General features: G+C 32.1%; 102 protein-coding genes and 5 tRNA genes (2 of these 107 only partly in view). 79 read left to right on the top strand and 28 right to left on the bottom strand.

What is annotated here, in order from left to right:
- A protein-coding gene (gene typA / locus J4T76_RS07805; RefSeq protein WP_324123778.1) for a translational GTPase TypA crosses the window boundary here: on the top strand, positions 1-558 show its final stretch. It extends 1269 nt beyond the left edge of the window; 558 of the gene's 1827 nt are visible here — the last part of the coding sequence; its start codon lies beyond the left edge, outside the window; it ends in the stop codon at positions 556-558.
- Positions 559-610: 52 nt separating this feature from the next.
- On the opposite strand, the gene J4T76_RS07810 is transcribed toward typA, so the two are convergent.
- Both J4T76_RS07810 and J4T76_RS07815 read right to left on the bottom strand, forming a co-directional pair.
- Positions 611-1030, bottom strand: a complete 420-nt coding sequence (locus J4T76_RS07810; protein ID WP_267355590.1) for an RnfABCDGE type electron transport complex subunit B — start codon at positions 1028-1030, stop codon at positions 611-613.
- Positions 1030-2730, bottom strand: a complete 1701-nt coding sequence (locus J4T76_RS07815; protein WP_267339787.1) for a formate--tetrahydrofolate ligase — start codon at positions 2728-2730, stop codon at positions 1030-1032. Before J4T76_RS07815 ends, J4T76_RS07810 begins: the two co-directional genes overlap by 1 nt.
- Positions 2731-2883: 153 nt before the next feature.
- Here J4T76_RS07815 and sohB point away from each other — a divergent pair, with 153 nt between their 5' ends.
- The 4 genes from sohB to J4T76_RS07835 all read left to right on the top strand — a co-directional run bounded on the left by sohB (position 2884) and on the right by J4T76_RS07835 (position 9023).
- Positions 2884-3993 carry a protease SohB gene (gene sohB / locus J4T76_RS07820; RefSeq protein ID WP_267339785.1) on the top strand — a complete coding sequence of 370 codons (1110 nt, stop codon included), beginning with the start codon at positions 2884-2886 and terminating at the stop codon, positions 3991-3993.
- Between the two features lie 230 nt (positions 3994-4223).
- Positions 4224-5243: a hypothetical protein gene (locus J4T76_RS07825; RefSeq protein WP_267339784.1), complete on the top strand. Its 1020-nt coding sequence runs from the start codon at positions 4224-4226 to the stop codon at positions 5241-5243.
- A gap of 446 nt (positions 5244-5689) precedes the next feature.
- Entirely contained in the window at positions 5690-7390 is a 1701-nt protein-coding gene (gene aspT, locus J4T76_RS07830; RefSeq protein ID WP_267355592.1) for an aspartate-alanine antiporter, read from the top strand.
- A gap of 28 nt (positions 7391-7418) precedes the next feature.
- Positions 7419-9023, top strand: a complete 1605-nt coding sequence (locus J4T76_RS07835) for a bifunctional aspartate transaminase/aspartate 4-decarboxylase (RefSeq protein WP_267355594.1) — start codon at positions 7419-7421, stop codon at positions 9021-9023.
- Between the two features lie 1665 nt (positions 9024-10688).
- Here the strand turns inward: J4T76_RS07835 and J4T76_RS07840 are convergent.
- The gene (locus tag J4T76_RS07840) at positions 10689-11384 is read right to left on the bottom strand and encodes an XRE family transcriptional regulator (RefSeq protein ID WP_267339781.1); all 696 of its coding nucleotides are present in this window, start codon (positions 11382-11384) and stop codon (positions 10689-10691) included.
- A gap of 336 nt (positions 11385-11720) precedes the next feature.
- Here J4T76_RS07840 and J4T76_RS07845 point away from each other — a divergent pair, with 336 nt between their 5' ends.
- The 9 genes from J4T76_RS07845 (at position 11721) to J4T76_RS07880 (ending at position 20681) form a co-directional block, all read left to right on the top strand.
- Positions 11721-12065 (top strand): antiterminator Q family protein, encoded by a 345-nt coding sequence (locus tag J4T76_RS07845; RefSeq protein WP_267339780.1) that lies wholly within the window; start codon positions 11721-11723, stop codon positions 12063-12065.
- A gap of 2302 nt (positions 12066-14367) precedes the next feature.
- On the top strand, positions 14368-14673 hold the full coding sequence (locus J4T76_RS07850; RefSeq protein ID WP_267339778.1) for a phage holin family protein: 306 nt from the start codon (positions 14368-14370) through the stop codon (positions 14671-14673).
- Between the two features lie 237 nt (positions 14674-14910).
- Entirely contained in the window at positions 14911-15351 is a 441-nt protein-coding gene (locus J4T76_RS07855; protein WP_267339777.1) for a lysozyme, read from the top strand.
- A gap of 16 nt (positions 15352-15367) precedes the next feature.
- Entirely contained in the window at positions 15368-15715 is a 348-nt protein-coding gene (locus tag J4T76_RS07860; RefSeq protein ID WP_267339776.1) for a hypothetical protein, read from the top strand.
- On the top strand, positions 15639-15851 hold the full coding sequence (gene lysC, locus J4T76_RS11890; protein ID WP_443135219.1) for an Rz1-like lysis system protein LysC: 213 nt from the start codon (positions 15639-15641) through the stop codon (positions 15849-15851). Before J4T76_RS07860 ends, lysC begins: the two co-directional genes overlap by 77 nt.
- Positions 15852-16286: 435 nt before the next feature.
- Positions 16287-17126 carry a hypothetical protein gene (locus tag J4T76_RS07865; protein ID WP_267355596.1) on the top strand — a complete coding sequence of 280 codons (840 nt, stop codon included), beginning with the start codon at positions 16287-16289 and terminating at the stop codon, positions 17124-17126.
- 683 nt (positions 17127-17809) lie between these two features.
- Complete coding sequence (locus J4T76_RS07870) at positions 17810-18148, top strand: hypothetical protein (RefSeq protein ID WP_267355598.1); 339 nt, start codon at positions 17810-17812, stop codon at positions 18146-18148.
- A 215-nt stretch (positions 18149-18363) separates the two neighbouring features.
- Complete coding sequence (locus J4T76_RS07875) at positions 18364-19743, top strand: sialate O-acetylesterase (RefSeq protein WP_267355600.1); 1380 nt, start codon at positions 18364-18366, stop codon at positions 19741-19743.
- 92 nt (positions 19744-19835) lie between these two features.
- Complete coding sequence (locus J4T76_RS07880) at positions 19836-20681, top strand: hypothetical protein (RefSeq protein ID WP_267345299.1); 846 nt, start codon at positions 19836-19838, stop codon at positions 20679-20681.
- A gap of 931 nt (positions 20682-21612) precedes the next feature.
- Here J4T76_RS07880 and J4T76_RS07885 read toward each other — a convergent pair.
- A complete protein-coding gene (locus J4T76_RS07885; protein WP_267339767.1) occupies positions 21613-22680 on the bottom strand; it encodes a flavin-containing monooxygenase in 1068 nt (355 codons plus the stop codon).
- A 307-nt stretch (positions 22681-22987) separates the two neighbouring features.
- On the opposite strand from J4T76_RS07885, the gene J4T76_RS07890 reads away from it, so the two are divergent.
- The 12 genes from J4T76_RS07890 (at position 22988) to J4T76_RS07945 (ending at position 34044) form a co-directional block, all read left to right on the top strand.
- On the top strand, positions 22988-24166 hold the full coding sequence (locus J4T76_RS07890) for a LuxE/PaaK family acyltransferase (protein ID WP_267339765.1): 1179 nt from the start codon (positions 22988-22990) through the stop codon (positions 24164-24166).
- Positions 24167-24198: 32 nt separating this feature from the next.
- The gene (locus J4T76_RS07895; RefSeq protein WP_267339764.1) at positions 24199-24558 is read left to right on the top strand and encodes an iron-sulfur cluster assembly scaffold protein; all 360 of its coding nucleotides are present in this window, start codon (positions 24199-24201) and stop codon (positions 24556-24558) included.
- A complete protein-coding gene (locus J4T76_RS07900; RefSeq protein WP_267339763.1) occupies positions 24558-25733 on the top strand; it encodes a cysteine desulfurase family protein in 1176 nt (391 codons plus the stop codon). The genes J4T76_RS07895 and J4T76_RS07900 overlap by 1 nt, the downstream gene beginning before the upstream one ends.
- A 32-nt stretch (positions 25734-25765) precedes the next feature.
- Positions 25766-25999, top strand: coding sequence for an acyl carrier protein (locus J4T76_RS07905; RefSeq protein ID WP_267339761.1), 234 nt, complete (start codon positions 25766-25768; stop codon positions 25997-25999).
- Between the two features lie 15 nt (positions 26000-26014).
- On the top strand, positions 26015-27280 hold the full coding sequence (locus J4T76_RS07910; RefSeq protein WP_267339759.1) for a beta-ketoacyl-[acyl-carrier-protein] synthase family protein: 1266 nt from the start codon (positions 26015-26017) through the stop codon (positions 27278-27280).
- Positions 27270-28070, top strand: a complete 801-nt coding sequence (locus J4T76_RS07915; RefSeq protein WP_267345298.1) for a MaoC/PaaZ C-terminal domain-containing protein — start codon at positions 27270-27272, stop codon at positions 28068-28070. The genes J4T76_RS07910 and J4T76_RS07915 overlap by 11 nt, the downstream gene beginning before the upstream one ends.
- Positions 28071-28091: 21 nt before the next feature.
- Complete coding sequence (locus J4T76_RS07920; RefSeq protein WP_267339756.1) at positions 28092-28835, top strand: 3-oxoacyl-ACP reductase family protein; 744 nt, start codon at positions 28092-28094, stop codon at positions 28833-28835.
- A gap of 227 nt (positions 28836-29062) precedes the next feature.
- A complete protein-coding gene (locus J4T76_RS07925; protein WP_443135220.1) occupies positions 29063-30076 on the top strand; it encodes an HlyD family secretion protein in 1014 nt (337 codons plus the stop codon).
- An 8-nt stretch (positions 30077-30084) separates the two neighbouring features.
- Positions 30085-31617, top strand: a complete 1533-nt coding sequence (locus J4T76_RS07930) for a DHA2 family efflux MFS transporter permease subunit (RefSeq protein WP_267339754.1) — start codon at positions 30085-30087, stop codon at positions 31615-31617.
- Positions 31618-32431: 814 nt separating this feature from the next.
- The gene (locus J4T76_RS07935) at positions 32432-33250 is read left to right on the top strand and encodes a helix-turn-helix domain-containing protein (protein ID WP_267339752.1); all 819 of its coding nucleotides are present in this window, start codon (positions 32432-32434) and stop codon (positions 33248-33250) included.
- 242 nt (positions 33251-33492) lie between these two features.
- Entirely contained in the window at positions 33493-33696 is a 204-nt protein-coding gene (locus tag J4T76_RS07940) for a hypothetical protein (protein ID WP_267355602.1), read from the top strand.
- 9 nt (positions 33697-33705) lie between these two features.
- The gene (locus J4T76_RS07945) at positions 33706-34044 is read left to right on the top strand and encodes a hypothetical protein (protein ID WP_267355604.1); all 339 of its coding nucleotides are present in this window, start codon (positions 33706-33708) and stop codon (positions 34042-34044) included.
- A gap of 70 nt (positions 34045-34114) precedes the next feature.
- Here the strand turns inward: J4T76_RS07945 and J4T76_RS07950 are convergent, their stop codons facing one another.
- Complete coding sequence (locus J4T76_RS07950) at positions 34115-34522, bottom strand: hypothetical protein (RefSeq protein ID WP_267346378.1); 408 nt, start codon at positions 34520-34522, stop codon at positions 34115-34117.
- Positions 34523-35726: 1204 nt separating this feature from the next.
- Here J4T76_RS07950 and J4T76_RS07955 point away from each other — a divergent pair.
- From J4T76_RS07955 to J4T76_RS07965, 3 genes are all read left to right on the top strand, one after another.
- On the top strand, positions 35727-36542 hold the full coding sequence (locus tag J4T76_RS07955; RefSeq protein ID WP_267355606.1) for a baseplate hub domain-containing protein: 816 nt from the start codon (positions 35727-35729) through the stop codon (positions 36540-36542).
- Positions 36543-36544: 2 nt separating this feature from the next.
- Entirely contained in the window at positions 36545-36763 is a 219-nt protein-coding gene (locus J4T76_RS07960; RefSeq protein WP_267355608.1) for a hypothetical protein, read from the top strand.
- A gap of 79 nt (positions 36764-36842) precedes the next feature.
- On the top strand, positions 36843-37346 hold the full coding sequence (locus J4T76_RS07965; protein ID WP_267340672.1) for a hypothetical protein: 504 nt from the start codon (positions 36843-36845) through the stop codon (positions 37344-37346).
- Between the two features lie 315 nt (positions 37347-37661).
- On the opposite strand, the gene J4T76_RS07970 is transcribed toward J4T76_RS07965, so the two are convergent.
- Positions 37662-37749, bottom strand: a tRNA-Ser gene (locus J4T76_RS07970).
- Positions 37750-37941: 192 nt separating this feature from the next.
- Here J4T76_RS07970 and J4T76_RS07975 point away from each other — a divergent pair.
- The 6 genes from J4T76_RS07975 to J4T76_RS08000 are packed head-to-tail and all read left to right on the top strand — an operon-like array spanning position 37942 to position 41460.
- Positions 37942-38259 carry a TusE/DsrC/DsvC family sulfur relay protein gene (locus tag J4T76_RS07975; protein WP_267340671.1) on the top strand — a complete coding sequence of 106 codons (318 nt, stop codon included), beginning with the start codon at positions 37942-37944 and terminating at the stop codon, positions 38257-38259.
- Positions 38260-38280: 21 nt separating this feature from the next.
- The gene (gene ftsB / locus J4T76_RS07980; RefSeq protein WP_267340670.1) at positions 38281-38577 is read left to right on the top strand and encodes a cell division protein FtsB; all 297 of its coding nucleotides are present in this window, start codon (positions 38281-38283) and stop codon (positions 38575-38577) included.
- Positions 38574-39275, top strand: coding sequence for a 2-C-methyl-D-erythritol 4-phosphate cytidylyltransferase (gene ispD, locus J4T76_RS07985; protein WP_416380280.1), 702 nt, complete (start codon positions 38574-38576; stop codon positions 39273-39275). The genes ftsB and ispD overlap by 4 nt, the downstream gene beginning before the upstream one ends.
- Positions 39276-39294: 19 nt before the next feature.
- On the top strand, positions 39295-39780 hold the full coding sequence (ispF, locus tag J4T76_RS07990; RefSeq protein WP_267340667.1) for a 2-C-methyl-D-erythritol 2,4-cyclodiphosphate synthase: 486 nt from the start codon (positions 39295-39297) through the stop codon (positions 39778-39780).
- Positions 39781-39801: 21 nt separating this feature from the next.
- Entirely contained in the window at positions 39802-40824 is a 1023-nt protein-coding gene (truD, locus tag J4T76_RS07995; RefSeq protein WP_267340665.1) for a tRNA pseudouridine(13) synthase TruD, read from the top strand.
- A 6-nt stretch (positions 40825-40830) separates the two neighbouring features.
- Positions 40831-41460 (top strand): protein-L-isoaspartate(D-aspartate) O-methyltransferase, encoded by a 630-nt coding sequence (locus J4T76_RS08000; protein ID WP_267345531.1) that lies wholly within the window; start codon positions 40831-40833, stop codon positions 41458-41460.
- Between the two features lie 374 nt (positions 41461-41834).
- Here the strand turns inward: J4T76_RS08000 and pnuC are convergent, their stop codons facing one another.
- Together pnuC and nadR are read right to left on the bottom strand one after the other, a co-directional pair.
- The gene (pnuC, locus tag J4T76_RS08005; protein WP_267345532.1) at positions 41835-42524 is read right to left on the bottom strand and encodes a nicotinamide riboside transporter PnuC; all 690 of its coding nucleotides are present in this window, start codon (positions 42522-42524) and stop codon (positions 41835-41837) included.
- Positions 42525-42526: 2 nt separating this feature from the next.
- Complete coding sequence (gene nadR, locus J4T76_RS08010; protein WP_267340662.1) at positions 42527-43762, bottom strand: multifunctional transcriptional regulator/nicotinamide-nucleotide adenylyltransferase/ribosylnicotinamide kinase NadR; 1236 nt, start codon at positions 43760-43762, stop codon at positions 42527-42529.
- 501 nt (positions 43763-44263) lie between these two features.
- Between nadR and recD the strand changes: the two genes are divergently transcribed.
- Positions 44264-46111, top strand: a complete 1848-nt coding sequence (recD, locus tag J4T76_RS08015; protein WP_267345533.1) for an exodeoxyribonuclease V subunit alpha — start codon at positions 44264-44266, stop codon at positions 46109-46111.
- A gap of 104 nt (positions 46112-46215) precedes the next feature.
- On the opposite strand, the gene J4T76_RS08020 is transcribed toward recD, so the two are convergent.
- The 14 genes from J4T76_RS08020 to J4T76_RS08085 all read right to left on the bottom strand — a co-directional run bounded on the left by J4T76_RS08020 (position 46216) and on the right by J4T76_RS08085 (position 60146).
- Positions 46216-46941 carry an amino acid ABC transporter ATP-binding protein gene (locus J4T76_RS08020; protein ID WP_267355610.1) on the bottom strand — a complete coding sequence of 242 codons (726 nt, stop codon included), beginning with the start codon at positions 46939-46941 and terminating at the stop codon, positions 46216-46218.
- Positions 46938-47639: an ABC transporter permease subunit gene (locus tag J4T76_RS08025; protein WP_267340659.1), complete on the bottom strand. Its 702-nt coding sequence runs from the start codon at positions 47637-47639 to the stop codon at positions 46938-46940. Before J4T76_RS08025 ends, J4T76_RS08020 begins: the two co-directional genes overlap by 4 nt.
- Position 47640: 1 nt before the next feature.
- Positions 47641-48375, bottom strand: coding sequence for an amino acid ABC transporter permease (locus tag J4T76_RS08030; RefSeq protein ID WP_267340658.1), 735 nt, complete (start codon positions 48373-48375; stop codon positions 47641-47643).
- Between the two features lie 80 nt (positions 48376-48455).
- The gene (locus J4T76_RS08035) at positions 48456-49364 is read right to left on the bottom strand and encodes a glutamate/aspartate ABC transporter substrate-binding protein (protein WP_267340657.1); all 909 of its coding nucleotides are present in this window, start codon (positions 49362-49364) and stop codon (positions 48456-48458) included.
- A 227-nt stretch (positions 49365-49591) separates the two neighbouring features.
- Positions 49592-51130, bottom strand: a complete 1539-nt coding sequence (gene lnt / locus J4T76_RS08040; RefSeq protein ID WP_267340656.1) for an apolipoprotein N-acyltransferase — start codon at positions 51128-51130, stop codon at positions 49592-49594.
- Position 51131: 1 nt separating this feature from the next.
- Positions 51132-51995, bottom strand: a complete 864-nt coding sequence (gene corC, locus J4T76_RS08045) for a CNNM family magnesium/cobalt transport protein CorC (RefSeq protein WP_267340655.1) — start codon at positions 51993-51995, stop codon at positions 51132-51134.
- Between the two features lie 86 nt (positions 51996-52081).
- Complete coding sequence (ybeY, locus tag J4T76_RS08050) at positions 52082-52549, bottom strand: rRNA maturation RNase YbeY (RefSeq protein ID WP_267340654.1); 468 nt, start codon at positions 52547-52549, stop codon at positions 52082-52084.
- Between the two features lie 21 nt (positions 52550-52570).
- Positions 52571-53041 carry a 23S rRNA (pseudouridine(1915)-N(3))-methyltransferase RlmH gene (gene rlmH, locus J4T76_RS08055; RefSeq protein ID WP_267340653.1) on the bottom strand — a complete coding sequence of 157 codons (471 nt, stop codon included), beginning with the start codon at positions 53039-53041 and terminating at the stop codon, positions 52571-52573.
- Positions 53042-53045: 4 nt separating this feature from the next.
- Positions 53046-53363, bottom strand: a complete 318-nt coding sequence (gene rsfS / locus J4T76_RS08060) for a ribosome silencing factor (protein WP_267340673.1) — start codon at positions 53361-53363, stop codon at positions 53046-53048.
- 138 nt (positions 53364-53501) lie between these two features.
- Entirely contained in the window at positions 53502-55145 is a 1644-nt protein-coding gene (gene cydC, locus J4T76_RS08065; RefSeq protein ID WP_267355612.1) for a heme ABC transporter ATP-binding protein/permease CydC, read from the bottom strand.
- A complete protein-coding gene (gene cydD, locus J4T76_RS08070) occupies positions 55139-56854 on the bottom strand; it encodes a heme ABC transporter permease/ATP-binding protein CydD (protein ID WP_267355614.1) in 1716 nt (571 codons plus the stop codon). The genes cydC and cydD overlap by 7 nt, the downstream gene beginning before the upstream one ends.
- 15 nt (positions 56855-56869) lie before the next feature.
- Entirely contained in the window at positions 56870-57823 is a 954-nt protein-coding gene (gene trxB / locus J4T76_RS08075; protein WP_267340648.1) for a thioredoxin-disulfide reductase, read from the bottom strand.
- Positions 57824-58218: 395 nt separating this feature from the next.
- A complete protein-coding gene (locus J4T76_RS08080; RefSeq protein ID WP_267340646.1) occupies positions 58219-58875 on the bottom strand; it encodes an NAD(P)H-dependent oxidoreductase in 657 nt (218 codons plus the stop codon).
- Positions 58876-58883: 8 nt separating this feature from the next.
- A complete protein-coding gene (locus J4T76_RS08085) occupies positions 58884-60146 on the bottom strand; it encodes an AmpG family muropeptide MFS transporter (RefSeq protein ID WP_267340644.1) in 1263 nt (420 codons plus the stop codon).
- A 261-nt stretch (positions 60147-60407) separates the two neighbouring features.
- Between J4T76_RS08085 and J4T76_RS08090 the strand changes: the two genes are divergently transcribed.
- The 6 genes from J4T76_RS08090 to J4T76_RS08115 all read left to right on the top strand — a co-directional run bounded on the left by J4T76_RS08090 (position 60408) and on the right by J4T76_RS08115 (position 68185).
- The gene (locus J4T76_RS08090; RefSeq protein WP_267345537.1) at positions 60408-61415 is read left to right on the top strand and encodes a 2-hydroxyacid dehydrogenase; all 1008 of its coding nucleotides are present in this window, start codon (positions 60408-60410) and stop codon (positions 61413-61415) included.
- Positions 61416-61465: 50 nt separating this feature from the next.
- Positions 61466-62539 (top strand): lytic murein transglycosylase B, encoded by a 1074-nt coding sequence (gene mltB, locus J4T76_RS08095; RefSeq protein ID WP_267345538.1) that lies wholly within the window; start codon positions 61466-61468, stop codon positions 62537-62539.
- A 683-nt stretch (positions 62540-63222) separates the two neighbouring features.
- Complete coding sequence (locus J4T76_RS08100; RefSeq protein ID WP_267340640.1) at positions 63223-63642, top strand: OsmC family protein; 420 nt, start codon at positions 63223-63225, stop codon at positions 63640-63642.
- A 111-nt stretch (positions 63643-63753) separates the two neighbouring features.
- Positions 63754-65103, top strand: a complete 1350-nt coding sequence (locus J4T76_RS08105; protein WP_267345540.1) for an APC family permease — start codon at positions 63754-63756, stop codon at positions 65101-65103.
- A 90-nt stretch (positions 65104-65193) separates the two neighbouring features.
- Positions 65194-65817, top strand: a complete 624-nt coding sequence (locus J4T76_RS08110) for a LysE/ArgO family amino acid transporter (protein ID WP_416380548.1) — start codon at positions 65194-65196, stop codon at positions 65815-65817.
- A gap of 406 nt (positions 65818-66223) precedes the next feature.
- Positions 66224-68185, top strand: coding sequence for a glycoside hydrolase family 3 protein (locus J4T76_RS08115; protein ID WP_267355616.1), 1962 nt, complete (start codon positions 66224-66226; stop codon positions 68183-68185).
- 106 nt (positions 68186-68291) lie between these two features.
- On the opposite strand, the gene J4T76_RS08120 is transcribed toward J4T76_RS08115, so the two are convergent.
- The 4 genes from J4T76_RS08120 to J4T76_RS08135 all read right to left on the bottom strand — a co-directional run bounded on the left by J4T76_RS08120 (position 68292) and on the right by J4T76_RS08135 (position 69777).
- Positions 68292-68996, bottom strand: a complete 705-nt coding sequence (locus J4T76_RS08120; protein ID WP_267345545.1) for a tetratricopeptide repeat protein — start codon at positions 68994-68996, stop codon at positions 68292-68294.
- A 498-nt stretch (positions 68997-69494) separates the two neighbouring features.
- A tRNA-Lys gene (locus tag J4T76_RS08125) sits at positions 69495-69570 on the bottom strand.
- A 20-nt stretch (positions 69571-69590) separates the two neighbouring features.
- Positions 69591-69666 (bottom strand) — tRNA-Val (locus tag J4T76_RS08130).
- Between the two features lie 35 nt (positions 69667-69701).
- A tRNA-Val gene (locus J4T76_RS08135) sits at positions 69702-69777 on the bottom strand.
- 166 nt (positions 69778-69943) lie between these two features.
- Between J4T76_RS08135 and J4T76_RS08140 the strand changes: the two genes are divergently transcribed.
- The 6 genes from J4T76_RS08140 to tusA all read left to right on the top strand — a co-directional run bounded on the left by J4T76_RS08140 (position 69944) and on the right by tusA (position 74287).
- Positions 69944-70930 carry a PilN domain-containing protein gene (locus tag J4T76_RS08140; RefSeq protein WP_267340632.1) on the top strand — a complete coding sequence of 329 codons (987 nt, stop codon included), beginning with the start codon at positions 69944-69946 and terminating at the stop codon, positions 70928-70930.
- Positions 70923-71393 (top strand): hypothetical protein, encoded by a 471-nt coding sequence (locus J4T76_RS08145; protein WP_267340631.1) that lies wholly within the window; start codon positions 70923-70925, stop codon positions 71391-71393. The genes J4T76_RS08140 and J4T76_RS08145 overlap by 8 nt, the downstream gene beginning before the upstream one ends.
- Entirely contained in the window at positions 71390-71764 is a 375-nt protein-coding gene (locus J4T76_RS08150) for a hypothetical protein (protein ID WP_267340630.1), read from the top strand. The genes J4T76_RS08145 and J4T76_RS08150 overlap by 4 nt, the downstream gene beginning before the upstream one ends.
- Complete coding sequence (locus tag J4T76_RS08155) at positions 71754-73097, top strand: secretin N-terminal domain-containing protein (protein WP_267355618.1); 1344 nt, start codon at positions 71754-71756, stop codon at positions 73095-73097. The genes J4T76_RS08150 and J4T76_RS08155 overlap by 11 nt, the downstream gene beginning before the upstream one ends.
- A 127-nt stretch (positions 73098-73224) precedes the next feature.
- Positions 73225-74031: a Cof-type HAD-IIB family hydrolase gene (locus J4T76_RS08160; RefSeq protein ID WP_267340626.1), complete on the top strand. Its 807-nt coding sequence runs from the start codon at positions 73225-73227 to the stop codon at positions 74029-74031.
- Positions 74032-74050: 19 nt separating this feature from the next.
- On the top strand, positions 74051-74287 hold the full coding sequence (gene tusA / locus J4T76_RS08165; RefSeq protein ID WP_267340624.1) for a sulfurtransferase TusA: 237 nt from the start codon (positions 74051-74053) through the stop codon (positions 74285-74287).
- 38 nt (positions 74288-74325) lie between these two features.
- On the opposite strand, the gene J4T76_RS11895 is transcribed toward tusA, so the two are convergent.
- Entirely contained in the window at positions 74326-74856 is a 531-nt protein-coding gene (locus J4T76_RS11895; protein ID WP_416380255.1) for a protein YgfX, read from the bottom strand.
- Positions 74857-75001: 145 nt separating this feature from the next.
- Here J4T76_RS11895 and J4T76_RS08170 point away from each other — a divergent pair, with 145 nt between their 5' ends.
- The 21 genes from J4T76_RS08170 (at position 75002) to J4T76_RS08270 (ending at position 103088) form a co-directional block, all read left to right on the top strand.
- Positions 75002-77533 carry a penicillin-binding protein 1A gene (locus J4T76_RS08170; protein ID WP_416380256.1) on the top strand — a complete coding sequence of 844 codons (2532 nt, stop codon included), beginning with the start codon at positions 75002-75004 and terminating at the stop codon, positions 77531-77533.
- 13 nt (positions 77534-77546) lie between these two features.
- Positions 77547-78110 (top strand): 16S rRNA (guanine(966)-N(2))-methyltransferase RsmD, encoded by a 564-nt coding sequence (rsmD, locus tag J4T76_RS08175; RefSeq protein WP_267340620.1) that lies wholly within the window; start codon positions 77547-77549, stop codon positions 78108-78110.
- Positions 78110-78367, top strand: a complete 258-nt coding sequence (locus J4T76_RS08180; protein ID WP_267340618.1) for a DUF1145 domain-containing protein — start codon at positions 78110-78112, stop codon at positions 78365-78367. The genes rsmD and J4T76_RS08180 overlap by 1 nt, the downstream gene beginning before the upstream one ends.
- Positions 78368-78437: 70 nt before the next feature.
- A tRNA-Gly gene (locus tag J4T76_RS08185) sits at positions 78438-78513 on the top strand.
- Positions 78514-80438: 1925 nt separating this feature from the next.
- Positions 80439-80660, top strand: coding sequence for a Flp family type IVb pilin (locus J4T76_RS08190; RefSeq protein ID WP_267340616.1), 222 nt, complete (start codon positions 80439-80441; stop codon positions 80658-80660).
- A 494-nt stretch (positions 80661-81154) separates the two neighbouring features.
- Complete coding sequence (locus tag J4T76_RS08195; RefSeq protein WP_267340614.1) at positions 81155-81373, top strand: Flp family type IVb pilin; 219 nt, start codon at positions 81155-81157, stop codon at positions 81371-81373.
- Positions 81374-81866: 493 nt separating this feature from the next.
- On the top strand, positions 81867-82085 hold the full coding sequence (locus J4T76_RS08200; protein ID WP_274460439.1) for a Flp family type IVb pilin: 219 nt from the start codon (positions 81867-81869) through the stop codon (positions 82083-82085).
- 503 nt (positions 82086-82588) lie between these two features.
- Positions 82589-82807 (top strand): Flp family type IVb pilin, encoded by a 219-nt coding sequence (locus J4T76_RS08205; RefSeq protein WP_267342174.1) that lies wholly within the window; start codon positions 82589-82591, stop codon positions 82805-82807.
- A gap of 919 nt (positions 82808-83726) precedes the next feature.
- Positions 83727-85031, top strand: coding sequence for a CpaF family protein (locus J4T76_RS08210; RefSeq protein WP_267340613.1), 1305 nt, complete (start codon positions 83727-83729; stop codon positions 85029-85031).
- Complete coding sequence (locus J4T76_RS08215; RefSeq protein ID WP_267345557.1) at positions 85031-85957, top strand: type II secretion system F family protein; 927 nt, start codon at positions 85031-85033, stop codon at positions 85955-85957. The genes J4T76_RS08210 and J4T76_RS08215 overlap by 1 nt, the downstream gene beginning before the upstream one ends.
- 3 nt (positions 85958-85960) lie before the next feature.
- Entirely contained in the window at positions 85961-86833 is an 873-nt protein-coding gene (locus J4T76_RS08220) for a type II secretion system F family protein (protein ID WP_267355620.1), read from the top strand.
- Between the two features lie 5 nt (positions 86834-86838).
- A complete protein-coding gene (locus J4T76_RS08225; RefSeq protein ID WP_267355622.1) occupies positions 86839-88260 on the top strand; it encodes a tetratricopeptide repeat protein in 1422 nt (473 codons plus the stop codon).
- A gap of 47 nt (positions 88261-88307) precedes the next feature.
- The gene (locus J4T76_RS08230; protein ID WP_267345558.1) at positions 88308-89162 is read left to right on the top strand and encodes a hypothetical protein; all 855 of its coding nucleotides are present in this window, start codon (positions 88308-88310) and stop codon (positions 89160-89162) included.
- Positions 89163-89164: 2 nt separating this feature from the next.
- Positions 89165-90598: a type II and III secretion system protein family protein gene (locus tag J4T76_RS08235; protein ID WP_267355624.1), complete on the top strand. Its 1434-nt coding sequence runs from the start codon at positions 89165-89167 to the stop codon at positions 90596-90598.
- 18 nt (positions 90599-90616) lie between these two features.
- Positions 90617-91789, top strand: coding sequence for a hypothetical protein (locus J4T76_RS08240; RefSeq protein WP_267340605.1), 1173 nt, complete (start codon positions 90617-90619; stop codon positions 91787-91789).
- Positions 91790-91808: 19 nt separating this feature from the next.
- Positions 91809-92300 (top strand): TadE/TadG family type IV pilus assembly protein, encoded by a 492-nt coding sequence (locus J4T76_RS08245; RefSeq protein WP_267340604.1) that lies wholly within the window; start codon positions 91809-91811, stop codon positions 92298-92300.
- Between the two features lie 2 nt (positions 92301-92302).
- Complete coding sequence (gene tadF / locus J4T76_RS08250; protein WP_267340603.1) at positions 92303-93058, top strand: tight adherence pilus pseudopilin TadF; 756 nt, start codon at positions 92303-92305, stop codon at positions 93056-93058.
- 21 nt (positions 93059-93079) lie between these two features.
- A complete protein-coding gene (locus J4T76_RS08255) occupies positions 93080-95071 on the top strand; it encodes a TadE/TadG family type IV pilus assembly protein (RefSeq protein WP_267345560.1) in 1992 nt (663 codons plus the stop codon).
- Positions 95072-95098: 27 nt separating this feature from the next.
- Positions 95099-96529, top strand: coding sequence for an RCC1 domain-containing protein (locus J4T76_RS08260; RefSeq protein ID WP_267340600.1), 1431 nt, complete (start codon positions 95099-95101; stop codon positions 96527-96529).
- On the top strand, positions 96529-96984 hold the full coding sequence (locus J4T76_RS08265; protein ID WP_267340598.1) for a prepilin peptidase: 456 nt from the start codon (positions 96529-96531) through the stop codon (positions 96982-96984). The genes J4T76_RS08260 and J4T76_RS08265 overlap by 1 nt, the downstream gene beginning before the upstream one ends.
- 1049 nt (positions 96985-98033) lie before the next feature.
- Positions 98034-103088 carry an autotransporter outer membrane beta-barrel domain-containing protein gene (locus J4T76_RS08270; RefSeq protein ID WP_267355626.1) on the top strand — a complete coding sequence of 1685 codons (5055 nt, stop codon included), beginning with the start codon at positions 98034-98036 and terminating at the stop codon, positions 103086-103088.
- Positions 103089-103396: 308 nt separating this feature from the next.
- Here J4T76_RS08270 and J4T76_RS08275 read toward each other — a convergent pair whose 3' ends face one another.
- A complete protein-coding gene (locus J4T76_RS08275; protein WP_267340596.1) occupies positions 103397-104245 on the bottom strand; it encodes an aldo/keto reductase in 849 nt (282 codons plus the stop codon).
- Between the two features lie 482 nt (positions 104246-104727).
- Here J4T76_RS08275 and sstT point away from each other — a divergent pair, with 482 nt between their 5' ends.
- The 10 genes from sstT to celB form a co-directional block, all read left to right on the top strand.
- Positions 104728-105960 (top strand): serine/threonine transporter SstT, encoded by a 1233-nt coding sequence (gene sstT, locus J4T76_RS08280; RefSeq protein ID WP_267340595.1) that lies wholly within the window; start codon positions 104728-104730, stop codon positions 105958-105960.
- A gap of 187 nt (positions 105961-106147) precedes the next feature.
- The gene (gene acuR / locus J4T76_RS08285) at positions 106148-106786 is read left to right on the top strand and encodes an acrylate utilization transcriptional regulator AcuR (protein WP_267340594.1); all 639 of its coding nucleotides are present in this window, start codon (positions 106148-106150) and stop codon (positions 106784-106786) included.
- 202 nt (positions 106787-106988) lie between these two features.
- Positions 106989-107984 carry an acrylyl-CoA reductase (NADPH) gene (gene acuI / locus J4T76_RS08290; RefSeq protein ID WP_267355628.1) on the top strand — a complete coding sequence of 332 codons (996 nt, stop codon included), beginning with the start codon at positions 106989-106991 and terminating at the stop codon, positions 107982-107984.
- Positions 107985-108225: 241 nt separating this feature from the next.
- Positions 108226-108453 (top strand): ChaB family protein, encoded by a 228-nt coding sequence (locus J4T76_RS08295; protein WP_086308919.1) that lies wholly within the window; start codon positions 108226-108228, stop codon positions 108451-108453.
- 740 nt (positions 108454-109193) lie between these two features.
- The gene (locus J4T76_RS08300; protein WP_267355630.1) at positions 109194-110630 is read left to right on the top strand and encodes a 6-phospho-beta-glucosidase; all 1437 of its coding nucleotides are present in this window, start codon (positions 109194-109196) and stop codon (positions 110628-110630) included.
- Positions 110631-110655: 25 nt separating this feature from the next.
- Entirely contained in the window at positions 110656-110973 is a 318-nt protein-coding gene (locus tag J4T76_RS08305; protein WP_267340590.1) for a PTS cellobiose transporter subunit IIB, read from the top strand.
- Positions 110974-111123: 150 nt separating this feature from the next.
- Entirely contained in the window at positions 111124-113133 is a 2010-nt protein-coding gene (locus tag J4T76_RS08310; RefSeq protein WP_267355632.1) for a BglG family transcription antiterminator, read from the top strand.
- A gap of 2 nt (positions 113134-113135) precedes the next feature.
- The gene (locus J4T76_RS08315) at positions 113136-113477 is read left to right on the top strand and encodes a PTS cellobiose transporter subunit IIA (protein ID WP_267355634.1); all 342 of its coding nucleotides are present in this window, start codon (positions 113136-113138) and stop codon (positions 113475-113477) included.
- Positions 113478-113488: 11 nt separating this feature from the next.
- A complete protein-coding gene (locus J4T76_RS08320; protein ID WP_267354698.1) occupies positions 113489-113986 on the top strand; it encodes a hypothetical protein in 498 nt (165 codons plus the stop codon).
- A 14-nt stretch (positions 113987-114000) separates the two neighbouring features.
- On the top strand, positions 114001-115343 hold the 5' portion of the coding sequence (gene celB, locus J4T76_RS08325; protein WP_267340583.1) for a PTS cellobiose transporter subunit IIC. Its footprint extends 1 nt past the window's final position; only the first 1343 of its 1344 coding nucleotides appear in the window; the start codon lies at positions 114001-114003; its stop codon straddles the right edge of the window (only 2 of its three bases are visible, at positions 115342-115343).

Raw genomic sequence — 115343 nt, forward strand, 5'->3', positions numbered from 1 at the left:
AAAGGTGATCTGACTAATATGTTACCAGATGGTAAAGGTCGAGTGCGTTTGGATTATGTCATTCCAAGTCGTGGTCTTATCGGTTTTAGAACGGAGTTTATGACCATGACATCGGGTACTGGTTTGCTATATTCTACATTTAGTCATTATGACGATGTACGACCGGGTGAAATTGGTCAACGCATTAATGGGGTTATGATTTCAAATGGTACGGGTAAAGCATTAGCTTATGCACTTTATAGCTTACAAGATCGTGGTAAATTATTCCTAGGTCATGGTGCTGAAGTTTATGAAGGTCAAATTATTGGTATTCATACTCGTTCAAATGATTTAACCGTTAACTGTTTAACGGGTAAAAAATTGACTAATATGCGTGCATCAGGTACTGATGAAGCAACCACACTTTCACCGCCAGTTAAAATGTCGTTAGAACAAGCATTAGAATTTATTGATGATGACGAATTAGTGGAAGTAACACCATTATCTATCCGTTTACGTAAACGTCATCTAACTGAGAATGATCGTAAACGTGCGTTTAGAAGCAGTAATAAAGACTAATCTTTGTTATTAATCTGAAAGATAGGATATAATAACTGAATAAAAAACCTCGCTATTTAGCGAGGTTTTTTTTGGCTTTGACTCTAGCAATCGCATCAGCAATCGATTGTTTGCGATCGCTTGGGCTAGTTTGACTGCTGTGATTTATAGGCATTGTGTGTGGAAATAGTATCGTAGGTGGTACAAGTTGATTGTAATTTAAGCGTTGTTGCTTTTTCTCAGTCAGTCGTAACTCTTCATTTTCACTTAATGCTATACCTAATGTACTTAATGTAATACAGTCTGTTGGGCACGTATTGATGCAATTACTGCACGAAGTACATAACTGCGGTAATACGGTGTGTAATACTTGTTTGCTGCCGACAATGGCATCGGTTGGGCAAACGCGAATACATTTACCACAGCCAATACAATTTTCTTCGTCAATAAAAGCTTTATATTGTTGTTTGGTTTGCATAATTACTTTTTGCATTAACTTAAACCTATAATATTACCATCCTTGTCAATATCAATTTGTCGATAAGCCGGATTGGTACCCAGTCCAGGCATAGTCATTACATTACCAGCATAGACTCGAATAAATCCAGCACCAGCAGAAATCGCTAAATGACTGATATCAACATCAAAATCCGTTGGTACATTCTTTAAGTTGGGATCGGCACTGATTGACATTGGCGTTTTGGCAATACAAAGCGGCAGGTGATCGAGTTTTAATGCTTCGATCTCTTTGATATTGTCAAGCGCTTTTTTGGAAAGATTTGCTTTATTGGCACCATATTTTTTTACCATGGTTTGAATTTTTTCAATTAAAGGCATATTATCCGGATAAGGTAACTTAATTTCACTTGGCGTATCACAAGCTTTAATAATATGTTGTGCCAGTTTTTCAGCGCCCTGACCACCATGGGTAAATACTTCACTCACTTCACAAGCAAACGCACCATGGTCAATAGCATATTTTTGTAAGAAAGTGAGTTCTTCCTCACTATCATGGGGAAAGCGATTAATAGCAACAATTACCTTTAAACCATAACTTTTAGCATTGTTAATGTGCCATGCTAAGTTAGCTGCACCAATTTCGAGTAGTTCTACATTCGATTCTGAGATCTCTTTAGGGATGGCTTGTCCTGGTTTAATGTTATATCTACCACTGTTTGATTTCAGGCTGCGAACAGTAGCGACTAACACCACACAAGACGCTTTTATACCTGCTTGACGATATTTGATATTGAAGAACTTTTCCATTCCCATATCAGAACCAAATCCAGCTTCAGTAATAACATAATCAGCCAGTTGCAAGGCAATGCGGTCAGCGATCACCGAGGAGTTACCATGAGCTATATTAGCAAAAGGTCCAGCATGAATTAGTACAGGAGTATGCTCAACAGTTTGCATTAAATTTGGATTAATGGCATTTTTTAATAGTACAGTCATTGCACCCGCAACTTCAAGTTGTTCCGCTGTGATGGGGTCGCCTTGAGTATTATACGCTAAAATAATTCGACCAATACGTGCGCGCATATCATGTAAATCAGAAGCCAATGCTAAAATTGCCATCAGTTCTGATGCAGCAGTAATTTCAAAACCATCACGGCGTTCAATACCGTTTACGCCACCACCGACGCCAACATTGATATGCCGTAATGCGCGGTCGTTATGATCTATGACACGTTTCCAGACGATACGATTGACATCAATATTTAAACGTTGTAAACCAGTCTGTGTGGTAAATTCGTCACCTAAACGTTCTTCATGATAAAGACGTGCATCTAATGCAGCTGATGCCAAATCGTGAGCTGCGGTGATAGCATGAATATCGCCAGTTAAATGCAAATTTAGGGTTTCCATCGGTAAAACTTCGGCTTGACCGCCACCGGCAGCACCACCTTTCACGCCAAATACCGGACCTAAACTTGGTTGACGAATACACGCTATCGCTGTTTTACCAATATAATTTAATCCTTCACTAAGTCCAATCGTATTAACAGTTTTACCTTCGCCGAGAGGAGTTGGGGTAATAGCAGTAACCAGTATCAATTTACCCTTTGGTTTGTTTTGATTTGTTTTAAGAATGGATAAATCGATTTTTGCGACATGTTTACCATAAGGTAAAACATATTGTTTAGGAATATTATATTGCTGTGCTATTTCAGTAATTGGACGTAAAGACATAAAGATTCTCATTGAATGATAATGTTGAGGTATCAGTATAATTAATTTGAATTGCCGAATAAAGCGACAATTTTATCTTTGTTGATTTTCGGCACAATTCTTAATTATCTTGTTATAATAATGCAATACATTCAATCTAAGGAAAAATGTTAAATGAATTGGTTTTCACAGTATGCTCTTTTCTTGGCAGAAACCGCAACAGTGGTCATTGCTATTTTGTCTATCCTTGTTTTTATAGTAAGTCAACGTCGCAAATTATCAATCGTTGCTGGGCGCTTATCTGTTAAGGATATCAGTCAGGAATATGAACAAGTTAAAGATGATATATTGATGTCTAGCATGGATGAACTTGAAGCTAAGCAGTATACAAAAGATCTTAAAAAACAGAAAAAAAATGAGAAAAAGCAGGCAAAATTAGCCGTCAAACAAAAAAAGAAACAGGATAAAAATTGTAACCAAACTGATTGTAATAACATTATTGATGATTCTAATCCACAAACAAAGGTTACAATCACTCATGGTACTAAACCTAAGCTATTTGTATTATCATTTAATGGTAGTATGGATGCTCATGAGGTTGAAGAGTTGCGTCAAGAGATCACTGCTGTACTTGCTATTATCAAACCAGAAGATCAGGTCGTGATTAAATTAGAAAGCCCTGGTGGAGTTGTACATGGTTATGGATTAGCGGCTTCACAATTATTACGTTTTAGAGCACGCAATATCCCTTTTACTGTTGTCGTTGATAAAGTAGCCGCAAGTGGAGGTTATATGATGGCGTGTACCGCCAGTAAAATTGTTGCTGCACCGTTTGCTATTGTAGGCTCAATTGGTGTCGTTGCTCAAATTCCAAATTTTAATCGCTTGCTTAAAAAGCATGATGTGGATATAGAACTACAAACAGCCGGTGAGTACAAACGTACATTGACCATGTTTGGAGAAAACACTGATGAAGGGCGCCAGAAATTTAAGCAAGAATTAGAGGAGACTCATCTATTATTCAAAGATTTTGTTAAAGAGTATCGTCCTAATGTGGATATTGAGCAGGTGGCAACAGGAGAACACTGGTTTGCTGCTCAAGCAAAAGATAAAGGATTAGTTGACGAAATCAGTACTAGTGATGATTTTATTTTATCGCATCTTGATACACATAAAATTATTTCAGTGAGTTTTCAACGTAAACAAAAGCTGTCTGAAAAAATCTCAAAAAATGTGGTCAAAAGTGTTGAAAGGTTATTGTTTAGACAAGGGAATGGGCTATAGTAGCCCATTTTCTTAATAATACAAAATTCAGATAGTTATTCATTAAGCATAAGTAAATACGCAAACTCTCATATCAGCTCGCTTAAATTTCACAAATAGACATGTTATCAAGCACAATTTTTTTATCCCCTATTACCTTAAAATTCTTGATGGAAATGGGATTTTTTATTGCCAAAAAAGCTTAAATAACATACTATTACAAAAAAATAAAAAGGATTAAGGATAATGGTATGAAAAAGGTTTGTTGTTATTTGTTTCTTATATTGACGGTTGTTTCGTTTTCTTCATCTGCATTAATTAAAAAAGAAAAATATAATCCAGCAGATAAAGATATTTTTGTTTTTGATCAATATTCTGCTGAGGCAATAAACCTGAAAAAATATAGTGGTTTATATTCTGAACCCAATGCACGTTCACTTTTTTATCCTTCTTATAAAAAATATAACGGAATGGAAGGTTATTTGGACAAAGAAGTCAAAGTTGGAAATAAAATTTACTATAAGATAGTTTTGAAAAATGGAGAAGTGCTTTATCTCAATGATCTCAATTCTTATAATCAGATAGTTAGTGCAAAAAATTACCAAAAGCGATTAGATGAGATAGAGAAATTAAAAGAAATTAAATTTCCCAATATAGACGATTTATATGTAACAAAAGTAGAGACAGATTCAAAATCGAAAGATATTTATATTATTACCTTTTCAAATGGTCTAAGATTGCGTAATGCTAACCTTTATGGGCTATTATCCCTATCAAAAAAAATAACTAATCCAAATGATTTACATCGATTCATTGATATTATTAACACGGATGATATCAATTTCACCTATAATTCTCAAAATAATATTATTAAGATCGAATTAAAAAGCGAACCTTTGAGTATAGAAACCTTTATTTTTAAAGAAAAATTATATACTACAACGGTTACTGCTATATTTAGTAGTAAAGAACGACTGTTTATTGATCATTTTAAGATCTTTCAAAATGATGATATATATGAATCATCTAGTGACTTAACTTTTAAGAGTAAAAGTGGTAGCACTGTATATGAATGGACTAAATTTATTCTAAATAATCAATTTGTATCTTATATCAATTCACTAAATGATAAAGATCAGGTAATAGTGAGATTTTATGGCTCACGAAAAAATGTCGAAAGAAAGATAGATCCAAAGACCATAGCGAAAATTAAGAAAATATCAATATTAAATAATCTATTAACTAAGTACTTTAAATCAGGTATTGAATAACCCTTTATAGGATTATTGTTTCTTAAATTGCTTTAAATATAATCCGCTTCGGCGGATTTTTTTGTTTATCATTTCCAAATTTAAATCTGATTAGCTTTCGTAAAGATGAAAAAAATAAAAAAACAACTTTATTAAATATATTTGTTGTTCTAATTTACCGCCATATCAATTAGCATTCTGTTCCTTGAAAATTTTGGTATTGAAATAGTCATATCAATGAATAATAATTATTTTTATGTTCATTATTTTTTTCGTATTTGTTAATTGCGTTTTTTTAAAGTTTTTTATTATTCCTAACAATAATATTAATCGTTAAAATAGACTTTCTATTCTTTGCATTGAAGTTTAATATATAGCCATATTCATAAATTCAATGAATATAGTTCCATTCCTTAATAAATATCTTTTCTATAAATCATTAATCACAGCGCTTGAGGACAATTATTATGTTTCATTGGCTTTTTAACTGGATTTTAGATGGACTCAAACACTCACCAGAAATACTTTTATTTTTATCATTAAGTTTAGGGTATTTAATAGGTGGTATTCGGATTGGTAAATTTCAACTTGGTGGTGTAGCAGGATCATTATTAGTGGCTGTTGCTTTAAGTATTTTTGGTGTTACTGTTGATGCTGGCGTTAAAGCCGTTCTTTTTGCTCTCTTTATTTATGCTGTTGGATTCGAAAGTGGTCCGCAGTTTTTCCGTTCATTAGGTGTTAAAACACTTCGTGAAATCTTTTTAGCACTCTTTATTGCAGTTGTTGGATTAATTACCGTTGTTGTTCTGGCAAAAATATTCAATTTAGATAAAGGACTTGCAGCAGGTTTAGCAGCAGGTGGTTTAACGCAATCTGCCATTATGGGCACAGCTTCCGATGCATTAAGTCAATTAGGTGTAAGTCCTGAAGAGCTAAGTCATTTACAAAGCAATGTGACCATAGGTTATGCGGTGACTTATATTTTTGGTTCACTCGGTGCGATTATCATTTGCGTGAATATTTTACCAAAAATCATGGGGCGAGATATTGGTGATGATGCGATTAAGGCTCAAGGAGAGCAGCTTCATGGCTCCCTGTTATTAGGTGCGAACCAAAACTTAGCATTATCCGATATTAGTGGTCGATTATATCGAGTCACTAATAAAATCAATCAAAGTGTTTCTGATATTGAAAAAACCGTTAGTGGTATTAGTATCGAACGAATTAAACGTGGCAATAAAATTTTAGAAGCATCACCTGATACAGTAATAAAAGCCAAAGATATTATTTTGGTAGTTGGTCACCGTGATGCCATGATACAAGCTAATGATCTTCTTGGGTCAGAAGTAAATTCTGCTTCAGGTATGGATGTTGTAATGAATACGCAAGATGTCGAAATGCGTAACTCGCGTTATGTTGGTCAGAATTTATCCCAGGTATTATCTTCTGAGGAAGTAATGCAATTAAAACATGGCATTTATCTTATAGCTATTCATCGTGATGGACAATCACTGCCTCTTAACAGTGACTTCCAATTCAAATTGGGTGATGTAATTACCATTTATGGTACCGATAGTGATCTTCGTCGAGTAATTGATAAAATTGGTGCACCAATCACTAAAAGCGAAAAAACGGATTGGATATTTCACGGGTTAGGTTTGGTGGTTGGTCTGATTATTGGCTTAATTGTTATCCGTGTTAGTGAGATTCCAATTACCTTAGGCGCTGGTGGTGGTGCATTGCTTTCAGGTTTGATATTCGGTTGGTACCGTTCACTGCATCAAACTATAGGTAATATTCCAACTGGTGCGGTGCAACTATTAAAAGATTTCGGGTTAGCTGGTTTTGTTGCAGTAGTAGGGTTAAGTTCTGGACTTCAGGCCATCAATACTATTCGGGAACAAGGCTTATCATTGTTTTTAATTGGTGTTGTCGTTACAGTCTTACCAATGTTGCTTGCTATTTATTTTGGTAAATATGTTCTTGGTTACAAAAATGCTGCCGTTTTTGCAGGTGCTTTAGCTGGTGCTCGTAGTGCTAACCCTGCATTTGGTGAAGTTCTTAACAAAGCGGGTAATTCTACACCAACAAACTCTTTCGCTATTACTTATGCTTTAGCTAATGTATTTCTGACTTTATTAGGACCATTGGTTGTGGCCTTTGTTTAATTAAAATATTAATTTAAGGATACAGATTATGAAGAACCAAACACAATATGCTAAGTATGCTAATTTAAGTCCTTTTGAGTTAAAAGATAACTTAATTAAATTAGCACAAAGTCATGCCGATCGAGCTATGCTAAATGCAGGTCGAGGGAATCCTAATTTTTTAGCTATTTGGCCAAGACAAGCTTTTTTCCAATTAGGTGTCTTTGCAACGCAAGAATCGGAAATGTCCTACTCTTACTTAAATGAGGGCGTTGGTGGTTTTCCAATCAAAGATGGTTTAACAGGGCGCTTTGAACATTTTATTCGTCAAAATTATAATACAGAGGGCGTTTCGTTTTTAGGTAAAGCTTTTTCTTACATTCGTGATCAACTTGGTTTGGATGAAAATGCTTTTTTACAAGAGATGGTTGAAGGCATTTTAGGTTGTAACTATCCTGTTCCTGATAGGATGCTTCGTTTAAGTGAAGAAGTTGTAAAATCTTATGTGCTACAGCAAATGGGCGCTCAATATCTTGATCTTGATGATATTGATTTATTTGCTGTTGAAGGCGGAACAGCCGCTATGGCATATATTTTTAATTCAATGAAAGAAAATAATTTGATTCAAAAAGGTGATAAAATTGCCATTGGTGCTCCAATATTTACGCCATATCTTGAAATACCAGAACTCAATGATTATCAGTTGGTTGAGGTATTAGTTAACTCTGATCCTGATGCTAATTGGCAGTATCCAGAGTCTGAGTTGCGTAAGTTAGAAGATCCTTCTATAAAAGCGTTCTTTTTAGTCAACCCTTCCAATCCACCCTCAGTAAAAATTGACGATAAAGGATTAAAAATCATCGCAGATATTGTTAAAAAACGTCCAGATCTCATCCTATTAACCGATGATGTTTATGGTACATTTGCTGACGATTTCCAATCATTATTTGCTATTTGCCCTAATAATACTATTTTGGTGTATTCTTTTTCTAAATATTTTGGAGCAACAGGTTGGCGTTTAGGTGTTATTGCCACAACAAAAGATAATGTTTTAGATAAAAAAATTAATGCATTGCCTAGCAAAACGAAACAAGTCTTAAATAAGCGTTATAGTTCAATTGTAACAGAACCAGAAAATCTAAAATTTATTGATCGTTTAGTTGCCGATAGCCGAGCGGTTGCGTTAAATCACACTGCTGGTCTTTCAACACCACAACAAGTACAAATGGTTTTATTTGCATTGTGCGAAATGATTGACACCGATCAAAGTTATAAGGCAGCATTAAAATCATTGATCCGACGTCGTGCTGCGTCTCTTTATCAACATTTAGGTCTTAAACACCCTGTCGATAAAAATAGTGTTGATTATTATACTCTAATTGATCTTGAACATATTTGTCGTGAATTATATGACGATAAATTTGCTCAATGGATCTTAACAAATAAAAATCCATCTGAAATGCTATTTAGAATAGCTGATGAAGCTGGGGTTGTTTTATTACCTGGTAAAGGTTTTGCTGTACAACATCCTTCTGCTCGTGCATCTTTAGCGAACTTAAATGAATATCAATACGCTGCGATTGGCTTATCAATGCGTAAACTTGCACAAGAGTATTATGATGAGTACAAAAGTAAAGCGAAGAAAAATAGTTAATCCTTTAGTTAACTTACTTATCAAACCCTAGTTCATCTAGGGTTTTTTATTTCAATCAATTAGTTAATATGAATATTATTTTTTTCATTAAGAAAGATAAAATTTAGTCAGTCGAAAAGTTATGGTTACTTTTCGTAAGTTGTTTTAACACCGATTATGTTGGTATCGATTTTGTGACTATCGCTTAAACTTCACTTTTAAGAAAAGATAAAATGAATTAACCCCATTAAATTTGATTCCGTGAATGATGTTATTAATGGTTTAAAAATTTAATGGACATTAATTGTTGATGAATATTTATAAAGACGATTATCTCATCATCATAATTGACTAATCATTATATTTATTTTTTCGATAATGATTACAACTTTAGAGTTATCCATACCTAAATAGGTGTGCACCATTTTTATCAGTGCAACATTATCTTATGTTAAGTATCCAAGACAAGTTATTCAATGAAGGTAATAGTTTTAGTGGTGGCGTGATAATTTTATTTTTTGAAGGGTACCGTTGATGCAAAATTTAGCCAATTTTCAAAATCAATAACCCTAAATATTGAAAAAATATAATGATCATTTAAAAGATAAAAGCAATGGGTTAATTATCTAGTTACTTATGTCCTTGAGTTTCCTTCCAACTAATGATCCATTATCGCTAATATTTGTTGATGATAGTTGGTCATTGCTAAATATTGCTATTTTTATAAAAGTATTTGGTATTAATGTTGGCTCAATGGCAATAATATTAGTTTCAAAAATCCTAAATTGCTTAACAAATAAATAGGACCGAATCTATTCATTACTTTGTTATGCTTTTTGCTTATTGTTATTTATATCAATTTCGTTAGCATAGATTGATGTTTTTAATGTTCATCTATTTCGTGTGTTTCCTTTATTTCTTTAGTTTTTTTAATGTTGATAGCGATTATTGCCATTATAATGGGTAATTCTGGTTACTCTATGGTTTGTTCCATTACTTGTAACGCATAATTAGCACCAAGTTACTTATAGTAATTTATGGCAATCTTATTCAATTTTTATCTTCCATAAAACTTTGGTTATTTCCCTGTCATAGAGAGCTCAATAGACTTGAATTTTTTAATGAGTTTTATGCAAGTGGATTGATAAAAAATTAAAATAATAATCATTTTTTAGTTATTATTATCAGAAAAGCCCCTGCTAGCGGGGCAACTGATGTACTGATTGCTATTTTTATAGCAATTGATATCCTTATACATAAATTTTATTTCATGCTTAGGTGTTAAATTGGCTGATTTAAGTGTTAACGAATCAAAACAGCCAATTAGACAGCTTAGCGTCATGCCCAAGACATCCATCAAGACCGCAGTATGTTCATAAGCCCCTGCTAGCTACTTGAATCTTATTAACCCACTAAATAACTCGTAGTATTGTTTAATGACTCTGTTAACTCGATTGGTATTGATGTGGTAATGATAATATAAGTTATCAGATTTGTCAATAACGAAAGTTATTGTTTATAACCAAGTTAAGGGAAAATGTATCATAAAAAAGCCCATTTAAGGGCTTAAATAAGCGCCATGATGCATTGATACTATGCATTTTAAAGGTAGAATCATAACAAGCTCAATTGAATGTAAATTATCATATTGATCTGCATGATAAATTGACCGATTAAATTAACCGATTAATTAAGTATTGATGATTGCCACCATACACGCCCTAAGATAGTAATTTCATCTTGTGAAACAATTTCATCTTCATAATCAGCATTGTAACTTCTGATTTTGATTTGGTTATTAGGTAATTTTTCAAGTATTTTAATTCTTAGTAAGCCAGCATGATTAATTGCATAAATTTTACCATCACGAATAATGGTGTCGGCTTGATCAATGGCAACTGTTGCTCCATCTTGAAAAACTGGCTCCATACTATCGCCATAAACGGTTAAACAAACCGTGCAGTCTTTATCAATACCATATCTACGCATGGTTGAACGCGATAGGCGTAGTTGATAACCATTGTAATCTTCAATGTCATCAGCAAAACCACTTCCAGCAGATAATCTGACATCTTTATAAAATGGTACTTCAATCTCGTCATCATTAAGTGGTGTCTTACTATCCCATTCATCAATTGTTCCCACTATTTTTGCATTGGACAAGTTTTCCCCTATATCGGGGTTTCCAACTCCTTTTGTTAACCAAAGGAGATCAACGTTCAAAGCAGAAGCAATCTCAATGATTTTACGGGATGTGTTGGATTTACCAGAAACGAGTTTTTGAATGGCCGGTTGGCTAATTTTTACTATCTCAGCGAGTTGATGCTGAGACATGCCTGATGCTTCTAGAGCCCAATTAATTCTATCAGTAAAGGTATTCATATCGTTATCTCATGGTTATCGATGTTGTAAGTATATAATTTAAGTTATCGGTCATCAAATAATAATAGTTATTGATCTAATCGATAATATTGGTTATCATGTGATAATATAAATTATCGTAAATGAGTTACCGATTAGAAGATAGCATCTTATTAAACGATAACCAAAAAAATAGCCGTGAAATTTGGTGAGAAATTAAAGTGAATTTCTATACGGTATTTTTTGGATATAAAGCAAATTAAATCTTATAAGAAAAATAAATATAAAACCTATAAATAATTAAATAAAAGTATTCTATAAATAATTAAATTAAAGCATTAATGGTGAGAGGTAACAATGAAAGAGACCAAAGAAATTTTAACCGCATGGAAAAATACTCGCGTACTTAAACGTATCGGAACTGAATATCCATCAAAATCAGCAGTTATTACTGGCGCTGCAAGAGATTTTGATTATCGTCAATACTTGACAGAGGAAGAAGCGGAAATCGTTGATAGCGCTATTTTAAATCTAAAAGAATATAATCTAGCGCATTGGACAGTTTTAATGACTTACTATACAAAAAATGTTTCATGTAATGCACAAGCTAAAGTTATTGGTAAACGTCCTCACGATATTATTAATATACTCAATCAAGCAGAAAGTTTTATTGGGGGGTACATTTATCCTTTTTTCAGATGAGTTAGATCAGATGCAGACTATTGCGCTATTTTATAAAATTTAAACGAAACCCAGCTAAAACTAGCTGGGTTTTTTTGTATTCGGATAAATTAAAATTATCGTCAAGTTTAAACGAAGTAAACGCATTAATAGACAATATTAATTTTGAATGTAAAGGTTCATATCTTCGGATAATGGTGTTTTAAAGACTTATTATTTGAAACTGCTTCATAGAATAAGTAAAAATTTTCTCATGGTTTTATTAAAACACTTTATCAAGCAGTGGGTTTAATTGATGATCACGGTTGATTTTCAAAAGATAAATCATATTAGACGCTTGACATTGCGCAAATGAGCAAATATAATTGCCCCATAATGCAATTTATTATGCATATGAACGAAACCCAGCTAAAACTAGCTGGGTTTTTTTGTATTCGGATAAATTGAAATTATCGTCAAGTTTAAACGAAGTAAACGCATTAATAGACAATATTAATTTTGAATGTAAAGGTTCATATCTTCGGATAATGGTGTTTTAAAGACTTATTATTTGAAACTGCTTCATAGAATAAGTAAAATTTTCTCATGGTTTTATTAAAACACTTTATCAGGCAGTGGGTTAATTGATGATCACGGTTGATTTTCAACAGATAAATCATATTAGACGCTTGACATTGCGCAAATGAGCAAATATAATTGCCCCATAATGCAATTTATTATGCATATGAACGAAACCCAGCTAAAATTAGCTGGGTTTTTTTATATTCGGATAAATTGAAATTATCGTCAAGTTTAAACGAAGTAAACGCATTAATAGACAATATTAATTTTGAATGTAAAGGTTCATATCTTCGGATAATGGTGTTTTAAAGACTTATTATTTGAAACTGCTTCATAGAATAAGTAAAAATTTTCTCATGGTTTTATTAAAACACTTTATCAGGCAGTGGGTTAATTGATGATCACGGTTGATTTTCAACAGATAAATCATATTAGACGCTTGACATTGCGCAAATGAGCAAATATAATTGCCTCATAATGCAATTTATTATGCATATGAATGAAACCCAGCTAAAACTAGCTGGGTTTTTTTATATTCGGATAAATTGAAATTATCGTCAAGTTTAAACGAAGTAAACGCATTAATAGACAATGTTAATTTTGAATGTAAAGGTTCATATCTTCGGATAATGGTGTTTTAAAGACTTATTATTTGAAACTGCTTCATAGAATAAGTAAAAATTTTCTCATGGTTTTATTAAAACACTTTATCAGGCAGTGGGTTAATTGATGATCACGGTTGATTTTCAACAGATAAATCATATTAGACGCTTGACATTGCGCAAATGAGCAAATATAATTGCTCCATAATGCAATTTATTATGCATATGAATGAAACCCAGCTAAAACTAGCTGGGTTTTTTTATATTCGGATAAATTGAAATTATCGTTAATCTTTAACAAAGAAATAGGGAGGGTAACAATAGATAATGTTATTTTGAATGTAAAAGTTCATAACTTTGAGCAATGACGATTTAATGGTTTGTTATATTAAAAATATTGCATGTGAAGTGTAGTCCAAACTATCGGTAAAGACTCTCATGAGGTTATTAATATACTTAATTAAGCTTAATAGTATGTTGCAGCATTTATCTTTTTATAGATAAATCATATTAATCTCTTGACATTGCGCAAATTAGCATATATTATTACTCTATAATGTGATTTATTACGTATACATAAAGCTCAGCTAATCAGCTGGGCTTTTTTGTTTTTAAAACTTATAGTTTTAGGTTGCTATAGAGTTGGCGTTGGTTAATATATTAAAAATAGCACTCTGTATTTATTTACTATTTTTATTGCAATTAATATTATATCAATTTTATTGATATTTTTTACAACAATACCTTCTAAATATTGATACTCATCGACATAACATCTATTTTTAGAATTTTGAATCTTTCAAATCGCTAAAGCCAAGAACAGTGATTCTAAATTTATATTTATTAATCTAGCATTCTATCAAAAATAAAATGACGAATCAATATTCAAATAACTTACTAATGAAAAATAACTGAGTCGCCAAATCATTTAACTAAGAAATCATTAACGTTAATGAAAATATAGAATGGTAATGATTGATAAAACCTTTATCAAATTATAAATACTAAATTCTATTAGTCAAGAAATATTACTCATATATTGCATCATGAAACGTTAAGCAACAACATATGAATTTAAGAATTTAGTTTTTATATTAATGTAATCTTAATTTATATTCTTTTAACAATCTAACTTTAAATACGTAAAAGGGTCACATAATATGCCAATAAAAGATCCAGACAACATAAATTGGACCGTTGTCGTATATTTATATTTTATCACTTTTTTAGGTTCATTAGCCAGTTATTGTTACCACTTACTCAATGGTAGTAAATTCTTTTTATGGACACTTATTGCACAAATTTTTATATCAATTTTTTCTGGTGCTTTGGTCATCTTTATTGCAAGTTATTGTAATTGGGCTTTTGAAATAGCTGGAGGTGTTGCCGGTTTAGCTGGTTGGTCAGGTGCAAATTTAATTAAAGTTCTTGAAGAAAGATTGATAAAACAAATTGATAATAAATAATACATTGCTAATTAAAATATTACACTAATACAAATAAAGACTGAAATAGATCTGAATAAAGTTTATATCTAGGATTATTAAAAAATGGTTTTTTATCATTACTTAAACAGTCAATTTAAATCATTAGTATTTTTTAATATGAGCTAATCTAAAAGTTATTAATTTCCATTCATTATCAAAATAAACATCTTATTTAACAAATAATTCAATAAATTATAGAAGCATAAGGGAAAACACATGAATATTAGTCAAAAAGGAATCGATCTGATAAAAAGCTTTGAAGGTCTAAAATTAAATGCATATAAATGTCCAGCAGGAGTATGGACTATTGGTTATGGTCATACAAAAAATGTAAAAGAAAAAGACATAATCAGTAATTCGCAGGCTGATTGTTTTTTAGTACAAGATCTTTATTTTATAGAGCAATCGATTAATCAATTGATAAAAGTCGAACTAAGTCAAAATCAATATGATGCGTTGTGTTCTTTTGTCTTTAATGTAGGAGTTTTAGCATTTACTCAATCGACATTGTTGGCAAAATTGAATGTAGGTAATTATATCGGCGCTTCAAATGAGTTCGAACGTTGGAATAAAATTACAGTTGATGGCATTAAACAGTCTTCAACTGGCTTGACAAATCGCAGGAAAGCAGAAAAGAACCTATTTAATAAAGAATGATTGATGGTGGGAAAAAATGAATAAATTTGTTGGTATGTTTATCTTTCTTTGGTTAATGCTACTTTATTTGTATATTGGTGAAGTTCGTACATCAAAGGAACGACAAGCTCAAGTACAAGAATTAACCAATAAACTTTTTCAACTTGAGCAAAAAAATATAATTGATAACCAAATTATTGCAAATAATGAAATGACAAAACGGAAACTTGAAAATCAATCATTACAAATGCAGGAAAAACTCGATGATTTACTTAAAAATAACAATTGCGCTAATGAGTATATTCCTAATGATATTGCTAACAGGTTGTACCAAAGAGCGAAAGGTATACGTCAATCAACCGATATCAGAAAGTCTATTAACTGATTGTCTGCCAGTATTACCGCCTAAATTATTAACGTTTGCTGATAGCATTAAATATAACGAACATTTATTAAATGTTATTGAAAAATGCAATCAAGATAAGCAAGCCATCAGAGCTCTAAACAAGTCTGTTTACTGAAATAAATACTTATTCTATCGCTATTGCATTGATTATTCATGAAATTAGTATTTTTCTGTGATGGCATAATTATGTCTAATACAAATAAATATTATTACTATTTCAACATTCTTTACTAAGCAAATTGACCTGATTAATCAATGTAAATCCTTATCACTTCAAAACCAAAATAAAAGCTGAAAACTCACATTTTGGGTAAAAATCTATATAAATTCTTTTTTATTAATAAAAAAGAGACGAGTAACGAAATGTTCAATACAACATCGTTATCTACCCTATCGATAGAGCTGACTGACTTTAAACCAGTAGTGAGCTATTTCGATTATTACCTTGAGTAATAACATTAGTAAAAACCTTGCGGATTAAACTTTTATTTAAAGTTAAACGCAAATTTCTTTTTAATTTAATTTAAATAATAAAAAATGGAGAATTTTTATGTCAAATTTACAAGACTTACTTCAAAACAGTAATTTAATTTCAATCGCTGACATTGAAAAAATGATTAGCTTAGAAGCACTTAACATTTATAAGAAATACATTGAAAAAACTGGCGATTTTAGTAATCAGCGAGAAGCTCGTCCACACAATGTAGCTCTAGCATTGTTTATTAATAAATTAGTCCAAGAAGAGTTACATCACAAATGTACTGGCTTATTTTATTTAGCATCACCTCACAATAACTTTGAGCATGTTAAGTATAGTGTAATTGGCAATAATGTTATAGATCGATATTCAGATTTTCCAACAGTTCGTTATGATGGAACAAAAATCGAAAGCCGTGCAGATCTTTATGATCATCAAGTCATTGATGGTTCAAAAGGCAATGATTTATGCTTGGTGTTTATGATGTCTCAACCTTCTACTTATGGATTTGATTGGGGTGGAGAAGACGAAGTAAACCACGTACATGCATTTTCTTCTGCCGGTAATGCAGATTACTTCGAAAATTCTATCTTTAAATGGAATAATGGTTCTAAACACGCTGCTGTATCAAAATCTGAAGATCCACAAGATCCTGTAGGTGTTTATGTAATTCATGTTGATGGAAATTCATTAGATTACCGTCATCGTTCTGTTAATTTAACAAAATATGTTCCGCGTTCATGTGCTAAATTCTGCCCATCTTTATTAAATTATAATACTATCAAAAATCCAGGTAATGGTACAATGAAGATGTATGCTACATTTAGTAGTGGTATGGAAGGAGAAGGTTTAACTCCATCTGAAGTTACTAAAATTCAACAAATTTTTACTGAATTCGAAGCATTTCTATAATCGTTTAGTGCATTTTAAAATTAAAAACCCACAATTATTGTGGGTTTTTCTTGCGGATGAATGATTAAAAAATAAATTCAGCTCTTAAATTCATTGAAAATTGGGAAATAACTTTTCATATACTGTTTAATGCTAAATAAATAGTAGAGTGAAAAAATTTATTTTTTATTATGCGGGACAAACTCTTGAGTACGTTCCCAAATAGGGTACAACCGCTTATCTATCATATTTTTAAATGATGAATAGTAGAAATGATTGTTAAATATTTTAAGCAGTTATTACGAATTTTTTAAAAGTACAATTCAACCCTCAAGTGAGCAAAATTTGAATAAATGCGCTCGCATCAATATTTAATAGCTAAACATTAAATGAATTATAGTATTACTTGTTTCAAACTCGGTGTGCTTTATAGATAAGTTATATTTAATAAAAATGGAAGTTTAAAATAATTTTTCGCGTTTTAGCAAATCAAATTTGGCCAATCAAAAAATCCTAGCTTTTTTCAATTTTAAATTAGAAGTATTTATATTGTCTTAAAAAAATAATTTATCTACATCAGATCACTATAGACTTCATATTTTCAAAGAAATAGAACAATAAAATTTTGTATGGTGGAAGATAGTATCTTCTTTTTTGTGAAAAGTAATATCAAATCTAATTTAATTATTTAGCTGTATTTTTATATGAATAACAAAGGTGAAAATAATATGACAAATTCAAATGAAACATTGAACGATATATCGGATCAAACAAACACGCTTCCACAAAATTTTAATGATGTAAACCAGGATGATGGAAGCTATATTGGTAATAATGGTAGGATTTTAAAAATTGACAATAACAGTAAATTCTTTTCTATCAATAAAGATCCCTCGGCATTTACGAGTACCAAAAAAAATGGTTTTTCAATTATTGATAGTTTAGGTAATGTTGTTTTTAAAATCGATGAAAACGGATTTTCAGAATTTAAAATCAATCGCCAATTTGCTCTCAAATTGAAAGTGATTTTAAATCAATTATAACAACATAGATCATCAACATCGATGTCTAAAAAATAACTTAAAAATGTTAAAAGCAAATCATATGGTTGTATCTGCTATTCATTTTAGGTTTTTTAAACTGAAATTAAATAAAAGTAAAACAGGTTTATTTAGTTACTTGTTTGTTATAACAAACCTTGTTTAATTTGATAACTGTATTTTGCTTTTTATATAATAATTAAGGACAAATAGCAATTATGGTAAATTTAAACGATTCATTGGATGATTTATTGGATCCTGAAAAGTCAATTCCAGAAAATTTTTCATTCAATAATACTCAAAAAAATGGTTTTACTATTGCTGATGAGCAAGGCAATGTCTCTTTCAAAATTGATGAAGAGGGTAATTCAGAATTTAATATTGATAAACAATTTGCTGCCAAATTAAAAACATTAATCTATCCACCTGATTCAGGGCTTGCTGATATTAATCATATCGTTACTTATGGTCAATCATTAGGTGAAGGATCGACTGCACATCCTATCCTTTCTGGAACGCCATTTTCTCAATACGCCAAAATGTTTAATCATGGTATTCGAACTCGTTATGCTAGAGATCATAAATATCAAACATTGGTAAATCACATTGAATGGCAAAACGATGATAATTATGAGTCACCATCTGCTGGTACTGCCGAGATGTTTATTCGAGAAATTAAACTTCATAATTTTAAAAATAAAGTGATTCTATCTTCCAATTGTTCTGAGGGAGGTCAGCCAATATCTAATTTGTCCAAAGGTAGTTCTAACTATCAAAACATTCTCAATGATGTTCAAAATGGTAAACGAATTGCAGCTCAACAAGGTAAATCGTACCGATTACTTGCAATAACCTACACTCAAGGTGAAGCAAATTATAACTTTGGCATCGATTATTATAGAACTGCTCTTAGAAAATTACGGTCTGATTTAATTGAGGACATTGAAAAGATCACGGGCGATGACTATTCTGATTTGCCATTTATTACTTACCAAGTATCTTCTTCTTATCAATCTCAAACAGGTATTCCATATTGTCCTGATGTTGCTCTAGCACAATTAGAATTAGCGCTTGAAAAAGGTAGTGGATTTTATCTAGCTACACCAATATATCAGTTACAATATCTAGACAGGTGGCACATAGATGGATACAGTTCTAAATTATTAGGTGCCTATTACGGTTATGTTTTGAATAAAGTCATGTCAGGTGAAGATTGGCAGCCATTGCATCCAATTTCCCACACCATAAATGGTAATGTATTGAATCTGACATTTAACAAAATGGGTTTGATATTTGATAGCCCAGAAAAATTACCAAATCATAACAAAATTCAAAACAAAGGTTTTTCTATAAAAAACTCTGCAGGTATAGAGATTATTCAAAATGTGCAAATGCTTAACAATAGTAATAGTTGTAATACGCTTAAGATCACATGTAAAGAAAGCCCTGCTAATCTTATAATCAATTATGGTTTTTCAGATACTGACGGAAGAAATGCGGGTCAATTACGCGATAATAATAACGTATCTATTTATATAGGAGGCAATAATTACTATTTACATAATTGGTGTACCATTTTTCAATATCATTTAGGTTAATAACAAAATAAATTTATTACGATTCAATAATTAAAATTAAAGATGATGAGTTAAACAAGTCTTTTAATAAACAAAAATTAACGGAGATTTTTATGTCAGGTGTAGCAATTAAAGTTCCAAATGTCAATTGGAGTAGAAATAATTTAGGCACTGTTGATTATGGCAGTGATAAGAACGATCAACCATTGGACACAGTAAGTGATAAAGCCTATGCAATTTATGACAATTACATCACTAAATCACAGAGACGAGATAATCAGTGCTTATTATTACTCATTGATGATTTAGTGAAAGCAAAATTAGATCAAAAGTGTAAAGGATTATTCTATTTTGCATCAAAACATCAAAATATGGAAAATATTAAGTATAGCGTGATAGGGAATAATTATTTAAATTGTCAAAGTGGGGAACCAAATATATTAAATGATGGGATTGAATCTGAATCTTCTGCAATTTATAATTTATACGATAACAATTTCTATTATCCAAATGGTGCTGATTCAAATTTATGTCTGGTTTTCATGATGTCTAAAGGCTCGACATCCGGTTTTGAATGGGGGGCAGAACAAAATTCTGGCCATCCACATGTACTCTCTACTGCAGGAAATGAACAACATCTTAACGGTATCATATTTCAATGGTGCTTTAAAGAAAATGCAATTAAAAAAGAAGAAGATAATCAATCTACTGATGGTGTATATGTTATTCATATAAATAGAAATTCATTAGTATATAAACATAAAGCACGTACTATCAGTAAAAGATTCAATAGACAATCAACGGATACTTTTCGTCCTCGTTTGATGGCTTATCAAACACTTAATAATCATTCCACAGGCGCTATGAAAATGTATGCGGCATTCAGTCGTGGGGATTTAACTGCTGATGATGTAAACAAAATTCATGAAATTTTTACAAAATATGAACGTTTACTGTAAAAGGTAAATTAATATTTTTTAATAAAAGTCCATACTTGATATGGACTTTTTTTATTACTTAGTTCTCTTTTATGGATAGGCCTATTAAAAAGCCTTGCCATTTTTCCACTTCCCACTTCCCACTTCCCACTTCCCACTCCCACTTCTGACTTCCTTTCAAATATAACGGACTTTAATTTTAAAAAAGATAACAATGTAAATAGGAAAAATACAGTTTTATGGCTATAAATTTGTCTTTATCTTTTCAAAGTTTATAAGACAATCTTCATTAGAAAGTTATTCATTCTTCTATTCAAATTTATTTTATAAACCATTTTCTACATAAAGAATGATTCCTATTTCCATTTCTTTTAATACTAGTATACTCAACCGTATAATTATTCATTAAGTTCTATTATTAAAAATTTTTTCATATCGCTATCGTCCTTTGTATTTAAAATATCAAAACCAAAATCAGTTTGGTGATATCCAAATTAATTAATCTTTATAATAATTATTTAAATATAAATATCAAAAGTTATTAATGTCATTTTTAACGACTCCAAAATACTGGCATTATGTCAGGCTAAGATCGATTTATTTTAATTAAAAAAATATTGAATTTATTTCGATGAAAAAGGTTTTTGCAATATATATAGATTTGTCTATTTTAATTGCACTAAATTTAGTGTTCATCACAATTTTAATACGTGATATCATATCTGTTATTTTTAATTCAATTAATGTGAGTCGCTAATCAAATAAAAGAGACTTTATATTAAAATAATTTTGATGAAAAAGCCCTTAGAAGTTAAGAATGAACGCAATCAAATAAAATTTTACTCTATCTTCGTCAGGGCTAGTTTGTGGAAGGATAACACGCAAAAATGAAAAATCAAAAAAATTAAATCGTTATAAGCCTAATTACATGGATAGAAGTTTTACACATGAATCATTTATTATGTAGAGCTATTTCAATAAAATTAGCTACGCGTTTAGCATCATTAACACACCCACAAATTAGTTCAGATGCACGACAACTGAGCCATTTTTTCCCAACTACAAATAAATCAGGATAAGATGTTTTACCTCCTAAATCATGACCGATTAGGCAGATGAAACCTGCGGAATCAACAGTATTAGGAATAGTTAACCAGTTTGTCTCTTCTGCATATCCAAGGCTCCAGATAATAACATCTGGTTGGCATTTTTCTCCACTATCAGATATCAATGTTTTATTATCTACACTGATAAGCTTAGAATAGAATTGTACTCCCATTTTGCGTAAAACTTTATTTACAATATCATTACAAGGAATAAATCCTCTTCTCATCAGCCAACGCCCCATAATGCTTCTTGTATCAGCATCTAAAATAGACAATTTTTTTAATATAGTTAATGTATTTACACCAAACAGTTCCTTTGGAAAAAATGGACGAGGCGCACCGCAAAATAAAGTGACATTATGTGTTTTTGCTAATTCTTTAGCAATTTGACGACCACCGGAACCATCACCAATGATCGCAATTTTTTTTTCTTTCAATTGATCTGGATTTTGATATTGATCTATGGTGATTTGCTTAATCTCAGGCGAAATACATTTAGCTATTTCAGGAACGTCAACCTTTTGATTTGCACCCGTTGCATTGACCAAACATTTTGCATGAAATATTTCGCCATCTTGCGTTTTTATGGAATAAATATTTTCATTATACTCTACTGAACACACATTTTTATTCAATAAAACATTTAATTTATTATGTTGAGCATAAAGTTCTAAGTAGTCAGCTATCTCATTCTTATCAGGATATCCTTTAGGGTCTCCCTTTAGCACTAAACCCGGTAACTGGCTTATTATTCTTGGCGTAAATAATTTCATACTATCGGGTCGTCTTCGCCAAACATCCCCTATCCGTTTATCTCTTTCTAGTATAATAACAGAGATTTTTTTTTGACTCAGGAATGATGCTAGGCTTAATCCAGCTTGACCTGCACCAACTATCAAACAATCGTAAATCATCAGTTTTCTCTTCCTATTCCTAGTTAATATATCGTGTAAATAGTATATTAATTCGAAAGTTACTGACTTGAATAAACTGACTGTTTTGTTTATTTGAAGCTATTTTCAATACAACCAAAAGTAACAAAACATGCAGAATTAGCCTGTTATTAGATTTAATAAAACATTCAGCGATTTTTTTGCAACTTACAAATTTAGCTAATTTATTCAAGACAATATTATTTAATAATTTATAAAATCTTAACTCTTATTTAACGAAATATTAACAAAAAAGGTAAATTCATTTAATAAAGGGAGAAGTTAAATTATGCAAAATATAGCGAGTTTATATTCGGAAATAAAGATGAGTGGATTTGATCCATTAAGGCTTTTAATTGCTGATGTCGATAAATTATATAAATTATCGGAATCAGAACAAAAAGAACTTAAATTATGCTTGATTAAAGATACCGTCACGCATCATTTTGAGAACAACCCCTATTATAAAAAAATTTGTGAAGAACAGAACTTTACTCCATCTAATATAAAAGTATTTGAAGACTTAACAAAAATTCCATTGATCCCAGTATCGGTGTTTAAGTCGGGCGATAATTATAAATTATTAAGTAAGCCACTTCAAGAAATTGAACATGAAATGCGCTCAACTGGTACTAGTGGTATCCCAAGTGTTTATAGACGTTGCCATGATACCATGACTAACACTGCTTTTGCTGTGGTATCTAATTACCGTTCTATGTTTCAAATATCGACAGGAGCTGGATTATTTTTATGTCCATCACCAGAAGATGTACCCGAAATGGCGATGGTGAAAATTTTTAATTTTCTAACAGGTTTATTGGATACTAGATATTATGCACTAGGTGATAACTATGAGTTTGATGCTAAAAAATCAATAGAAGCGTTAATGAATTGGGAAAATAAATTTTCTCGACATATCATTGGTCCTCCATTTTTAATCAATCGTTTTATTACTTATCTAAAAACTAACAATATTAAGTTGAAATTAGATTCACAGAGTTTAGTCATAATGATGGGAGGTTGGAAAAGATTCACTGGGGAAATGATTTCCAGAAAAGAACTCAATCAAGATATTGAAACTTGGTTAGGAATCCCTAGTTCAAATGTTCGAGATATGTATGGTATGGTAGAAGCCAATTTTATGGCCATTGAAGATGAATTCAACCATAAGCATGTCCCCCCATATATTCATTTTTCCGTTAGAGATCCTAATGATTTATCGAAAGAAGTACCAGATGGAGAAGTTGGACAACTTGCTATTTTTGATCCCCTTTCTCTTTCCGTACCGGCAATGATTCAAACTGAAGATTTAGTATTTATTCGTAACGATGAAACAAAATCTTGGCGCAATTCTCAACGTATTGAATTTGTAAGTCGTACTCCAACAGCAAAAGAGTTTGGTTGCTGTGCTGTTACTTTGGAAAAAAACATGAATAAAAATGATGTTTGTGAGAATGCAAAAAATTAAATTCATGCTGTACAAATCAATCAGGAGACAACATGTTCAATAAAATCATTACAGATAATTTTTGTGATCCAAAATATCAAGGAAAGATGACGGAGTCCGGAATTAAATTAGCGCTTTCAAATCCGGTTTGCGGGGATAAGGTTGATATTTTTATTAACTACAATAAAGAAGAAGATAAGATTGAAAAAGCTCGTTTTCAAGCATGGGGATGTACAACATCCCTAGCTATGTCTAATATCTTTTGCAAATATGTTGAAAATAATCCTTTGTCTCAAGTCAGAAAAATTTCAGACAGTGAAATAGGAGAATTATTAGGAGTTCTTGAACCATCCCAACAACATTGTGTAGAAATGCTAATAAGCTTATTTAAGCAAATTAAGGAAAAGGTGTAATGAACTTATATTTTGATCACAATGCAACTACTCCTTTGAGTAATGCAGTAAAAAAAAAGATGCAAGATGCGATGGAGTATTATGCAAATCCATCTAGTCATTATTTACTTAATAAAATACCCCAAGAAATTTTGCAAAATACTCATCAGGAATGTGCAAAGTTGCTAGATACTCAATCAGATAGGATTGTTATAACATCAGGAGGAACAGAAAGTAATAATTTTGCATTAAAAAGCATCTTATCACAATATTCAGAATCGGATTTAACTTCAATTCATGTGATTAGTACTAGCATAGAGCATCCCTCTATTCTTGAAGTTTTATACTTTTTTGAAAAAAAGGGAATGCAGCTAACCTTAGTACAGCCTTCCAAAGAAGGAATAATCAGTTTTATTGATATTGAGAAAACAATCCAACCGAATACAAAGTTAATTTCAATGATGGCTATTAATAATGAAACAGGTGCTATTCAAGATTACGAAAAAGTTTCTCATTTAGCGTATGAGAAAGGGATTTTGTTTCATGTTGATGCTGTCCAAGCAGTGGGAAAAATTAAAATACCATTAAGTAAATTACCTGGAATTTCTACATTATCTTTTTCAGGGCATAAATTTAATGGTCCTAAAGGAATCGGTGGATTGTTTATTTCGAAAAATCTTTCCTTAACGCCTTTACTACATGGTGGAGGGCAAGAAAAAGGATTACGTAGTGGAACTGAAAATACGATTGGCTTAGCTGGTTTGGGTATGGCTGCCAAAGAGGCAGAAAGTCAGTTAGATTTGAGAAATGAACATTATCGTAAATTGCGAAAGGCTCTTTTAGAAAAATTAAATTTATTGTCTGTTCAATATGTGATTAATGGAAATAACAATTTGAAATCTCAGGCAGCTTGGACATTGAATATTAGTTTTGATGGTATTCGAGCCGAATCTTTGGCCAGCAGGCTAAGTTTATTGCACGGTATATCTTTATCTTTAGGATCTGCTTGTAGCAATAATAAAAAAAACCATCGTTCTTATGTTCTTTCAGCAATGGGACTCTCTAATGAACAAATTGATAGTGCGGTTCGCATCAGTTTTGGTCATGACACAACTTTGCAGGAAATCGATATATTAGCAAACGCAATTCATATAGAAGTTTGTTACTTACTTTCTTTATCTGGAAAAAATAATTGAAGTTTATCAAGTTAATAAAAAAGGAAAATAGTATGGAATTATTTAATTTTATTGTTACGCAAATTACTGAATTAACGGATTTTGATCCAGAAATGATTACTAGAGATACACTTTTAACAGAGTTAGACCTTGTGAGTTTAGATTATGTATCAATTGAAGTTGCACTAAAGAAAAAATATGGTGTGTCCGTTAATATGGCCGAATTAGGACAAAAACAAATCAGTACAGTTGGTGAATTTATTGACTACTTGTCACAATCTTTATAATTTTAAGGAACTAACATGGAGAATAAAAATTCTAAACAACGTGTAGTTGTTACCGGTTATGGGGCTGTTACTTCCTTAGGCCAAAATGTAGCTCAAATTTGGGATGCTATCATAGATTATAAAATTGGATACTCTAAATATGAATATGAAGATAAATCTATTACAGCCAAGTTTTTCGGTAAAATTCCATTTGAATTAGATTTATCTCCATTTTCCAAAAAAGTTTTAAAAAATGCACCGCGTTTTTGTCGTTTAGGTCTGATTGCTGCTGATGAAGCGTTGAAAATGGCTTTTGGGAACGATTTAAGTGAACTGGACAAGCATTATTCACCTTTTAAACGCGGTGTCATTTTTGGAACGGGTTGGGGCGGTTCTGATGAACTGGCTTCGAATTGCCTTTCTTATAATTCAGAAGGTTTTGCTTCACCGCTAACTAATATCCAATCGATGCATAATGTTGGTTCTGCAATGATATCAATGAACTGGAATTTACGTGGTTATCAAAATACTCCAGTTTCAGCCTGTGCCACAGGAGGTATTGCAATTGGTGATGCAGTAGAAATAATTAGAAGTGGGCGAGCAGATATGATAATAGCTGGAGGTGGGGAAAGTTTAAATAATGCTCTAAATGTCTGGAGCATTGATATTCTCAATGCCTTAAGTAAAGAACAGGAAAATCGTGAAAATGCCTGTTGCCCATTTGATAAAAAGCGAAACGGTTTTGTATTATCCGAAGGAGCAGCCATACTTTGCCTGGAAAAATATGAAACAGCGTTAGCAAGAGGGGCAGTCATTTTAGCTGAAGTCACCGGCTATGGTAATTGCTCAGATGCTTATGATGTAACAACTCCAGCTCCTGATTGTGGTGGTCGATATCATGCTGTAAAAAATGCGCTAAAACAAGCTGATATAGAGTTAGTTGATTATATAAATGCACATGGTACTTCAACGCAATTAAATGATCTCAATGAAACAAATATGTTAAAGAGTGTCTTTGGTGAAAAAGCGTATTCAGTGCCAATATCAAGTACTAAATCTTATACTGGTCACCTTATCGCTGCGGCAGGTGCGTTAGAGTCAATCCTAAGTATAAAATCAATTGAAACTAATATGATTCCAGCGACTATTAATCTAAATAATCCGGACCCAGATTGTGATTTGGATTATGTACCGAACAAACATCGTCAGGTAAAAAGTATTCAATCTGTTTTAAATGTCAATTATGGATTCGGAGGTTCAAACAGTGCTTTGATTTTTGAAAGGTATAACAATGAAATTTAAATTTAACAAAAATTCCCTAAAGGAATGGGCTAATTTTTCAAGTGATTATAACCCAATTCATTTTGAAGAACTAAAAGCAAGACAAATAGGATTAGACAATCTAGCTGTTCATGGCATGCTTGCTATGCTTCCTCTGAAACAGCACACAACATCTTTATTTATGAAGCAGCAACAAGAAGGGTACGTTTGGTATTCTTCTTTGCGAGCTCCTTTGGATGTTGATAAAGAGTATCAACTTTCATTAAAAAATACGGACAGTAAGCTCTCATTTGCATTACAAGATATAAATTTAACAAAAAAATATTTTATTGGTCGTGTTCAAAAAAATAGGTTTGAAAAAACGATGCAAAATTATGATTTTTCAGAGACTCAAAAATTTAATATTTCGTTTGCATTAATGAAGCAAAAGCTACAAGAATTTCAAACAATTTTTCCTCGTATTTCTTTATTATGGATATACTTTGATGCACTTATTTTTTCTCTTTTTATATCCAAACATGCAACTCCTTTATGTACCGGAAAATTTAAAAGCTTTATGGAAGGGCAAGAACAGTTTATTGGTGATAAAGTTATGTTTTTACACACAAATCATCAGGTTTTTGTAAGTCCGCATATAAGCCATCAAAATTTAGAAAAGTTGCCCGAAACTGTGGAGTATGACGTGATAATCAATGAAACAACATTTCATGAAGAATCATTATTAATTAGCTTTGTTATCCCTGTTTGGATTATGAATGAAATATCGTTAATTATAACAATGAATATTATGGGCATAAAAACGAATAGTTAAATTAAAATAGAGAGATTAAATATGGAAAATTCTAATAAATGGGTTTTTATTTCGGGTGGTTCTAGAGGCATTGGTGCTGAAATTGTATCTGAACTGGCTGAATCTGGATATAACGTTGTATTCACTTATAAAAATAGTAGGGAAAATGCAATTGCATTATGTGATTCTTTAATTTCACAAGGAAAGCAATGCACGGCTTTTCAATGCGATGTTTCGATACAGGAAGAAGTGAATGAATTAGCAGATAAATGTATTTCATTATTTGGTGCTCCTTATGCAATAATTAACAATGCAGGTATAGTGAAAGATAGTTTGTTTATAAATATGGATCAAAAAGCATGGTTAGAAGTAATGAATAATAATGTTTTATCTAGTTATTTGATAAATAATGCTTTTTTACCTCATATGATTAGTCAAGGAAATGGTTGTATTCTCTTTATTAGTTCAGTAACGGCTTTTAAAGGAAATATTGGCCAAGTAAATTATGCAGCTTCAAAAGCTGCAATGATTGGTATGACTCATTCTTTAGCTGTTGAATTAGGACGTTTCAATATTAGGGTTAATGCAATAGCGCCAGGTTTAATTGAAACGGATATGAGTAAAGCATTGCCAAATAGTGCATACAATAAAATGCTCAAACAAATTCCGTTAGCTCGGGTAGGTTCCACTAAAGAAGTAGCAATGTCAGCAAGTTTTTTACTGGGCCCAGGTGGCAGTTATATTACAGGTCAAACTTTAATTATTGATGGTGGAATGTCCGCATAATTATAAGGACATTTTATCAAATTATCAAAAAGAATGACTTTGATTAAGAATGTAGAAGGGAGGATCTAATGATAAAAAAAATTGATGACCAATCGTCTAATAAGACGTCCAGACGAAAGAAAAAGTTGATAATTTTATCAATAATTTTCTTAAGTATTGGGCTAGGATATTATATCTTTTGGAGTCTATTTTATCAATTTGTTCAATCTACAGACAATGCGTATGTCATGGGAAATCAAATTCCCATTCACGCACAAATAAGTGGAGGTATATCTTCCATTTATGTTGACGATAATGATTTGGTAATGGAAAAAGATGTTATTGCTCAATTAGAATCAATTGATGCTGAAAATAATTTTGGTTATGCAAAAAATGAATTGGCAAAAGTAATAAGAGAAACTCAACAAATAAAATTAACTACGGAAAAACTATTATCCAGTATTCAGTTAAAACAAGTGACATTAGATAGATTAGAAAAAGATTTAGTACGAAGAGAAAATCTTTGGTCACGTCATGTTATTTCACAAGAAGAAATAGATCATGCTAGGCAAGATGTCTCACTAGCTTTAAATGACTTGAATATTTCCAAGCAAGAATTAAAAATTAATAATGCTTTATTAATGCAAAATTCATTATTAGAACATCCAAATATTCAAAAAGCTATTTTTAAACTTAAGGAAGCATGGCTTAACTTAAAACGAATAAAAATTGTTTCTCCTGTAACAGGGTATGTATCAAAACGTCAGGTCCAAATTGGAGCACAGGTAAATAAAGGGGAGCGATTATTTGTTATTGTTCCTCTTGATCAAGTCTGGGTAGAAGCTAACTTTAAGGAAGTTCAATTAAAACGTATTCGAATAGGTCAAAAAGTCACATTAACAAGTGATTATTATGGAAGTGATATTAAATTTGATGGAATCATTTCTGGTATTGCTATGGGAACAGGCAGTGTCTTTTCATTATTACCTGCACAAAATGCAACAGGAAATTGGATTAAGGTAATTCAACGTTTACCGGTTCGCATCGAATTAAATAAAGAACAGATTAAAAAGCACCCATTACGGTTAGGATTATCTATGGAAGTGAAAGTTGATACCAGTGATATCAGTGGAAAATTACTTACAGATGTTTCACCTAAAGAAGTTAAGTATCAAACAGATGTACTTTCTTATGATTCTGAAGAATTTGAACAGTTGATACGAGAAATCATGCAAACTAACTTAATATTATCTAACCAGTGAGATATGATATGTCACAATTACCTCTATCAGGAATGAAATTAATAGGGTTTATTGTTGTTCTGGCAACAGTGGCTTTTTTACAAATTTTAGACTTGACTATAGCCAATGTAGCCCTTTCCACTGTCGCAGGAAACTTAGGTGCATCAACTAGTCAAGCAACATGGGTAATTACATCATTTGCTGTTGCTAATGCTATTTCAATTCCTTTATCTGGTTGGCTAGCTAAGCGTTTTGGAGAAGTAAAATTATTTTCGTTTTCAATTTTATTCTTTATTATAGCTTCTTGGCTATGTGGCATTTCGAATAGTCTTGAAACGTTAATCATTTCACGAATATTTCAAGGTGCCGTTTCTGGACCTATTGTCCCTCTTTCACAAAGTATTTTATTAGCTAATTCTCCAAATTCAAAAAAAAATATGTCATTAGCAATATGGTCAATGACAATTATTATTGCTCCTGTGTGTGGACCTATTTTAGGTGGATGGATAAGTGATAATTTTTATTGGGGCTGGATTTTTTTACTAAATGTCCCTATTGGTTTGATAGCCTGGATAAGCATTAAAATAATATTAAAAGGAAGAGAAACAGAGTATAAAAAATCCCAAATTGATACTATCGGGCTTGTTTTATTAGTAGTAGGTATTGGGAGCTTACAGCTTGTTCTTGATAGAGGTAAAGAACTTGATTGGTTTGATTCATCTGAAATTGTTCTCTTTTCTGTAATAGCTTTCACCACAATTTCTTTTTTTATTCTATGGGAAATAACATCAGATAACCCTATTGTTGATTTAACTCTATTTAAGTCAAGAAATTTTACAGTAGGAACAATTTGCATCAGTCTAGCATTTTTATTGCACATTGGAACATTGGTGATACAGCCTCAACTTCTACAAAGAGTTTTCAGTTATACTGCGACGTGGGCGGGACTGGCCCTAGCTCCTATCGGCTTAATTCCTATACTTCTCTCTCCAATAATAGGTCATTTTGTTCCTTCTATCGATATGAGAAAATTTGTAACCGTGAGCTTTGTTGTTTTTGCTTGTTGCTTTTTTTGGCGAGCTTATTCGTTTGAGCCGAACATGAGTTTTTCAAGTTTTGCATGGCCTCAATTTGTTCAAGGATTCGCAATAGCATGTTTTGTTATGCCTCTAAATATAATTATTCTAACAGATATACCGCCTCATAAATTGGCAGCAGCAGGAAGTTTATTCAATTTTTTTAGAACGCTTGCTACTTCTGTAGGTACTTCTTTAACAAACTCAATATGGGAGCAGCGCGAAGCAATTCATCATAGCCAATTGACTGATCTAATCTATCAAAATACGTATGCTCTAGATTACACATATCAACAATTGCAACAACAAGGTTTGTCTGAAAATCAGGTCTCAGCAAAGTTAGCGCAAAGCATCACTAATCAGGGGCTATTAATTGCATCAAACGAAATTTTTTGGTTATATGGAATTATTTTTTTACTATTAATCATAGTTATTTGGTTTGCAAAATCAACCATTACCTCTAAGAACAGTAGTGGAGTAGATTAATGATCATTTAAACAAATATATATGGTATGACAAGAGGTATAAGATTTTGAGCTATAGAAATCAATATACAAAACGTTATTAATCAGTGTATCAACTTATAGTGTGCTTATTCTTTTTTCTGTGTTTGCATCAACACAGAAAATATTTTCATATGAAATAGGCATTTTAATATAACTAAGGCATCATAAAATTGCTTTAACACAAAACGCCAAAGTGACGTAGTAAATTATATCTATCGTCATGTTTTTATGTGGAATAAATTTTTAAGATTGTTCGGTTTACATTCTTTTCTTTTGGTAGACATTACTTTATCTATATCAACTTCATTGCTTGGCTATTATTTATATATTTTATAATAGTCTCCGATACAATATGATTGGTATAAAATATTGAGTTAGTAATATTTTTAGGTCATGCATTGGTCCCATTATCATTTATTATCTTCATAATATTTTCCATTAAGCAAACACTTCTCTTAAGTTTTGGCAGGATATATTCGACTAACCTTAAATTCAATATTTACTTAGTAAAGAAATCGTTAAGGTTTTTTTGGTGGTACAGGTAAATGAACAAGGCATTTATACTGACTTTTCAATTGAAAAATGACAAAAAGATTGAGAAATTTTATGTGATTTTTTAATGAAATTTATAGTTGTAGGATGAAAGCAGCTAAAAAGATATTTCTGTAGTTCTTTCTTAACTTTATGAATTATTTATGTTACCCTGATTGTGAAAATTTGAGGTGTTTACTATAACCTAAATTTAAAAATATTTAGTAATAATCATTTAATGAAATAACCAAAGGTAATATATCATGTCAAACAATGATTCATTAGTTAAAGTATATAATCAAAATTTTTCAACATTACATTTTCTTTACAATATAACAACAGATTGGCATCGTCATCCTTGTATTCAATTGACTATATCATTGCATAATGTCTTTTTAGAGTTAGAAACATCGGATACAAAACAAAATGTATTTGGATTTATTATTCAAGCGAATATTCGTCATAAATTAAATGCATCAAATATATGCTGTATTAATTTATTAATAGAACCGGAAGAGCCTCTTTATCATTTATTATACCATTTTACCGAAGCTAATCCTGTTTATTTTCTAAGTAGTAGCGAAGCTTTAAAATTAGCTTATTACTTAATTAAATCAATCACACTTAATCAAAATTTTGATATAGGACATATTTGTAAGTTATTGTGTGAAGATTCACCAAATTGTGAGTGTGATACAGATAACAGAATTAATAAAGCGGTTTCAATCATTTCATCATTGCCCGTAAAACAAATATCTTCACGGGAAGTAGCTGATCAAATATTTCTTTCCGAAAGCCGTTTCCTTCATCTATTTCGTGCTAAATTAGGTGTTAATTTTAGAGGTTATCTTTTATGGAAAAAATTACAGGGTGTAATGAATACTATTGATTCTCCAACCACTTTGACAACATTAGCGAGTAATATGGGGTTTTCTGATTCTGCTCATCTCAGTAGAACATGCTTATCCAGTTTTGGTTTAAGACCTTCCGATCTTAAAAGAGCCTTAATCATTGATAACAAATATGAAATGTGTGGAAAACATTACTGTTTGTACAGTGTATTCCAAGCATTACATACTTAAAAATTATTTGTTTAAGGAGATCTTTCCCAATTGCATATCCATAGCCAATCTGTTGCCAGTGTTTGAAAACTGTTTCATATCATTAAATAAGTGACAAGATAAAAACTCCTCTCTTACTTCACGTCCACAACTCTCCTTAAATATCTCTTAAGTTTTTCATCACGACTTGGCAACTGAGTACAACTTTTTTAGTCCTAGACTTAATAACTAAAGCTGATTCTTTTTTTGGTGGTCTTGCAGAAATGCAATATCCTAATAATAAAAAAATGACAATGTTCAGCAAAGCGGCAGCGATATCCCAAGCGATTATTAACACCTATCAATCTCCAACAGCAGCTTATGCATCGATGGCTGGTATTGCTTATGTTGGTCCTGCATTTGGCGCGGCGGCAGCGGCTGCGATTGCCGCAGGTATAGCAAATGTTCAACAAATTAGATCGCAATAAGTAGGATTTATGAATGGGGGATATACAGGCAATATAGGGATAAGCGAGATTGCAGGAGTAGTACATGGCAGGGAATTTGTTATGGATGCTGCCTCAACATCAAGAATTGGTGTAGGTTCTCTACAACTATTGCAGCGCGGCGATGCAACCATTCAGCAACCAAGTTATTCCCCAGCCTCACAACAAACTGAAGTTATTAACTCTCAGCCTGTGATCAATATTGCTCTAGTTGATAGTGATGAAAAAGCACGTGAATGGTTATCAGGTCGTGGCGGTGAACAGATAGTGCTTAATCAATTGAGGAATAACAGAGAGGAAGTAAGTAGTATAGTTCGAGGAGCTGCCTAATAAAGTTAATTGGTAACTGCTGTTTTTTATCCGTAGATCCGTAAAACCCCTCCCTTAGGGAGGGGGGATGTCAATCTAGTTCAGGTTCTAGTTTGTCAATAATAATATCATTTTTAAAAGTTACTGCTATATTCCTACTTTGTGGAAATTCGCCTCTAAATTTGCCTATATAGAACATTTTATATCCTGTATATGCTCCGTAACCATTTTTAGCATTTACACCAACTGGGACTATATAAAAATAGTCGTTGCTTAATTTGTTAAATGCTCTGACTGGTTTGTACATTTTATAATGAGCTGAATATGGGTCTTTTAACTGTGATGATATAAACTCAATTGCAACATCACGATAATTGCTTGGTAAAGCGTCATAATTATATGAATCAGCTACAGATAAATCTAAATCATATTTTTTTTGAGGGATTGAGCACCCAGTTAAAACAAACGCAAAAGCCAAAATGGCAATTATTCCTTTCATCTTCCTATCACCCCTTATATTGTAAATTATGAAAAAAATATTAATAGAGCAGCCATTATCTGATTATAGCGAAACTTACGCATGGTTAACCGATGTTATTGAATCGCTAAATGGAAAAGAAAACAGGCTACAAATCAGGATTTTACCAAGAGTTACAGCTGATATAAAGTTATATATCAACCAGAATAGGCACCTTGAGTATTTTAACAACTTAAAACATGGTGTTGATGATGTATGACAGATCCCTAATTTTGTTGGTGCTGTCTACCTTGGTGCGATTAATGAAGGTGACAGAATTGAAAAAATATATTTATATCAATCAGCATGCGAACAATTACTTATTTATCAAAACGGTAGATTAAATGAATTGGTGACATGGCATACGGATGTTGATAATAGCATTATTTTAAATTCAATAATAAATTATCGCCAAACAATTTTACTTTTGTTTTTAATGATGACAATGATGGCAATGATGATGGAATTGCATCGAAAACAAGTGAAGTAAAGTACAGATATAGCGAAGCTTACGCGGTAAAATTAAATGATGTTTATATTTCAAATGTTAAACTACACACTGCGGGTTATGGCTGTAATCTCTCTTACCAAGCCGAGTATATCGATGAAATAGATTATCAGCCCGATGACGTAAAAACATATATTGGATATGAAGTTATTCATAATAATTACACAACAAGAGAAATAAGCTCCAACCAAGATATCGACCTAATCGATTATGAAACTGGTGTAATCACATGGCTTAAAAAATGGGACAAGACTACGTCAGCGCGTAGCCTTGTTTTCTATCTTGAAAATCTTTCACAGATCACCGCGTTTAAAAAATTAATTTACTGTCTGTGCGGAAGATTTAAACCTTTTTGGTTATGCGATGAAACCAGTGCTTTAATCGTATCTTTCAACCGAGAAAATGTTATTTATTGTAAATATAATAACCATATCCAAATAAGCCATTCAGCCATCGAACACCTTGCAATATTTTTAGACGATAAGGTTATTTATACAAAAATAGTCGGTCATAAAATTAATGACAGGAATATTGAATTAACCTTAAAAGAGCCAATTATTGGTCGGGTCAAGAAGATTGCTTACTTAATTAAATATCGTCTAGATGCTGATTCAATCACTATTGAATATAGCACAAATCAAAAAGCAACATCTGAAATACCGATTGTAGAGGTTTTTAATGATTAATTTATTTAAACAGACAGAACTTTATGTTTTTAGTAATGGATCAAATATTATTCGTTATACTAGCGGAATGAAACCCGTAGAAATTAACGGGTTAATATTTACGAGAGAAAGCATAAAAAGAACAGCAATAAAAAGAGATTCAACGTTATCTAAAAATAACGTTGAAATCAGTGTACCAATTAGTAACAAACTGGCACAAGATTGGATCAATCCTGACATAACAAAGTATCTTCTTATTGATATATTTGTAAATAACGATAATTCTTTACAACTGTCGTGGTCAGGACGGTTAACTAAAACTAAAATATCAAAAAAAGAAATGACGTTTACTTTTGAATTATTTATTACCCGAAGCGGTAACACTGCTGTCAATGAACGTGTACAACATACATGCCGATATCAATTGTATGGGAAAAAATGCGGATTAAATAAAAAATATTTTGCAATTTCTGGAGAAATAACTGGGATGGAAAAAAATACACTCATTGTGAATTTTGAATCTTCTATTCCTGATAATTATTTAGCAAGCGGTATTGTTGATTTTGAAGGTATTGAACAAACTTATATTATTGCTAATACTGATAAATCTATCACAATGATAAGAGAAAATAAACACATAAAAAACGCATTAAAAGACGGATCAGTAAAGGCTACTTTTTATAAGGGTTGTGATAGAACAACTAATGCATGTAAATCGTTCAAAATATACAATGAAAAAGGATCGCTTATTCTTAATGGTAATCTAATCAACTATGGTGGTTTTCCTTACCTCCCCCTTGAATCGCCAACTAAAACATCAATAGGTTAATTATGTTTGCAATTATTGGTATAGCTGTTTCGATTATAGCCGCGATAGCAGGTGTTTTATTGGCTGCAAGAGTAAAAGCAAGTAACAAAATGACTGCGGATGATATTAATACGGGGACATCCAAAGAGGGCACTGAAATTCCTGTTGTTTTTGGTACTGTTAAAGTGAATAAACTCATTTATGTCTGGTATGGAAATCAAAGCACGGTGAGAATTGAATAATAATGGCTGTTATGATCAGGGTCAAAATTCATATTTAATAATGATATTAGAGAGGTCTATTCTCGCCTTTTGTATATTCATGTCAGACGATGAAATATCCAATATACATAGTAATGGCAGTAAACGTGTTAAGCAAATAATTGCGAGAACAGGTAAATTTAGCGATATAAATAGCATTGATATTTATTGCGTATCACTTAGCAACAAAATTGGAAATTTGTCTCCTTTCGACAATACGCCTGAAGATACTATACCCATATCAATTGGATTAAATGACATGCAAAAAATATTCATATTGGTTTACGGTAAAATAGAACATGATAGGAATCTAGCTTACACACTTCGAAAGTTTGTGTTAAATAAAAATTGCAGGTATGAAATCAGGTATGTCAGAAATGTAATTAATGAACAAAATTTTAAACAGGTGGTAGATAGACTATATTCTGAATTGTTCGAACTTAGTTATTATTGGACTTCTCAAAGCAAGATTTATGAGTTGAGATCAAATATTGAAGAGTTCGCTGATTGTGTTTTACATCAGAATGCAGTAACAAATAAGTTTGAAATTAAACTTTCTCAATAAAATTATAAATCCATTAGCCTTAATGGAGTTTGATAAAATCACCATTCACGATTTATAGCCAGTGAAAAAATAAGATATGGACATTTTTACAAACGTAAATTGAGCCATTATTAGGGATTATTATTAGGTAACTTGTTGTTAATGTCGTTTATTGTGATTAGTTGAAATTACATATTGTTTTTGAAGGAAATAATTAAGTTATGATTAGAATAAATAATGCTGTATATTTGAAATTAATACTAAGTGATATTATTTTATAACAAGATGATATTTTAATTTTTGAATTGTAACTAATCGCTTCCTATTTAGGAAAGATGGCGGAAGCGCAGAGATTCGAACTCTGGGAGGGTCGCCCCTCGCCGGTTTTCAAGACCGGTGCTTTCAACCGCTCAGCCACACTTCCGCAATGGCTGTGCATATTAAAGTAGACTTACTCATTTGTAAATAGGTATTTTGATTTTTTTAATCGTTTGCTTTAAATTTCATCAAATTTAGTGGTAATTAGTGTAAATATGGTGCTTTTACTATCAAAATAGTGTTGGAATTTATTTTAACAGGTATAATATGGCGCAAATAAAAATGCGTGTTTACAAAAATGTTAGAGCAAATACAAACTGATGATAATGGTTATTTAAAAAATTGGCAGGATTGGACTGCTGATTTGGTTCCTTTGTTGGCAGAAAAGGAGTCTATCGAATTAACAGATGCACATTGGGAAGTGATTTTATTTGTCCGTGATTTTTATTTAGAGTATAAAACATCGCCAGCGATTAGAGCATTAGTAAGAGCGATGGAAAAAAAATTTGGTATTGAAAAGGGTAATAGTCGTTATTTATATAAGTTATTCCCAGAGGGTCCTGCTAAACAAGCTACTAAACTTGCAGGCTTACCAAAACCCGTTAAATGTATCTAAATAAGCGAATAGATTAATTTCATGATTAGATGGAAATTGCCTTTAATACTACTTATTGTACTTGGTTATTTGCAATACTCGCTATGGTATGGCAAAAACAACGTTTATGATTACCAAGATAATCTACAAGTGTTGGCTGATCTTCATGACCAAAACGCACAATTAAAAGATCGTAATGAACAAATGTTTGCCGAAATTAATAATTTGCAACGCAGTTCTGAAGCGATAGAAGAGCGTGCGCGTAGCCATTTAGGTATGGTAAAGCCAAATGAATATTTCTATCGGATTATTATTGATCCCAACCCGCAATCTCGATAAGGCGTAACGTGAATAATACCAGTAATATTGTCGCAATTGTTCCAGCAGCTGGCATTGGTTGTCGTATGAACAACCAAATACCAAAACAATATTTGAAAATTGACTCAATGACAGTCATTGAGCATACTTTGAATAAACTGTTATCACATCCTAAAATAAGACAGGTTATTGTCGTTATTAACCGCGAAGATGTAATATTTAAAACACTTGCAGTTGCAATGCATGATAAAATAAAAGTTACTATAGGCGGTAAAACTCGTGCTGAGTCAGTATTGGCAGGTTTGCATTTAATAAATGATAATCAATGGGCGCTCGTTCATGATGCAGCAAGACCTTGTGTTTGTCATGATGATATAACACAATTAATGGATATAGTACTTAATACACAAAAAGGCGGTATTTTAGCTACTCGAGTCAGTGATACCATAAAACGTTCTTATCAAAATAATGACAATATTATTGAATGTTCAGAAGATAGGAATTATTTATGGGCGGCAGCAACTCCACAATTATTTAAAGCAGATGAGCTAAAATCATGTTTGCAGCGGGCTTTAGATAATCATATGACTATTACTGATGAAGCTTCTGCTATTGAATATTGTGGCGGGCATCCATTATTAGTTGAATGTCGTCGCGATAACATTAAAATTACTCGACCTGAGGACTTGGCGTTGGCCACTTTTTATTTAACTACATAAATCACAAATAGGTAGAACTATGCGAATAGGTCATGGATTTGATGTTCATAAATTTGGCGGAGAAGGTCCCATTACGCTTGGAGGTGTGAAAATTCCTTATCAATATGGTCTGGTTGCTCACTCTGATGGTGATGTGGTACTGCATGCAATAACGGATGCGTTAATTGGTGCATTAGCAATGGGTGATATTGGTAAACTTTTTCCTGATAACGATCCTCAGTACAAGGGAATTGATAGCCGAATATTATTAAGAAAAGTTTATCACATTATCCAAAACAAAGGTTTTGAACTTGTCAATTTAGATACGACGATCATTGCCCAGGAACCTAAAATGCGTGGTCATGTCGATCAGATGCGAATTAACATTGCTGAAGATCTTAATGTTCATTTTGATCAAATTAGTGTCAAAGCAACCACTACAGAACAATTAGGTTTTACCGGACGTAAAGAAGGTATAGCCTGTGAAGCAGTCGTATTATTAACGAAAATAGCTGAAGTCAATTAAATTAAAAGATAGGTAACATTCGTGTTAACAGAACTGAATTATTTTTATGGAAAACCTACAATAACAGGACAATATAAACAAAATTATGATGATTTTATTGTCACTGAAGATCTTGGATTTGAGTTAACTGGTGATGGTGAACACGTCTTGGTTTATCTTCAAAAACGTGATTGTAATACTTTATTTGTTGCTGAACAGTTAGCTAAATATGTTGGTATTCCTGCTAAATTAGTCAGTTATGCAGGATTAAAAGATCGTCAAGCGGTAACTCGTCAGTGGTTTAGTTTACACATGCCAGGTCAAGTAACGCCTGATTTTTCGGCTTTTAATTTAGACGGATGTGAGATTTTAAAGATTACACGGCATAATAAAAAATTAAAAATAGGTTCTTTAAAAGGTAACTATTTTGATATCACGTTAAAAATGCTAAGTGATAAATCTGAGCTTGAAACCAAATTACCGTTAATCAAACAAAATGGTGTGCCAAATTATTTTGGCGAACAGCGTTTTGGTCGCGAACAAAATAATATTACTCAAGCCATCAAATGGGCGAATGGCGAAATTTCCGTTAAAGACCGTAAAAAACGCAGTTTTTACCTTTCAGCAGCACGAAGTGTGATTTTTAATGAAATGGTCAGTCAGCGAATTGAAAAAAAATTGCATAAAACTGTGCTTGATGGGGATATATTACAACTTGCAGGGCGCGGTAGTTGGTTTGTTGCAAAAACAGATGAACTAGATTTATTACAACATCGTTTGGAAAATCGTGAAATCACTATTACTGCACCAATGTTGGGCGATTCGCCACTAGGAACAATGTCTCAAGCACTTGAATTTGAGCAAATTTGTTTACAAAAGTGGTCAAGTTTTCATGATTTATTTAAAAAAGAGCGTCTTGAAACGGCAAGGCGCTCAATAGTTGTATATCCTTTAGAACTTAGCTGGCAATGGCTGGATGATAATAGCCTTAGTATGAGTTTTTATTTACCGTCAGGATGTTACGCCACAAGTGTTATACGCGAATTGATAATAGGAAATAAGTAAATAAATATGCAAAGTTTAAAAATGCAGTCTTTAATTAAATTATTGCGTCAGCAGGGAATCAAAGATGAACGTGTTTTAACCGCTTTTGCCTCTATACCTCGAGAACACTTTATAGACGAGGCATTATCCCATCAGGCTTATGATAATTGTTCTCTACCAATAGGTAGTGGACAAACCATTTCACAACCTTATATAGTTGCAAAGATGACTGAGTTATTACATTTAGAACCTAATTCTAAAGTGCTTGAAATTGGTACTGGATCTGGCTATCAAACGGCAATTTTGGCCAAATTAGTCAACCACGTTTGTTCGGTTGAAAGAATTAAAAGTTTACAGTGGAATACTAAACGTCGTTTAAAGCAGTTGGACATTCATAATATTTCTACTCGACATGGAAATGGTTGGTTAGGTTGGTCTGAACGTGGTCCTTTTGATGGTATTATTGTCACTGCTGCTGCAACACAAGTACCACAAAGTCTTTTAGAGCAGTTAGCGAATAATGGGCGCTTAGTCATTCCTGTTGGTGATGAAGACAATCAGGTGCTTCAATTAATAAAACGTAGTGGTGAAAATTTTATTGTGAAAAATGTAGAGGAGGTTAAATTTGTTCCGCTCGTTAAAGGTGATATTGAATAATAAAGCTCTTTATAAACGGATAACTTTGTTTAGTCATTAATACTCAAGATTGAATATTCATATTTTCCTGCTTGATCCTTTATTGTAGGCCATTTTTCGCTCCTTTAATAATGCGAACGACTTTTTGTCAATTAGATTTTGCTAATTTTTCTTTAAGTATTATCGTGTTATATCCATTCATGCTTAACCTTTATCGTAATTATTATAAAAGTAATAAATAATTGATTAAAAATTTTTATTTAAAATGGATAATTCATTAAAATTATTAGTTTTTTTAAATATCAGCAAATAGATATGAAATCATCCATGCTGCTTACATGGATGACTGTTTTATTGAAATTTATGCATTACCTAAAGTTTTATTACAAACAGTTTTATTGTTTTTGTTCAGAACTTCTCCACTCACAAATGCCATAAATTGCATTAAATAGATAAATTAAATATTGTGCAGCAATAACAATGTTATTCGTATAAAGGTTGAGACCAATAACCAATATATTTAATATCACCCAGAAATACCAATTAAACGAATAGCGCATCATCAATAATAACTGAGCAACAATCCCTAGTCCAAAGATAAAACAGTTAGTAATAAGCTGATAACTACTATTATTGACTTCAAGGGATTCGGTGATATAAACATTTAAAAATACTGCGACAATGAGTACGATGAAGGTCCATAAAAAATTACTTTCGTTTAAGATTCGGGATTTCACATTTTTATTATTATCTTGATTTTTTTGCCAATTAAGTAAGCCATAAATGTGTGAACCAAAATAGCAAATACTTGGTAAACCAGCACCAATATTACCGTTAAGAAAGTTGGCAAAGCATTCGGCAATATTGGCTAACATACCCATCACATTCCCGATATTTTTGCGTTTAGCCAATAATATTACGCAGATCAATCCACAAAAAGCTCCAATATAGGAAATGGTGTAACGAAGATTAAATTGACTAAATGGATCGGTGTATAAAAAGGCTAGCGTTACACAAAATATGCAAAAAAGCGGATAAAATTTATTTCGTCCAATAACTATTATAAATTGTTTTAATTTATTCATAATTAATACTCTTCATTGTTGATAAGCTGATTAACTAAATCAATACAGCATAGATAACGTTCTTCATAATTAGGTGAATCTATTTGTATAAATTTTATGTTATTTTTTTCTAAAATAGAGATAAGTAACTGTTGAAAATCTTTACGTTGTTTAGGGCTGCCTAAATGACGTAAGCCGTCTGCAACCCATGGCGTATTGTTGCCAAGTAGAATAACCAGATCAAAACGGTAATTGTTAATCATTGCCTGTAAGAATGGGTGTTCTTTACCTTCATATTTTTTACAAAAAGCTTGAGTTGTAACAAAATCAGTATCAATAAATGAAACTTTATTGGCATGTTTGATTGCAAAATCGATATATTGTGCATGTCCTAGCGCAATTTTATCATAATCTGCATATTGTAATGCGCGTTCATCCCCACCTAACTGGGAAAAAACGTAATCTCGACCATATTCCCAAGCACTGGTAGTATTAAATACATTGGCTAATTTATTGACTAATGTTGATTTACCACTTGATTCTCCACCTAAAATTGCCACAGTCCTAACAAAAAATGGTCTAACTTCTGTTGGAATGTACTGCCAATTTTTGAGAGGTGCTTTACGAATTTGAGTACCACTAACTTGTATAAATTCTCTCTTAGGATCAATAAGAACCGTATTTAAATTAAATAACTTTTTATACATGGAAACGTCTTGAGGTTCACTTGAATAAACGCAATCAGGATTAATTCCTTTTGCTTTAAACAGCTTTTTGACGCGCTCACTCCATTGTAACCAACCATTTGGATAGGGAGGGATGCCATCTTCTTCCAATAATTCAATGTGAATGTTTTTTTGATATTTAAAGGTTTGTAAAAGCCAACGGATTCGATCATTAATTGTTGGTTGCCGAGACATGGCACTTTCTTGAAATAGGGCCATATCACGCTTTACATCAGAACAAAGAATGACATATAACTCATCGACTTGGCTAATTGCGAGTTGAATCAGGTGAATATGTCCAGTATGTAATGGATAAAATTTACCAAAAATCACACCCACTTTTTTATCTCTGGTTGGTTGTTCAATTTGCAAATATTGGTGAAGTGATTGTAATTTTTGCGCACTCGGATTTTTGATTTTATCGTTAATGAGTTGGCTTAAATAACCTTTAGTCATTTGACAAGCATCGGCTACAGTTTGCAATGATAAACTCTTTCGTTTGATTGCTTTTTTTAAATAACTGAAGTTACTCATGGCTTCTCCTTATACTTTGTTTTTTATTTTTAACAAAATATACATTTTTTTATATTAATGTTCAATATATAAAACGAAATTAATTATTTGTAGAAATCTGGATCAAATTTTATGGGAATTTAAACAGAAATAGTTAATAATCTTCTAGCGCAGTCCTTATAGATAGAAATATGCTATATCCCTATTTCTATCCATAAATGCATGGGAATAATAAAAATATAAAACTGTTCAAAAAGAACAATGTGAAAATTTAAAAAAGAAGTGAAATTGGAAATCAATGCCTTTAGGTTAATTGTATATGACCGGATCCTAATCATTATCTATAAAACAGTAACTCTTAATGAAATTAAGTAATTTCTACAAATTATAGGTTTAATCACCTAAAATTTTGGTTTAAATCTAAATGAAATCAAAAAAAGCACTTTAATATTTAAACTTACTTATCTAAAAGATAAAGTTAACGATATAATGGGATACTAAGTTAGTAACAGAAAAGATCACATGTTAATAGAATGGTTAGCCCAATTTGAACAAAATAACCAAATCAGTTTACTCGATATTCATTTAGCTTTGTTTTTAACCAATAAAGCTGAGCTAAATGATGATATGACAGCTAAACGTTTTGGTTTTTTAGTGCTATCACTTAGTAAAGAAGTGAGGGCTGGTCATGTCTGCCTTGATCTGACATATTTAAATCAACAATCCATTGAACCACAATTATGGCAAGAGTTAGGATCACCCAGTGAACATGTTTGGAAAGCTGTACTTGAACTAGCTAAAAGTAAACACGTTGTAAGCGATGGTACGGACTTATCACCACTTATTTATACCCAAAATAAACTTTATTTTCAGCGTATGTGGTTTGATGAAGCCAATGTGGCGCAATATTTTAATCATACAACACTTGTCGAAGATCCCAATTATCTAGTTGGTTTAAATGTGATTCTTAATCAACTTTTTAGCGATAATAAAGAGCATATCGATTGGCAAAAAGTTGCTGTAGCAGTTGCATTGACCCGTAAAGTAGCCATTATTTCTGGCGGACCAGGTACGGGGAAAACTACAACGGTAGCCAAAATTCTTGCTGCAATTAAGCAAACTGATCCTAAAGCTCGATTAGTTACATCTGCACCCACAGGTAAAGCAGCTTCAAGATTAACCGAATCGTTAAGCCAAGCAATTGAACAACTTTCCTTATCATCTTTAAATATTAATACCGAATCGCTAACCTTGCACCGCTTGCTGGGTGCCAAAGAAGATAATCGCTCATTTACGTATGATAAAAATAACCCACTTAATTTGGATGTATTAGTGATAGACGAAGCATCAATGGTGGACTTAAATATGATGGCGAGAGTGATAGATGCGTTGCCACCCTCAGCTCGCTTAATTTTACTTGGCGATAAAGATCAACTTTCATCCGTTGAAGCCGGCGCTGTATTTGGTGATCTTTGTGCATTTATTACTAATGGATACAGCATTATACGATCTAAAGAGTTGAGTTTATTGACGGGTTTTAATATACCGAGTTCAGAGCAAACAGTAAACATTACTGACAGTATTTGTTTATTACAAAAAAGTTATCGATTTGATGAATCATCGGGTATTGGTTTGCTTGCTAATGCTGTGAAAGATGGTGAATCCAGCGTTGTTCGAGAATTGCTAAATGATAGTTTATTGAGTGATATTAAGTACCAGGAACTTTCATCTCAGCAAGCTTATCAAGCTCTTTTACAGGATAGTGTGAATCAATATCAACATTATTTAAATATGATAAATGAAAATAGCGTTGATGATATTGCGACGATTTTACATAAATTTTCTCAATATCGGCTACTATGCGCAATACGAGAAGGCAAGTTTGGTGTCAGAGGTTTAAATAAGCAAATTGAGTCTTTATTGTCCCAAAAAAAATTCATTCATCTAAAGAATAATGAAGCCTGGTACGTAGGTCGTCCGATTATGATTTTACGCAATAGTATTTCGTTAGGACTTTATAATGGTGATATTGGAATTACATTAAGAGCAGAACATGACCGTTCAAAATTGCGGGTCTATTTTCCCTTTTCTGATGGCTCAATTAAAGGATTTTCTCCTTTTAGATTACCAGAGCATGAAACCGCATATGCAATGACGATCCATAAATCACAAGGATCGGAATTTGATCATGTTAATATTATTTTGCCAATGGATCACTCACCATTACTTAACCGTTCATTACTTTATACTGCCATTACTCGTGCTAAAAAAACAGTTTCTATTTATGCAACAGAAGACATTATTCAACAAGCAATAAAATCTCAAACACAAAGACATAGTGGTTTAGTTAATTTATTATTGAATAATTGATGATTTGTACTGAAAATAGTTGTTAGCCGATTTTTTTATTGAATATTAACAATAAAATGAAAGAACAAGAAGAAAAAACAGGGCATACAGCCCTGTAATTAAAATTAATGAATAATTTTAGCTAAAAAGTCTTTAGCACGATCGGATTGTGGATTAGTGAAGAACTGTTCTTTCGAGGTATCTTCAATAATTTCACCCGCATCCATAAAGATAACACGGTGTGCAACTTTTCGAGCAAAGCCCATTTCGTGAGTAACGACCATCATCGTCATTCCTTCATAAGCAAGTTCAACCATTACATCAAGTACTTCATTTACCATTTCTGGATCCAGCGCTGAGGTAGGTTCGTCAAATAGCATAACAATTGGATCCATACAAAGTGCACGAGCAATCGCAACACGTTGCTGTTGACCACCAGAAAGTTGTGCTGGATATTTATCAGCATGTGCTAGTAAACCCACACGTTCTAATAAGTTTAGTGCTTTTTCTCGAGCCTCTTCATCTGCTCGTCCTAATACTTTAATTTGGGCAAGCGTTAAATTTTTTAAAATAGTCAAATGAGGAAAGAGTTCGAAATGTTGGAACACCATACCCACTTTTGAACGTAATTTAGCTAAATTAGTTGACGGATCGGTTATTTCGGTACCTTCAATAATAATTCTACCTTTTTGTACAGGTTCTAAACCGTTAACGGTTTTAATTAGTGTCGATTTACCGGAACCAGAAGGTCCACAAACAACGACAACCTCACCTTTACCTACTTTTGTTGTACAGTTTTTTAAAACTTGAAATTGTCCATACCATTTTGATACATTTTCTAAGGAGATCATCGATTTATCCCTTTCTTAAAATAATTAACTAACTGTGAAGCAGTAAAACAAATCACAAAATAACTTGCCGCTGCAAAAATAATCATTGAATATTTAACAGTACCGCCTTGAACATTGCCTATTTGAGTTACACTTGCGCCGAAAAGATCAATTAAACTCATCACATACACTAACGAGGTATCTTGGAATAAGATAATACCTTGAGTTAGTAATAGTGGCACCATAGAGCGAAATGCTTGCGGTAAGATAATCAAGCGCATGGCTTGACCTTTAGTCATACCTAAAGCATAAGCAGCATGATACTGACCTTTAGTCACTGCATTGATCCCAGCACGAATAATTTCTGAATAATAAGCCGCTTCAAAAAGTGCAAAAGCAATCATTGCCGAAACAATACGTACATCCGCATAAGGAGGCAAATTAAATACATATTTAATGACTTGTGGCAATGCCAAATAGAACCATAACAGCACTAATAATAGTGGAATGGAACGAAATAAATTTACGTAGCATTTAGCAAAAATATTAAGCAATTTATTATTTGATAAACGCATCAACGCAAGCATAGTACCCCAAATAATACCAAAAATAACTGCACTGAGGGTAATTTTTGTTGTTAACCATAAACCGCTAAGTAGTAAATGATAATTATCAAATACCAATGAAGGTATATTTGCTATCCAATCAAAAAGCTGCATACTATCCTCCATGATTCATATTAGGTAAACGAGTATGTTTTTCAACAATACGCATAATGGTGAGTACAGCATAATTTATTAGCATAAAGGCAATGGTTACACCACATAAGATTTCAACAATACTATTTGTTGATTCATTAATACGATCAATCTGTCCGATTAAATCGATTAATCCAATTGTTGAAGCAACAGATGAGTTTTTAATAATGTTAGTCATCTCAGATGTTAATGGTGGAATAATGCGACGATAAGCATTAGGTAATAAAATGTATGTATATGCTTGACGATTGGTTAAGCCAAGGGCGATTGCTGCATATTTTTGACCTTTAGGTAAAGTTTGAATACCGGTTCTTACTTGCTCGGCAATACGTGCTGAAGTGAACAATCCTAGAGCAGTTGCGGCTATGATAAATGAACTCACATTCGGTGATAAACCAGAGACAAACCACGTTTTTAAACTTCCAGTCAGAATTTCAGGAAATAGCATATACCATAAAAACATTTGTACAAGTAAGGGGATATTTCGAAATAGCTGAATATAGGCCGCAGCAAAGTTATTTAGAAACTTGTTGTCAAGTGTTCTACAAATACCGACCAATGAACCCAGCACAAAGGCAATGATCCATGCTGTAATAGCTAATGAAATGGTCACAAAAATGCCATCTAACAGCCAATTTAAGTAAATCCCATCACCATAAGGGGTGGGTTCAAAAAATAGTGTCCAATTAAAACTCATAATATATTTAATTCACTAATTTAGATTATGTACTAAATGTAATGACATTTAGTACATGGATTAGAAAGATAAGAAAAGTATTAATCTAATGCTTTATCGTTAGGGTTTGCAAAAAGCTCAACCATTTTCGGTGAAATTTCAAGTGCCATATTTGCACCTTTTGGTGGCACTGGTTGGGTGAACCATTTGTTATAAGATTCTAATGCTTTTCCTGATTTTTGGGCTTCAGCAATGGTGTTATCCATTAGTTGTTTAAATTGAGTATCACCCTTTCTTAACATACAACCATAAGATTCATATGATAAAGGTTCACCAACAATTTTCCACTCAGCAGGATTAATTGCACGTGAACGTTCACCAGCCAATAAAGCATCATCCATTAAAAATGCAGCTGCACGACCAGTTTCAAGAGCATTAAATGCATCACCATGATCTTTTGGGGTAATGATCCGGATACCTAAATTTTCTTTATTGTTGATTTGATTTAAACGGATTTCAGAAGTAGTTCCGGCAGTTGTTACTACATTTTTGCCTTTTAAATCTTCGATACTATTGATATTGCTATCCGCTTTAACTAAAAAGCGAGTACCTACAATAAAGATACTGTTTGAAAAACCAATTGTTTTTTGGCGTTCAAGATTGTTAGTAGTTGAACCACATTCAAAATCGTAAGTATAGTTTTTAAGAAGTTGAATACGCGTCTTAGAAGTAACAGGTAAATATTTTACTTTAAGATTAGGTAAGTTTAACTCTTTCTTCACGGCTTCTACGATTAGATTAGAATAATCTTGTGAATAGCCAATCACTTCTTGCTTATCACCATAGTAGGAAAATGGAATAGAAGATTCACGATGACCAACAACAATAACACCACTTTCTTTAATTTTAGCTAATGTGCCAGTAAGTTCTTCAGCTACTGCCGAACCTGTCATTAGGCCTAACATTGCAAATGATAAAACTAATTTGGTTAATTTTGTCTTTTTGTTCATACTCATCTCCTACTGTTTAATTTGTATCATATTAAATTTATTTAATATTTTTACAAAGGGCGTATATTATAACTTATTTTTTAGCATAAAAGTACTTTTTACTGTTTATTTATATATCATTGGCGCCAAATGCATAGCTATAATCATGCTTTATAAGCAATTATTTCTGTACATGATTTTACCTGAAACTGAATATATCTAAGCAATATTTATGCCACTATTGTAAATTAGTCTTTTTTTATAAATATTGGAATACACATCAATATTATTAATAATAAATAGGGTTTATTTCCCCATCTTGCATAAGGAGTCAGGCCAATGGTCGGTGATAGACTGTCATTTAAAACACCAGTTTTAAATGCTGGAATCTGTTTGATGATTTTGCCTTGCTGATTAATTATTGCTGTGATGCCATTATTAGTACTGCGAATTAATGGGCGTCCAAACTCTAATGCTCTGGCTTGTGCCATTTGCAAATGTTGTTTTGGACCAATGCTATCACCAAACCAAGCATCATTTGAAACAGTCAGCAAAAAATCAGTATCAGGTTTAAAGTTTTGCCATATAAGATCCGATAAAATTACTTCATAGCATATAGCAGTGGTGAATTTAAACCCTTTTATGGTTAATTGAGGCTGTTTTTCATTGCCAGCTTTCATTGAAGACATGGGAATATTGAGCAGTTCGGTAATTGGTTCGAGTAAGGATGCAAATGGCGTAAATTCACCAAATGGTACTAGATGATGTTTCTGATAACGATCAGTAGTTGGGTATTGATAAGGTTCTTTTTTGCCCAATACAATTAAAGAATTATAGATACTACCTTTATTTCGATTGTCAGGTTCATTAAAACGATAATCAATAATACCCACAGCAATTTCTGAGCCATTTGCTCTGGCATGGTTATCTAAATAGTATAAGAAGGGTTGTTGATTAATTTCAAAATCTGTAATGCTCGCTTCTGACCATATTATCATTTTGTCTTTGCCAAAATTTTGTTGGGTAAGCTGATAGTAAGTTTCTAAGGTGTTATTTAATTGTTCACTGCTCCATTTTAAAGATTGAGGAATATTACCTTGAATTAATGAAAAATTGGCTAGGCGGTGATGATCAACGTGAGTCCAAGTTTTATTTTTGAATGAAATTGGTGCAATAAAGATCGTTAACAGTGCAATTATTGCACCAAGTACGTGCTTTTTTGGTTGATTATGTTTGATTCCAAATATGCTGTAAATGGCTAATCCAGATAAAAAACAAGTCAGTAAATTAACACCATCTATTCCGATTATAGGAAAATATGCTCGCAATGGGCTATCAAGTTGGCTATAACCTAATTGTAACCAGGCAAATCCCGTTAAAATATAACCACGTAGAAATTCGGTAAATTGCCATAAAATAGGTGCAGCTAACCCTAATTGCTTGAATGAAAATTGAGGTGCTATACGATCTGCTATTCTAAGTAAAAAAGCAAATAACATCGGGTAGAGTGATAAATATAGGATTAGGAATCCTAAAATCACTATTGCAATAGGGGTAGGTAGTTCTCCATATTGTTTGATACTGATATAAACCCAATGGACTCCTGAGAAAAAATAACCTATACCCCAAGTCAATCCTATTAACATTGCTTGTTTTTTAGTTTTATTCGCAATAAGCCATAATAAACCAATAAAAGAGACAAATGCTAAAGGCCATATATGAAAAGGTGCATAACTAAAAACGGCAATACAACCGTAAATAAAGCTCAATAGTAGATATTTAAGCATGTTATGGTAACTCTAAATTAGGCACTGTTGCACCTTCAGGAATGGTTACATGCAGTTGGATTATGCGTCTTTTATCAGCAATGGTGACCTTAAATTGATAACCGTCAATGATAATACTTTCACCTCTTAGGGGTAAGCGACCAAAATGCTGCATTACCAACCCACCAATGGTATCCATTTCGTCATCACTAAAATTAGTAGCAAAAATTTCGTTAAAATCTTCAACTGGTGTCAGTGCTCGTACGGTGTAAACCGAAGGTGATAAGCGACGAACATCACGATCTTCTACTTCATCATATTCATCCTCGATATCACCAACAATGAGTTCTAAAATATCTTCGATAGTGACAAGACCCGATACGCCTCCAAATTCATCAATCGCTATTGCCATATGGTAACGTTGCATACGAAACTCTTTTAACATATGATCAACACGTTTACTTTCAGGCACAATAACTGTTGGTCTTAATATTTTTTTTAAATCAAAATCGTCAATACCCTGACGGATAAATATAAGTAAATCTTTAGCTAGTAACACACCTTCAATGTGGTCTCTATCTTCACTGATCACAGGATAACGGGAGTGACCATGTTCAGAAATAATATCTAAACATTGATCTAATGAGTAATTGTCTTTGATAGTAACAATTTGTGAGCGGGGAATCATAATATCGCGAATACGTTGTTCTGCTATATCCATGACACCTTCAATCATGTCAAGTGTGTCTGGATCAATAAGTTCGTTTTCTTCAGCTTCGCGTATAACTTCAATCAGTTCTTCCTTATCTTTAGGTTCTGAATGAAATAACTGACTTAACCATAAGGCAAATCCTTTTTTGGATCTCCGGTGATTATCATCGCTCATTTGATTTTTCCTTTACTATTCTATTGTATTTAAGTAATTTTACTTCCGGTTTAGTTATGAACAATGGTGATATTAACTAAACAAGATTATTCGTCAATCAGTTGATACGGATTATTGAATCCTAACTGTTGCATGATATCAATTTCGATATTTTCCATTTCTTCAGCTTCTTCGTCAAGAATATGATCATATCCTAGTAGATGCAAACAACCATGAACAATCATATGTGCCCAATGTGAAGTTAACGATTTATGTTGTTCTTTTGCTTCAGCTTCCACCACTTGTTTGCAAATGATTAAATCTCCTAACAGTGGCACATCAATTTCAATCGGAGATTCAAATGGAAATGAGAGTACATTTGTGGGTTTATCTTTATGGCGGTAAGTATGATTTAACTGTTGGCTCTCTTGTTCATCCACAATTCGGATAGTGATTTCAGCATTATCCATAAATTGCGGTAAAATAACATTTAACCATTGCATAATTTGTTCTTCAGTTGGCAAATTTTGGTTTTCGTCTGTAGCAATTTGCATATCTAAAATAATTGAGCTCATTTAGGTATTTCCCTAATTTGTTTATTCGCGATGATAAGGATGGTTAGTGGTTAAGCTCCATGCTCGGTAAAGGCTTTCAGCTACAATGACACGTACTAAAGGATGAGGTAGTGTAAGAGGCGACAGCGACCAGCTCTGCTGTGCCGCCGCTTTACAAGCAGGGGATAAGCCTTCCGGTCCCCCAATGAGCAAACTTACATCACGACCATCATTTTTCCAACGTTGTAATTGTTGAGCTAAATCATGTGTGGTGTAAGGTTTACCTGGAATATCTAACGTGATAATGCAGTTGCTTTTACCACAACTTGCTAACATTTGTTCGCCCTCTTTGTCTAAGATTCGGGCAATATCAGCATTTTTGGTTCGTTTTCCGGCAGGAATTTCGATAAGTTCAAGCGGCATATCTTTAGGGAAGCGCGAACGATAATCGTCAAAAGCGGTCGTAACCCAACTTGGCATTTTGTTGCCAACAGCAATGAGCTGTATTTTCACACTACTAGCTCCAAAGTTTCTCAAGTTCGTAAAGTTGACGGCTTTCTTCTTGCATAATATGTACAATTACCGAATCCATATCAACCACTACCCAATCAGCATCACTTTTCCCCTCGCTACCTAAAACAAGGTGACCATGTTTTTTTGCTTCATCGAGTAAATGTCCGGCAATGGACGAGACATGACGGTTTGAAGTGCCCGTACAGATAATCATATAATCGGTAATACTTGATTTACCTCGTACATCTAAGGTAACAATATCTTTACCTTTCAGATCATCAATTTTATCGATAATAAAATCTTGTAACGACTGTTGCAAAATAATCTCTCTATCATAAAAAATTAAAGCAACAGTATACCATATTTCTAAAAAAATTACGGTGAAGATAACATTGAGCTTGTATATTTGGTCAAGAAGTTTTAGGTTCACCATATGTTTCAGTAAAATTATATCGCTAATTCAATTATTAAGAGAAATCACTCTATCAAATAATGGATTATCCGTTAAGCGATGGGTAACCATAAGGAGTGTTTTCTTTTTACAAGTGTGTTTAATCAACTGAATAATTTGTTGTTCGGTCTGTAGATCAAGGCTTTCTGTTGGTTCATCCATCAAAATAAGTGGTGAATTATGCAGTAAAGCTCTGGCAATACCGATACGACGAATTTCTCCACCTGATAAAGCGCGACCACCTTGACCAATCTGTAAATCTAAACCTTGCTCTGTATTTAGCAATCTTTCAAGTCCAACTTGCTCTAATACTTCTGTAAGTTGCTGCTCAGTAGCTTGTTCATTTCCTATTAACAAATTTTTCCTTAAGGTATCACTAAAAATTGCAATAACTTGTGGTACCATCGCAATCGCCTGTCTTAAGGTTTTTTCATCCAATTGATTAAGAGGTGTGCCATTAAAATAGATATTGCCTGATGTGGGTTCCCAAGTGCGATTAATGAGATTTAATAATGTTGATTTACCGCATCCTGTTTTGCCAATTATTCCAATATGCTCACCTTGATTCAACATTAACGAAAAATCTTTTAATACAGAAAAAGGTTGATTGGGATAACTAAAATTAATGTTTTCAAAATGTAATGTTGCTGAACTTAAATCGACTTTTTTACTTTCGTTTTCATTTACAAATTTAATATCAGGTTTTTGATTAAAAATTGCGGTTGTGCGTGAAGCGGAGGCCAACACTTGCCCTAAAAAGATAAATGCGCCAGGAATTGGTGCTAAAATTTCAGAACTGGCAAGACAAACAAATACAAATAAAGCTACTAAAGGAGAAAGCGTATATTGAGTAATTAACCAAATTACCATCAAAGTTAAAAAACCAGTAATCAATAAAACTAATGCACTGGAAAGTGCCATTAAATTGGATTGCCGCTGTTGATTATGTAGCCAATTTGTTTCAAGTTCATCGAGTTGTTTCCGATAGCGCGATTGGGCATTGAAAAGAATAAGTTCAGCTTGTCCTTGTAAATAATTGATGAGTAATAAGCGATATTCACTTTGCTGCTTCGCTAAGTTTTTACCCAATTCTTTTCCTGCTAAATAAAAAATAACTGGCACTACTAATAAAGTGGCAGTAAGAATAATCGTGATAACCATTGCTATGGGTAAATTAATATTACTTAATATAATAAATATAACGCCTATAGTAATCAAAGCGGTTACAATAGGGGAAAATAGCTTAAGATAAAGATGATCCAGTGCATCGATATCAACAATAAAACGGTTAAGTAAATCGGCTCTTTGATATTGAGTTAACTGATTAGCACTCAGTGGCAAAATCTTACAAAAAGCTAATGTTCTTAAATGGGCTAAAATTTTAAACGTTGTATTATGATCTACTAAGCGTTCCATATAGCGTGCTGCCGTGCGTGTAATTGCCGCCGCTCGCACTCCCGCTGCGGGTAACATATAGTTAAAAGTATACAGGCCTGCAATCCCAACAAAAGCCGTTGATGCTAAAAACCAACCGGATAAAGACAGTAAAAATACGCTAGTAAAAAGGGTCAAAAACGCTAAAGACAAACCACACAATATCTGCCAAAAATAGTGTTTATATAGTGCTATATAAGGACGTAATATGGCTAACACAAATACTCCTTGCTATCACAATCTAACTTACCGTCTGCTAACAACCAAACTTCGTCATACGCGTGGATATCATCAGTTTGGTGGGTAATAGTAATCGTATTTAATGCGATATGTTGGTGATCAATATTTTTCATAGTTTGTTTATCTAAGCTTGCTGTAGGTTCATCGAGAATTAACAATTGGCAGGGCTTTAACATTGCACGAGCTATTGCAACACGTTGCGCTTGACCGACCGACAAACGCACTGCGTCTTCGCCTACTTGGGTATCAAGTTTTTGAGGTAATTTATTAATAACACCAGTCAATTGGGCTTTAGCAATTATAGCCTCTATCTCATCATCAGAGGCGTTCGGTTTGCTTAATAAAATATTTTCGCGCAGTGAACCATTAATAAGATAGGGATTCTGTCCGATCCAACTGATTTGCTGTTGCCAATTGGTGATATCTAATTGATTAAATTCAATACCATTAATCTTCAACGAACCCTGATAAGGTAAAAAGCCTAGCAAAACTTGCATTAATGAAGTCTTACCTTCACCGCTTTTACCTACCAAGGCCACTTTAAATGGTGCCTGTAAGGTAAATGATAAAGGTCCAACGATGTGTTGTTTTTCGCTAGATAGCACAATCAAATCACTTGCTTCAATAGTATGTAATGGTTGATTGATTTGAATTAGAGCGGAATTATGGTGAGTTTGATTTAATAAGATATCTTTACTCAAAAAGGCTTCGATATTGTCTGCAGCAGCAATGGCTTCGGCTTTAGCATGATAGTATGTTCCTAAGTCACGCAATGGTTGAAAATATTCAGGAGCTAAAATTAACGCAAAAAAACCCGAAAATAAGGTGACAGTACCATTATATGAACCGAAATTAAATTCACCTAAATACGAAAAGCCAAAATAGACTGCTACAATCGCGATCGAAATTGATGTAAAAAATTCCAACACAGCAGATGATAAAAAAGCCATTTTTAACACTTGCATGGTTTTAATGCGAAAGTCTTCTGATGCTTGGGCAATTTCCTTAATTTGCTTCTCTCCTTGATTAAATAGACGAATAGTATTAAGTCCTTTTAAACGATCCAAAAAATGACCGCTCAAATATGCCAATGCTTTAAAATGGCGTCGGTTGATATCTGCAGCACCCATACCTACTAAAATCATAAAGATAGGAATCAGTGGGGCTGTACATAATAAAATAGCGGCTGCTGCCCAGTTAAATGGAAAAATAGCGATACAAATTGAAATTGGTACAATACCGACTAAACGCATTTGTGGCAGATAACGAGCAAAAAAATCGTGCAGATTTTCTATTTGCTCAATGAGCAGCGTACTCCAAGCGCCAGTAGTATTCTGATTTAAATAGGCAGGACCATAAGCTTCAAGTCGATTAATTACTTTATTGCGAATATGCTTTCGTACTTTTTTTCCTAGTGCGAAGTTAATCTTTTCGCGTACATAAATTAATAATGCTCGACCTAATAAAATAACTATAAGCGAACCAAAGTAAGGTAGGATTTTGGCAAAATGTTGTCGCTCAATAATCAGTTTTTGTAAAATGATTGCTATGAGAGCAGCTTGCAAAATGACTAATAAAGTCAATGCAAAACCAGTTAAAGCAGAAGCATGCAAATCTGCTTTATGCATTTTTGCATGCTGTTTCAACCAGCCAAGTAGATAAGTTTGACGTTTTTTATCTAATGACATGATGATATATTTAGTTTATTTTAAATTATCCAAATAATGTTCGGCATCTAATGCAGCCATACATCCAGTTCCAGCTGAAGTGATCGCTTGGCGATAAATATGATCCATAACATCTCCTGCGGCAAAAATCCCTTCGATACTGGTTTGGGTTGCATTCCCATGCGTACCAGATTGAACTTTAATGTAACCACCCTCTAGCTCAAGTTGACCTTCGAAAATAGTGGTATTGGGTTTATGACCAATAGCAATAAATACGCCCATAACAGAAAGATCATCAGTTAAATTAGGATGTTGAGTGCTACGAAGCCTGACTCCTGTAACGCCCATATTATCTCCTAATATTTCATCAACAGTTTGATGAGTATGCAAAATCACTTTACCTTCTTGTATTTTTTCAGCCAAACGAGTCATTAAGATTTTTTCTGCTCTAAAGCTATCGCGGCGGTGTATTAAATGTACTTCACTGGCAATATTGGCTAAATAAAGCGTCTCTTCTACAGCAGTATTACCGCCTCCAACTACGGCAACTTTTTGATTGCGATAAAAAAAACCATCACAAGTTGCACACGCCGATACACCTTTACTTTTAAAGGCCTCTTCTGAAGGTAAGCCAAGATATTGAGCGGAGGCACCAGTAGCAATAATTAATGCATCGCAACTGTACTCTGTTTCGCTGCCATAGAGTTTATAAGGTTTGCTACTAAAATCGACTCGATCGATATGATCTAAAATAATTTCAGTATTGAATCTTTCTGCATGCTCTCTCATTTTGACCATTAAATCAGGCCCAGTTAATTCCGGCGCACCAGCAGGCCAATTTTCAATTTCAGTTGTAGTTGTCAGTTGACCACCTTGTTGTATTCCCGTTATTAATACTGGTGAAAGATTAGCTCGAGCGGCATAAACAGCTGCAGTGTAACCAGCAGGACCAGAACCAAGTATTAGTAAACGTGCATGTTTAGTTTTCATCTTTTAATCCTTATTTATGTTCTGGCTGTGAAAAGCAGAACTTGCTTAATTTATAATTGAAAAGTCTAACATTATCAATCTTTATCGTGCAAAAAAATTGATTATTACAGTGATAGGTAAAGACGATAAGATTGATTTAAATATTTTGCAAAGATTATCTTTTTTATTATTCGTTCATTTTTAGTCGATATTTAATAAATAAATTACATCAAGAAATATAAAACGATCAATAATAAAAGCTCAATGGTTTGTAAATGAGAAACTTTATCTTGGGCATGTAGTTCAGAGGAGACTATGTTGCAAACGATGTTAGTGTGCTAGCAATTAATTAAGAAATATCTAATTATTATCGTTGCTTTATATTTTTGAGACATAAAGCAACAGACGTTTTAAAATTATTCTGATAGATAAGTCGTAATATCTTTAAGTGGCCAGCGTATTTTAGGTGTTGGTTCATTGATTCGATAACCAAATGCTAAACATAGCCCTACACCAAAATTTTCACCATTAAATGAAGGTATACGATTTTCTAAAATTTTAATAATTCCATCATGTTGAAATCCACCAATTGCACAAGAATCAATATTATGATAGGCGGCTGCTGTAAGCATATTGGCACAAGCAAGGTAAGCTTGCATTTCTAACGAATGATTCAGCGTTAAGCCACTAGCTAGACCTTTTTCATAAAAGTTGATGATCGATTGGCACGTTATATCTATACTATTTTGATCATTAGGGTTAGGTAAGGTTCGGGCAACAGCGTTACGAAAATACTCACTTTGTACCGAAAAACAGTTAGACTTACGATAAAGTACAATCACATAATGTGAGCAACTGGTGACTTGCTCTTGATTGTAACAAACCTCATATAATTCACTTTTGATTTTAGGGCTGTCAATCACTACAAAATGCCAAGGTTCAATGCCAAACGCAGAAGGTGATAAGCGACCTGCATCTAAAATATATTCAATTTCAGCTGAATCAATCTTTTTTGTTTCATCAAATTTTTTACATGCATGTCGAAAATATAAGGCTTGTGTTAATTTATCCATGTTCTCTCCTATTTTTTTGTATTCCATGGGGCAACTTTTAATAATAGTAACATACCTGGTATAGCAAGAATCGTACATAAGCTAAAGTAGGTTGTCCATCCTAAATAATTAACCATAATACCTGTGGTGGCATTAAGTAATGTTCTAGGAATAGAAGCAATGCTTGTAAATAAAGCAAATTGTGTTGCTGTATAAAGAGGATTTGTCGTTTGGGCTATGAAGGCTACAAAGGCCGCTGATCCTAACCCAACGCCTAACGCTTCAAAGCTAATCACCAAAGCTAATAAAAATTTAGCTTTGTAGGTGATTTCAGTAAATGGACCTTCAATAGATAACCATGCAAATCCTAAAATAGATATAACTTGCACAATACCAAATAACCAAAGAGCGCGATTAGTACCTATTTTTATCATCAATATTCCGCCCATTAATGCACCAAATACACTTGGCCATAAAGATGCATTTTTAGCAATCCAACCAATATCTAAACGGCTAAAACCCATTTGTAAATAAAAAGGAGTTGCAAGTGAGGTTGCCATACTATCGCCCAATTTATAAAGGAAAATAAAAGCTAAAATCGTGAGTGCACTTTTTATACCTTGACGATTGATGAATTCACTAAATGGCTTAATTATGATATCTTCGATGCTATGTATTGTGGGGACTTGATTAATGGGTTCTTTTACTTTCAATGTCATAACAATTGCTGGCAACATAAAAAGCCCAGTGATAATAAAAACACTGTTCCAAGGAAGATAGTTGGACAGAATCAAGGATAGTGAACCAGGCACTAGACCCGAAACACGATAAGCATTAGTATGAATACTGTTGCCAAGTCCCTGTTCATTATCTGATAATAATTCTCGCTTAAAGGCGTCAAGGGCAATATCTTGGGTTGCTGAAAAAAGAGCAATAATGAAGCAGATAGAAGCAATTACCCAAATGTGTAGTGTAGGTGAAAAAAAACCTAAAATTATGATAAATAAAACTAACAATATTTGTGAGGCAAGCATCCATCCTCGTCTTCTCCCCATATTGAAAAGCGAGATATTGTCCATAAATGGCGCCCACACAAATTTCAAAATATAAGGAAATTGTGTTAACGAAAACGCACCAATCGTTTTGATATTGATACCTTCGCTTTGTAGCCAAGCAGGTAATAATTGCAACAATAAATAAAAAGGTAAACCCGATGCAAATCCAGTAAAAATACATATCAGCATCTTTTCGGTAAAAATTGTTTTTACAAGTGAATTTTGCTCATTAGACATTATTTAACTTTATTGGTTAGTTTTTTTACAAAATGTTATCATAGCATACAACTATAAAAAATAATTCTGTAAACCAAGATAAAACAAATTATTTCAAACTGGATTCTAAATTGAAAAACTGTGACAATGGATGTCTTGAAATAAAAACTTCACTTATTTGAAGTATTCAAGAAAATGCTTCAAAACGCTGTTATTAATCAAGTATAAACCAAACTACCGATTAACAGATTAACTAATCACCTTTCAGAGGAATGTAATAATATGAAAAATCCAAAAAAAATTGCTGTTTTCAGTAGTAAACATTATGACAAAGAACATCTTGAAATCACTAATAAAAAATTTGGTTTCGATATCGAATATTATGAACACAAACTGAGCCAAAAGACAGTCGTTACTGCGCAAGGCTATGATGCAGTTTGTGTATTTGTAAATGACGAAGTTGATAAAAAAGTTTTACACAAATTGGCTGAATATGGCATAAAAATATTAGCATTACGCTGCGCGGGATTTGATAATGTTGATCTTGCTGAAGCTAAAAAATTAGGTATTACCGTTGTACGGGTCCCTGCTTATTCTCCTGAAGCCGTCGCTGAACATGCAGTTGCGTTGATGATGACTCTTAATCGTCGTACTCATAAGGCTTATCAACGCACACGCGATGCTAATTTTTCTTTAGATGGATTAACAGGTTTTAATATGCACAATCGCATTGCAGGCGTTATTGGAACGGGTAAAATTGGTCAAGCAGTGATTCGTATCTTAAAAGGTTTTGGAATGCATATATTAGCTTATGACCCATATCCCAACGAAATGGTTGTCGAACTCGGTGCACAATATGTCGAATTAGATGAGCTTTATGCTAAATCTGATGTCATCACTTTACATTGCCCAATGACACCTGAAAACTATCATTTATTAAATAAAGAATCTTTCCAAAAAATGAAAGATGGCGTCATGATTATCAATACCAGTCGAGGGGCATTATTAGATGCTACAGCTGCAATTGATGCATTAAAACAAACCAAAATTGGTGCTTTAGGTATGGATGTCTATGAAAACGAACGAGACCTATTTTTTGAAGATAAATCAAATGATGTCATTTTAGATGACGTATTTCGACGATTATCCTCATGTCATAACGTTATTTTTACTGGACATCAGGCTTTTTTAACTCAAGAAGCGTTGTTGAATATTTCGGAGACAACTTTAAATAATATCAAACAAATTTCTGAAGGGAAATATTGCCCAAATATTGTTGAAAAACAATAAGTAATTTAAGATGTCGTCGATTTTTTAATTACATAAAATATAGGTTTTATATGCAGCGAATCATTATTCTAGTTAATATAGTATTGTTGCTTGCAGCTTGTAGTAGTGAGAAATCTTCAATATCGCCAATGCAAGAACATCGCGGACATCCTAGCGTCGAAGGTGGTGTCTATTTAGAAAAAGAACATAATGCGCCAAAAACCAACAATGAACTATTGGCAATTGATCAAGAAAATTTTATTACGAGAATGGTCAACAAATATGGTTTTAATCGTAAGCAATTACGCGAAGTGCTTTCACAAACTAACAAACTTGACTGGGTAATTAATTTAATGGATAAGCAGGCACCAAAATTGAGCCCTTCTACAGGGCCTAATGGTGCATGGATCCGTTACAAAAACAAATTCATCACGCCGAGTAATTTACCTCGTGGCGTAGAATTTTGGAATATTTACGAAAAAGAGTTACAACAAGCATATAACAAATATGGTGTACCACCTGAAATAATTGTGGGCATCATTGGCGTTGAAACTGGTTGGGGACGAGTGATGGGTAAAACCAAAATCATTGATGCACTTTCAACGCTGGCTTTTTATTATCCAAGACGATCACAATATTTTTTAGGTGAATTAGAACATTTCTTAGTTATGTGCCGTGATGAGAGTGTTGACCCATTTGACCTAACTGGATCGTTTGCTGGAGCAATGGGATATGGTCAATTTATGCCATCAGCGTTCAGAAATCACGCTATCGATTTTAACAATGATGGCCACATTGATCTGTGGGATCCTGTTGATGCAATTGGTAGTGTGGCTAACTATTTTAAAGCACATGGTTGGCAACGTGGTAGAAAAGTAGCAGTTATTGCCGAAGGGCAAGCGCCATCACTTGATACTGGATTTAGTACAAAATATTCTGTTGCAGCATTAGCTAAATTAGGACTGAAGCCGAAAAGTTCATTAGATGGTCATAATAAGGTCAGTTTATTACGGTTGGATATGGGCGATAGTTATCAATATTGGTATGGTTTGTCAAACTTCTATGTCATCACACGTTATAACCACAGTACGCATTATGCTATGGCAGTATGGCAATTAGGTTTAGCAGTGAAAGAGGCACGATAAGACCATAACGTGTTTCATCATTTAATTAAAAGGTCGCAATTGCGATCTATTTTTTAGTTTTGAATTGAAACGGTATAGACTCCTAAATAATTTTAACAAATCTATTTATTGTTTTTATATACTGGTTGAGACTCACTAAACTTCCCTGTAATCAAATATTATAACTACTGCATATATTATATCGGTATGGTAATTAGGCTTAGGATTACAGAAATATAATAAAGCTATAGCGATATGCTACTTATAATGGTTACCAAAATTGAAATGCTCGAGATTAAAATGAATGCAAGTATAATCAATGATTCCTCCTACCAATGCTAAATACTCTTGCAAGCCAATCATTCCTAGCTCTGATAATAAGAAAGATAACAAACTTAACAATTGCATATTTATCTTTAAGGTGAAATAAAGCCATCAAACTGTCTATTTAATATTTAGATGATAATCATTGCTAGCTCAATGATAGTCATCATTTTCATTCTTGTTGCAAATAATTTGGTTATTCTATCCGAGTTGTTTAAAATATGTATCAATAATTCTATTAGTAATATAGTTAAACCTGTTTTTTTCAATAGGTTAATAAAATAATAAGCAAAAGATGACAGAATGTTTCAAAAAAGCTTATGTTATCTAACTTAAATTTAAAAAGTTTTAAAATAAATTTAAATTGAAAGGAGTGAATAATGAAAGATCGTTTAAAGTGGATTGATGATTTTGGTTTTTTAGGCGAGACCGCAAGTGGTCATTCGTTAGTGATGGATGGTGGGATTGAGCATGGCGGACGTAATCGTGGTCCCCGCCCTATGGAACTTTTATTGCATGGTGCTGCTGGATGTATGGCTTATGATATTATTGCTATATTAAAAAATAAAAAAAAGGATGTGCGGGATCTTTGGATTGAAATTGATAAAGCTCAAGCAGAATCTTCACCAAAAGTGTATACCAAAATTAATTTTCATATTGTAATTACTGGTGTTAAGGTAGATAACGAAACCATTGAATATGCGATAAAACTTGCTTCCGAAAAATATTGCAGTGCCTCTATTATGTTAGGTAAAACAGCAAAAATGTCATATACTTATGAAATAAGAGCACATGAATAACCCTTTTCTTATAACAAAAAATTATAATTTAATAACTAGCTGATCTTAGTGAGTTTTACAGTAATCATTTAACATTTTATCCTATTGATAGATTGTTACAAAGGAATGATTATGCAACAGCTAAGTAAAAATATGCAATTTCGAGATATGGTTATTTTGGGATTGCTTTTTATTGGTCCAGCGGCACCAGTAGGATTATTTGGTGTTTTAGATGCGGTGAGTGATGGTGCCATTGCTTCAGTTTATATTGTTGCCACTTTAGTGATGGCATTTACCGCTTATTCATATGCTAGAATGGCGAATGCTTTACCTCACGCGGGAGCCGTTTATGCTTATTGTTCTCTAGGCATTCATCAAAATGTAGGTTTTTTAGTTGGTTGGTTGTTACTTCTTGATTATATGTTTATCCCAGCCGTTGCTTACTTATTTAGTGGTATATCGCTTAATGCTTTGATACCAGAAGTGCCCGTATGGATATGGACTTGTTTAGCGCTAGTATTAACTACCACATTAAATTTAATTGGGGTTAAAAAATCAGCCAAAATTACCTTACTGATTTTATTGCTTGAAATCGTAGTACTGCTTGCGGTGTTATTTGTTGGTATTTGGATCATAGTAACAAGTGATCTTAGCCGAGAATGGTTAAAACCTTTCATTGGTGGGTCTGCATTTACTTGGAGTCATCTGTTTAGTGCCGTATCTATTGCTGTTTTATCTTATTTGGGATTTGACGCTATTGCCACTTTCTCAGAAGAGAATAGTGGTCAACGCAATTTAGTTAGTAAGGCTATTATTAGTTGTTTAATTTTAGCTGGTTGTCTATTTGTAATACAGATTTACGTTGTATCCTTACTTTCTCCTTATGATGCTGAATATTTACGTAGTCATCCCAAATTACAAGGCAAAGCTTATTATAATATTGTCAATCAAGAAATTAATTTATGGTTAGGATGGTCATTAAGTTTAATGAAAGCTGTAGGAGCTTCATTTGCTGCAATGGTTGGACAGGCTGCTGCAAGCCGTCTTTTATTCAGCATGGGACGCGATAAGCGTTTACCCTTATTTTTTGCAAAAATAAGTCAGAAAAGTGGTGTTCCGATAATGGCAATCTTATTTGCAGCTCTATTTAATTTATGCTTAGTAATTATAGCCGCTAATAGTGCTAAAGGATTGCAGATTCTAGTCTCATTTGTTGATATTGGAGCCTTAACAGCATTTATTATGTTACACACTTCAGTCATTGGTTATTTTAGATTCAAAAAAGCTTCCAAAGGAGGGCTTTCATGGATTTTGGATGTTTTGATACCTATTGTCGGTATCCTTGTACTTTTGCCAGTACTATTACACATTGATAATTACGCAAAAATTGTAGGTATTGTTTGGTTAGCAGTTGGTTTGATAATTCTTTATTTTAATAAAAATAAAGCCCAATTAATTTGGTTTAAAAAAGAGAAATATTAATTATCTCATTGAAATATTTTGAACTATTGATCAATCATATTTATTATACGATAATGCTTGTCCATTTTAACTCAATATTTTAACAAAATGATATCAGAAATATTAAGAGGGGCATTAATTTCAGCCAGTTTAATTATTGCCATCGGTGCACAAAACTTATTTGTTCTCAAACAAGGTTTATTACGAAATCATATATTTTATGTATCGGGGATCTGTTTTATTTGTGATTTTGTATTGATGTCAATTGGAATCCTAGGAGTAGGCACATTTATTAGTAGTAATCCCTTAATCACGAATGTATTAGCAATATTAGGTGCACTTTTTTTAATTTGGTATGGTTTTGGGGCGTTTAAAAGTGCAATTAAGGGAACAAGTAGTATACAACTCCAATCACAAGACTCTAATAAAAGCAGTTTTATCAAAGTAATATTGGCAACGTTAGCCGTTACTTTACTTAATCCACATGTATATTTAGATACTGTAGTGATTGTTGGCGGTATTGCTGGAACGTTAAGCAGTGAACAAAAAATTGCTTTTCTAATTGGTGCTGCGTGTGTTTCATTTATCTGGTTTTTTAGTATTGGTTATGGTGCTAGATTACTTACTTCATTATTTAAACAAAAAAGAATGTGGGTGATTTTGGATTGTTTAGTTGGTGTAATCATGTTTTATATTGCGTATCGTTTAATTTTCCATGTGTATTGTAATAGTTAGGTCAGTTTTCATTCTAGGTGCAATTTCAGTTAGATAGAATATAAGCTAAATCATATTGCGCCTTATTTTATTTTTGTTCCGATGAGTTTAAATTCTCTTCACCTTCCTTTTTGATAAGTAAACTTTTTTAGGAATATTAAATAGATATGTAAAATCACTATTTTGTTGAAGTAATAACAAAAAACTGTGATTATTATCACAATTGTTTCAATTAACCTCAATCGTTGATTTCTTCTTTCTATTATTAATGCTAGTTTATTGAGCATATTTCGGATCGTTACTGTGCAGCTTAACAAGAGAGTATATAAACAAACCTAAGCATTTGGGGGAGCAAAGCGTTTAGGTTTTGTTGTTTTAAGCGCACAAAAATCAGCTTAAATATCATAAGTTATCCAAGGAGTGTAATATGAAATGTAAAACATTGAAGCTAGCATTGTTAATTAGCTCTGTACTAGTATTCAATCCATTATGGGCAATTCAGCAGGTTAAAATTGAAAGTCAAGAATTAAAAACTATCACTGTTGAAAATTTTCAATTTAAAGATATGGATAAAGATGGCAAGCTCACTCCTTATGAAGATTGGCGTTTGACACCAGAACAGCGCGCAAAGGATTTACTAGCTAGAATGACGCTTGAAGAAAAGGCTGGTATGATGATGCATGGTAATGCTCGAAGTTTAGAAGATGAACTTGGTCATGGTGATAAATATAATTTAGAAGAACTCAAGAACCTGATACTGAATGATAAAGTAAATAGTTTAATCACTCGATTAGAAGTTAGTCCAGAAGATTTTGCTCTGCAAAATAATCAGTTGCAAAAAATTGCAGAATCATCACGTTTATCTATACCTTTGACTATCAGTGTTGATCCACGAAATACTTTTTATTATGGTAATGAAAAAACTACTAAAAATGGTTTTAGCCAATGGCCAGGAACATTAGGAATGGCTGCAATTGGTAGTGAAAAAGACATTAATAAATATGGGGATATTATTCGTCAAGAATATCGATCTTTAGGGATAACTCAAGCATTATCCCCAATGGCCGATTTAGGTACTGAACCACGTTGGGCACGTTTTGAAGGCACTTTTGGTGAAAATCCTGAATTGAGTAAAAAAATGGTACGTGGTTATATCTCCGGTATGCAAAATGGAAAAGAGGGATTAAATTCACAAAGCGTTTCTGCCGTTGTTAAACATTGGGTTGGTTATGGTGCGGCTGAAGAAGGGTTTGATAGTCATAGCTTTTATGGAAAATATGCACTATTTACGGAAAAGGATAGTTTAAAAAAACATATTATCCCATTCACTGGAGCATTCGAGGTGAATGTCGCAGCCATAATGCCAACATACTCCATATTGAAAAATGCGCAAATAAATAATCATAGAATCGATCCTGTTGGTGCAGGTTTTAATAAATATTTATTAAAAGATTTACTGCGTGATACCTATAAATTTAAAGGTGTCATCATGAGTGATTGGAATATTACTAAAGACTGTAATGACGTTTGTATTAATGGTACGCCTCAAGGAGTTGCACCTAAAGCTGAAGGGATGCCCTGGGGAGTTGAGAATTTAACAGTGGAAGAGCGTTTTATTAAAGCGATCCTAGCTGGTGTTCAACAATTTGGAGGGGTAAGCAATAGTTCAACTATTGTCTCTGCAGTTAAAAATAATAAATTGGATGAGAAGCTGATAGACAGTGCAGTATTGGCAATTTTAACGCAAAAATTTGCTTTAGGCCAATTTGAAACACCTTTTATTGATCCTAATGAAGCAAGCAAATTTGTTGGTAATCAAAATTTTCAACAAATTGCGAATAAAGCACAATTCAACTCAATGGTGTTACTTGAAAATAAACAACAAACCTTACCACTAGATACTAATAAGAAAGTTTACTTGCATGGTTTTGTAACAGAAACAAAAAATCAATTAAAAAATCAAGTAACTATTGTTGATGATATTGATGATGCGAATGTAGTGGTTGCACGTATTGATGCTCCCTTTGAACAGAATCATAAAAATTACTTTTTTGGTTTAAGACATCATGAAGGTTCACTTGCATTTTCTGCAAATGATAAAAATATTGAATTTATCGCCAAGGCAAGTAAAAAACATCCGGTTATTGTAACAATTTATTTAGATCGACCTGCTGTTCTCACCCCTATAAAACAATACGCTAGTGCAGTTGTGGCTAATTTTGGTGTAAATGATGAAGTATTGTTTGAACGTTTATTGGCGGATAAACCATATATCGCTAAAATGCCATTTGCTTTACCAGATTCAATGGAAAGTGTAATTAAACAATCTTCTGATTTACCAAATGACATGAAATTTTTGTATCCATTAGGATATGGATTGACCCGTTAATTCATCTTGCTTAATATTATTGCTATCTTGGTGATGGCAATAATATTGTTATCATTACCTTCAGCTTATTAATTGATTAAGAAAGCTAATGAACTGCATTCAATTATCAATGAATATTTTTGGAAAGTTCACACGCTTTTTGTAACCCGTTTTTGCAAGCTAAACTATAATATTTTTTTGCTTTATTTTTATCTTTTGATACTGCTGTTCCATTATCATACAACACACCCATTAATAATTGTGCTTGAGGGTTATTGGCTTTTAGTCCTTTTTTAAGTAATTCCAATCCTTTAGGATAGTTTTTATCATTTAATAAATATATGCTCGCTAATGCAGCTTGAGATTTTAGATGTCCTTGATTGGCTGCTTTTTCAAACCACAGTTTCGCTTTATCTAAATCTTGTGGAACAGCTTTACCTTCATAATATATTAAGCCTAAATTATTTTGCGCTCTTATAAAGTTAGCCTGTGCGGCTTGTTCATAGTACATTATTGCTTTTTTATAATCACGTTTTACTCCTTCTCCCTTATTATACATAAGACCTAAATTATATTGAGATGATGTATATCCCTGTTTGGCTGATGCTTCAAACCATTTTTTAGCTTGGTCATAATCTTTCGTATAACCATTTTGTCCAAAATAGTAATTCGCACCTAATGCAAATTGTGCTGCAGCATCCTGTAATATAACTGCTTTTTTGTATAACACTTCTTTATTGTTATAAGTTTCAACTTCATTATAATTAGAATTAGAACTACAAGCAGTCAACAAATTGATCATAATCAATCCCAATAACACTAACTTTTTCATATTATTTCCTTAATCATATCCTTTTGATATTGATACATTTTACATGATATCTCTTTAGATCGTTAGTTGATTTATTGTTGATTGAAAAAGTCAAGATTATAAGTGAACAATAAAATATTTAATATTGTAGATACGCTGATTAAATAGAATTGATTTTAAACAATACTTTTGTAGAAAAGATGTAAGTTTGACTGTTTGATATAACGTGTACTTAACCTTTTGGGCAATATTCGCGTTGATTAAAAATAGTTGAATATTAATTCATCAAATCCAAACATATTAGCGATTAATTAATCATTGTTAATATTTATTTTAAAATAGAAAAATGATAGATGGGTTCGGATCCTTATAATTAAAAACATCGTATTTTTTATGATTTCAGTGCAGACACTTAATGTTAATCAGATTTATTCCAAGCAAATTAGTTAAATGCTTGTACTTTTATAGATCAATATACTGACTTATTGAATAAAATCTGAAAAAAGAAAGATAAAAAAGTGGTGGGTCGTGAGCGATTCGAACGCTCGACAAACGGATTAAAAGTCCGCTGCTCTACCGACTGAGCTAACAACCCATGTAGAAAACTGACAAAAGTGGTGGGTGATACCGGGTTCGAACCAGTGACCCCCTCCTTGTAAGGGAGGTGCTCTCCCAACTGAGCTAATCACCCCAAGTGTTTTATTTCTAAAACGTCACGGTAAAGATTGGTGGGTGATACCGGGTTCGAACCAGTGACCCCCTCCTTGTAAGGGAGGTGCTCTCCCAACTGAGCTAATCACCCTTACCGTGTGGATGTGCATTATAAGGCACGCCTTATTTCAGTCAACCTTTTTTTTTAATTTTCTGCAAAATTAGCTTTGTTCGATTTAATTTTAAACGTTTTTTGGGTAATGTATCACAAAAACTCCTTTTATTCGTATTCATATTGCTTAATGTGACTATGATTTATGGATGAAATTATTTTTATGGTCAGTCAATCAATGAAAATATTAGATAAATGTCAGGTCGTAATTCATGTCGAATCCAATATTATAAGATATAAGATAAATCAATCTAATGGGCGATTAGCGTTTTCCCGTTACGGCAATTTAATTGAATATCATTATCAAAATTTCAATGATATTGATATTTTAGTTAGTCAACTACAAGCAAAATTACCTAAATATACAAAATATGAAATAAACCTTTCTGATACCTATATTCAATTAACCAAGTTAACAAGACCTGATGTTAAATTGCAAATTAACGAAATTGCTTTGTATATTGAGGCTTCGATCTATAAATTATTTGGAGTGTCAGCTAAACATGTCTTTTATGATTTTATTTTTTTGGCTGATAAACAGAACCAGAACCAAATTATGGTTGCAATTTGTGAGCGAGATTATGTTAATAGCTGGATTAGATTATTTAAGGAAAATGAATGTGTAATAAATTTTATTGGTTACACAATTGATAATAAAAAATTCAATTTTTTACCATGGAGACAAAGCCAATATAAAAAGCAAAAATTGTATTTATCAATTGTAATTGTATGTTTGATTGGCGTCATGAGTTGTTTATTTTGTTATATGTGGCGGCAAGCCCATACAAAATTAACCCGCTATAAAACCAATGTTACACATTTACAACTTATTGAGCAAAAGTTAAATGAGCAATTATTGAATTATTTGCCTAATCCCTCAATAAGTCAAAGACAAATCCATCAATCATTAATCTTAATTTCATTACAATTACCTTCAAATATTTGGTTAACTTCGTTCAATTATGAACTCGATAACATAACAATAAGAGGGCATAGTTTTAACTATATTGAACTCACTAATTTTAACTTAAATCTTTTACAACATAAAAACGTCAGTAAAAGCCAAATTAAAATGATTGCTAATAATAAAAGCAGTTTGTCTTTTGAAATGGATATTGACCTAAATGAATAGTGATTTTTACAATCGCCCACTTTGGCAACAATATTTAATCTGTATTTTGTTACTTTTGGTTACTTTTATTACCGGTTATCTGTTATTTATTCACGATATAAGTAACCAATCAGAAGAGCAACAAAAATTATATCAACAAAAACAATTACAAATAGTATCGTTACAATCAAGGCTTATGCTTTATCGATTTGGGCAAAACAGTTCATTGACTATGATCAATCAAAGTGAATTTGCTCAATATATTGAACGAAATCATTTAGTATTAAATGCCTTCAAACATTATCAAACCGAGGAAACAATTAATTGGGATATTGAACTAAACGGTGAATTTATTGATTTTATGAATTTAATCTCAGAGCTGAATAAAGATTATTATTTGAATTTTCGAGATTTAAAGATGATTAAACAGGAATCTTATTTACAAATTATATTTACCTTATTATTTAAAAGGAAAATGGAATGAAGTCAAACTTATCTATAATTAGTTTATTATTGATTACTCATTGTTTTAATGCCATTGCTGAATTAAATTTTAATCGGGATCCATTTGTTAAACCAACGCAGATATCATGTAACGAACAGAAAGAGATATTATTAAAACAGATACAAGCTTGGCGATTTAAAGGCTTTATTAAACAAAAGAGCCATTATTACCCGCAAATTTGGCTTTATTCAGAGAATCATTGGCTAGCCATAAATCATGAGGTTCCGTCTCACGTATTATTTCCCTGGTTTGTTCAATCTTGGCAAAACCATAAAATTGTGTGGCAAGCAAATTTGACAGATTATTGTAATGAAACTATCGAATGGATGATGTCATTAAATGAATCTTAAAGATATACAGACAAAAAAACGACAATTGTTCCAGCAATGTCAACATCTATTATTGAATGTAACAACAAGCTTTTTCATCTCTCTGATTATCATGATATGTACGGTTAGTGCTAACGAAAATCAATTACATTTTAATTTATCTTCTAATCCTGAGTTTTACAATAATGAATTGATTTCATTGAATTTTTATCAAACAGATATTGCTATTATTTTGCAATCTTTAGCTGATTGTAAACAAATGAATCTTATTATGGGTGAAAATTTATCAATAAAACAGACGATTAAACTGCAAAACATAGATTGGCAAAAAGCATTAAGTATTATTTTAGATTCGGCCAATTTACAAGCTACAATGGATGATAATATTTTATTTATTTCCAAAGCTGTCGATCCCGAAATTTTAGAACAAAAACGGCAATCAGAATTAAAGCAACAAGAGCAAAAACAACCATTGGAATCTTTGTCTATCGTAATTAAACATGCTGATCTTACAACTTTAAATGAAACCATATTACAGAATGGGTTATTATCTGAACGGGGCAAAGTTATCATGGATAAACGAACCAATTCACTAATTATTATGGATTTGCCAAAGCAGTTTAAAGCAATTAACAACTTGATTAAGTCCATTGATAAACCAATGCCACAAGTACATATATCCGCTCATATTGTAACAATGAGTAATGAAGGTTTGAACGAATTGGGTATTAAATGGGGCTATTTAGGACGATCATCGCAATTATTAGGTAAGTTTGATGTAGGGTTAGGTATTACTAACTCCACATCAACCATAGGTTTTAATTTAGCTAAAATTTCGGGTAGTTTGCTTAATTTAGAACTATCAGCATTAGAGTCTGAAAATCAAGTTGAAATTATCGCCAGTCCTAATTTATTAACATCTAACCAGAATATGGCGTCAATAAAGCAAGGCACGGAAATTCCTTACGAAGTCTCAAATGGTAGTAATGGAGCAACATCGATTGAGTTTAAGCAAGCGGTTTTAGGATTAGAGGTGACGCCTAAAATACTATCTGAAAATCAAATGCTTTTAGATTTATTTATTACTCAAAACACCGCAGGTCGCGCAATTAAACGTAGCGAAGGAGGAGAAGCATTGGCTATTGACACCCAAGAAATTAAAACCCAAGTGATAGTCAATAATGGCGAGACTCTTGTTTTGGGTGGTATTTTTCAACAAACTAGCGATAATATTAAACGAAATGTTCCAAGCGTGAGCGAGCTTCCGATTATAGGTCACTTGTTCAAATATAAAGGTAAAAAACAGCAGAAAAAAGAACTTGTTATTTTTATCACACCACAATTAGTTGAGTAAATGCTATCAGAGTTGTATCATACAGAGTTTATGATTATATGGTTTACTTTGAAACGGAATTTGTTGTTTCAATGTTTAGTTTTTTTAGTCATCATCATTACAAATTATTATAAAAGTAGAGAATATTATGTTTCGTGTTGTAGCTTCCGATTTAGATGGCACTTTATTAACTCCTGAGCATAGCTTATCACCTTATACTAAACAAGTTCTTCAAGCTTTGCGAAAAAAAAATATCCATTTTGTTTTTGCCACAGGGCGACATCATATTGATGTAGCACAAATGCGAGAAAATATGGAAATTGATGCTTTTATGATTACTTCTAATGGTGCTAGAGTGCATGATAGCTCAGGCAATTTAATTTTTAGCCAAAGTCTTGAGCCAACTTTAGCATGTGAAGTCGCAAAAGAATGCATTAATGATCCATTAGTTTATACTCATGTTTACCGTGGTGATAATTGGCTGATTAATAAAGAAGATGCATACTCTTTAAGTTTTTATAGAGATACAGATTTCACTTATGAATATTTTAATCCTTCTGATTTTGAAACCGATGATATTGCTAAAATTTACTTTACAACCAGTAGTGATTCATTACATCCACATTTAGCTGAACTAAAAAATAGGCTTGTTAAAAAGTATGGTAGTAAAATCAGCATTACTTTTTCGTCTTTAAATTGTCTTGAAATTATGGCTGAAAATGTATCAAAAGGCAGTGCTCTAAAAAAGGTAGTTGAAAAACTTGGTTTCGCTCTAAAAGATAGTATTGCTTTTGGTGATGGCATGAATGATTTTGAAATGTTAAAAATGGCAGGAAAAGGTTGTATTATGCAAAATGCTAGTTTAGATTTACGCCAAAAACTACCACAATTAGAGGTAATTGGTTCAAATGTTGATGATGCCGTACCCCATTATTTAAGTAATTTATTACTATAAATTAATCTAATTATATTTTATGACTCTAACTTTTGATAAAAAACTTGATACTCTGGGATTACGTTGCCCAGAGCCTATCATGCTGGTTCGAAAAGCTATTAGAGAGCTGGCTATAGGACAAGTACTCTATGTGATTGCTGATGATTTTTCCACTACTCGTGATATACCGAGTTTTTGCAGATATATGGATCATGAACTACTTGCATTACAACTAGAATCTAAACCTTATCAATATTGGATAAAAAAATCCCATTGATCTTTTTTTGATAAAAAGTTGCAGGCTAACGATATGATTTAACAGGTCAACCTAATTTGATAAAGATAATAACGTAAAGTACGCCAGTCACTAGGGGAAAAATTATCTGACATTAAAAATAGTGTATGACGTTTATTGGTTCTGCGTGATTGCAAATTCAAAATAATAATGTAACGGAGTATTATGGGATTATGTCTTATATACCACCGTTGTTTAAACCAATAGATCTGATTGATATGATGAAATACTGCAAATTCTCCTTTGATTTTTTTGCAACAACCAATGCTTCGCCACCATTCATTTATTAAAAACAATAGGATAATAAAAGTGTAGTTATTTAATAATGTATCAGAAAATTTTAATAGGCATTCAATAACTAGAATTAAATAAATTATTGATACTATAATGATTTGTTGTAAGGATAGGGTTAATTTAGTTCTCCACATGATAAAAACTCGGTTCAAATAAAACACAATTAATAAATGATGGGAGTAAAAATTGCTTAAAATTAAGCTAAATATGGGAGATAATACGCATAATTGCAGTAATTTTTTATGAGTGATTAACATATTTTCTTTATAACAAGGATATTAAATTCATCATATCAATGTTAATAAAAACTAAGTGTAAAATTATTTACAGGGGTAACAAAAATGCCTTAGTTACCCTTACATTTTCCTTTGAAAATTTAGCTAGGAATAATTTGTGATAATAATTAAAGCGTTAAAATTTTTTCTTAAGTTTTTTATCGGCTGTTTTCTATGTGCTTTAGCCATAGCAATTGCTGGTTATACTTATTATTCAAAAGACTTGCCTGATGTTACAACCTTAAAAGATGTAAGGTTGCAAACACCCCTGCAAATTTTGAGCAAAGATGGAGAACTTATTGCTATCTTTGGTGAGCGTCGACGAACACCATTAAAATACAATGAAATCCCACCAGTTGTTGTTAATGCCGTGATTGCAACCGAAGATGCGAGATTTCATGAGCATTTTGGTATCGATCCGATTGGTATTGTTCGAGCAATGTACATAGGCTTGAAACAAAAAGGGTTTTCGCAAGGGGGTAGCACTATAACCCAGCAAGTTGCAAAAAACTTTTTCTTAACACCAGAAAAAAGTATTGCACGAAAAGCTAGAGAAATTATTTTGGCTATTCGTATGGAAAAAGAGCTTACCAAAGAAGAAATCATGACACTTTATTTAAATATGATCAACTTTGGTTCTAGAGCATATGGTGTTGCCGCCGCATCTTATACTTTTTTTGGTAAAACTCCAGATCAGTTAACCATCGATGAAGCGGCATTGTTAGCTGGTTTGCCAAATGCGCCTTCAGCTTATAATCCTATTTCACATCCTGATCGAGCACTGACCAGACGTAACTGGGTTTTAGGTCGTATGTTAGATCAATCGTATATTACTCAAGCACAATACAATGAGGCAATTAGTAAACCAATTAATGTAAGTTATCATTCACCACAGATCGAATTTTCAGCTCCATATATTGCAGAAATGGCAAGGCAGTTTATGTATGATAAATTTGGTGAAAATGCTTATACTGATGGCTATAAAGTCTATACAACTATATCTAAAACTGACCAGATAGCAGCAGAGCAAGCCGTACAAAAAAATATTATTGATTATGATATAAGACATGGTTATCGTGGTCCTGAAAAAACATTATGGAAAAATAACGAAAAGGCGTGGAATGATGAACAAATTCAAATAACGCTAAAAAAATATACTTGCTATAGTGGTATGTGTCCTGGTGTTGTTATTCAATCTTCTGATTCAGAAGCAAATGTAGTTTTAACCGATAAATCTAAAATCGTTATATCATTCCAAGATATGAAATGGGCTCGTCCATTTATTAGTGATACTCAACAAGGCGCTTTTCCGAAAAAAGTATCTGATACATTAAAATCAGGGCAACTCATATGGGTTAAGAAAACAAATGATAAATGGGCGTTAGCACAAATTCCAGCAGTCAACGCTGCGTTAGTTTCACTGGATTCAGACAATGGGGCTATCAAAGCGATTGTTGGCGGTTATGATTTTTATTTAAGTAAATTTAATCGTGCTACTCAAGCTCTTCGTCAATTAGGATCAAATATTAAACCTTTTATCTATACATCTACATTGGAAAAAGGTTTAACTATGGCGACACTACTCAATGATGCACCCATTGTTCGTTCGACAGGAAGTGCGACTTGGAGGCCTAAAAATTCTCCACCAAATTATGCTGGACCATTACGTTTAAGAATTGGTTTAGGGATGTCTAAAAATGTAATGATGGTTAGAGCGCTACGAGCTGTAGGTATTAAATATGTAGCAAATTATTTAGAAAGATTTGGATTTCCAAAAGAAAATATCTCTCTTAATGAATCATTAGCTTTAGGTTCTGCATCATTTACACCCTTGCAAGTAGCTAGAGCTTACTCAGTGATTGTCAACGGTGGATATTTAATTTCACCTTATTTAATTGAAAAAATTGAGGAAAATAATGGTAGTGGTGTTATTTATCAACATCAACCTTTGATTGCATGTAAAAATTGTACTGATGGGGTTATTAATACAGGGTCAACGCCAATATCACTAAATAATGTTGAGAATGAAATAAACGAATCAGATAATGAAGAACCTGAACAAGCTAATCTTAAATCAGATGATACTATGGTATTACCAAATATCAATTCAGATAATAAAACTATAGATGTTACATCACAATATGCACCACATACGATCAATAGTGGCTTAGCTTTTATTATGAAAGATGGACTAAGATCAATTGTATTTGGAGGGGCTGATTGGCAAGGTACAGCCTGGCGAGTAAAAGTATTAGGTCGAAAAGATGTGGGAGGTAAAACAGGTACCACAAATGCATCTAAGGATGTTTGGTTTTCTGGCTTTGGTGGCAATATTGTAACAACTGTATGGATGGGATTTGATGATCATCGGCGCAATTTAGGCCGAACTATTCGAGCGGAAGCTGGGTCAGTGACAGCAAATCCAGTTTGGATTGATTATATGAAAGTTGCCTTGCAAAATGTACCTATAAAAGAAGATACAAAACCGGACAATGTTATATCTGTAACCATTGATCAAAAGACAGGATTATTACCTCAATCAGGCTCTAAAACATTGTCTGAATATTTTATTAAAGGTACTGAACCAACATCTTATACAACTCAAGAAGTAGAGACTAGTGTGACCGATTCTCAAGGTAACACTCAGGAACTATTCTAGTAAGGAATTTAGTATGAATGGTTCTATAAGAATTATTGGTGGAAAATGGCGTGGGCGTAAATTGTCCGTGCTCGATAAACAAGGTCTACGACCTACGACTGATAGAGTTAAAGAAACTTTATATAATTGGTTAATGCCAGTTATATATGATAGTGATTGTTTAGATTGTTTTTCAGGTAGTGGCTCTTTAGGCTTTGAAGCAGCATCAAGAGGTGCAAAAAATGTAATTTTACTTGAAAAAGATAAACAAGTTGCACAGTTACTTAAGAAAAATAAACAGCTTATTGCTTGTGATGCAATTGATATTTATCACACTAATACGCTAACATGGCTTGATCAACCCGCTAAAAAGCAGTTTGATATTGTGTTTATTGATCCCCCTTTTTATCAATCACTGGTTGCCCAAACGATTATTCAGCTAGAAGATCATGATTGGTTGAAATCATCTGCATATATTTATATTGAAACAGAAAAAGATCTCGAACTAATGAGTAATATTCCTACTAGTTGGCAATTACATCGAGAAAAAATTGTTGGGCAAGTTCGCAGTTATCTTTTTATAAGAGAAGACAATTAATGTTTATATTTATTGGTAAATTTTTATACACCATAATGTGGTTATTTTTATTATTTAATTTGATTCATCCTTTCCCAAGACCAGCTAATATTGTCGCATATGTTGGTTTAGCTGCTTTTACCATAACTCATGGTTTACAGGCCTACATGCTACAATCAACAATGACTAATAAAGAGAAACAAGAGGATAAATTTAAAGCACTTCGTCTTTTTATTTTTGGAGTATTTGAATCACTTAGCTGGAAAACTAAAAAATAACGTCAAAAGTGGTTGCCAGATACAAAAAATTTTGTATAATGCTTCCACTTCTTTCGAAGTATTCCAGTAAGCGGGAATAGCTCAGTTGGTAGAGCGCAACCTTGCCAAGGTTGAGGTCGCGAGTTCGAACCTCGTTTCCCGCTCCAAATGTTTATTTATAGACTTTTAGCAACGCCTACGAATCCAGATAATTGGTGTGTTGTATCTCTCATTTTTTTGCAAAAACACTGAAATATATCTGGATGTAAAATAAATAATTCCTATTTTTAAGTGCATCGTTTTTTAAATTAAGTATGAAGGTGTGTATTATCTAATTTAGTCTTTTCTAATGTTATTTTTATAGGTTAACTTATTGATATTTTTTATTAAAGAAGTTGATAAAAGTTAACTATGGTAGTCATTTTCCAAACATTAATTAATGATACAAATTTGTTTATTATATTTAATAATAACTTGTCTTTTGGAACGATATCTTACTGAACTCATTAACTCTCTTTATTTACGATGATTTAATCATAATGAAACACTGATTATGTTTCTTTTAATCAACGTGTTTCATGTAACGCAAAGTTGTAACCTCATTTTAGTATGTACTAATAATAAAATTGACACTATTAGACTTTAATACAGAATGTTTAGAAGGACATAGTATGTTTTGAAAAATTGATAATGAATGAAAAAGTCTATAATGTTTATCTGTTTAAACTTTCATATAGTATCATTCTTCTATACTTTTCAAGCTGGACGAAAACGGGCTTTATGAAATGAACTCAAATAAATTAAAACTTCAAACATTATTGATTTTAATGAAGATAGTATAGACTTGTCTTTCATTTATTTTGCATCGACCTATATATTACTGGATAAGTTTATTTTATTGATAAAATAGCATGTCAGTAAATGGTTTTGTGCCATAAAATAACGATATGAGAATTAGTAATAAAATTATTTTTTACTTGAGTCTATGGAAATCCTAAACACTTCATTAAAAAACATGAAGCGTTAATCTAAAAAGTGGATCAACATAGTAGATAATAAAGGATAATTATTTATTTTCAAATGGTTACTTATTTAGATTTGGAATGTATTTCCTACTCTAACTATCCACCTAAGAATATTAAATTGCGAATAAACGTTTTTTAGATAACAAAAATCTTGTTAAACTTCTTTTCATCAGAATTTGATAAACTGATCTTGATATATCACATATATATGTCATATCAGTTGTATTGAAATTTAAAATTTTTATTCCATAAAAATTATCTTTGATTTTGTTGTTTTTTATATCTTTGTATCCTTAAATTTTTTTATCATTTCTATTATTTTAAATTCATTATTACTAAGTACTTTACGGTAATTAGCATAATATTTGCAAAACCTAAAAAGCGAAAGAAAAAATAAACGGTAAGTTAATAAATGGAGCATTGTTATTATGAACATCTCAGCAATACTTACACGACTAAAATTGAGTGGAATTAAATTTATAAAAAATGAACATGGAGTGCATACGATCGAATACATAATTATAATATCAGTACTTACAATGATAGTTACAGTTCTTTTTTTTGATGATGGTCCAGCTAAAAATGCCTTAACTGAATTATTTAATAAACTAAAAGATAAATTAAGTATTGTCATCTAAGTTTGTATACTTATTTGTATAACTTTTCTTAACGTTAAAGTAGATAGAAATAACGATTAGAAAAGATAAGTTTAATTTATTGATATGACTATCTTAATTTATCATTTTTATTTTCCTCTTTAAAATTATTCATTATTCATTATTCAATAAATTGTAAGTATCTTTTATACTTTTAACTATATGAAAATTTTAACTGTATTTTTGTTAACATCTTTATTTCATTAAAGATGTCTGCTTGTTACTCTGGCAAACTAAAAAATTAGTTTCAATTCATTTTTAACTAATTCATAAATATTTATTACTCATATCTGTTGTAATTTTTTTATTAGCACTGGTAAAGTTATATTAAAGCGCATATAATGCAAAAGACTTTACAAATAAAGTAAATAAATATTAAAAAAAATGTAAATATTTAAGGAGAAAGTTATTATGATGTACTTATCAGCAGTTCGAGCACAAGTAAGAAATTTTGCAAATAAATTCATCAAAAATGAACGTGGTGTAACCGCTATTGAATATGCAGCGGTTGCTGCAGGGGTTTCGGCGGTGGCTTTGACTATATTTAATCGAGATGATGGTGCTGTTCACAATATGTTAGAAAATATATTTTTTGAGTTGAAATCTAAATTGGTAAATATAATTGTTCAATAAGCAATAATTATTATATTAATTTAACCACCCTTTATAAATGGGTGGTTTATTATTTTAAGGTAATTTATGCTTTCTTTAAGATGAAGGATAAAACTAAGTATTACGTATAATATATTGAATTTTTGGTTTTTTAAAATTGATTTGTCAGCCATTTTATAGCTTATATCTTTGCTGCTCCTTTTTCCCTCTTATGTAATTTAAACAATCGAATGATGTTTTAGCGAAATAGTTTATTGAGAAAATTATTTTTACTTTAATAATTAAAGAAGACTTCAAATGTCTATTTAAGACGATACCTGTTTACCTTATGATTTTAAGGCGCTTTTTGTTTGTTGAATTCATGATATTGTTCATTAAATTGATAAAAAAAATTAAAATAAAATTGCATTTCTTGCTGGCAATTTAATATGAATTCGCATATAATGTGAAAACTTTCAGTTAAGAAAGTGAAAAAATAATTTTAAAAAATGTAAATATTTAAGGAGAAAGTTATTATGATGTACTTATCAGCGGTTCGTGCACAAGTAAGAAATTTTGCAAACAAATTCATCAAAAATGAGCGTGGCGTAACTGCAATAGAATATGCAATTGTTGCTGCAGGTGTTTCATCTGTGATTTTAGTTATTTTTAATAGTTCAGGTGGCCCAGTTCATGATATGTTAACTAATGTATTTAATACATTGAATAGTAAATTATCTAATATCATTTCTTAATTATAAATATTTGTTATAGTGATATAAACCACGCCTTTATATAAGGGGTGGTTTATTATTTTAAAGTAATTTATGCTTGCTTTAAAATGAAGAATAAACCTGAGTGTTAAATATTGAATTTTTAGTTTTTTTAAAATTGATTTGTCAGCCATTTTAAAGCTTATATCTTTGCCGCTCCTTTTTTCCTCTTATGTAATTTAAACAATCGATGATGTTTTAGCGAAATAGTTTATTGAGAAAATTATTTTTACTTTAATAATTAAATAAAACTTCCAATGTCTATTTAAGACGATACCTGTTTACTTTATGATTTTAAATAATTTTTTGTTGGTTGAATTCATGATATTGTTCATTAAATTGATAAAAAAAATTAAAATAAAATTGCATTTCTCGCTGGCAATTTAATATGAATTCGCATATAATGCGAAAACTTTCAGTTAAGAAAGTGAAAATCAGTTTAAAAAAAATGTAAATATTTAAGGAGAAAGTTATTATGATGTACTTATCAGCGGTTCGTGCGCAAGCAAGAAATTTTGCAAACAAATTCATTAAAAATGAGCGTGGCGTAACTGCAATAGAATATGCAATCGTTGCAGCTGGTGTTTCATCTGTGATTTTAGTTATTTTCAATAGTTCAGGTGGCCCAGTTTATGATATGTTAAGTAATGTATTTGATAAATTGAGCACTAAGTTGTCTAATATCATTTCTTAATTAGCAATACTTGTTGTTATAGTGATATAAGCCACGCCTTTATAAGGGGTGGTTTATTATTTTAAGGTAATTTATGCTTGCTTTAAAATGAAGAATAAACCTGAGTGTTAAATATTTTAAATATTGAATTTTTAGTTTTTTTAAAATTGATTTGTCAGCCATTTTAAAGCTTATATCTTTGCCGCTCCTTTTTTCCTCTTATGTAATTTAAATAATCGATGATGTTTTAGCGAAATAGTTTATTGAGAAAATTATTTTTACTTTAATAATTAAATAAAACTTCCAATGTCTATTTAAGACGATACCTGTTTACTTTATGATTTTAAATAATTTTTTGTTGGTTGAATTCATGATATTGTTCATTAAATTGATAAAAAAAATTAAAATAAAATTGCATTTCTCGCTGGCAATTTAATATGAATTCGCATATAATGCGAAAACTTTCAGTTAAGAAAGTGAAAATCAGTTTAAAAAAAATGTAAATATTTAAGGAGAAAGTTATTATGATGTACTTATCAGCGGTTCGTGCGCAAGTAAGAAATTTTGCAAACAAATTCATTAAAAATGAGCGTGGCGTAACTGCAATAGAATATGCAATCGTTGCAGCTGGTGTTTCATCTGTGATTTTAGTTATTTTCAATAGTTCAGGTGGCCCAGTTTATGATATGTTAAGTAATGTATTTGATAAATTGAGCACTAAGTTGTCTAATATCATTTCTTAATTAGCAATACTTATTGTTATAGTGATATAAGCCACGCCTTTATAAGGGGTGGTTTATTATTTTAAGGTAATTTATGCTTGCTTCAAGATGAAAAATAAACTGTCGAAAAATAAAATAAGTATTATTAACGGTTAGCATAATAAGCTTAAGTCCTAAGTTTATTATTGTGAAAATTGCATTTCTTTTAATTTATTTATACTCAAATTTACTAATTGATAGCTCACATTTTACATTGCCTATTTTCAACTCATAATAACTTAGAGATATATCTAAATTTCTTAATAATTTTAATATTGTAAATAGCTTAATTATCCTAACAACCAGATGACCACCCAATAAATTTTCAATAAAATTTCATATAATCGCTATTATTTTTACTAAATAACAAGGATTCTATTATTTTTACAATTAAGCTAATGTTTTATATCGATTTAATTTTTGTAAAAATTTAAATAAAATTTACATTTAGCACTAGCAAATTTATACTATTTCGCATATAATGTGAAAAGTTTACAATAATAAAGTAAAATAATTATAAAGAAACCGTAAATTTAAAAAGAATTACTATGTTTATCAGTTAGCTGATTGTGTAAAGTTGCTGAATTTACAAGTGGATTTACCAAAAAATAAACGCAATATAACTGCGAATATATATATACAATCATTGTTTTAAATATTTCAGCAATGTTTTTAGTACTTTCGATAAAAATTCTATACGGTTCATGATGTTTTAGGGAAAGCATTTGATTCATTTGAGTTAAATGGGATCATTGCTTAATTACTATTCTAGTATCTCTTTCTTTATACAAAAGATATTGATGTTGAATAGTTTAATATCATTTCAATTTATAAGATAAAAGTTGCTGATACAATATATTGCAAGTAGCTTTTGTTAGTTAGGGGCTCGAACAAAAACGCTATGGCTAATGAACAATTTAAGTTTTCTAACGAGTGGGGAAAGGTTCGTGATTTAGTATTTCAAGTCCTAGATCTTGATTTAATTGATCAATTTAAAAAAGAACCTAACCGAGTTTTACGTGAAATACAAACTATAATCCGAGATATCATCAATTCAGGTAGTGCTTATATTACAGCAGATGAATCAAATGTATTAGCCGGTATGATCTGTGATGAGATCGTGGGTTATGGACCAATTGACTCTTTAATGAAAGATGAAACGGTTAATGATATTTTAGTTAATGGTCCTGATAGTATTTATATTGAGCGAGGCGGAATTCTTAGTAAAACTGATAAATTTTTTATTAGCGAACGACAATTACTAGATATTGCAAGACGACTCGTAAATAAAGTAGGAAAAAATATTGATGAATCGCACCCTTTAGTCGATTCAAGGATGCCTGATGGCAGTCGTCTTAATGTTGTTATTCCTCCAATAGCCATTGATGGTACATCAATGTCAATTCGTAAATTCGGTAATGGTCACCGAACATTTCATGATTTAATTAAATTCGGTTCATTGAACGAACATATGGCTAATTTTTTAGTGATTGCTGCTCGTTGTCGTATGAATATTATTATATCGGGTGGAACGGGGTCAGGTAAAACAACAATGCTTAATGCCCTCTCTGGATTTATTGGTGAACATGAACGTACCATCACACTTGAAGACGCCGCAGAATTAAGACTTCAACAAGAACATGTAGTTAGAATGGAAACTAAAAGTGGTGGTGAAGATGGGCGTGGCAAAGTAACCATGCGTGATCTCTTAATTAATGCCCTGCGTATGAGACCAGATAGGATTATTTTAGGGGAGTGTCGTGGTGAAGAAGCATTTGAAATGCTACAAGCCATGAACACCGGTCATAGTGGTTCAATGTCAACACTTCATGCTAATACGGCTAAAGATGCATTAGCGCGTTTGGAAAGTATGATTATTATGGCTCAGTCTGAATTACCTATTGCTGCAATTAAGCGTTACATTAGTTCATCTATAAATTTTATTATCCAAGTCTCACGTCTACCCGATGGTCAACGGAAAGTGATGAGTATTACAGAGGTTATTGGATTAGAATCGGGTAATATTGTTACTCAAGACGTATTTGAATTTCGCGTTAATGACGAAAGGGATCCTCATGGGAAAATTCAAGGCGAATTTGTTTGTAATGGATTAGTTAAACGTTCAGCTCTTTATGAAAGTGCTCAATATTATGAAATGTCAAATATTTTAGAAAAACTGATGTTTAGTGCCATGGGAATTGAATAATGATTATTATACTTTCGATAGCTCTTATTTTCGCTGCTCTTATGAACCTTTTTTCATTGCGTCGTCGTAGGGAACGTTTACAGGTTTTCAATAATATTGAACCTAAAAGTATATCATTATCGAACTTGATTGAAAATCAAGTCCCTGGTCGAGAACAATCTTTTTCAGATCAAGTTGTCTTTGGTATTAACGCTTGGATCAAATTTAATCTTCGTCTATTAATGACGGGACAATCAAAATCTAGAACGATAATTTACATTTTAATAGGAACAGTTGCAGGTATTATTTTAAATAAGAAATATGTAGGTTATGACAACTACGTAGTAATCCCTTTAAGCCTTATTTTTACTATAGCAGTAATTTGTATTTATAGAAAAAAAAGGCTTAAAACAGAGTTTTATAATAATTTTCCAGAAGCATTAAATATTATTACAGGTCTTGTTGCTTCTGGTTATGCAATTGCTACAACCTTCAAAACTTGTGGGGCTAATATTGAAGGAGTAGTTGGCAAAACGTTGAAAGAGGTTAGTGATAGATTGGAAGTAGGGGATAGCGTCGAAAATGTATTGATCAATTCTTATCTACAGCTTCCTTTTCCTGAATATTATTTTTTTGTTTTAACGGTAATGGTTAATCTTGATAGTGGTGGCGAACTAAAAGAGATTTTTAGCCGATTAAGTAAAATGTTAACAGACAATCGAATTATGGCTAAAACTAGAGATGGTAAAACGGCTGAATTAAGAATGACCATGTGGATTTTAGGTGCTATGCCTTTTCTTTTTATTGGACTACTCAGGCTTGTCTCAAAAGAAAATTATAACTTTTTAGTAAACACTGATGGGGGTCATTATATTATTTACTATGTTATAGGCAGTGTTGTTATTGGTTTTCTAATTATCAAAAACTGGATTAATAAAATTATTTAAATTATGAATATCTTATTAAATATAACAATCTCGTTCTTTCTTATCGTTGTTGGCTGTAGACAGTTGTTTAATATCTATTTGCTTTATCGCAATCGAGAAAGGGTTGCTTTACTACTCAATAATGAAAGTCAAGAAAGAAAGTCTTCTAAAAAACGCGTGAATGAGAAAAATATTGCTTTTGAAAAAATTGTTGCAAAAAACAGTGTATCTATAAGCTTTTTAAGAAGTTTTCAGGATAAAAATAGCTGGAAAGTTTATGCCATTATTATTGTATTTTCGATTTTTTATTTGATAAATGAAATCTCCAAACTTATTGAAATTAATCCAAATGTATTATTGATTATTTTGTTATTGATTGTCATTTTTGTCATCATCGTTCCGGATATACTTGTTAAAAGACAAACACAAAGACAGATTAAAATTGTTTCACGAGATTTACCTTTGGTTATTGATATGATGGCGATTATGGTTAGATCGGGTATGACAGTCGAAAGTAGTTTTAGATATTTAAGTACAAGAGTGAAGCCGATCAATAAAGATATCGCAGCCATTTTAGAAAGAGCTTGTTTAATGATGGATGTTAATGGTATTGAACTTTCAATTGATCTAATTCAACGAGAAGTGCCTAGCAAAGAAATGAGAATGTTTTGTGCAACATTAAAAAGAAGTATTAGTTATGGTAACTCAATTTATGATGCTCTGTTAGATTTATCAGCAGAGATAAGAGAGATGCAGAGGTTAACGATAGAAGAACAGATTTCTGCGCTTGCTGCTAAGCTGACTATACCAACGATGGTATTTTTTCTAGCGCCAGTTCTTGTGATCATTGCTGGGCCTGTTTTTATGAATATTGTGTCAACGTTTAATAGGATGTAGAGATAATGAATTATTTTTCCAGATGCTGTAAATCAAGTAGGCTATTAGAACCAAAATTTATGGTTGTATGTTCAGTGATACTTTTTATTGTTGGGTGTCAAAATAGTACATTAAAATATGATATGAATGAACAACAAAAAATTTATATTAACGAAACAACAAAAAATTATGGTGGTTTAATTGAATTGTATAAACAGCGCTTGAAACGTGAAGATACAGAAGATACAAGACATAAACTTGCTAAAGTTTATTATCTTTCTAATGATTTTAATGCTGTGAAAAGAGTTTTGGATCCTATTATAAAAAATACCGAAAATGATGGTATTCTTATTTTATACGGTCATGTTGAATCTAGATTAGGTCACAATGATGCGGCATTAAAATATTTAAATAGGGCAATAGAAATCAATAGTAAAAATGGTGAAGCATACAATGTAAAAGGTATCGTATTGCTGAAAAAAAAACAATATGATGCTGCAAGATTTGCATTTCATGAAGCTAGAGATAACTTTTATGATGAAAATAAAGTTACTAATAATTTAGCAATGCTATCGATCTTAAATAAAGAATACAGCGAAGCTTATAAACAGCTCAATATTTTATATACTAAAGGATATCGAGATCAAACCATTCTTCACAATTTACTTTTTACATTAGTAAAGTTGGATAAAATGCAATTAGCTAAGTCATTTTGCGTTGCACATAGACTATCTAATGAACCAGATATCTTAGTTCAAGAGTTAAGACAAATTGAGCCAATAGAGGCTATTAAGTTTAATGAAGTTAAATCTTCACAAAATGATAATCAAAAACAATACACAATTGAGAAAGCAGCAGAACAGTTAGCGTCTAATACAAATGCAAAAATTATCCCTATAGATAAAAATACAACTAAATCAATAAAATCAGCTAAGTCAGTCACTCCCGTTAAGTCAGACTTCAATGCTAAATTAACAAATATGACCAAATTAGATGCGACGGATTCTTCAAAGATGACTAGCTCATCGACTAATGTTCCACCTGTTTCCCTGAAACAAAATAAACAAACCGTTCAAAAAACATCTACTCAATTGGCTATCTTAGTGGTTCGTTCTGGGGAACATGGAAAGTTTAGTAGGATAACTTTTGAAACTGAAAATAAATTAAGTAAAAAAAATTATTCAGTTGAAAAAATTTCTCCTACAGAATTTAAATTGTCATTTTATGGCGTGACGCTTCCTGCTGAGGGAATTAATCAAATTATCAAACATATTTCAAGTAGTGATCGCGATTTTGCAACAGTTACAGGAACCTTAACCGCTGAAAAAACATTAATTCTTAAAATAAAAACTAAACAAAAATCAATAGTAAAAGATTTTTATGCTGGACCTAATTCTAAAGGGAAAGCTCATTGTTTCGCGTTTGATTTTTATTTAGAAAAGAAATAAGTGCAAAGGAAAAGTAAAAAAATAATATAGTACGGAGTGGAGTTTGCATGAAAGATAAAAAATTAATTGTTTTATATTTAGCCATGATAGTTGTGGGTCTGGCCTTACTTTTTACTAAGTCAGCCCCTTCAACTGTTGAGCCACCAGATCCAATAGTGGTGATTGAACCGCCTAAAAAAGAAGAGCCTAAAACTGAGTTCATTAATGTTGCTGTGGCAAAGCATAATATCGATAAAAAAACAATCTTGACGAAAAATGACTACTATTTTAAATCAATTGAAGTTGCTATTGATAAAGAAAGACCTAAGTTTATAACTAATGCGGCTGAAATTGATGCTCATGTTGTAAAAAACCATATTGCTAAAGATACTATATTTGAAGAAAGTCTTATTGTATCCCCAACTTCAAAAGATTATGTGATGTTAGCATTAAAAGATGGCAATTATATGTTTCCATTTGCATTAGATCCACTTGATTCTTATTTAGTAAAAAATCTTAAAGAAGGCGATCTGGTTGATCTTTATGTTTTTTATGCTGATGAAACAGAAAAAGGATCAAATATCAGAGAGAATAAATTTGTTTCCCCTGGTCGTGATTTCATTAAAAATCGCATAAAACCAATTATTGTTGGCAAGAAAATTTTATTCTTTGATCACGAAGAAGGTTTAGACAAAATTTATAACAAAAATGATGTTCCTAAAATTCAACTAGAACTTTCTAATCAGGAAATTAAGTTATTAAGAACATTAATGGCGAACTCAACAATTATTATGTACCCAAGTACTTTCAAAAAAAATGTTGAAGATGGATTACGTCTCTTAAATGATAAAGAAAAAAATTGGCCTCTATCTGAAAAAGATATTTTTTCAGGAACACGAATTAATTTGTTAAAAGGTAACTAAGAATGCTAATAAGAACTAAATCAATTATTAAAGTGCTCAAACCTCTAATCTGTTTATTATCTATTGGTTTTTCTTCATTGGCTTTTGCTAATATTCACAATTTACAAATCGGACAAAGTAAAACACTAGTGTTGCCAGAAAATGTCGGGACCGTTTTTATTAGCCAAGACAGTATAGCAAATTATGAGGTTGTTGGTAGTAAATCACTGATTATATATGGAAAATCAAACGGAAGGGCAAGTTTAATTGTTTATGATAGCGATAATAATATCATTATTAATGACACTATTAATGTCGATCCGCTTTTATATCAAATTACAAATCGATTAGCGCAAAATTTTCCAAATAGTAATGTAACAATCGATCGTTATGATAGTGGGGAGTTAAATAGTAAATTTGTGTATATATTATCAGGTACTGTACCAGATACTACAACAAAAGGTAAAATTTTGGCCCTTATAGGGTCTTCAATTGGGCAAAATGCAGAACGGATTAGAGCGGAATACAATAGTGAAGGGAGCTCTGGAGGGATTCCTATTACATTCCAAGATTATTATACTTACAGCAATATAATCGATAATATCAGAGTAATACAAGAATATCAGGTTAACGTGCAATTAACGTTCGTTGAAGTTAGCAAGGATTTCACAGATTCCCTAGGTATTGAATGGCAAAGTTTGACCCTCGACAGCATGATAAATAATGAATCTGTTGTCAACTCTATTGGTGAGTTTTCACTATTAGGCATAAAAAAAGGATTAAACATACATAATATAACCACCATGATCCGTGCCGTAAAAAATGATCGTTTGGCTAAAGTATTAGCTCAGCCTAATTTATCTGTGCTCTCTGGTGAAACTGCATCGTTTTTGGTCGGAGGTGAGATTCCTATTGTAACTAAAAACAAAGATGGCGATGCTAATGTGACTTATAAAGAATATGGTATTAAGTTAAACATTAGTACAAAAGTAAATAATGATAAACGTATAAGATTATTCATGGAAAATGAAGTGAGCTCAGTTTCTGGTTCGTACGCTTTTAATAACTATAATATTCCTACGTTGTCATCTCGAAGAACAAGATCCACTATTGATTTATCTGATGGTGATAGTTTTGTCATTGCGGGATTAATTAATGAAAATGATCAGGAGCAATTATCTCGTCTTCCTTTTATTAGTGATATTCCAATTTTGGGTGCACTAGCGCGAAGTTCAACAACGAGTCGTTCTAAATCCGAGATGGTAGTTTTTGCAACAGTGAATTTAGTAACACCAAAAAATAGTTTTGATAGTATTGAATTACCAACTATAGAGCGGACTGATGTAATCAATAGTTTCTTTAATATTAAAAACAATATTAATAAGCAAAGAAATAAGACAGTACCAGCTTCTAACGAAAGTGAAAAATTTATTAATGACATGGGCTTTATTGAATAAAAGGTTATTGGGATTCTTATGCAATTATTTGGAAATATAAAAGATACAGATACATCAACAAATTCTCCTTCACAAGAATTCGTTGTTGGAAGAATATCTGGCTATAAAGTAGCTATTGTAAGTAAAAGAACTGAATTAATTGAAAAAGTTCGTTCTGTACTATTTCTATATAACATATTGGGTATGGAGATTATTTCATTAACATTATCTGAGTTAAAAGAAACGCCAAATTGGAATCAGTTTGATGCAGTTATTATAGACATTCAAAATGCTGATGATGCTGAACAAATAACAGAAAATATCAATCGTTGTATTCCTATTCAAGCGACAACAGTACTTATAGGTAGTTATGATTCAATTCAGTTCTCTGAATTTTTATTAAAAAAAGGAATATATTTCTTATTGGAAAATAGTCAATTAGAAAAAATTCCAGATATTTTACATAAAAGAAGCATGACACCTCCAGGTTCAAGTCAAAGAGTAGGAAGTGTTATTACCTTCTTAGGTTGTAAAGGCGGAATTGGAACTTCATCATTGGTAGTTCATACACTCAAGAAAATTAGTGATTTAACCAATTACCCACTTCTTTATATACAAGGTGCAACAACAAGCTCTAATGCGGATTTTTTGTTTGAAATGCCAATACCTGATGATGGTTCATTAATTGATGTTGGAAATTCTTTGCAGGTTAAAGTAGAAACTAATGAAAAAGCATGGAACTATAAAGACCTCCATTCTGGTGAATTCAACATTACTATTATTGATCAGAATATGGGATTATCTTCATCATTCAAACATTTTGAAGAAATAATAACGTTTTCTAACATTATTTTTATTGTAATAAATAGAGATCCCTATTCTATTAAAGTGGCTAAGAAGATGCTAACAGAAATCACGCGCGCCAGTGCCACAAATTTTGATTTACTCAACAAGCGTTTTTTAATTTGTCTCAATGATGATATTCCTTATGATAAAAAAAATGCTTTGCGTGATTCAGATATTGAAGATTTTTTAGAACGGAAAATTGACTTTACTCGTAAATTTATACCAAGTATTGATAAATTTAAGAAAGCAAGTGATAGTGCAGAAATAAAAGAAATAGCCGCTGCTATTATTGGCAATAAAGTAATGAATGATGATCAACAGAAAGCTTTTTTTTCTTTATTAAGAAAAAAGAAAAATCATTTTTAAGACAAAGTAGAGTAAAAATATGTTGAAATATTGGGAATTTTTTTTTAGACAAAAAAATGGAGTTGTTTCAATACAATTTGCCATTATTTTTCCTTTTTTACTTATTCTTTTTTTGTTGGCGTTTGAATTTAGCCGAGTTATGATTATTGGCTCGGCTTTAGATTTAATGACTACTGAAATAACAAGGCAGGTAGCCATCACAGAAGAAGACGATTATGCTGAGAAAATCGAAGATTTAATTCAATCTGAAGTTCCTTTATGGCCTTATGTCGCTAATCCTGATCATTTTGAAGTTTCTGTAAAGTATTGTAAAAAAATAAACGACATCATCAGTAACAATTGTCAAACAACACTTTCTGATGAAACCAACTTATTGCTATTTGATTTGAAATATCAATATTCAGTTATATTTTCTGAGTTTTTTAGTTTTCTTGACACCGCATTGGCCAGAAAAACTGTCGTTTACCGTGAGTTTATTAAAAGTGAAATGGAAAACAAAGGAAATTGGTAATAATGAAAGATTCTAAAAACTTTTTCCATAATAAAGATGGAGCATTGTCAATTGAGTTTGCATTTTGTTTCATATTGTTTTCACTCATAGTTTTCATTATTTATGATGTGTACACAACTATTATGTTACAAAATAAAATAGAACGCGCAAATTATACTGTAGCATCAGTTTTTCGTGAAAGATCAACTTTGTATAAAGATAAAGTCAAACGAGCTGGGGAGGTCCTTTCCGCAGGTTTATGTGCCAATAGAAATGCTTGTTATATTTCTAGTGAATTATTTGATTCACAACAAGTCAATGAGATGAGTAAATTAGCAAGCTCATTATTGAATAATCGTGAAGTTGCTTTACAAATAGAGGCTCTGTTTATTTTACAAGATCCCGATAATATTGAAGATTTGGAAAAAGCCAAATTAGTAACTTATGGAAAAAAAATTCTATCTTGTTCTAAAGGTACATGTGGTAATAATTCAATTAAAAGCTATTTTAATTCTTTACCAGCCATGGACGATCCTTCAAATAATTACCAACAACTTGCTCCTTATGCCCAAAAATTTGTAGATTCATCAAATATGTTGAGTGGGCGTTGGATTCCTTTATATCGGGTTTCAATGTGTATTGTCAATGAAGACAGCCTTTTTTTAAATTTGGTAAATCATACTGGACAAAGCTCAGATGGTATCGTACCAAATCTATGTAGTAACGTTGTTGTGTTGTCACGTTGTAACAATTCAAGAATTTGTCCTACTTATTATTAAATACACTTTTGAGACGATAATATGAACAATAATAGCCAATTAATTATAAGAAATCATAAAGATTCTTTTTTCAAGTGTACTTCTGGAGCAGTAGCAATATCTATGGCAATTATGCTCCCTGCTATCTTTACTTGTGTGGCATTTTCAATTAATCAAGCATACACTATGCGCAATCGGGCTAAGATATCTGAGGCTACTAATGAAGCATCATTAGCGGTGATAGCTATAGATAACAGAAATGTTGATGATAAAGCAAAAAAACAAAATCGAAAAATCGCATTGAATTATATTAATTATTTCATTTCTAAAAAAATTGGTGATCACTCTGTGTCAGATGCAAATTTATTAGAACCGGGGTCCAAAATTAAAATAGATTATAATGGAGATAAAGAGGAATATTATATCGCCTATAACCAAGCGTTTAACGAATTTACTGAGATTAAACTTCATGATGGTCAACAACCTCAGCCAATTGTTGTGGGTAATAAAACAGAAAGCTATGGGAATACTAGAAAATATCTAATTCGAGATTCATTTGATTTCGCTTTTATCAGCGATTTTTCTTCTTCATCAACATGTCAATATAGTAATGTAAACTGTAATAATTATTCTTCAAATAATAATGCTCAGCGACGTCTTGACTATATGAAAGAGGCAATAACAGACATTATTGAAAAATATAAAGATTATCCAGAATACCAATTTGCATTAGTGCCCTATGATATTGGTGTCCCAGTAGAAAGCCAAACTAAGAATGCAGCTGGGGGGCAAAGTTATGATTGTTCTGTTATGTATAAACTGAACCAACCTTATAATTCTATCGATTATAATTTTTGGGCAAACAAAAATATTGGGTTTACAAAATGGAGTAAACTGAAAAAAGATAAAGTTATTACAGATTATTTGGATAAAAATAATTATTTTCCTAAGCATAGAAAATTGTTAACTTACTATATGGATAGTTCTTATTATAACTATTATGCACAAATAATTGGACCTGCATTAGGTTTAGAATATGGTAATAATCAAGCATTAGTTGATGCTGGTTTATGTAGTTTGAGAACTGATTATCAAGATCGAATTGAAAATGGTTTACATGAATATGCTTGTGGCACAGACAGAAAAGATCATCCAGAAAAAAATAGAGTCCTCATAAATACTCAATATGCTGCAGTGGTTCAAATGTTTGATTACATGTTCTCAGGAAATTATAAAGATGTACATTATTCATTTGCTAACACTAAAACAGTAGATGTAGAAGGTACTATTGATACTTTATTCAGCGATACAAAGAAAAATATTATAACATTTGAGCGTCCTATTTCACCTGTACTTGCGGAATTTTCACCTTTTATGGGCATGTGTCAATCACCGTTATACAGTAATAATCTTATGAATAAAAAGATGATTCGTGAAAGAACGGTAACGGATGATATGTATAAAGAAATAGCAGAAGGAAAATATGTTAAGAACTTTGAATCTGCCCCTCATTTAATCCCTTTCAGTGATGATAGAGATCATAATAATAATATTTTAACAAGTATAAAAAAGACAAATTGGATGCCAGGGGGAGGTACTGACACCATAACAGCATTATTGAGAACCGTTCCTGTAATGGCTAAAGGTAATGGCAACAATAAAGTTATGATTATTATTAGTGATGGTAAAGATGATACCGGTGCAGGTGTTCTTAGAGATGATTTTTTAGATAAGGGTGTTTGTCAGGCAATAACATCAGGATTAAGAGATAAGAAGAATTTTGATAAAGGTTATCTTACAAATCAGGCTAAAAGTGCAATTATTTACTATATAAAATTAAATCCTAATGCGAGTAATTTAACAACTGATGCTCAATATGAAGCTGAGTTCGGTAAGTGGTTTACTAAATGCATGAATGGTAACCCAATATTCTTAATGGAGGCAAAAGATAGGAAGTCTTTGACCGCTGTAATAAGTAAAGTCATTGGAATTGAAACTGGAAAATTCATCAAAAAAAATCAGAATGAATATTAATAGGGCTAAAATAGGAGTAATAATGAAATGAAATCAATAAGAATAATAGTGATGTTTTTGACTTACTTTTGTCTTCCTGCTATAGCCCATTCAGAAACTGATGCTGTAATATTATCAACCCAAACAGGCGTGAAAGCAACTACACGCCTAAACCTGATACATACAGGGGTTACTGTTGAAAATGGTGATGTTTGGGTTTGGGGTTATAGAAATCAGGGGCTGCAAGGTAATGGTGTTTCGTTCGTTCACTGGAGGAGTGTGCCGGCGAGAGTACAAAAATTCGTTGATGAAGGGCTTACTATAATGCAAGTTGCAGCAGGAAGATATCATATTATTGCACTTGATGAAAATGGTGACGTATGGGGTTGGGGCCGTAATTATAACAGACAAGCAACAGGTGGAGTGGGAACCGATTCCATTTTTGTGGCCACACCTGTCAAAGTTTTATCTGGTAAAAGGGTTATCGATATCTTTTGTAACGAATATACATCTTATGCTTTAACTGCTTCGGGCGATGTTTGGGTTTGGGGAAGAGGAAATCTTGGTGAAACAGGACTTAACAATTTACAATTTAAACAAAAACTCCAACAGATTCCATCAAGTTTTTTTAACGACAGCCGAGTGAGAACAATGGGTGTTGGTTATCGAAGTGCTTATGCTATTACTCGTTCTGGAACTATATTTGCTTGGGGCGTTACTGTAAGCAATAAATTCTGTCCAGAAAATCAGAGATCTTGTGTTTATTCCATTAAACCAGTAAGGATTAATAATGCTTTAGTACAATCTAATTCAGGTATTTCTTCTGGTCAATCTATAAAACAAATTACAGGTGGTTATGGTTTTTTGACTTATTTAACCTATGAAGGTGAAGTTTTTGGAATGGGGAACACTTTATATTTACCCGATGGCAAATTAAATGAAAATATTAATGAAGAGGATGATGATGATGAAGAATGGAATGATAATGGTGAAACTGAACACATAGAAAATGAAGATGAAGATGAGAAAGATGCTGAGGATGATAGAAAAGATCCAATCAACATAACTGAAAGTCCTATACCTATCCTAGGTAAAAGTGCAGCAAGTGAAAAAGCGGCTGCACACTCAATTTATTGTCGTTATCGTGGATGTGTTGCTATTACAAAACATAAAAGTTTACTAACATGGGGTATAAAAGGTTGCAGTCGTTTAAATGAGATACTTTATGGTAAAAAGTTAATTGGTTCGGTAGTGCAAAGAAAACTTAATGGAATATTGACTAAATTTGATGGGGGCATGGAATTTTTATTTTATTGGAATGAAGATGGTGATGTTTATGGTGTAGGTAATGGCTGGTATTATAAATTAGACCAATCTAGTGTCCTTGACCGAGATTGGACTGCGCCAAGAGTGGAATTTTTGATGAATGCTATGCACGATGTTTACGGTAAAGATCATGTTTTAGGACAAGTACAGTAATGATTAATCAAGAATTATTTAATGACACTATTATTTTAACTGTTTGGTTGTGTTTGTTGATTTCTTGTTATACGGATATAAAATATCGAATAATTTCAAACTATATTGTCATAGTTATATTTGCTTTGGCGATGTTAAATTATGCTTTTGGTCTTGGGGCACTAAATTATGGTGCGTCTGGAATATTTTTAGTTTGTGGTTTATTGATGTTTTATTGCCAAATTGCAGGTGCTGGAGACATAAAATTAATTACTGTACTTTTGATAACTGTTCCTACAAGTAGCATAATGTTTTTCTTAGCAGTGACTACATTTTTAGGGTTACCTCTGGTAATCATTGCAATTATATATAAATGGTTAAAAAAAATAGAGGGTGGTATTACATTACCTTATGGTGTTGCAATTACAGGTGGTTATATCTTGACTTCTTTAACTTTCTTTAAAGTATTAATTTAGATATAGATTTTGAATAGTTATTTTAAAGTGAATAAACTCTAATATCAATTCTATCCCTCTTAGTTAAAACAATAGCTAGAGGGAGTTAAATTCCTTCCAAATCTTGTTCTTTTTTAATCAATGAAAATTCGATAATAACAGTCTATTCCTATCGTCACTATTTTCTAAACTTTGGAAAGGATAAAGATGGCGGTTCAAATTTCAATTCATCGCAAAGAAATCCTGAGGTTAAGCAGTGAATCCGGTAATTTTCAATAAAGGTAAAAAAAGTTGCAGAAATCAATTCATAGTATTTGTCTTATTATTTAATAAAATTGATAAGAGTTTTTCATTTTTATTAAGCTATAGTAAATCATTTTCTAAAATCTCTACAGTTTCATCAACAATACAAATTGACTTAAATGTAGTTGATATTTTGTTAACTATAATCTATTGATTAAGTTTTTTTATTATTTTCATTGCCTATTTATGCGCGATATGTTACAAATGTATATAAATTATCCTTTATTATCTTTTTATATATGGATATTCAGAGATAATTTCTCTATCTAGTCTTTTCCTGTTGCTGTTTATATAGATATCCCCCATAACTTAGTTTAGAAAGAATAAAGTGTTTTAAATATCTAAAGAAGTCTTAAAAAATTTTCCATGTCCTATATATTTGTAAATTGTCTTAAGTCGATATGATAATTGTTTTGTAACTCAATAAAACAAATTAACTCATTTCGTGCGTCTTTTTTAGGTTAAATTTTTCAAACTATGTATTTTTAAGTCATTGTTAGGAGGTATAGCAATTGATTTGTAATTTGATGAAACAAATCAACTAATTTTTTACGTCTTTTTAAGCTTGAATTTTGTCAAAAATTAAAGAAGTCATAAATCTTTTCCAAGTCATGTATCTATAAATGGTTGTTCGTTAATACACTAATTGATTTATTAATTAATAAAGTGATTTATCTGAATTAGTAATTTTCATTCAGTACAAGTTTGCAAATAAAAACTGGTTAAATCCAGCATAAATTAATTGTCTATTTGAATGGGAGGAAATAATGAATAAAGTATACAAATTAGTTTGGAATGCTAGACGTAAAGCTTTCATTGTTACATCAGAAAAGGCGCAATCAAAAGGTCGATTATTTTTAGTTAATTTATTATCTGTAGCCAGTTTAACTATGGCAATGATACCCATTAGTAATGCGCAATGTACAGACTCTTCTCTTAACAATAATCGTTGCATCCCAAAAATTACTCAACACTATTCAAATCAAACTTTATTAAGTTCACAACGTAGTGATTATCTAAATCATTTGTTGAGTGCTACACAGCGTAAGAACTCTGTTGAGATATCGATTCCACACCATGTTGAATCTAATGACGACGGTTATTCTTATACAAGTGATGCTAATGTTGATAACTTAATTATAAATCAACCTGCTGGTGATATTATCGGAGAAAAAAATGGTATTAATATTAATCATAATGGTACCGGTTCGACCAATATTTCAATTGGAGGTGATGTAACAGGTAAACAAAATGATGGTATTTATGCTTCAAACTCAATTAATGCTCAAGACTTAAATATTATAGAGATTGTTGGAGCCGATATTCATGGTAAATTAAATGGAGTTAATGTTGCTAATAATGGGAGAGGAATAACAACAATAACAACTTCTGATTCTGTTGTTGGAGAAGAAAATGATGGTATTGTTGTAGTAAATAACGATGATTCTAAAAGTATTAAAGTTACCCAATCAGCAGGAAGCATACATGGTAAAAAAAATGGTATCAATATCATCAATAGAGGTAAAGAAGATACAAATATCTCAACAGTAGGGAAAGTTATTGGCGATGAAAATGAAGGGATAAATGCTCTCAATGAACAAAATGCAGATAATATGACTATTGAACAAAATAGTGGTTCTATTAGTGGTTATTTAAATGGGATCAAAGCTAATAACTTGGGTAATGGGTCGACTGCTATTACTACTTCAGCCAAGGTTATTGGGGAAAATAATGATGGGATATTTGTTAATAATAACAGTAATACGAAAGATTTATCGGTCACCCAAACTAATGGTTCAATTAATGGAGAGTTAAACGGAATCAATGCCAACAATAGTGGTAATGGAGTAACTATTGTAACCACTTCAGGAACGGTTACTGCTAGTGAGCAAAATGGTGTGAGTATTAACAATTATGCCAATACTAAAAAATTAACTTTCAACCAATTAAAAGGCAGTATTACGGGTAAACAATATGGTATCAATATTGTAAATAATGGTAATGGATTAACATCTATTAATAGTTATGGTAATGTCGAAGGACAACAAAAAGATGGTATATTTGGTATTGGTGGTATAAATACGAGCGATTTAAACGTCAGTCAATCTACAGGTAGTATAAAAGGCGAGCTCAACGGTATTAATATGACTAACCAGGGAAACGGTTCAACCTTAATTACGACTAATGGTGAAGTGACAGGTCATCAAAATGATGGGATATATGCTGTTAATGAAGTGAATACTCATGAACTGACAATTAATCAATCTGCTGGCAATATTAATGGCCTATCAAATGGTATAAATATTAACAACAAAGGTAATGGATCAACGATTGTTAGCACATCTGGCGATATTACAGGCGAAAATAATTATGGGATTAGAGCTGTTAATGAAACTAATACTAAAGACCTTAATATTCGTCAACCAGCAGGTAATATTCATGGCAAGCTTGATGGTATTAATGTAGAACATAAAGGCGCAGGTGCAACAACTATCGCCACTTCCGGACAAGTGATTGGCGAACAAGAAAATGGAATCTATGCCATCACTCAAATTAACACTAAAAATTTAACAGCTAAACAATCATCTGGTTATATTGTTGGTAAAAAAAATGGTATTTACTTTAATAATCTAGGAAATGGTTCAACTTTCATCAACACTGCTGGACATGTTATAGGTAACGAAAATGAAGGAATACTTGTTAATAACGAAACTCATAGTCTGGATGTTAATTTAATGCAAACCGCTGGTAGTATAAAAGGTAATTTGAATGGAATTAATATTAGCAATGAAGGAAAGGGTTCTACAGCAATAACAACTTCAGATGAAGTTATTGGAACAAAAAACAATGGTATAACTGCTGTTAATGAACAAAATACCCGAGATCTAGCTGTTTCTCAGTTAAGTGGTAATATTCAAGGTTTACAATATGGTATTAATATGATTAATAATGGTAAAGGTGCCACATCTATTAATACATCAGGAAATGTTATTGGCAAACTTAATGATGCTATTTATGCGTTTAATAACGTCAGTAGTACAGATTTTAAAATTAGCCAATTAGAGGGTGAAATCAACGGTAAACATAATGGTATGACTCTTGAAAATAATGGGCAAGGTTTAACATCTATTACTACTTTAGGTAAGATAATGGGTGATGAAGGGGATGGAATAGTTGCAACGAATAATACTAACGCTAAGGATCTCAATATAATTCAATCCGGTGGTGAAATTAAGGGTAACAATCATGGCATTAATCTAGTTAACAATGGTCAAAGATCCACCATAATTAGTATAGCTGGAAAAGTTATTGGCAACCATGATGATGCTATTATAGCCATAAGCCAATCATCAACGAATAACTTATTGTTTGGACAAACAAAAGACAGTGAAATAATTGGTAACCTTAATAGTGTTAATCTTGCTAATCATGGACAAGGTTCAACGGGGCTTAAAGTAGCAGGTAAAATAGTTAGCCAAACTTTAGATGCCATAATTGCTTTTAATGATACTGATGCTAATAATCTAACATTTAGACAAGAATCTGATAGTGAAATCCAAGGTGCTAAAAATGGCATTAATTTCACTAATCAAGGAGATGGTTTTACCCGTATTTTGAGTGAAGGTAAGATTACTGCTTATAACGGCTCAGCAATCTTAGTCTCTAATGATGATTCAACCTCAGATTTACTAGTAAACCAAACAAATGGCATCATTAATGGTTATGATAATGGTATTAAAGTAACCAATAACGGTACCGGAAGCACTCAGATTAACATATTTGGTAAGGTAATCGGACAAAATGATGAATCAGGAACTGGTATTTATACCGCAGGTAAAGAAGGTTTAAAAACCTATATAAATTTAAATAAGGGTGCAGATGTCTCATCAGCTAGTGATCTCGCAATAAAAAATGAAATTACAGATTCAATTATTTCTCTTAATGACGGTTCTAAAATCAGTGGTCAAATTAGACTTGGGAATGGGAACGATACATTATTTATTAATGAAGGAGCAAATATATCAGAACTAACCGTGATAGATAGCGGTAATAAATTGACACGTGTAGATGGATCGTCTGATAATGATACTCTTAATCTTAATGTTCATCTTATCGGCTCATCAACATCTAGCGGGTCGATTGGTAATGTATCAATTGTTGGATGGGAAAATATTAATCTGAGTCAGATTGGTAGTTTAACATTAACAGGTGATTTAAACACTGATAAATTAACTCTTGATTCAGGCTCAATTGTTGATCTTCAATCGAGTGTACATCAATCGCAAATTAGTGGAAGTGTTTATAATGGAGGAACTATTACACTTGGTAATGCATTTGCAGGCGACAGATTAATTATTGCTGGTGATTATATTGGAAACAAGGGAAAATTGGTACTTGATACCGTTGTTCAAAATAGTAATAGTCCAACAGATCGATTATTAGTAAATGGTAATGTATCAGGGAACACAGTCATACAAATCAATAATATTAACGGATTGGGTGCTGATACCAGTTATACTGATGGCATTGAATTAGTCCACGTTAATGGATTAAGTAGTAATGACGCATTTAAAATGCAAGAAGATCATTTAGATGTTGGTGCATATGAGTATTATTTGCATAAAGGCGATCTTAAAAACCAAAATAATAACTGGTATTTACGTTCCTATTTACCTAAAGACCCAACAGACCCAACAGACCCAACAGACCCAACAGACCCAACAGACCCAACAGACCCAACGAACCCAACGAACCCAACGAACCCAACGAATCCAACGAATCCAACGAATCCAACACATCCAATCGATCCATTAGAGCCAACCGATCCTGCTATTGATCCTGAGCCAGAAAAACCTGTTACACCAACTGGAGTAAAAACTTATCGTAAAGAAGTTCCTATGTTTGGCGCAATTGCAAAACAACTCCGATTAGCGGAAAATATTATGCAAAGTAATTTACATCAACGTATTGGTAATATGCCATTATTAGATTCGCCAATAAGTTGGGGAAGAATCATCACCAAACGTATTGATTTGAAACAAAATGGTATTACCAATCCTCGAAGCAAAGGAAACTATACTGGTTTTCAATTAGGAAGTGATCTTTGGCAAGAGGATAACTGGCGATTAGGTACTTATTTTGGTTATTTGTACGGTAATTTAACCGTTGATGGATTTGCCAGTGGTCGAAATGGGCAAGTAGGTAAAAATGGCATAAATTCCTACTTTTTAGGAGTTTATAGTACCTATATGCAAGACGATGGTACTTATCTTGACCTTGTTTTACAAGGAGCTCGTCATCGTGTAGATGTCAAACCTGATAGTAATAAAAATAGCAAACAAAAAAGTTATGGCTTAAGTGCATCAATCGAAACAGGTAAACCATTTATCTTATCGGATAATGGCTGGAAGTTTGAACCGCAAGCTCAAATCATTCATCAATGGCTTGATATGCATGATAGTCATATTAGTGGCAATACTAAAGTAAAGCATCGTGATAATAATGCTTGGTTGTTTAGAATTGGTACTCGTTTTGAAGGGAATTTCAAAATGAACGATGCATTATTACGACCTTATGCTCGTGTTAACTTATTCTACTCACCAAGTGGTGCTGATCATGTGACATTTGCTAATAAAAATGCTGCTACGGAATTTAGCAATGGTGCTAAATATTTAAGTTCTGAAATGGCAATCGGTGGCAGTTATGAAATGAATAATCAATTCAGCGCTTATACAGAAATCGGTCATACATGGACAAATGGTGGAGCTGCAAGAGTCAAAGCACCGATTAGTGCATCTGTTGGTATTAGGGCGAATTGGTAATAGTTAAATAAGTTTTATTAATATTTGAAAACCGGTATGACATTGCGAATACCGGTTTATTTGACTATCTCAATTATGTTCAATAATGCCATTCAAAATACTACCCAAAATTTAATTTAAATAACGTGATTGAAAATAACGATACATGATCATGTTATTATTGCTATCCATATCACACATAAGAATTACTTAAAATATCGTAATCAAAACCGTTTACATACGCAACACTTTATGAATTTAAAAGCCTCCTTTTTTAAAGGTGGTTTAGTTATGTCTATTAATATTAAGTTTATAAAAAGAGGGCAAATTTAAATATTAGGTCGGCGTTTAGTCAGCCACTCTACAATTGCCGGATCACGATGTGAGAAAAAAGCACTGGTTGCAGTATCAATAGCAGTAATATCGATCATGTCTTGATTAGAAAGTTCAAAATCAAATATACTAAAATTTTCAGCCATACGTTCTTTTCGAACGGATTTTGCTAAACAAACTATTTGACGTTGTATTAACCATCGTAAAATAACTTGACCTACCGACTTATTATATTTATTACCAATTGTGGTTAACACAGAATGATTAAAAATATCATTTTTTCCTTCAGCAAAGGGTGCCCATGCTTCGGGTTGAATAGTTTTACTTAGCATCCAAGGTACTGCTTGTAACTGTTGGTTGAATGGATTAACTTCTATTTGATTTACGGCAGGCTTAATTTTATTAAAAGCCATTAAGTCAGCTAAGCGATCTGGGTGAAAATTACTGACGCCAATGGCTTTTATTTTTCCTTGCTCATATAACTCTTCCATTGCATGCCAAGCACCATAAATATCACCAAAAGGTTGGTGAATTAAGTATAAATCAATATAATCAACTTGTAATAAATTTAATGATTGTTCAAATTGGATTTTAGCCCCTTCATAACTAGCTCGGTTTAACCAAAGTTTGGTGGTAATAAATAGTTCTTTACGGTTAATCCCGCTTACTTTAATTGCATTTCCAACTTGGCGTTCATTTTGATAAGCTGTAGCAGTGTCTATAAGGCGATAACCAACTTCAATTGCATCTAATACTGCTTGTTTACAATATTTTTCATTAATTTGATAAACACCAAATCCTAAAGTTGGCATTTCGATACCATTATTTAATTTTATGTTTGTCATTATGATCACCTCTGCTATAAAAAATAAACTGAGAACACCAAATGTTATTGTAATTTTTGATTATTTATCATAAATATTATTTAGTAAAGTGAAAAAGTCTGAATCAGTAAAATAATGTTCCTCATATTATGAAGTTTACAAACATTGTCTAAAGTTTGAGTTTCAGATTAATTATTAGAAAATTTTTTTAAATTCATTTAAATTAAATATACTTAGAATATTTTAACATGGCATTATTAAAAACTTCACATGTTAATATCCAATTTTTTCTGATGGTTTGCTAATATTATTTTCTCTAAATCTTCATAAAATTATGACACCCGATCACTGATTTTTACTATCCTTATCAATAAAAAAGAAATAACAAATCTTAATAATAAAACAATATCATATTAAAAATAGTTATCATGATAATTTTTTTATAGTTTTACTGTTTAATTATGGTAATGTTTTGACGTTATATTCTTATATAGGGAAATACTATGTCTCATTCAACCAATAGATTGATTCGTTTTTATTTTAAAGTAGGGCTGATACCACAAATTGTATTAGGGTTAATTTTAGGTATCACTTTAGCTGCTCTTTCGAAAGATCTTGCGTTAGATATGTCCTTTATTGGATCACTTTTTATTAATGCTTTAAAATCAGTCGCTCCAATTTTAGTACTTATTTTAGTTATTGCATCAATATCCAACCACCAACATGGTAAACGCGCTAATATGGGCGAACTTCTTACTCTTTATTTTTCTGGTATGATGTTGGCCGCTTTATTAGCAACCGTTGCTAGTTTTATTTTTCCTTCTGATATTTCCTTAGGTGATGCTGCTGACCAAATTAAATTAACTCCTCCAGGAAGTATTGTTGAAGTTTTAAAAACTTTGTTTAACAAAATGATAGACAATCCAGTTAATGCGCTTGTTAATGCTAATTATATTGGACTAATTATTTGGGGAGTTGGTATTGGGATTGCGTTAAGGCACTCAAGTGAAACAACCAAGACGATGATGAATGATCTTTCTTTAGCCATTTCATTCATTGTGAGAATTATTATTCGCTTTGCTCCATTGGGGGTTTTTGGTTTGGTTTCTTCAACACTTGCAGAAACAGGTTTTGGGGAATTACTAAAATATGCCCATCTATTAATCGTATTAGTGTCTTGTATGTTAGTTGTGGCATTAATTATGAATCCTTTATTAGCTTATATTGTTATGCGTAAAAATCCTTATCCACTGGTTTTAACTTCATTAAAAGATAGTGCTATTCCAGCTTTCTTTACTCGCAGTTCAGCGGCAAATATTCCTGTTAATATCGAAATTTGTAAAAAATTAAAAATGGATGAAGATACTTATTCCGTGGCCGTACCATTGGGTGCAGCAATTAATATGTCAGGTGCAGCAATTACTATCACTATTTTAACTTTAGCTACCGTAAATTCTTTGCATATAGAAGTTGATATTCTTTCTGCGGTATTACTTTGTATTGTGACGAGCATATGCGCGTGTGGTGCATCAGGAATCGCGGGGGGGTCTTTACTGCTCATTCCTGTAGCTTGCAGTATGTTTGGTATACCTAACGAAATTTCAGCTAAAGTCATTGGTATTGGTATAGCTATTGGTGTAATTCAAGATTCTGTTGAAACTGCGCTTAATTCATCAAGCGATGTTGTATTTATTGGTGCAGTATCAGAAAAAGTAAAGCGTAATAAAACAAAATAGTTTGTAAAAATATAGAGTTATCAATTGGGTTTCACTTATATTAATTGCCTGACAAAATTATAATTTGTCAGGTTTTTTTACAATACAACAAGTTTAGTTTATAGGCAAATTATTGCATTTATTGATATGACTATTTATCATAATTTAAAGCTCAATCATTTATATTCACGCAAAATGTTGGAACCTTATGCCATTTAATCAAAATACTTCTGCCTCGACGACTACGAGAAAAGGTAATACAAAAAAAGGTAATGAGACTAGATCTGCATTGATTCGTAGTGGAATTGAATTAATGACTACCTATGGGTATATTTCATCAAATATTGAAAGTATCTTAAACCAAGTAGGTGTTCCCAAAGGCTCCTTTTATTATTACTTCAAAAGTAAGGAAGACTTTGGAAGAACTATCATCGCTAGCTATGACAGTTTTTTTGCTCACAAATTAGATAAGCATTTAACCAATTCATCAATTGAATCAGCAATTGATCGAATTAAAGCTTTTTACGAAGATGCAAAGCAAGGTATGGCAAAGTATGATTATCATCGAGGCTGTTTAATTGGTGAATTAATTCAAGAAGAATCGCTTTTACCTCAAGGTTATGCATTATTGCTTGAACAGGTATTGCAAAGTTGGCAAATTAAAATAGAGAAATGTCTAGAATTAGCAAAAAATTCAGGAGAAATTAGCTCAAGAATTGATTGTAGATTATTAGCAGAATTTTTTTGGTTAGGTTGGGAAGGTGCAGTAACGCGAAGCAAATTGCTAAAAAAATCAGAACCGTTGGATACATTTATTACTACTTTCCTGAGTATGATTACCAAATAGAATGTAACATTATAATTTATTGTAAATTTTTTATTTACACCTCGTAATAGTGCAATTTATTGCTTTTTACTAGACAGTTGGTCTATAATTTTTAGACCGTTCGTCTATTAATGGCGATTAAATTACCTAACTGACGTGCTAAATTTCTTCGGTTAATTATTCATTCATTGGTTTATCATTCATTACACAATAAGGAATCTGTATGTCATTCAATGCTATTATTCTAGAAAACAATGAAGTTACTGGGTTTTCCCAATCTTTAAAAATCTTAACTAAACAACAATTAATGCAACAACAAGGCGATACCTTAGTAAAAATACACTATTCAAATATTAATTATAAAGATGCATTAGCATTGACTAATAAAAGTCCTATTGTTAGGCAATGGCCAATGGTACCGGGTATTGATGGTGTAGGGACGGTAATTGAATGTCAAAGCGGTCGTTACCAATCCGGTGATTTGGTTATTCTAAATGGTTGGGGATGCGGTGAAACACACTGGGGTTGTCTTGCTCAATATGCCCATTTGAAATCAGATTGGTTAATCCCGTTACCAAGCAATCTTACTCCTCATCAATCAATGACTATTGGTACTGCAGGATATACGGCTGCTTTATGTGTTGGGCGTGTAGTTGATTTCGGTGTTAAGCCAGAAGATGGTAAAGTTTTAGTAACAGGAGCGACAGGTGGTGTGGGTTCAGTTGCAATCGCGTTATTAAGTAAATTAGGTTATCGGGTTACTGCTTCTACAAGTAAAGTGATGGATGTAGATTATCTGCGTAAACTGGGCGCAGCCGAAATTCTTGATAGCCAATCTTTGAAAGAGCCAAATAGACCACTACAAAAAGAGTTATGGTCAGCAGCAATCGATGTCGTTGGTTCCTATACGTTAGCTAACATTTGTGCACAGACTCGATACGGAGGTATTGTCACCTGTTGTGGTCTTGCACAAGGTATTGATTTCCCCGCAACGGTTGCACCGTTTATTTTACGAGGAGTAACATTAGCTGGTGTTGATAGTGTGATGGTAAATTATGATGCACGAATTGCCGCTTGGCAATCAATAGTACAAAACTTTGACGAAAAACTGTTTTCTCTTATCGGTAAAACAATTACGTTAAATGAATGTTCTAGCGTAGCTAATAAACTGATAGCTGGACAAATTAAAGGTCGTTTTGTGGTTGATGTTAATCGATAACGTAAAAATATCATCATAAATTTTCGATAATTCAGCGGTATAGAAAAGTTACCGCTCATTCAAGTTAAATAAATAGCCGATTTTAATATAAACCTAAAAAAAATTAATTAAGTAATAAACCTTGTATTTTTTGTTAAATCAGACTAAATTTAATTTACATAAGCTATTTTGAACATGAAGTTCGCAAAGATCCTTTAAAATCGTCAATATTTTATGAGTTATTTAAAAGGGGGAATGTGATATGCCTTATCAAACCCGAGATGATCTACCAGAATCTGTTCGGCATGTTTTACCTGCCCATGCTCAGGATATTTTTAAAGAAGCATTTAATAGTGCCATAAAAGAGTATCAAGATCCTAAAAAAAGACGAGACAATAGTTCGCCTGAGCAAGTTGCTTTTCGTGTTGCTTGGTCGGCGGTTGAAAAGCTATATCATAAAGATGAAAACGGCAAATGGGTCGCGAAATAGTTACTTTAATGATAAAAATACTTTTTAACATATAATAATGCTATCGAATTGATGAATAACAAAAAAGTATAAGATTTAAGCCAACCTGGAGGTTGGCTTATTTATATTTAAGTTAAGGAATTAAAATATTTATTTCTTTTATTACCTACCTCAAACCCTTTAGTGAAGTAGAAAAATACTTACCGCAACATATCGATTATTTATAACGTCATTATCAATCCATTCATCCTTTAATATCACTATTTTAAAAAATTAATAAAAACTTTGAGCTTTTTTGCTTTTTCAAGTTCTATATATGTATGTTATCTACTAAATAAAATTATTTTAAATTTATTCAAGTCTATCATTCTATTATGAAGTGATTTATTAGAGATGAAAAATTTAAGTAAAAAAAGAGGATAGCTAATGAAATCAGCATGTTATTGGGATGAATAAGCCTTTCAAAAATTATGGTCGTCAAACTAATGATTAATTTATTATTGGTTTAATTGTATTTGACACATATGCTGGTTTTTTCTAAAAATTTACCTACCAAATTTGAACATAAAAATATTTAACTATGTGAAATATTTATGATTTACATCTCGACGCTATCTCTTTATTTTAAGGTTAAATAAATATTCCTTATTATGTTTTCTTTTTTTATTTTTCCTTATCAATACGGAAAATATTGGTTCGTAATTTGATTTTTTTCCTTTTATACTAAATTTGAATTCTCAATAAATAATAGGTACTTGATTATGAATAGCAAAGGTTTACCAAAAGAATTTTTATGGGGAGGCGCTGTTGCCGCTCATCAATTAGAAGGTGCTTGGCAGGCTGGTGGTAAGGGACCTAGTGTTGCTGATGTGATGACAGTTGGGTCGCCTAAAAGTTATCGAAAAATCACTGAAGGTATTATTCCAGGTGAGTATTATCCTAATCATGAAGCTATCGACTTTTATCATCATTATAAAGATGATATTAAACTCTTCGCTGAAATGGGTTTTAAATGTTTTCGAACCTCGATCGCTTGGACTCGTATTTTTCCAAAAGGGGATGAGCCTGCTCCAAATGAAGAAGGCTTGAAGTTTTATGATGATCTTTTTGATGAATGTTTAAAATATAATATTGAGCCAGTCATAACCCTTTCACATTTTGAGTTACCTTATCATTTAGTTACCGAATATGGTGGCTTTCGGAATCGTAAATTAATTGATTTCTTTGTTCGATTTGCTGAGGTTTGTTTCGATCGTTATAAAAATAAAGTGAAATATTGGATGACCTTTAATGAGATCAATAACCAAGCTAATTTTAATGAAGATTTTGCGCCGTTCACTAATTCTGGTATTTACTATCAAGCTGGTGATGATCGCGAACAAATTATGTATCAAGCGGCCCACTATGAGTTGGTTGCTAGTGCAAAAGCGGTGCAAATAGGTCATGCGATTAACCCCGATTTTAAAATTGGTTGTATGATTGCGTTAGTACCAATTTATCCTGAAACGTGCAAACCATGCGATATTTTAATGGCTCAGAAAGTCATGGAACGTAAATATTACTTTACTGATGTCCATGTGTATGGCAAATACCCAAATTACATTAAAAAATATTGGCAACGTAAACATATCAAACTTGATATTACTCAACAAGATTTGGAAGTGTTAAGGAAAGGAGCGGTTGATTATATTGGATTTAGTTATTACATGTCGAATGTGATTAGACACAATATAGGTAATGACCATTATGATTATAACGAAAAAACCGATTTAGTTGGGAATCAATATGTCAAAAAATCTGATTGGGGTTGGCAGATTGATCCGGAAGGCTTGCGCTACACTTTAAATTGGTTAACTGATATGTATCATTTACCTCTTTTCATTGTGGAAAATGGTTTTGGTGCGTATGACAAAGTTGAAGCTGATGGGAGTGTTCATGATAGTTATCGTATTGAATACCTTAAAGAACATATTAAACAAATGAAATTAGCGGTTGAAGAAGATGGTGTTGATTTGATGGGATATACACCTTGGGGTTGTATTGATTTGGTGTCAGCTGGAACGGGTGAAATGGAAAAACGTTATGGTTTTATCTATGTTGATAAAGACAATAAAGGTAATGGAACCTTAAAACGAAGTCGAAAAGATTCATTTGATTGGTATAAAAAAGTCATTGAGTCAAATGGTGAAACGTTATAACGATTTAAATTCATTAGGAGAAGTTATGAGAAAAGCGTTAATTATTTGTGCAGCCGGTATGTCATCATCGCTTATGGCTAAAAAGGTAACTGAATATTTCGCCTGCAAAAACATACCAATTGAACTTGATGCGGTATCAGCAACTGAAGGTAGTAATAAAATAAAAAATAGTGATTTTTCACTGTTTTTAATTAGCCCTCAGACCATGATGATGTTTGATAAATTAAAAGCATTAGGTGATGAAGTAGGTAAACCAGTCATCAGTATTCCATTTCAAGCTTATATTCCTATTCAATCTGGTGTAGAGCAATTAGCTAAATTAGTTGAGGACAATATTAATTAAAACATAAAAGATCCGATTTTACCTTTTTTAACATGATGCGATTGTTTGATTAAAAGATCGCATCATAAAAATGGTTCCAATCTTTAATCGCCTTATTAATAATTTACTCCTTTTGGATAGATTTAGCTAATAACTTAGGTATAGTAGATAATGATAAAACATAAACAACGAGAACTCATTAGTTTACTAGTTCGTTCTAAAAATGGATATAAAAGTAGTCAAGAACTTGCTACGGAATTATCGTTATCTGATCGTACCGTACGTACTTATCTTAAAGATTTAAAAACTTTGATTGAATGTAATGGGGGGAATATAGTTAGTAAGCAAGGATATGGCTTTCAGTTAAAGATTTTAGATAGAACTTCGTTTAACTTATTTTTAATTGAACATCATTTATTTGATAAAAATATTGAACAATCCCAATGTCGTGAAGCCAGTGAGCGAAAGCATTTTATCCTCAATTTGTTGTTACTTGAGAGCCAAAAAGTTGATATTGAGGATTTATCGGAACAGCTATTTATTAGTTCATCACAATTAAACAAAGATATTGCTGAAATAAAATCTCAATTACTGACTTATGAATTAACCCTTAAAAAAAATCGATCTTTAATTTTTGTCGATGGCGAAGAAAAAGCCAAACGCCATTTTATAATGAGTTACTTTTTTCATGAAGATTCAATTAATTTTTTACACCATTTATCTTATTTCAATCAATCTTGTGAAGCCATTAGTTTTGATACACTCACCATCATTATTTTAGATGAGTGTCGTGAAGCACATATCAAATTATCTGATGTTATGATTCAAAATATTGTTTTGCATCTATCACTGAGCATTAAGCGTTTACAATCAGGGCTTTCTATTCAAAATCTCAACTTACCCGTTTCAACCAATACAACAGTTGAATATCATGTCGCCTATAAAATCATTGCACGTATTGAATCAATAATTGGTTTTCACTTTCCAAAACAAGAGCAAATGTATCTTACTTTGCATTTGATGAGTAAATCCAATTTAATTCAAGATGTTCTTGATGATGATCTCTGCTCTTCATTAACTAACTTACTTCTAAAAATTCAACAAGAGACTACTTACCCTTTTTGGCATGATGAACAATTGAAGAATGGACTTATTCAACACTTAAAGCCCATGTTAGTGCGTTTAGAGCAGAATATAAAATTGGAAAACCCACTAATTGATGAAATTAAGAGTCAATATTTTGACGTTTTTGTATTAGTTAAACATTATTTAAGCCAATTACCAAATTTGCATAAATATGAGGTTAATGATGATGAATGGGGGTATTTGGCATTGCATTTTTTAGCTTCGCTTGAAAAGTTAAAAAATGAACAAAAAGTTAAAGTTTTGATCATCTGTGCAACAGGATTAGGCAGTGCGCAATTACTAAAAAATCGGGTCGAAAGCGAATTTGATGAGCGTGTAAAAATAGTTGCAACACGTGGTTATTATGAGATTGAACCCGAAATGATAAATGACATTGACTTTATTATTTCTTCCGTTGACTTATCATCGAAAGTATTTAAAGTGCCCGTATTTCATGTATCGGTATTCTTTTGTGAAGAAGACGTTCAAGCAATTCGTCGATATCTTTCTCATAGACAAGTGCCGAATTTATTACTAAAAGATGCCTTATTACGAACAACGGATCACAAAAAACAAAATCATTTGAATTATATTTCTCAGATTTTTGATGATATTGTCGCCGATTATTTTCATTTGTGTCAACAAAAGCCAGATAAACAAACGTTATTAAATCATTTACTTGATTCATTATCAGTTAATGAAGAAAAAAACTTCAAGCATGAGATGAAAAAGCAAATGGAAAAACGTATGACTATAGGCGAAATACTTTTTAGTCCAACCATTGTAGTTCCGCATCCAGCTATACCTGTTGGTAAAATAACGAAAATAGCCATTGCCGTAATACCCGATGGTTTGTTTTGGGATGAAGATTATCAGGATATTAAGTTTGTTTTTATGATCTCTCCATCAATTTATCAAAATTCCAACTTAGCTATGATGACAAAAGCAATTATTAACTTAATTGATGATTTATCCATGCAACAAGCGATGTTGGAAATTTCAGATTTTAATCAATTTAAATCACTTTTTATCCAATTAATTAAAAAAGGAGCGTAGCAATGAATGACAATATGAGCTCAGAAGATATTCAAATTACCGCTTTCAATATTATTTTGCATAGTGGTAATGCTAAAACCAAAATCCATTCCTCTTTCGAATCAATGAGAAATTCTAAGTTTGATAAGGCAAATCAGCTTTTAGAAGAGGCGAATGAAGAAATTTTAGAAGCCCATAAATCACAAACAGAGTTACTTCAGTCTTATGCAAATGGGACTAAAATTGAGATGGAAATTATTATGGTTCATGCTCAAGATCATTTAATGACCACAATGACTCTTCGTGAAATTGCAATTGAGATGTCTTATCTATACCAAAATATATACAAGTTATCAAATCAATAAAGAGGTTAGTGATGAATACTCCACTAGAAAACCAATTTAAGATGCATAAACAAATCAGTATGACTAGTCTCTATTTTAATCGCTTTTTAGCAGTTCGTTATACCACAGCATTTTTTCTATTTTTGAATCTTTACTGGACAATTTTTTTGATGGGAAGCTTATCAATAGCTATCTTATTACCACTCATACTCATTATTCTTGCTACCTTAACCAGTGTCGAGCAAATTAAACTTTATCGGAGTCATCAAAACCATTTACGATATGCTAGTCTTTTCTATCGAATGATGTTGATAAGTGGCATTATGCTCATTGTTTCAATTTATACTCCATTATTTTACTTTTTCTTTCCATTTTTAAAATATTCCCAAGAGGCTTTAAAAGTATTAGTAAGTATTTTGGCAGTAAGTTTAGTTTTTACAATTTTTATACTGATTAAACTGAAAAAGATTGAGCGTAATGAGGACAAACATTTTAAGAGAATTCAAGCTTATCAAGAAATCATTAATTAAATGAGGAAAACAAAATGAATAACGGATTTGTGTTGTTACAAAAATATTTAATGACTCCGATGGCGAAAATATCGCAGTTTAAAATTGTTCGAGCAGTAATGGCGGCGGGAATGGCATCAGTTCCTTTTTGCATTGTGGGATCGATGTTTTTAGTATTTAATACCTTACCGATGACATTTATGGGATTAGAAACCGCTTTTGAAAATTCTGTTTTCAAAATAAGAGATCTTTATATGATAGCTAACACTGCAACAATGGGCATATTAGCGCTTTATTTTAACATTGTTGTTGGTTATGAATTAACTAAAATTGAGGAAGAAGAAACAGGCTTAAAAGTTAATGCCCTTAATGGTGCAATGCTATCTGTTTTCGCTTTCATTATGACATTGCCAGAATTAGTTATGCAAAATGGAACGATAGTTTTATATAATGACCAAAATGAAGCCGTCTATAACGGATTAAGTCTAAACCCTTTTGTTGTTAGGTTAGGAACTTCAGGTATTTTTATTGCAATTGTTATGGCAATTTTAGCCACACAACTTTATTTTATGTGTGTACGTCGTAATTGGGTGGTTAAAATGCCTGAAACCGTTCCATTGGGGGTATCACGATCATTTACTGCACTTATACCAACATTCGTCATCGCATTTGCAATTATTATTTTAAACGGTATTTTGATTTATTTTGGTACCGACATTTTTAATATCATCGGTATTCCATTTATCTTCGTAACCAATTTAACTAAAAGCTGGCTTGGTATTATGGTGATACTATTTTTAATCCATGCTCTTTGGGTTGTTGGTATTCACGGCGCAAGTATCATTGGTGCATTTATTACACCGATAATGCTTACCAATATGAATGAAAATGTTGGCGGAGCAGCAATTCCGTTTGCTGGAGAATTTAATAACTCCTTAGTAATTTTAGGTGGTTCAGGTTCAACACTTCTTATGACATTCTTTATTGCTTTTTGTGCTAAATCAAGCCAATTAAAGATTTTAGGTCGTGCATCTGCCGTTCCTGCGATATTTAATATTAATGAACCAATTATTTTTGGTATGCCTATTGTATATAACCCATATCTAGCTTTACCATTTTTATTAGCACCAATGGCATGTGGTACTCTGGGCTATTTTGCTATCAATTATGGCTTTATGAATCCAATCATTGCGTTAATACCTTGGCCTTCTCCAATGGGATTAGGTGCATTTATTGGGACTGGTGGTGATTATCGTGCTATATTTGTGGCCATACTTTCTGCAATCTTGGCTCTACTAATTTATCTTCCATTTGTAAAAATTTATGATAATAAGCTTTATAAAGAAGAAAAAGCCAAAATTGGAAATCAAGAACAATG

It is taken from the genome of Gilliamella sp. B3022 (assembly GCF_028751545.1).
Lineage (GTDB): Bacteria > Pseudomonadota > Gammaproteobacteria > Enterobacterales > Orbaceae > Gilliamella.

Excerpts from the sequence above, each read along its gene's own strand:
- ftsB (WP_267340670.1), top strand. The coding sequence starts at position 38,281 with ATGATTAGATGGAAATTGCCTTTAATACTACTTATTGTACTTGGTTAT.
- J4T76_RS07835 (WP_267355594.1), top strand. The coding sequence starts at position 7,419 with ATGAAGAACCAAACACAATATGCTAAGTATGCTAATTTAAGTCCTTTT.
- J4T76_RS07945 (WP_267355604.1), top strand. The coding sequence starts at position 33,706 with ATGAATGGGGGATATACAGGCAATATAGGGATAAGCGAGATTGCAGGA.
- J4T76_RS08315 (WP_267355634.1), top strand. The coding sequence starts at position 113,136 with ATGAATGACAATATGAGCTCAGAAGATATTCAAATTACCGCTTTCAAT.
- ybeY (WP_267340654.1), bottom strand. The coding sequence starts at position 52,549 with ATGAGCTCAATTATTTTAGATATGCAAATTGCTACAGACGAAAACCAA.
- J4T76_RS08000 (WP_267345531.1), top strand. The coding sequence starts at position 40,831 with ATGCAAAGTTTAAAAATGCAGTCTTTAATTAAATTATTGCGTCAGCAG.
- J4T76_RS08155 (WP_267355618.1), top strand. The coding sequence starts at position 71,754 with ATGAATCTTAAAGATATACAGACAAAAAAACGACAATTGTTCCAGCAA.
- acuI (WP_267355628.1), top strand. The coding sequence starts at position 106,989 with ATGTCATTCAATGCTATTATTCTAGAAAACAATGAAGTTACTGGGTTT.
- J4T76_RS08270 (WP_267355626.1), top strand. The coding sequence starts at position 98,034 with ATGAATAAAGTATACAAATTAGTTTGGAATGCTAGACGTAAAGCTTTC.
- J4T76_RS08260 (WP_267340600.1), top strand. The coding sequence starts at position 95,099 with ATGAAATCAATAAGAATAATAGTGATGTTTTTGACTTACTTTTGTCTT.
- sstT (WP_267340595.1), top strand. The coding sequence starts at position 104,728 with ATGTCTCATTCAACCAATAGATTGATTCGTTTTTATTTTAAAGTAGGG.
- J4T76_RS07895 (WP_267339764.1), top strand. The coding sequence starts at position 24,199 with ATGTTCAATAAAATCATTACAGATAATTTTTGTGATCCAAAATATCAA.
- J4T76_RS08205 (WP_267342174.1), top strand. The coding sequence starts at position 82,589 with ATGATGTACTTATCAGCGGTTCGTGCGCAAGTAAGAAATTTTGCAAAC.
- J4T76_RS08295 (WP_086308919.1), top strand. The coding sequence starts at position 108,226 with ATGCCTTATCAAACCCGAGATGATCTACCAGAATCTGTTCGGCATGTT.
- J4T76_RS08150 (WP_267340630.1), top strand. The coding sequence starts at position 71,390 with ATGAAGTCAAACTTATCTATAATTAGTTTATTATTGATTACTCATTGT.
- acuR (WP_267340594.1), top strand. The coding sequence starts at position 106,148 with ATGCCATTTAATCAAAATACTTCTGCCTCGACGACTACGAGAAAAGGT.
- rsmD (WP_267340620.1), top strand. The coding sequence starts at position 77,547 with ATGAATGGTTCTATAAGAATTATTGGTGGAAAATGGCGTGGGCGTAAA.
- corC (WP_267340655.1), bottom strand. The coding sequence starts at position 51,995 with ATGAGCGATGATAATCACCGGAGATCCAAAAAAGGATTTGCCTTATGG.
- cydD (WP_267355614.1), bottom strand. The coding sequence starts at position 56,854 with ATGTCATTAGATAAAAAACGTCAAACTTATCTACTTGGCTGGTTGAAA.
- J4T76_RS08255 (WP_267345560.1), top strand. The coding sequence starts at position 93,080 with ATGAACAATAATAGCCAATTAATTATAAGAAATCATAAAGATTCTTTT.
- J4T76_RS08200 (WP_274460439.1), top strand. The coding sequence starts at position 81,867 with ATGATGTACTTATCAGCGGTTCGTGCGCAAGCAAGAAATTTTGCAAAC.
- J4T76_RS07875 (WP_267355600.1), top strand. The coding sequence starts at position 18,364 with ATGGTAAATTTAAACGATTCATTGGATGATTTATTGGATCCTGAAAAG.
- J4T76_RS08190 (WP_267340616.1), top strand. The coding sequence starts at position 80,439 with ATGATGTACTTATCAGCAGTTCGAGCACAAGTAAGAAATTTTGCAAAT.
- J4T76_RS07910 (WP_267339759.1), top strand. The coding sequence starts at position 26,015 with ATGGAGAATAAAAATTCTAAACAACGTGTAGTTGTTACCGGTTATGGG.
- sohB (WP_267339785.1), top strand. The coding sequence starts at position 2,884 with ATGAATTGGTTTTCACAGTATGCTCTTTTCTTGGCAGAAACCGCAACA.
- J4T76_RS07965 (WP_267340672.1), top strand. The coding sequence starts at position 36,843 with ATGTCAGACGATGAAATATCCAATATACATAGTAATGGCAGTAAACGT.
- J4T76_RS07870 (WP_267355598.1), top strand. The coding sequence starts at position 17,810 with ATGAATAACAAAGGTGAAAATAATATGACAAATTCAAATGAAACATTG.
- tadF (WP_267340603.1), top strand. The coding sequence starts at position 92,303 with ATGAAAGATTCTAAAAACTTTTTCCATAATAAAGATGGAGCATTGTCA.
- J4T76_RS07810 (WP_267355590.1), bottom strand. The coding sequence starts at position 1,030 with ATGCAAAAAGTAATTATGCAAACCAAACAACAATATAAAGCTTTTATT.
- J4T76_RS07890 (WP_267339765.1), top strand. The coding sequence starts at position 22,988 with ATGCAAAATATAGCGAGTTTATATTCGGAAATAAAGATGAGTGGATTT.
- J4T76_RS08265 (WP_267340598.1), top strand. The coding sequence starts at position 96,529 with ATGATTAATCAAGAATTATTTAATGACACTATTATTTTAACTGTTTGG.
- J4T76_RS07930 (WP_267339754.1), top strand. The coding sequence starts at position 30,085 with ATGTCACAATTACCTCTATCAGGAATGAAATTAATAGGGTTTATTGTT.
- J4T76_RS08160 (WP_267340626.1), top strand. The coding sequence starts at position 73,225 with ATGTTTCGTGTTGTAGCTTCCGATTTAGATGGCACTTTATTAACTCCT.
- J4T76_RS07955 (WP_267355606.1), top strand. The coding sequence starts at position 35,727 with ATGATTAATTTATTTAAACAGACAGAACTTTATGTTTTTAGTAATGGA.
- recD (WP_267345533.1), top strand. The coding sequence starts at position 44,264 with ATGTTAATAGAATGGTTAGCCCAATTTGAACAAAATAACCAAATCAGT.
- pnuC (WP_267345532.1), bottom strand. The coding sequence starts at position 42,524 with ATGAATAAATTAAAACAATTTATAATAGTTATTGGACGAAATAAATTT.
- J4T76_RS07900 (WP_267339763.1), top strand. The coding sequence starts at position 24,558 with ATGAACTTATATTTTGATCACAATGCAACTACTCCTTTGAGTAATGCA.
- J4T76_RS08090 (WP_267345537.1), top strand. The coding sequence starts at position 60,408 with ATGAAAAATCCAAAAAAAATTGCTGTTTTCAGTAGTAAACATTATGAC.
- J4T76_RS07860 (WP_267339776.1), top strand. The coding sequence starts at position 15,368 with ATGAATAAATTTGTTGGTATGTTTATCTTTCTTTGGTTAATGCTACTT.
- J4T76_RS07940 (WP_267355602.1), top strand. The coding sequence starts at position 33,493 with ATGCAATATCCTAATAATAAAAAAATGACAATGTTCAGCAAAGCGGCA.
- J4T76_RS08240 (WP_267340605.1), top strand. The coding sequence starts at position 90,617 with ATGCAATTATTTGGAAATATAAAAGATACAGATACATCAACAAATTCT.
- J4T76_RS08225 (WP_267355622.1), top strand. The coding sequence starts at position 86,839 with ATGAATTATTTTTCCAGATGCTGTAAATCAAGTAGGCTATTAGAACCA.
- J4T76_RS08275 (WP_267340596.1), bottom strand. The coding sequence starts at position 104,245 with ATGACAAACATAAAATTAAATAATGGTATCGAAATGCCAACTTTAGGA.
- J4T76_RS08180 (WP_267340618.1), top strand. The coding sequence starts at position 78,110 with ATGTTTATATTTATTGGTAAATTTTTATACACCATAATGTGGTTATTT.
- J4T76_RS07845 (WP_267339780.1), top strand. The coding sequence starts at position 11,721 with ATGAAAGAGACCAAAGAAATTTTAACCGCATGGAAAAATACTCGCGTA.
- lysC (WP_443135219.1), top strand. The coding sequence starts at position 15,639 with ATGATATTGCTAACAGGTTGTACCAAAGAGCGAAAGGTATACGTCAAT.
- J4T76_RS08210 (WP_267340613.1), top strand. The coding sequence starts at position 83,727 with ATGGCTAATGAACAATTTAAGTTTTCTAACGAGTGGGGAAAGGTTCGT.
- J4T76_RS07975 (WP_267340671.1), top strand. The coding sequence starts at position 37,942 with ATGTTAGAGCAAATACAAACTGATGATAATGGTTATTTAAAAAATTGG.
- J4T76_RS08220 (WP_267355620.1), top strand. The coding sequence starts at position 85,961 with ATGAATATCTTATTAAATATAACAATCTCGTTCTTTCTTATCGTTGTT.
- J4T76_RS08305 (WP_267340590.1), top strand. The coding sequence starts at position 110,656 with ATGAGAAAAGCGTTAATTATTTGTGCAGCCGGTATGTCATCATCGCTT.
- J4T76_RS08105 (WP_267345540.1), top strand. The coding sequence starts at position 63,754 with ATGCAACAGCTAAGTAAAAATATGCAATTTCGAGATATGGTTATTTTG.
- J4T76_RS08030 (WP_267340658.1), bottom strand. The coding sequence starts at position 48,375 with ATGAGTTTTAATTGGACACTATTTTTTGAACCCACCCCTTATGGTGAT.
- J4T76_RS07960 (WP_267355608.1), top strand. The coding sequence starts at position 36,545 with ATGTTTGCAATTATTGGTATAGCTGTTTCGATTATAGCCGCGATAGCA.
- nadR (WP_267340662.1), bottom strand. The coding sequence starts at position 43,762 with ATGAGTAACTTCAGTTATTTAAAAAAAGCAATCAAACGAAAGAGTTTA.
- J4T76_RS07905 (WP_267339761.1), top strand. The coding sequence starts at position 25,766 with ATGGAATTATTTAATTTTATTGTTACGCAAATTACTGAATTAACGGAT.
- J4T76_RS08085 (WP_267340644.1), bottom strand. The coding sequence starts at position 60,146 with ATGTCTAATGAGCAAAATTCACTTGTAAAAACAATTTTTACCGAAAAG.
- J4T76_RS08245 (WP_267340604.1), top strand. The coding sequence starts at position 91,809 with ATGTTGAAATATTGGGAATTTTTTTTTAGACAAAAAAATGGAGTTGTT.
- mltB (WP_267345538.1), top strand. The coding sequence starts at position 61,466 with ATGCAGCGAATCATTATTCTAGTTAATATAGTATTGTTGCTTGCAGCT.
- J4T76_RS08115 (WP_267355616.1), top strand. The coding sequence starts at position 66,224 with ATGAAATGTAAAACATTGAAGCTAGCATTGTTAATTAGCTCTGTACTA.
- J4T76_RS08195 (WP_267340614.1), top strand. The coding sequence starts at position 81,155 with ATGATGTACTTATCAGCGGTTCGTGCACAAGTAAGAAATTTTGCAAAC.
- J4T76_RS08145 (WP_267340631.1), top strand. The coding sequence starts at position 70,923 with ATGAATAGTGATTTTTACAATCGCCCACTTTGGCAACAATATTTAATC.
- J4T76_RS08235 (WP_267355624.1), top strand. The coding sequence starts at position 89,165 with ATGCTAATAAGAACTAAATCAATTATTAAAGTGCTCAAACCTCTAATC.
- J4T76_RS08100 (WP_267340640.1), top strand. The coding sequence starts at position 63,223 with ATGAAAGATCGTTTAAAGTGGATTGATGATTTTGGTTTTTTAGGCGAG.
- J4T76_RS07885 (WP_267339767.1), bottom strand. The coding sequence starts at position 22,680 with ATGATTTACGATTGTTTGATAGTTGGTGCAGGTCAAGCTGGATTAAGC.
- J4T76_RS07840 (WP_267339781.1), bottom strand. The coding sequence starts at position 11,384 with ATGAATACCTTTACTGATAGAATTAATTGGGCTCTAGAAGCATCAGGC.
- J4T76_RS07815 (WP_267339787.1), bottom strand. The coding sequence starts at position 2,730 with ATGTCTTTACGTCCAATTACTGAAATAGCACAGCAATATAATATTCCT.
- J4T76_RS07935 (WP_267339752.1), top strand. The coding sequence starts at position 32,432 with ATGTCAAACAATGATTCATTAGTTAAAGTATATAATCAAAATTTTTCA.
- J4T76_RS08215 (WP_267345557.1), top strand. The coding sequence starts at position 85,031 with ATGATTATTATACTTTCGATAGCTCTTATTTTCGCTGCTCTTATGAAC.
- lnt (WP_267340656.1), bottom strand. The coding sequence starts at position 51,130 with ATGCTTAAATATCTACTATTGAGCTTTATTTACGGTTGTATTGCCGTT.
- trxB (WP_267340648.1), bottom strand. The coding sequence starts at position 57,823 with ATGAAAACTAAACATGCACGTTTACTAATACTTGGTTCTGGTCCTGCT.
- J4T76_RS07855 (WP_267339777.1), top strand. The coding sequence starts at position 14,911 with ATGAATATTAGTCAAAAAGGAATCGATCTGATAAAAAGCTTTGAAGGT.
- J4T76_RS08230 (WP_267345558.1), top strand. The coding sequence starts at position 88,308 with ATGAAAGATAAAAAATTAATTGTTTTATATTTAGCCATGATAGTTGTG.
- J4T76_RS07825 (WP_267339784.1), top strand. The coding sequence starts at position 4,224 with ATGAAAAAGGTTTGTTGTTATTTGTTTCTTATATTGACGGTTGTTTCG.
- J4T76_RS08020 (WP_267355610.1), bottom strand. The coding sequence starts at position 46,941 with ATGATCTCCTTAGAAAATGTATCAAAATGGTATGGACAATTTCAAGTT.
- J4T76_RS08035 (WP_267340657.1), bottom strand. The coding sequence starts at position 49,364 with ATGAACAAAAAGACAAAATTAACCAAATTAGTTTTATCATTTGCAATG.
- J4T76_RS07920 (WP_267339756.1), top strand. The coding sequence starts at position 28,092 with ATGGAAAATTCTAATAAATGGGTTTTTATTTCGGGTGGTTCTAGAGGC.
- aspT (WP_267355592.1), top strand. The coding sequence starts at position 5,690 with ATGTTTCATTGGCTTTTTAACTGGATTTTAGATGGACTCAAACACTCA.
- J4T76_RS07925 (WP_443135220.1), top strand. The coding sequence starts at position 29,063 with ATGGGAAATCAAATTCCCATTCACGCACAAATAAGTGGAGGTATATCT.
- tusA (WP_267340624.1), top strand. The coding sequence starts at position 74,051 with ATGACTCTAACTTTTGATAAAAAACTTGATACTCTGGGATTACGTTGC.
- J4T76_RS07950 (WP_267346378.1), bottom strand. The coding sequence starts at position 34,522 with ATGAAAGGAATAATTGCCATTTTGGCTTTTGCGTTTGTTTTAACTGGG.
- J4T76_RS07915 (WP_267345298.1), top strand. The coding sequence starts at position 27,270 with ATGAAATTTAAATTTAACAAAAATTCCCTAAAGGAATGGGCTAATTTT.
- J4T76_RS07850 (WP_267339778.1), top strand. The coding sequence starts at position 14,368 with ATGCCAATAAAAGATCCAGACAACATAAATTGGACCGTTGTCGTATAT.
- J4T76_RS07865 (WP_267355596.1), top strand. The coding sequence starts at position 16,287 with ATGTCAAATTTACAAGACTTACTTCAAAACAGTAATTTAATTTCAATC.
- J4T76_RS08080 (WP_267340646.1), bottom strand. The coding sequence starts at position 58,875 with ATGGATAAATTAACACAAGCCTTATATTTTCGACATGCATGTAAAAAA.
- J4T76_RS08025 (WP_267340659.1), bottom strand. The coding sequence starts at position 47,639 with ATGCAGCTTTTTGATTGGATAGCAAATATACCTTCATTGGTATTTGAT.
- J4T76_RS07880 (WP_267345299.1), top strand. The coding sequence starts at position 19,836 with ATGTCAGGTGTAGCAATTAAAGTTCCAAATGTCAATTGGAGTAGAAAT.
- J4T76_RS08140 (WP_267340632.1), top strand. The coding sequence starts at position 69,944 with ATGGATGAAATTATTTTTATGGTCAGTCAATCAATGAAAATATTAGAT.
- J4T76_RS08120 (WP_267345545.1), bottom strand. The coding sequence starts at position 68,996 with ATGAAAAAGTTAGTGTTATTGGGATTGATTATGATCAATTTGTTGACT.
- J4T76_RS08320 (WP_267354698.1), top strand. The coding sequence starts at position 113,489 with ATGAATACTCCACTAGAAAACCAATTTAAGATGCATAAACAAATCAGT.
- J4T76_RS08310 (WP_267355632.1), top strand. The coding sequence starts at position 111,124 with ATGATAAAACATAAACAACGAGAACTCATTAGTTTACTAGTTCGTTCT.
- J4T76_RS08300 (WP_267355630.1), top strand. The coding sequence starts at position 109,194 with ATGAATAGCAAAGGTTTACCAAAAGAATTTTTATGGGGAGGCGCTGTT.
- ispF (WP_267340667.1), top strand. The coding sequence starts at position 39,295 with ATGCGAATAGGTCATGGATTTGATGTTCATAAATTTGGCGGAGAAGGT.
- J4T76_RS11895 (WP_416380255.1), bottom strand. The coding sequence starts at position 74,856 with ATGTTAATCACTCATAAAAAATTACTGCAATTATGCGTATTATCTCCC.